This window comes from Bordetella genomosp. 13 (assembly GCF_007679965.1).
Lineage (GTDB): Bacteria > Pseudomonadota > Gammaproteobacteria > Burkholderiales > Burkholderiaceae_B > Bordetella.
Map to the genome: position 1 here is coordinate 169,629 of NZ_VEHL01000010.1, position 114,122 is coordinate 283,750.

General features: G+C 68.1%; 98 protein-coding genes (2 of these 98 cut by a window edge). 39 read left to right on the forward strand and 59 right to left on the reverse strand.

Annotated elements, in window-relative coordinates:
• On the forward strand, window positions 1-1,092 hold the 3' portion of the coding sequence (malQ, locus tag FS845_RS22325) for a 4-alpha-glucanotransferase (protein WP_144639477.1). It extends 1,065 nt beyond the left edge of the window; 1,092 of the gene's 2,157 nt are visible here — the last part of the coding sequence; the start codon falls outside the window, past its left edge; it ends in the stop codon at window positions 1,090-1,092.
• An 81-nt stretch (window positions 1,093-1,173) separates the two neighbouring features.
• Entirely contained in the window at window positions 1,174-3,903 is a 2,730-nt protein-coding gene (gene treY / locus FS845_RS22330) for a malto-oligosyltrehalose synthase (RefSeq protein WP_144639479.1), read from the forward strand.
• Window positions 3,904-4,016: 113 nt separating this feature from the next.
• On the opposite strand, the gene FS845_RS22335 is transcribed toward treY, so the two are convergent.
• A complete protein-coding gene (locus FS845_RS22335; protein ID WP_186332385.1) occupies window positions 4,017-4,262 on the reverse strand; it encodes a hypothetical protein in 246 nt (81 codons plus the stop codon).
• Window positions 4,263-4,455: 193 nt separating this feature from the next.
• On the opposite strand from FS845_RS22335, the gene FS845_RS22340 reads away from it, so the two are divergent.
• Window positions 4,456-4,635 (forward strand): hypothetical protein, encoded by a 180-nt coding sequence (locus FS845_RS22340; RefSeq protein WP_144639483.1) that lies wholly within the window; start codon window positions 4,456-4,458, stop codon window positions 4,633-4,635.
• A 129-nt stretch (window positions 4,636-4,764) separates the two neighbouring features.
• Here FS845_RS22340 and FS845_RS22345 read toward each other — a convergent pair whose 3' ends face one another.
• Complete coding sequence (locus tag FS845_RS22345) at window positions 4,765-5,067, reverse strand: hypothetical protein (protein ID WP_260986404.1); 303 nt, start codon at window positions 5,065-5,067, stop codon at window positions 4,765-4,767.
• A 226-nt stretch (window positions 5,068-5,293) separates the two neighbouring features.
• Here FS845_RS22345 and FS845_RS22350 point away from each other — a divergent pair, with 226 nt between their 5' ends.
• The 3 genes from FS845_RS22350 to FS845_RS22360 all read left to right on the forward strand — a co-directional run bounded on the left by FS845_RS22350 (window position 5,294) and on the right by FS845_RS22360 (window position 7,627).
• On the forward strand, window positions 5,294-5,623 hold the full coding sequence (locus FS845_RS22350; RefSeq protein WP_144639485.1) for a YqjD family protein: 330 nt from the start codon (window positions 5,294-5,296) through the stop codon (window positions 5,621-5,623).
• 18 nt (window positions 5,624-5,641) lie between these two features.
• Window positions 5,642-6,523, forward strand: a complete 882-nt coding sequence (ligD, locus tag FS845_RS22355; protein ID WP_144639487.1) for a non-homologous end-joining DNA ligase — start codon at window positions 5,642-5,644, stop codon at window positions 6,521-6,523.
• 117 nt (window positions 6,524-6,640) lie between these two features.
• Window positions 6,641-7,627 carry an SDR family oxidoreductase gene (locus FS845_RS22360; protein ID WP_144639489.1) on the forward strand — a complete coding sequence of 329 codons (987 nt, stop codon included), beginning with the start codon at window positions 6,641-6,643 and terminating at the stop codon, window positions 7,625-7,627.
• Window positions 7,628-7,726: 99 nt separating this feature from the next.
• On the opposite strand, the gene FS845_RS22365 is transcribed toward FS845_RS22360, so the two are convergent.
• From FS845_RS22365 to FS845_RS22385, 5 genes are all read right to left on the reverse strand, one after another.
• Window positions 7,727-7,996 (reverse strand): hypothetical protein, encoded by a 270-nt coding sequence (locus FS845_RS22365; protein WP_144639491.1) that lies wholly within the window; start codon window positions 7,994-7,996, stop codon window positions 7,727-7,729.
• A gap of 42 nt (window positions 7,997-8,038) precedes the next feature.
• Entirely contained in the window at window positions 8,039-8,356 is a 318-nt protein-coding gene (locus FS845_RS22370; RefSeq protein WP_144639493.1) for a hypothetical protein, read from the reverse strand.
• Between the two features lie 133 nt (window positions 8,357-8,489).
• On the reverse strand, window positions 8,490-8,834 hold the full coding sequence (locus FS845_RS22375) for a YqjD family protein (RefSeq protein ID WP_144639495.1): 345 nt from the start codon (window positions 8,832-8,834) through the stop codon (window positions 8,490-8,492).
• A gap of 92 nt (window positions 8,835-8,926) precedes the next feature.
• Window positions 8,927-10,693, reverse strand: a complete 1,767-nt coding sequence (locus FS845_RS22380; protein ID WP_144639497.1) for a thiamine pyrophosphate-requiring protein — start codon at window positions 10,691-10,693, stop codon at window positions 8,927-8,929.
• A gap of 200 nt (window positions 10,694-10,893) precedes the next feature.
• Window positions 10,894-12,285, reverse strand: coding sequence for a sigma-54-dependent transcriptional regulator (locus FS845_RS22385; protein ID WP_144639499.1), 1,392 nt, complete (start codon window positions 12,283-12,285; stop codon window positions 10,894-10,896).
• Between the two features lie 364 nt (window positions 12,286-12,649).
• Between FS845_RS22385 and FS845_RS22390 the strand changes: the two genes are divergently transcribed.
• Together FS845_RS22390 and FS845_RS22395 are read left to right on the forward strand one after the other, a co-directional pair.
• Entirely contained in the window at window positions 12,650-13,564 is a 915-nt protein-coding gene (locus tag FS845_RS22390; RefSeq protein ID WP_409929329.1) for a sigma-54 interaction domain-containing protein, read from the forward strand.
• A 53-nt stretch (window positions 13,565-13,617) separates the two neighbouring features.
• The gene (locus FS845_RS22395) at window positions 13,618-15,078 is read left to right on the forward strand and encodes an RNA polymerase factor sigma-54 (RefSeq protein ID WP_186332379.1); all 1,461 of its coding nucleotides are present in this window, start codon (window positions 13,618-13,620) and stop codon (window positions 15,076-15,078) included.
• Window positions 15,079-15,261: 183 nt separating this feature from the next.
• On the opposite strand, the gene FS845_RS22400 is transcribed toward FS845_RS22395, so the two are convergent.
• Window positions 15,262-15,684, reverse strand: a complete 423-nt coding sequence (locus tag FS845_RS22400; protein WP_144639505.1) for a hypothetical protein — start codon at window positions 15,682-15,684, stop codon at window positions 15,262-15,264.
• Window positions 15,685-15,959: 275 nt separating this feature from the next.
• On the opposite strand from FS845_RS22400, the gene FS845_RS22405 reads away from it, so the two are divergent.
• A complete protein-coding gene (locus FS845_RS22405; RefSeq protein ID WP_144639507.1) occupies window positions 15,960-16,460 on the forward strand; it encodes a ferritin-like domain-containing protein in 501 nt (166 codons plus the stop codon).
• Window positions 16,461-16,534: 74 nt separating this feature from the next.
• On the opposite strand, the gene FS845_RS22410 is transcribed toward FS845_RS22405, so the two are convergent.
• From FS845_RS22410 to FS845_RS22425, 4 genes are all read right to left on the reverse strand, one after another.
• A complete protein-coding gene (locus tag FS845_RS22410; RefSeq protein WP_144639508.1) occupies window positions 16,535-16,804 on the reverse strand; it encodes a DUF1488 family protein in 270 nt (89 codons plus the stop codon).
• Between the two features lie 34 nt (window positions 16,805-16,838).
• On the reverse strand, window positions 16,839-18,053 hold the full coding sequence (locus FS845_RS22415; protein WP_144639510.1) for a zinc-dependent alcohol dehydrogenase: 1,215 nt from the start codon (window positions 18,051-18,053) through the stop codon (window positions 16,839-16,841).
• 136 nt (window positions 18,054-18,189) lie between these two features.
• Window positions 18,190-18,906, reverse strand: coding sequence for a TerC family protein (locus FS845_RS22420; protein WP_144639512.1), 717 nt, complete (start codon window positions 18,904-18,906; stop codon window positions 18,190-18,192).
• Window positions 18,907-19,021: 115 nt separating this feature from the next.
• Window positions 19,022-19,696, reverse strand: a complete 675-nt coding sequence (locus FS845_RS22425) for a DUF2076 domain-containing protein (RefSeq protein ID WP_144639514.1) — start codon at window positions 19,694-19,696, stop codon at window positions 19,022-19,024.
• Between the two features lie 240 nt (window positions 19,697-19,936).
• Between FS845_RS22425 and FS845_RS22430 the strand changes: the two genes are divergently transcribed.
• Entirely contained in the window at window positions 19,937-20,470 is a 534-nt protein-coding gene (locus tag FS845_RS22430; protein ID WP_260986405.1) for a hypothetical protein, read from the forward strand.
• A 66-nt stretch (window positions 20,471-20,536) separates the two neighbouring features.
• Complete coding sequence (asd, locus tag FS845_RS22435) at window positions 20,537-21,406, forward strand: archaetidylserine decarboxylase (RefSeq protein ID WP_144639516.1); 870 nt, start codon at window positions 20,537-20,539, stop codon at window positions 21,404-21,406.
• Between the two features lie 67 nt (window positions 21,407-21,473).
• Here asd and FS845_RS22440 read toward each other — a convergent pair whose 3' ends face one another.
• The gene (locus FS845_RS22440; RefSeq protein WP_144639518.1) at window positions 21,474-22,307 is read right to left on the reverse strand and encodes a MetQ/NlpA family ABC transporter substrate-binding protein; all 834 of its coding nucleotides are present in this window, start codon (window positions 22,305-22,307) and stop codon (window positions 21,474-21,476) included.
• An 87-nt stretch (window positions 22,308-22,394) separates the two neighbouring features.
• Here FS845_RS22440 and FS845_RS22445 point away from each other — a divergent pair, with 87 nt between their 5' ends.
• The 3 genes from FS845_RS22445 to FS845_RS22455 all read left to right on the forward strand — a co-directional run bounded on the left by FS845_RS22445 (window position 22,395) and on the right by FS845_RS22455 (window position 24,513).
• Window positions 22,395-22,772, forward strand: a complete 378-nt coding sequence (locus tag FS845_RS22445; RefSeq protein WP_144639520.1) for a DUF423 domain-containing protein — start codon at window positions 22,395-22,397, stop codon at window positions 22,770-22,772.
• A gap of 124 nt (window positions 22,773-22,896) precedes the next feature.
• Complete coding sequence (locus FS845_RS22450) at window positions 22,897-23,793, forward strand: DMT family transporter (protein WP_260986406.1); 897 nt, start codon at window positions 22,897-22,899, stop codon at window positions 23,791-23,793.
• Between the two features lie 108 nt (window positions 23,794-23,901).
• Complete coding sequence (locus FS845_RS22455; RefSeq protein ID WP_144639522.1) at window positions 23,902-24,513, forward strand: glutathione S-transferase family protein; 612 nt, start codon at window positions 23,902-23,904, stop codon at window positions 24,511-24,513.
• Window positions 24,514-24,751: 238 nt separating this feature from the next.
• On the opposite strand, the gene FS845_RS22460 is transcribed toward FS845_RS22455, so the two are convergent.
• Window positions 24,752-25,702: an N-carbamoyl-D-amino-acid hydrolase gene (locus FS845_RS22460; RefSeq protein WP_144639524.1), complete on the reverse strand. Its 951-nt coding sequence runs from the start codon at window positions 25,700-25,702 to the stop codon at window positions 24,752-24,754.
• Between the two features lie 272 nt (window positions 25,703-25,974).
• Entirely contained in the window at window positions 25,975-26,919 is a 945-nt protein-coding gene (locus FS845_RS22465) for a LysR family transcriptional regulator (RefSeq protein ID WP_144639526.1), read from the reverse strand.
• 130 nt (window positions 26,920-27,049) lie between these two features.
• On the opposite strand from FS845_RS22465, the gene FS845_RS22470 reads away from it, so the two are divergent.
• The 3 genes from FS845_RS22470 to FS845_RS22480 are packed head-to-tail and all read left to right on the forward strand — an operon-like array spanning window position 27,050 to window position 30,248.
• Window positions 27,050-28,036: a tripartite tricarboxylate transporter substrate binding protein gene (locus FS845_RS22470; RefSeq protein WP_186332380.1), complete on the forward strand. Its 987-nt coding sequence runs from the start codon at window positions 27,050-27,052 to the stop codon at window positions 28,034-28,036.
• Window positions 28,037-28,051: 15 nt separating this feature from the next.
• Window positions 28,052-29,494, forward strand: coding sequence for an N-acyl-D-amino-acid deacylase family protein (locus tag FS845_RS22475; protein ID WP_144639527.1), 1,443 nt, complete (start codon window positions 28,052-28,054; stop codon window positions 29,492-29,494).
• Window positions 29,495-29,507: 13 nt separating this feature from the next.
• Window positions 29,508-30,248 carry an aspartate/glutamate racemase family protein gene (locus tag FS845_RS22480; protein ID WP_144639529.1) on the forward strand — a complete coding sequence of 247 codons (741 nt, stop codon included), beginning with the start codon at window positions 29,508-29,510 and terminating at the stop codon, window positions 30,246-30,248.
• Window positions 30,249-30,385: 137 nt separating this feature from the next.
• On the opposite strand, the gene FS845_RS22485 is transcribed toward FS845_RS22480, so the two are convergent.
• The 7 genes from FS845_RS22485 to proC form a co-directional block, all read right to left on the reverse strand.
• Window positions 30,386-31,087, reverse strand: a complete 702-nt coding sequence (locus FS845_RS22485) for an ABC transporter ATP-binding protein (RefSeq protein ID WP_144639722.1) — start codon at window positions 31,085-31,087, stop codon at window positions 30,386-30,388.
• Window positions 31,087-31,854 carry a high-affinity branched-chain amino acid ABC transporter ATP-binding protein LivG gene (gene livG / locus FS845_RS22490; RefSeq protein WP_144639530.1) on the reverse strand — a complete coding sequence of 256 codons (768 nt, stop codon included), beginning with the start codon at window positions 31,852-31,854 and terminating at the stop codon, window positions 31,087-31,089. Before livG ends, FS845_RS22485 begins: the two co-directional genes overlap by 1 nt.
• Window positions 31,851-33,098: a high-affinity branched-chain amino acid ABC transporter permease LivM gene (locus FS845_RS22495; RefSeq protein WP_144639532.1), complete on the reverse strand. Its 1,248-nt coding sequence runs from the start codon at window positions 33,096-33,098 to the stop codon at window positions 31,851-31,853. The genes livG and FS845_RS22495 overlap by 4 nt, the downstream gene beginning before the upstream one ends.
• Window positions 33,098-34,024, reverse strand: a complete 927-nt coding sequence (livH, locus tag FS845_RS22500; RefSeq protein ID WP_144639534.1) for a high-affinity branched-chain amino acid ABC transporter permease LivH — start codon at window positions 34,022-34,024, stop codon at window positions 33,098-33,100. The genes FS845_RS22495 and livH overlap by 1 nt, the downstream gene beginning before the upstream one ends.
• 367 nt (window positions 34,025-34,391) lie before the next feature.
• Complete coding sequence (locus tag FS845_RS22505; protein WP_144639536.1) at window positions 34,392-35,507, reverse strand: branched-chain amino acid ABC transporter substrate-binding protein; 1,116 nt, start codon at window positions 35,505-35,507, stop codon at window positions 34,392-34,394.
• A 246-nt stretch (window positions 35,508-35,753) separates the two neighbouring features.
• Window positions 35,754-36,338: a VUT family protein gene (locus tag FS845_RS22510; protein ID WP_144639724.1), complete on the reverse strand. Its 585-nt coding sequence runs from the start codon at window positions 36,336-36,338 to the stop codon at window positions 35,754-35,756.
• Between the two features lie 29 nt (window positions 36,339-36,367).
• Window positions 36,368-37,201, reverse strand: a complete 834-nt coding sequence (proC, locus tag FS845_RS22515; protein WP_144639538.1) for a pyrroline-5-carboxylate reductase — start codon at window positions 37,199-37,201, stop codon at window positions 36,368-36,370.
• A 151-nt stretch (window positions 37,202-37,352) separates the two neighbouring features.
• On the opposite strand from proC, the gene FS845_RS22520 reads away from it, so the two are divergent.
• Window positions 37,353-38,507, forward strand: coding sequence for a mandelate racemase/muconate lactonizing enzyme family protein (locus FS845_RS22520; protein ID WP_186332381.1), 1,155 nt, complete (start codon window positions 37,353-37,355; stop codon window positions 38,505-38,507).
• Window positions 38,508-38,638: 131 nt separating this feature from the next.
• Complete coding sequence (locus FS845_RS22525) at window positions 38,639-39,964, forward strand: MFS transporter (protein WP_144639541.1); 1,326 nt, start codon at window positions 38,639-38,641, stop codon at window positions 39,962-39,964.
• Here the strand turns inward: FS845_RS22525 and FS845_RS22530 are convergent.
• A complete protein-coding gene (locus FS845_RS22530) occupies window positions 39,940-40,908 on the reverse strand; it encodes a LysR family transcriptional regulator (RefSeq protein ID WP_144639543.1) in 969 nt (322 codons plus the stop codon). The two genes, FS845_RS22525 and FS845_RS22530, sit on opposite strands and share 25 nt — an antisense overlap.
• A 208-nt stretch (window positions 40,909-41,116) precedes the next feature.
• On the opposite strand from FS845_RS22530, the gene ugpB reads away from it, so the two are divergent.
• The 4 genes from ugpB (at window position 41,117) to FS845_RS22550 (ending at window position 45,483) form a co-directional block, all read left to right on the forward strand.
• Window positions 41,117-42,433, forward strand: a complete 1,317-nt coding sequence (ugpB, locus tag FS845_RS22535) for a sn-glycerol-3-phosphate ABC transporter substrate-binding protein UgpB (protein ID WP_144639545.1) — start codon at window positions 41,117-41,119, stop codon at window positions 42,431-42,433.
• A gap of 140 nt (window positions 42,434-42,573) precedes the next feature.
• The gene (gene ugpA / locus FS845_RS22540) at window positions 42,574-43,455 is read left to right on the forward strand and encodes a sn-glycerol-3-phosphate ABC transporter permease UgpA (protein ID WP_144639547.1); all 882 of its coding nucleotides are present in this window, start codon (window positions 42,574-42,576) and stop codon (window positions 43,453-43,455) included.
• 22 nt (window positions 43,456-43,477) lie between these two features.
• Window positions 43,478-44,329, forward strand: a complete 852-nt coding sequence (gene ugpE / locus FS845_RS22545) for a sn-glycerol-3-phosphate ABC transporter permease UgpE (RefSeq protein ID WP_144639549.1) — start codon at window positions 43,478-43,480, stop codon at window positions 44,327-44,329.
• 62 nt (window positions 44,330-44,391) lie between these two features.
• Window positions 44,392-45,483, forward strand: coding sequence for a sn-glycerol-3-phosphate import ATP-binding protein UgpC (locus tag FS845_RS22550; protein WP_144639551.1), 1,092 nt, complete (start codon window positions 44,392-44,394; stop codon window positions 45,481-45,483).
• Window positions 45,484-45,587: 104 nt separating this feature from the next.
• Here FS845_RS22550 and FS845_RS22560 read toward each other — a convergent pair whose 3' ends face one another.
• The 5 genes from FS845_RS22560 to FS845_RS22580 all read right to left on the reverse strand — a co-directional run bounded on the left by FS845_RS22560 (window position 45,588) and on the right by FS845_RS22580 (window position 51,832).
• Complete coding sequence (locus FS845_RS22560) at window positions 45,588-46,514, reverse strand: Bug family tripartite tricarboxylate transporter substrate binding protein (protein ID WP_409929330.1); 927 nt, start codon at window positions 46,512-46,514, stop codon at window positions 45,588-45,590.
• A 145-nt stretch (window positions 46,515-46,659) separates the two neighbouring features.
• Window positions 46,660-47,682: a cyclase family protein gene (locus FS845_RS22565; protein WP_144639556.1), complete on the reverse strand. Its 1,023-nt coding sequence runs from the start codon at window positions 47,680-47,682 to the stop codon at window positions 46,660-46,662.
• Between the two features lie 73 nt (window positions 47,683-47,755).
• Window positions 47,756-49,027 carry an MFS transporter gene (locus FS845_RS22570; protein ID WP_144639558.1) on the reverse strand — a complete coding sequence of 424 codons (1,272 nt, stop codon included), beginning with the start codon at window positions 49,025-49,027 and terminating at the stop codon, window positions 47,756-47,758.
• A gap of 79 nt (window positions 49,028-49,106) precedes the next feature.
• Window positions 49,107-50,615 carry a class I adenylate-forming enzyme family protein gene (locus FS845_RS22575; RefSeq protein WP_144639560.1) on the reverse strand — a complete coding sequence of 503 codons (1,509 nt, stop codon included), beginning with the start codon at window positions 50,613-50,615 and terminating at the stop codon, window positions 49,107-49,109.
• The gene (locus tag FS845_RS22580) at window positions 50,612-51,832 is read right to left on the reverse strand and encodes an acyl-CoA dehydrogenase family protein (RefSeq protein WP_144639562.1); all 1,221 of its coding nucleotides are present in this window, start codon (window positions 51,830-51,832) and stop codon (window positions 50,612-50,614) included. The genes FS845_RS22575 and FS845_RS22580 overlap by 4 nt, the downstream gene beginning before the upstream one ends.
• Window positions 51,833-51,989: 157 nt before the next feature.
• Between FS845_RS22580 and FS845_RS22585 the strand changes: the two genes are divergently transcribed.
• Window positions 51,990-52,796, forward strand: coding sequence for an IclR family transcriptional regulator (locus tag FS845_RS22585; RefSeq protein WP_144639564.1), 807 nt, complete (start codon window positions 51,990-51,992; stop codon window positions 52,794-52,796).
• A gap of 147 nt (window positions 52,797-52,943) precedes the next feature.
• Here the strand turns inward: FS845_RS22585 and FS845_RS22590 are convergent, their stop codons facing one another.
• Complete coding sequence (locus tag FS845_RS22590; RefSeq protein ID WP_144639566.1) at window positions 52,944-54,083, reverse strand: branched-chain amino acid ABC transporter substrate-binding protein; 1,140 nt, start codon at window positions 54,081-54,083, stop codon at window positions 52,944-52,946.
• A gap of 255 nt (window positions 54,084-54,338) precedes the next feature.
• Here FS845_RS22590 and FS845_RS22595 point away from each other — a divergent pair, with 255 nt between their 5' ends.
• The 3 genes from FS845_RS22595 to FS845_RS22605 all read left to right on the forward strand — a co-directional run bounded on the left by FS845_RS22595 (window position 54,339) and on the right by FS845_RS22605 (window position 64,412).
• Window positions 54,339-54,923 (forward strand): RBBP9/YdeN family alpha/beta hydrolase, encoded by a 585-nt coding sequence (locus tag FS845_RS22595; protein ID WP_144639568.1) that lies wholly within the window; start codon window positions 54,339-54,341, stop codon window positions 54,921-54,923.
• Between the two features lie 512 nt (window positions 54,924-55,435).
• Window positions 55,436-63,055, forward strand: a complete 7,620-nt coding sequence (locus FS845_RS22600) for a type I polyketide synthase (protein WP_144639570.1) — start codon at window positions 55,436-55,438, stop codon at window positions 63,053-63,055.
• Window positions 63,056-63,062: 7 nt separating this feature from the next.
• Complete coding sequence (locus tag FS845_RS22605; protein WP_144639572.1) at window positions 63,063-64,412, forward strand: aminotransferase class I/II-fold pyridoxal phosphate-dependent enzyme; 1,350 nt, start codon at window positions 63,063-63,065, stop codon at window positions 64,410-64,412.
• 6 nt (window positions 64,413-64,418) lie between these two features.
• On the opposite strand, the gene FS845_RS22610 is transcribed toward FS845_RS22605, so the two are convergent.
• The 16 genes from FS845_RS22610 to FS845_RS22685 all read right to left on the reverse strand — a co-directional run bounded on the left by FS845_RS22610 (window position 64,419) and on the right by FS845_RS22685 (window position 84,041).
• Window positions 64,419-65,729: a capsule biosynthesis protein gene (locus tag FS845_RS22610; RefSeq protein ID WP_260986407.1), complete on the reverse strand. Its 1,311-nt coding sequence runs from the start codon at window positions 65,727-65,729 to the stop codon at window positions 64,419-64,421.
• Window positions 65,726-67,762, reverse strand: a complete 2,037-nt coding sequence (locus FS845_RS22615; RefSeq protein WP_260986408.1) for a capsular polysaccharide biosynthesis protein — start codon at window positions 67,760-67,762, stop codon at window positions 65,726-65,728. Before FS845_RS22615 ends, FS845_RS22610 begins: the two co-directional genes overlap by 4 nt.
• 54 nt (window positions 67,763-67,816) lie before the next feature.
• Entirely contained in the window at window positions 67,817-71,374 is a 3,558-nt protein-coding gene (locus FS845_RS22620) for a tetratricopeptide repeat protein (protein WP_186332382.1), read from the reverse strand.
• A gap of 94 nt (window positions 71,375-71,468) precedes the next feature.
• Window positions 71,469-72,518: a pseudaminic acid synthase gene (pseI, locus tag FS845_RS22625; RefSeq protein ID WP_144639578.1), complete on the reverse strand. Its 1,050-nt coding sequence runs from the start codon at window positions 72,516-72,518 to the stop codon at window positions 71,469-71,471.
• Window position 72,519: 1 nt separating this feature from the next.
• Window positions 72,520-73,071 (reverse strand): UDP-4-amino-4,6-dideoxy-N-acetyl-beta-L-altrosamine N-acetyltransferase, encoded by a 552-nt coding sequence (gene pseH / locus FS845_RS22630; RefSeq protein WP_222130017.1) that lies wholly within the window; start codon window positions 73,069-73,071, stop codon window positions 72,520-72,522.
• Window positions 73,071-74,201: a UDP-2,4-diacetamido-2,4,6-trideoxy-beta-L-altropyranose hydrolase gene (gene pseG, locus FS845_RS22635; RefSeq protein ID WP_144639582.1), complete on the reverse strand. Its 1,131-nt coding sequence runs from the start codon at window positions 74,199-74,201 to the stop codon at window positions 73,071-73,073. The genes pseH and pseG overlap by 1 nt, the downstream gene beginning before the upstream one ends.
• A 1-nt stretch (window position 74,202) precedes the next feature.
• On the reverse strand, window positions 74,203-74,898 hold the full coding sequence (pseF, locus tag FS845_RS22640; protein WP_144639584.1) for a pseudaminic acid cytidylyltransferase: 696 nt from the start codon (window positions 74,896-74,898) through the stop codon (window positions 74,203-74,205).
• Entirely contained in the window at window positions 74,895-76,055 is a 1,161-nt protein-coding gene (gene pseC, locus FS845_RS22645; protein ID WP_144639586.1) for a UDP-4-amino-4,6-dideoxy-N-acetyl-beta-L-altrosamine transaminase, read from the reverse strand. The genes pseF and pseC overlap by 4 nt, the downstream gene beginning before the upstream one ends.
• 2 nt (window positions 76,056-76,057) lie before the next feature.
• Window positions 76,058-77,056 carry a UDP-N-acetylglucosamine 4,6-dehydratase (inverting) gene (gene pseB / locus FS845_RS22650; RefSeq protein WP_144639588.1) on the reverse strand — a complete coding sequence of 333 codons (999 nt, stop codon included), beginning with the start codon at window positions 77,054-77,056 and terminating at the stop codon, window positions 76,058-76,060.
• Window positions 77,057-77,214: 158 nt separating this feature from the next.
• Window positions 77,215-77,874: an ABC transporter ATP-binding protein gene (locus tag FS845_RS22655; RefSeq protein WP_144639590.1), complete on the reverse strand. Its 660-nt coding sequence runs from the start codon at window positions 77,872-77,874 to the stop codon at window positions 77,215-77,217.
• Complete coding sequence (locus tag FS845_RS22660; protein ID WP_260986409.1) at window positions 77,871-78,674, reverse strand: ABC transporter permease; 804 nt, start codon at window positions 78,672-78,674, stop codon at window positions 77,871-77,873. Before FS845_RS22660 ends, FS845_RS22655 begins: the two co-directional genes overlap by 4 nt.
• Window positions 78,664-79,656 (reverse strand): polysaccharide biosynthesis/export family protein, encoded by a 993-nt coding sequence (locus FS845_RS22665; protein ID WP_260986410.1) that lies wholly within the window; start codon window positions 79,654-79,656, stop codon window positions 78,664-78,666. The genes FS845_RS22660 and FS845_RS22665 overlap by 11 nt, the downstream gene beginning before the upstream one ends.
• Window positions 79,657-79,792: 136 nt before the next feature.
• Entirely contained in the window at window positions 79,793-80,908 is a 1,116-nt protein-coding gene (locus tag FS845_RS22670; RefSeq protein WP_144639594.1) for an ABC transporter permease, read from the reverse strand.
• Between the two features lie 105 nt (window positions 80,909-81,013).
• On the reverse strand, window positions 81,014-82,549 hold the full coding sequence (locus FS845_RS22675; protein ID WP_144639596.1) for an LTA synthase family protein: 1,536 nt from the start codon (window positions 82,547-82,549) through the stop codon (window positions 81,014-81,016).
• 16 nt (window positions 82,550-82,565) lie between these two features.
• Window positions 82,566-83,366 carry an SDR family NAD(P)-dependent oxidoreductase gene (locus FS845_RS22680; protein ID WP_144639598.1) on the reverse strand — a complete coding sequence of 267 codons (801 nt, stop codon included), beginning with the start codon at window positions 83,364-83,366 and terminating at the stop codon, window positions 82,566-82,568.
• A 171-nt stretch (window positions 83,367-83,537) separates the two neighbouring features.
• Window positions 83,538-84,041, reverse strand: a complete 504-nt coding sequence (locus FS845_RS22685; RefSeq protein ID WP_144639600.1) for a Dps family protein — start codon at window positions 84,039-84,041, stop codon at window positions 83,538-83,540.
• A 250-nt stretch (window positions 84,042-84,291) separates the two neighbouring features.
• Between FS845_RS22685 and FS845_RS22690 the strand changes: the two genes are divergently transcribed.
• A complete protein-coding gene (locus FS845_RS22690) occupies window positions 84,292-85,395 on the forward strand; it encodes a porin (protein WP_144639601.1) in 1,104 nt (367 codons plus the stop codon).
• A 103-nt stretch (window positions 85,396-85,498) separates the two neighbouring features.
• On the opposite strand, the gene FS845_RS22695 is transcribed toward FS845_RS22690, so the two are convergent.
• The 5 genes from FS845_RS22695 to FS845_RS22715 form a co-directional block, all read right to left on the reverse strand.
• Window positions 85,499-85,678, reverse strand: coding sequence for a hypothetical protein (locus FS845_RS22695; RefSeq protein WP_144639603.1), 180 nt, complete (start codon window positions 85,676-85,678; stop codon window positions 85,499-85,501).
• Window positions 85,679-85,910: 232 nt separating this feature from the next.
• Window positions 85,911-86,858, reverse strand: a complete 948-nt coding sequence (locus tag FS845_RS22700; protein WP_144639605.1) for a LysR substrate-binding domain-containing protein — start codon at window positions 86,856-86,858, stop codon at window positions 85,911-85,913.
• A 103-nt stretch (window positions 86,859-86,961) separates the two neighbouring features.
• Window positions 86,962-89,127, reverse strand: a complete 2,166-nt coding sequence (recG, locus tag FS845_RS22705) for an ATP-dependent DNA helicase RecG (protein ID WP_144639607.1) — start codon at window positions 89,125-89,127, stop codon at window positions 86,962-86,964.
• 41 nt (window positions 89,128-89,168) lie between these two features.
• Window positions 89,169-89,552: a Rid family detoxifying hydrolase gene (locus tag FS845_RS22710; protein WP_144639609.1), complete on the reverse strand. Its 384-nt coding sequence runs from the start codon at window positions 89,550-89,552 to the stop codon at window positions 89,169-89,171.
• 113 nt (window positions 89,553-89,665) lie between these two features.
• Window positions 89,666-90,565, reverse strand: a complete 900-nt coding sequence (locus FS845_RS22715; RefSeq protein WP_144639611.1) for a LysR family transcriptional regulator — start codon at window positions 90,563-90,565, stop codon at window positions 89,666-89,668.
• A gap of 116 nt (window positions 90,566-90,681) precedes the next feature.
• Between FS845_RS22715 and FS845_RS22720 the strand changes: the two genes are divergently transcribed.
• The 5 genes from FS845_RS22720 (at window position 90,682) to FS845_RS22740 (ending at window position 97,445) form a co-directional block, all read left to right on the forward strand.
• The gene (locus FS845_RS22720) at window positions 90,682-92,070 is read left to right on the forward strand and encodes an acyclic terpene utilization AtuA family protein (RefSeq protein ID WP_144639613.1); all 1,389 of its coding nucleotides are present in this window, start codon (window positions 90,682-90,684) and stop codon (window positions 92,068-92,070) included.
• Window positions 92,067-92,429 (forward strand): hypothetical protein, encoded by a 363-nt coding sequence (locus tag FS845_RS22725; protein ID WP_144639615.1) that lies wholly within the window; start codon window positions 92,067-92,069, stop codon window positions 92,427-92,429. The genes FS845_RS22720 and FS845_RS22725 overlap by 4 nt, the downstream gene beginning before the upstream one ends.
• Before the next feature lie 58 nt (window positions 92,430-92,487).
• Window positions 92,488-93,456, forward strand: coding sequence for a Bug family tripartite tricarboxylate transporter substrate binding protein (locus FS845_RS22730; protein ID WP_144639617.1), 969 nt, complete (start codon window positions 92,488-92,490; stop codon window positions 93,454-93,456).
• A gap of 179 nt (window positions 93,457-93,635) precedes the next feature.
• Window positions 93,636-95,279, forward strand: coding sequence for a tannase/feruloyl esterase family alpha/beta hydrolase (locus FS845_RS22735; protein ID WP_144639619.1), 1,644 nt, complete (start codon window positions 93,636-93,638; stop codon window positions 95,277-95,279).
• A 57-nt stretch (window positions 95,280-95,336) separates the two neighbouring features.
• On the forward strand, window positions 95,337-97,445 hold the full coding sequence (locus FS845_RS22740) for an alpha/beta hydrolase domain-containing protein (protein WP_144639621.1): 2,109 nt from the start codon (window positions 95,337-95,339) through the stop codon (window positions 97,443-97,445).
• Window positions 97,446-97,623: 178 nt separating this feature from the next.
• On the opposite strand, the gene FS845_RS22745 is transcribed toward FS845_RS22740, so the two are convergent.
• Window positions 97,624-98,400: a ferredoxin--NADP reductase gene (locus tag FS845_RS22745; RefSeq protein WP_144639623.1), complete on the reverse strand. Its 777-nt coding sequence runs from the start codon at window positions 98,398-98,400 to the stop codon at window positions 97,624-97,626.
• Window positions 98,401-98,600: 200 nt separating this feature from the next.
• The gene (locus FS845_RS22750; protein WP_144639625.1) at window positions 98,601-98,918 is read right to left on the reverse strand and encodes a DMT family transporter; all 318 of its coding nucleotides are present in this window, start codon (window positions 98,916-98,918) and stop codon (window positions 98,601-98,603) included.
• 71 nt (window positions 98,919-98,989) lie between these two features.
• Between FS845_RS22750 and FS845_RS22755 the strand changes: the two genes are divergently transcribed.
• From FS845_RS22755 to FS845_RS22770, 4 genes are all read left to right on the forward strand, one after another.
• On the forward strand, window positions 98,990-99,556 hold the full coding sequence (locus FS845_RS22755) for a TetR family transcriptional regulator (RefSeq protein WP_144639627.1): 567 nt from the start codon (window positions 98,990-98,992) through the stop codon (window positions 99,554-99,556).
• A 246-nt stretch (window positions 99,557-99,802) separates the two neighbouring features.
• Complete coding sequence (locus FS845_RS22760) at window positions 99,803-100,843, forward strand: Fe(3+) ABC transporter substrate-binding protein (RefSeq protein WP_144639629.1); 1,041 nt, start codon at window positions 99,803-99,805, stop codon at window positions 100,841-100,843.
• A gap of 127 nt (window positions 100,844-100,970) precedes the next feature.
• Window positions 100,971-102,638 carry an ABC transporter permease gene (locus FS845_RS22765; RefSeq protein ID WP_144639631.1) on the forward strand — a complete coding sequence of 556 codons (1,668 nt, stop codon included), beginning with the start codon at window positions 100,971-100,973 and terminating at the stop codon, window positions 102,636-102,638.
• Window positions 102,639-102,642: 4 nt separating this feature from the next.
• A complete protein-coding gene (locus FS845_RS22770; protein WP_144639633.1) occupies window positions 102,643-103,419 on the forward strand; it encodes an ABC transporter ATP-binding protein in 777 nt (258 codons plus the stop codon).
• Between the two features lie 19 nt (window positions 103,420-103,438).
• Here FS845_RS22770 and FS845_RS22775 read toward each other — a convergent pair whose 3' ends face one another.
• The gene (locus FS845_RS22775; RefSeq protein WP_144639635.1) at window positions 103,439-104,338 is read right to left on the reverse strand and encodes a pirin family protein; all 900 of its coding nucleotides are present in this window, start codon (window positions 104,336-104,338) and stop codon (window positions 103,439-103,441) included.
• Window positions 104,339-104,518: 180 nt separating this feature from the next.
• Window positions 104,519-105,217: a pirin family protein gene (locus FS845_RS22780; protein ID WP_144639637.1), complete on the reverse strand. Its 699-nt coding sequence runs from the start codon at window positions 105,215-105,217 to the stop codon at window positions 104,519-104,521.
• A gap of 167 nt (window positions 105,218-105,384) precedes the next feature.
• Between FS845_RS22780 and FS845_RS22785 the strand changes: the two genes are divergently transcribed.
• The gene (locus tag FS845_RS22785) at window positions 105,385-106,311 is read left to right on the forward strand and encodes a LysR family transcriptional regulator (protein ID WP_144639639.1); all 927 of its coding nucleotides are present in this window, start codon (window positions 105,385-105,387) and stop codon (window positions 106,309-106,311) included.
• Between the two features lie 120 nt (window positions 106,312-106,431).
• On the opposite strand, the gene ntrC is transcribed toward FS845_RS22785, so the two are convergent.
• From ntrC to rdgB, 5 genes are all read right to left on the reverse strand, one after another.
• Window positions 106,432-107,922 carry a nitrogen regulation protein NR(I) gene (gene ntrC, locus FS845_RS22790; RefSeq protein ID WP_144639641.1) on the reverse strand — a complete coding sequence of 497 codons (1,491 nt, stop codon included), beginning with the start codon at window positions 107,920-107,922 and terminating at the stop codon, window positions 106,432-106,434.
• Window positions 107,922-108,986: a nitrogen regulation protein NR(II) gene (gene glnL / locus FS845_RS22795; RefSeq protein ID WP_144639642.1), complete on the reverse strand. Its 1,065-nt coding sequence runs from the start codon at window positions 108,984-108,986 to the stop codon at window positions 107,922-107,924. Before glnL ends, ntrC begins: the two co-directional genes overlap by 1 nt.
• A gap of 195 nt (window positions 108,987-109,181) precedes the next feature.
• Entirely contained in the window at window positions 109,182-110,594 is a 1,413-nt protein-coding gene (glnA, locus tag FS845_RS22800) for a type I glutamate--ammonia ligase (RefSeq protein ID WP_144639644.1), read from the reverse strand.
• A 173-nt stretch (window positions 110,595-110,767) separates the two neighbouring features.
• Window positions 110,768-111,997: a radical SAM family heme chaperone HemW gene (gene hemW, locus FS845_RS22805; RefSeq protein WP_144639646.1), complete on the reverse strand. Its 1,230-nt coding sequence runs from the start codon at window positions 111,995-111,997 to the stop codon at window positions 110,768-110,770.
• A gap of 9 nt (window positions 111,998-112,006) precedes the next feature.
• The gene (gene rdgB / locus FS845_RS22810) at window positions 112,007-112,630 is read right to left on the reverse strand and encodes an RdgB/HAM1 family non-canonical purine NTP pyrophosphatase (protein WP_144639648.1); all 624 of its coding nucleotides are present in this window, start codon (window positions 112,628-112,630) and stop codon (window positions 112,007-112,009) included.
• 113 nt (window positions 112,631-112,743) lie between these two features.
• Between rdgB and FS845_RS22815 the strand changes: the two genes are divergently transcribed.
• Window positions 112,744-114,122 carry the 5' portion of a GGDEF domain-containing protein gene (locus FS845_RS22815; protein ID WP_144639650.1) on the forward strand. It continues 448 nt past the right edge of the window, so the window shows 1,379 of its 1,827 coding nt (coding positions 1-1,379); the start codon lies at window positions 112,744-112,746; the stop codon falls past the right edge of the window.

A 114,122-nucleotide genomic window follows, 5' to 3' on the forward strand; every position in this document is an offset into this window, starting at 1 on the left:
GAGGGCATCCGCGCCTATGCCGAGGCCCATGCGCGCGAAGTGGATTTCCACCTCTTCGCCCAATGGCTGGCCGACGACAGCCTGCGCCAGGCGCAGGACGCCGCGCGCCAGAGCGGCATGGGCATCGGGTTGATCGCCGACATGGCGGTAGGCTCGGCTACCGACGGCAGCCAGGTGTGGGCCGATCCCGACGCCTACCTGGCCGGCATGACGGTGGGCGCGCCGCCCGACATCTACAACCCCAAGGGCCAGTCCTGGGGCGTGACCTCCTTCGCGCCGCACATGCTGCGCGCCACTGGCTACCGTGCCTTCCTGGATACGCTGCGCGCCGGCCTGCGCCATGCCGGCGGCGTGCGCATCGACCATATCCTGGGCCTGTCGCGCCTGTGGGCCGTGCCGCCCGAGGCTGACCCCGCCGACGGGGCGTACCTGCGCTATCCGCTGGACGACCTGCTGCGCCTGACCGCGCTGGAGGCGCATCGCCACCGCGCGCTCATCGTAGGCGAGAACCTGGGCACCGTGCCGGAAGGCCTGAACGACAAGCTCGAACAGCGCGGCCTGCTGGGCACCGAAGTGCTGTGGTTCCAGCGCGGCGCCGCCTCCGGCCGCCAACGCGGCAAGCCCGCCGTGTTCCTGCCGCCGGGCCGCTGGTCCGCGCATTCGCTGGCCATGCCCACCACGCACGACCTGCCCACGCTGCACGGCTGGTGGAACGAACGCGACATCGACTGGCGCGTGCGCCTGCACGGCGTGCCGGACGACGAGGCGGCAGCCGCGCGCCGCGAGCGCGCCGACGACCGCGCGGTGCTGTGGCAGGCGCTGCAGGAAGCCGGCGCGGCCCCGTCGGGCAACGCGCCCGCGCAGGCCCCGGTGGCCGAGATGCTGCGCTTCGTGGCGCAGTCGCCCGGCGCGCTGATGCTGGCGCCGCTGGAAGACGTGTATGCCCTGGACGAACAGCCCAACGTGCCGGGAACCATCGACGAGCATCCGAACTGGCGCCGCCGCCTGCCCGAAGAGCCGGCCCGCCTGGCCGAGCATCCCGGCGCCATGAAGCGCGTGCAGGCCATACGGCAGGGCCGAGAGCGCGCATGAGCCTGAAGCACGCCGGTACGTCCATGACCCTGCCGGCGCAACAGACCGCACCCGATACACCCCTTTCTGGAACCTCGCATCATGAGCCGCCCCCATCGCGACGGCGCCCCGCGCGCCACCGTGCGACTGCAACTGCATAAAGACTTCACCCTGGACGACGCGCGCGAGCAGGTCGATTACTACGCCGGCCTGGGTATCAGCCACTTCTACCTGTCCCCCGTCACGCGGGCGCGGCCCGGCTCCACCCACGGCTACGACGTGGTGGACCACGGTCAGGTCAATCCGGAACTGGGCGGCGAACCGGCGCTGCGCGCCCTGGCGGATGCGCTGCACGCGCGCGGCATGGGCATCCTGCTGGACATCGTGCCCAACCACATGGCCACCCATTGGGACAACGCCTGGTGGCGCGACGTGCTGGCGCACGGCCGGCACAGCGCCTACGCCGACTGGTTCGACATCGACTGGCACGACCCCGATCCCTGGCTCACGGGCCGCCTGCTGGCGCCCACGCTGGGCCGGCCTTACCTGTCCGCGCTGCAGAACGGCGACATCCGCCTGGCCTGGGACGAGGCCACGCAAGGCTACGTCGTGGACGCCGGCGGCCGCTACCCCGTGGCGCCGGGCACGCTGGACGCGCGCGGCGGCAGGGAAGCGGTGCTGGCCGCGCACGACCCCGACACCGACGCGGGCCGCGCCGCGCTGCACGCGCTGCTGGACCGCCAGCACTATCGCCTGGCGTGGTGGCCCACCGCGGCCGACCAGATCAACTGGCGCCGCTTCTTCGAGATCAGCGACCTGGCCGGCGTGCGGGTCGACCGGCCCGAAGTGCATGCCGCCGTGCATGCCCTGGTGCTGCGCCTGTATGCCGAAGGTGTGATCGACGGCGTGCGCATCGACCATATCGACGGCCTGGCCCAGCCGGCCATGTACTGCCGCCGCCTGCGGGCCGACCTGCGCCGCGCAGGCCAGCAAGGCGGCCGGACGCAGCCCGAGCCGTATGTCGTGGTGGAGAAGATCCTGGCGGAGGACGAGGCGCTGCCCGTCGGCTGGCAGACCGACGGCACCACCGGCTACGACTTCATGGAAGACATCAACGCCGCGCTGCACGACGCCGCCGGCACGACGGTGCTGGAACAGGGCTGGCAGGCCTTCAGCGGCGACGTGCGCACGCCCGCCGAGCAGCTGGAGGCCGCGCGCCGCCTGATGCTGGCGCGCCACTTCTCGGCCGAGAACGCCGCGCTGGTGCGGGTGCTTGCACGCCTCGCCCGGCTGGACCCGTCCACCTGCGACTGTCCGCCCCAGGCGATCTCGCGCGCGCTGGTGCCGTGGCTGGTGGCCTTTCCGGTGTATCGCACCTATGGCGAGGGCGGCAGCGCCACGCGCGCCGACCTGGCCTATTGCCAGGTGGCCTCGCAACGCGCGCGGCAGATCATGGAAGAGACGCGGCAGGAGCCGGACGAGGCGGCCGACCGCATCGCCGAGCGCCTGCTGGGCTGGCTGGCGCTGCCCCCCGGCCAGGACGACACGCCCGAATCCGCGCGCCTGCGCCGCCGCGCGCAGAACCGCCTGCGCCACCTGACGCCCCCGCTGGCGGCCAAGGCGCTGGAGGACACCTATTTCTACCGGCGCGGCACGCTGCTGTCGCGCAACGAGGTGGGCGCCTCGCCGTACGTGGCCGCGCTCGACGCGCAGCAGTTGCACGAGCGGCTGATCCGCCGCGCGCAGGCCCATCCGCAGGCGCTGCTGGCCACGGCCACCCACGACCACAAGCGCGGCGAGGACGTGCGCACGCGCCTGGCCGTACTGACCGAGATGCCGCAGCAGTGGCTGGAATTCGCGGGCTCGTGGGTTGCGCGCGCGGGCGTACTGGACGGCGGCGCGCAAGAGGCCGGCCGTCCCGTGCCGCAGCCGGCCGACCTGTACATGCTGCTGCAGACGCTGGTGGGCGCATGGCCCGCCGGGCTGGAAGCCACCGACGTGCAAGGCGTGAACGACTTCTGCGAACGCGTGCGCCAATGGCAGACCAAGGCCCTGCGCGAAGCCAAGCTGGGCAGCAACTGGTATGCCCCGGACGAGGCCTATGAAGCGGCCTGCGGCGCCGTGCTGGACGCGCTGATCCAAGCCACCGGCGATGCGCACGCGCCCTCGCGGCCCCTGCTGGCGGGCGTCGCGCAATGGGCCCGGCGCCTCACCCGGCCGGGCATGCTGAACGGCCTGGTGCAGGCCACGGTGCGGTTGACCGCGCCCGGGGTGCCGGACCTGTACCAGGGCGCGGACCGCTGGGACTTCAGCCTGGTGGACCCGGACAATCGCCGACCGGTGGACTACGCCGCTCGGCAGAGCGCGTTGGCGCAAAGCGATACGCGGACGCTGGACCTGGCGGACGCCACCATCTGGCAGGACGGCCGCGTCAAGCAGGCACTGGTGCACCGGCTGCTGGCCCTGCGCGCGGAACGCGCGGAACTTCGGCGCGGCACTTACCAGCCACTGGCCGTCGAGGGCGTGCGCGCCGAACACGTGATCGCCTATGCTCGCCGCGGCGCACGGGGCCTCACGCTGGTGATCGCGGCCCGGGCGTGCGCCGCGCGCATGAGCGGCGCGACACAGGCGGACGGCGCCACCGGCGGCGAGGCAAGGGCCGCCGGCCAGGCGTGGTGGCAGGACACGCGCATCGTGCTGCCGGCCAGCCTGGCGGCCGGCGCGCTGCAGGATGCCTTGGGCGGCAAGGCGCTGCCCGTGCCGTCAGCCCGGTCCCTGCCTGTAGATATGCTGCTGGAGGATTGGCCAGTCGCGGTGCTGATCTCGCGCTAGGGGGACAGCAGGTCGGGTATCCGCGGATGCCCGTGTTTGCCTGCCTGCGCGACCGCGCCGCGACGTCGAAGAAAATCAAAAGCCAGGCCAATGGCCTGGCCTTTGCGTGCCCGCTACAGCGCGTGGGCCCTGCCGCGCACGAGCCGCATGCGGTATAGCCCCGAACCCCTACGGCCCTGGTGATGATTGCCGCTGCCCGGCTGCCCTTCGCGGCCGTGCCCGTGCTTGGGCGATCCCGGCGCGCCATCGGGCGGCGGCAGATCGATGTCGGGATTGTCGGTGTCGGGCTCCACGGGCAGATCGCCGGGAGGAGGATCGGGCATCTCGGGGTCGGGCTTGGGCGGAACGTGATTACGCATGTGCTTGTACATTGTTCACCTCGTGATCGAACCGAAGTACGAAGTAGAAGGCTGCGCGCTCGATTCCACGTGGCGCGCCGGCGAACACAATCTGTCGCAAGTGGCGTGCCTGCGCCACACCTGCTTACCGGCATGACACTTGCGCCACGCCAAGGGCCGGCCAGCCGGCCCGGTGCATACGCAAGGAGAGATCATGAAACAAACCACTCCCAGCAAGCAGGCCAACCGCAGCGACGACCTCGCGCGCCACGACCAGGCCAGCCATCAGGACGCCCAGAACCGTTCGAAAAAGGACGGCCACGCCACCAACCTGGGCACGGGGCAGGACCAACAGAGTTCGCGCAATCGCGGCCAGGGCGCCCGCCGCGCCTGAGCGCTCGTTGCAGAAGCAGCGGCCGCGCCATGCCTGGCGCGGCCGCTGCATTGTCGGCGCAGTGCCATGTGTCTTGAATTGGCGCGTGGGCGCGGCGCGGCACCCGCCTGCCCGTGCCTGGACAAGGCCCTAGAGCAGATGGGAACGCGCGTTCTTGGCGCGCGGCTGCGGCGCCGAACCGTCGGCCCAGTTCGATTCCGTCTGGTTGTCCGCTCGCGCCCGACCCTGCGCGGCCGCCTCGTCTTCCTGCGCGGTTTCCGCGGGTCGCGGCTGGTTGGGCACATTCACCAGGCTTTCCGGCGGCAGCAGCTTGCCTTGGTTGGGCGCCAGGTTCTGGTCGTCCTTGTCCAGACGCGCCGACGCGGCGTCGTCATGGGTCGGCGTGGCCGTGCTGTCCTTGGCCGTGCTGTCCTTGGAAGTCGGTTTGGTCATGGCGGCATCCTCCTGGAAAAACGCCCCGCGGAACGTCCGGGGACTCCGTCCCTGCCCCGCATGCCGCATACCCGCGGGCCCGCCACTTGCTGCATGACGTATCGCGGCAGGCGCCTCGCGCGTCTGCCCGACCGCCGCCCTGCAACGGCTGCTCACGCCCTGTTGCCGGAATTTTCTACCGCCCCGTGCAATTTCCGCACGGAGGCCGCCCAACCCAGGAGCACTCATGGACCTGCAAGATCGAGGCACGCTGTTTTCCGACGATGGCATGCGCACCCTGCGCAGCCGCACCGCCCGCCAGCAGCAATGGCTGGACGACCTGGACGCGATCCTGAACGACACCAGCAATACCGACGTGGAAGCCCTGCGCGCCCGCATCCAGGCGCAGTTGGGCAAGACCCGCGCGGCCTTCGATGCCCTGTCGGAAAGCACTACCGACCTGGCCTATGAAGCCCGCCAGTGCGCCGAGAATTACGTGCATGACCGCCCCTGGCAGTCGTTGGCCGCCGCCGCCGGCGTGGGCCTGCTGGTCGGCATGCTGATCGGCCGCAGCTGATCGAACGAGGCAGGGACGATGAAGGATTCGGTGCGCGGCGTCGCCATCTCCCACCCCGATCGCCAGGTCTTCAGCGATCCCGGCCTCACCAAACTCGAACTGGCGCGCTACTACGCGTCCGTGGCGGACCGCATGCTGCCCCACCTGCGAGAGCGCCGGTTGGTACTGTTGAAGTGTCCCGAAGGCGCCGACGACGCCTGCTTCGTGCAGCGCCACGAAGGCAGGCGCCTGCCCGAGGGAGTCTCGCTCAGCGAGGGCCACCTTGTCATACAGACCGCGCAGGGCCTGGTCGGGCTGGTGCAGCAGGGCGTGATCGAGTTCCATACCTGGGGCGCACGCGATGCGCAGGGCGCGCGGCCGGATCGCATCACCTTGGACCTGGACCCCGACGACAGCATCGGCTGGCCCGCCGTCGTCGACGCCGCGCGCGCGGCGCGCGAGCTGATGGAGCACGTGGGGCTGGTGCCCTTCCTCAAGACGACGGGCGGCAAGGGCCTGCATCTGGTGGCGCCCATCCGGCCCACGCAATCGTGGGACACGATCAAGGATCTCGCACGCCGCATGGCCGACCAGCTTGCCGCCGCCGCGCCGGACACCTTCATCGCCACCGCATCCAAGGCACGCCGCAAGGGCCTCGTCTTCGTCGACTACCTGCGCAACGGCGATGCCGCGTCGGCCGTGGCCGCGTGGTCCGTGCGAGCCCGCCCCGGCGCGCCGGTATCGATGCCGCTGGACTGGAAAGCCCTCGACCCCGGCCACGACCTGCGCGGCGCGGCGTTCAACGTGCGCAATGCGCTGGAACATGCCCAGGGCCGGGCCGACCCATGGCGCGGCTATGCCGACTCGCGACGCTCGGTGGGACCGCGCATGCAGCAGCGCCTGCCCGAGAGACCCGCCTGACGGGCAGCGCCAGTTGTCGCGCGCGTCAATCGCGTCGTCCTGCGCCTGGCGCCGCACGCGGGCATGCACCTTGCGACTTTGCGTCGGTCTCACACCCATCACGCACAGGAGCGCCCCATGGCATCGAAGCAAGGTCCCCACAGCCACACCGAACCGGCCGCCGAGGCCCAACGAAAAATCCAGCGTGAGCAGGACGCGCGCGACGCCGCCAACTCGGGCGGCAAAGGCGGCGACAGCAGTCCGCCCTCGGGAGGCCGCCCCACGCCGCCCCTGCCCGCGCAGCACCTGGAGAAGCCCGGCGTCGAAGCCGACCTGCAGGAAGCCCCGCAATTCATGGCCCCCGACTATCGCGGCAGCGGCAAGCTGGCGGGCAAGGTCGCGCTGATCACGGGCGGCGATTCCGGCATCGGCCGCGCGGTAGCCGTCCTGTATGCGCGCGAGGGCGCGGACGTCGCCATCGTCTATCTGAACGAGGACATCGATGCAAAGGAGACCGCCGGATACGTCGAGGAAGAAGGCCAGCGCTGCCTGCTCATCCCCGGCGACGTGCGCGACCCGGCATTCTGCCGCGAGGCCGTCGAACGCACCGTGAAGGAGCTGGGCAAGCTCGACATCCTGGTCAACAACGCCGCATTCCAGGAGCACGCCGAATCGCTGCTGGACCTCACCGACGAACGCCTGGACCAGACCTTCCAGACCAATATCCGCGGCTACATCCAGATGGCGCGCGCGGCGCTGCCGCACCTGAGCATCGGTTCGTCCATCATCAACACGGGCTCGGTCACCGGGCTGCGGGGCAGCGCGCAACTGCTGGACTACTCCAGCACCAAGGGCGCCATCCATGCCTTCACGTGGTCGCTGGCCGCCAACCTGGCGCCTCATGGAATCCGCGTCAATGCAGTAGCCCCTGGCCCGGTGTGGACGCCGCTGAATCCGGCGGATCGCCCGCCGGAAGGCGTGGAAAAATTCGGAGAGCAGACCGTGATGGGCCGGCCCGCCCAACCGGAAGAACTGTCGCCGGCCTACGTGTTCCTGGCCAGCCATGCCTGCGCCAGCTATATCACGGGCCTGGTGCTGCCGATCACGGGGTCGCCGGGGTTTTGAGGGGCCGGCGGCGGCCAGGCCGCGCTGGCAGGGCTGCCGGCGGCTCGAAGCACGCTGCCGGTGCGGCCCGCGAGGCCACGCGGCTGCACGCCGGTCGTCCTAAGACCGACCGCCGCCAGACCCGGATCGATTGTCCACCGGCGGCGCCCCAGGTGTCTGCCGCCCGGGATCCGCCACGTCCTCGGGATCGGCCCCCGGCGGGATCTTCACCTTCGACGCCATGCTGTTGGGGTCGACGGGACGGTTATTCAGCGACCGTTCGCTGCTCTTCTCCTGCGAACGGCCTTCGTCCGGCCGGCTTTCGGAATGTTCCTCGCCGGACCGCGACGCTTCGCGCCGCCCGGAGTCCTTGTCAATGGAACTGGCCATCTCGGCTCTCCTTGCTGAGTGACGGGCAGCGCGCGGCCACGCCTATCCGCGTTCGCGCCGTCCGTGGGTGGGGTCGGAGGCGCCGGTGTCCTGGCTGGACGTGCCGTTGCCTTCCTGGGCGCCCGGATAACGGCCGCCCTGCTCGTACTCCGGTCCCTTGGGATTGGCGCGGCCGCCCTGTCCCGGGTTGGGCTTCTCGCCCTGCGACCGTCCGAAATCCGGCTCGTCGGCGCCGAACGTTCCGCTCTTGCGGGCGTGCTCTTCGTGGCTCGGCGCCTTCTCGCGCGGCTGGCGCGGATCGCCGCCCCCCTTCCTGCCGGCATCGGCCGCGAACTTCCTGGTCGCATTGTCGTCGTGCATGGCCTCTCTCCTTCCGATGTGACTCGGCGCGGCGCCTGCCGGCCTGCAAAGGCGGGCAGGCGCCGCGCCGCCATGAATTTCTTACCAGGGCGTGTAAAGCGGGGCGGGGCCAGCGGCCCCCGCCCCCCGTCGATCAACGGCGGCGGCCGTTGCCGCTGCTGCTGCACATCAGCACGATACCGGCCAGCAGGCCCAACGCCAGGCCCACGCCGATGACCTTGCCAGTGTTCTCCTGCACGTAGGTGCCGGCGTTGTCGGCCAGGCGGTGGTAGCGGTCGACGGCGGACCGCTCCCACACGCCGGCGTGTTCGCGTGCGCGTTCCATCTGCTGCTTCAGGCGGTCGCGAGCGGATTCCATCTCGGCGCCGCCGTACGACGCGGTGGCGCGCAGCAGGTCATCGGCGCTGTCCGTCAGGTCGCGCAGGCTGCGCTTGACGCGACGACGGGATTCGGAAACACGGTCTTCACGAAAAAACATCGATCTTCTCCTTCTGCAGGTTGCGCACGGCCCGCAGACGGCCGTGCGGGAACCGGCCCTGTCAGCAAGCGCCGTGCCGCACTTTTTTCACGCTATGAGGCCCACCATTGCTTCAGCGTGGCCCGCAAGGCCGCGCCGCCCTTCGCGTCGCCACGCAATGCCTGCAGATATGCCTTGACCTGCTTGAACTCGACGTGCGGCGGCAGCGGCGGGATTTCGGGATCCGCGCGCACCTCGATCACCGTGGGGCGGTCGGCGCGCAGGGCCTGGTCCCACGCCGGTCCCACCTCGCCGGGTCGCTCGACCTCGATGCCCTCCAGCCCCAGCAGCCGCCCGTATGCGGCATACGGAAAGGCCGGCAGGAACTGCGATGCCTCGTAGCGTGGACTGCCCGAGGTCACCCGCTGCTCCCACGTCACCAGGTTCAGGTCGCCGTTGTTCAGCACCAGCACCACCAGCCGCGGATCGCGCCACTGCTTCCAGCGATCGGCGATGGTGATCAGTTCGTTGATGCCGTTCATCTGCATGGCACCATCGCCCACCAGCGCGATCACCGGCCGGTCCGGATGCGCCAGCTTGGCAGCCAATGCGTATGGCACCGCGCAGCCCATGGTGGCCAGCCCGCCCGATACCGAGGCCATCATGCCGGGACGCAGCTTAACGTCGCGCGCGTACCAGTTGGTGGCGGACCCGGAATCGCATGCGATGATGCTGTCGTCGGGCAACCGCGAGGACAATTCCCAGAACGGCAGTTGCGGGTTCACAGGCTTGGCCTCGACCTGGGCGCGTGCCTGCAGCGTCTGCCACCAGCGCGCCACGCGCGTCTCGATCTGCTCGCGCCACTTGCGGCCGGCCTTGCGCCGCAACAGCGGGATCAGCGCGGCCAGCGTCATCCGGCTGTCGCCCACCAGGCCCACCTCCACCGGGTAGCGCAGGTTCAGGTTGCGGCCGTCCACGTCGATCTGCACCGCGCGCGCCTGCCCTTCCTTCGGCAGGAACTCCCCATACGGAAACGACGTGCCCACCAGCAGCAGCGTGTCGCACTCGTTCATCAGGTGCCAGCTGGGCTGCGTGCCCAGCAGCCCGATCGAACCCGTGACGTAAGGCAGGTCGTCCGCGACCACGCCCTTGCCCAGCAGAGCCTTGGCCACGCCCGCGCCCAGCAGCTCGGCCACTTCCATCACCTCCTGCCCTGCCTGCAGCGCGCCCGCGCCCACCAGCATGGCGACGCGCTCGCCGCGGTTCAGGATGTCCGCGGCATTTTCCAGCGCCTGGCGGTTGGGCACGGCCGCATGCGAGGTCACGCCGATGCCCGTGAGCACCATGCCGTGCTCGCGCGGCGGCGCCTCGACCGCGGGCAGCTCCTGCACGTCGTTGGGCAGGATCACGCACGTCACCGCGCGCCGCTCCAGCGCGATGCGCAGCGCCCGGTCGATCAGGTGGCGCACCTGCGCGGCGTCCGACGCCTGCTGCACGTAGTCGTGCGCCACGTCCTTGAACAGGGCCACGAGGTCGACCTCCTGCTGGTAGTCGCCGCCCAGCGCGCTGCGCGCCTGCTGGCCCACGATGGCCACCACGGGCTGGTGATCCAGCTTGGCGTCGTACAGGCCATTGAGCAGGTGGATGGCCCCGGGGCCCGAGGTCGCCATGCACACGCCCACCTGCCCGGTGTACTTGGCGTGCGCGCACGCCATGAAAGCAGCCGCCTCTTCATGGCGCGGCTGCACGAATTCGATGCCGTGATCGGCGCGGCCCAGCGCCGCCATCATGCCGTTGATGCCGTCGCCCGGATAGCCGTAGACGCGGCGGATGCCCCATTGCGCCAGGCGGCGCACGATGAAATCGGAAACGGTGTCCATGCGGTACTCCAGAAAGGACACGCCCGCGGGCGGCGGGCGCATGCCCGGGGCCCCGCAAGGGCCATGCCGCGCGCTGCCATCGCGACTCTGCGGCAGGCGGAAGACCGTTTCCGCTATCGCGTAACGCCACGCAAATCTGAGTAACGAAAAAAGCGGCGGGCCTGTCAGGCCCGCCGCCTTTCGTAATGCGACCTATCGCGTCACTCGCGCGCCGGCTCCTTGCCCGCCGCGTCAGCATCCTTGTCGTCGGTCAGATACCCCGTCAGCTCGTACTCTTCCAGCCGGTTGTAGAGCGTCTTGGCGCTGATGCCCAGCACCTCGGCGGCCTGCTTCTTCACGCCGCCACAGCGCTCCAGCGTGGCCAGGATCAGTCGCCGGTCGGCCTCGGCCAGCGTCACGCCCACCGGCACGGTGATGCGGCCGTTGCCCTGGTCGCGGCCCGCGCCGGGCGAGACCTGCGGCATCAGCATGTCGGCCTGCAGTTCGGTGCCGTCGGCCATGATGTACGCGCGCCGAACGAAATTCTTCAGTTCGCGCACGTTGCCCGGCCAGGCATACGAGCTGATGGCCTGCTTGGCCGCCTCGGAGAAGCGCTTGGACGTGCCGTGCTCGGCGTTCTGCGCGTCCAGGAAACGGTCGGCAAGCAGCAGCACATCGTCGCCGCGCTCGCGCAGCGGCGGCAGATTGATGGGGAACACGCTCAGGCGGTAGTACAGATCCTGGCGCAGCCGCCCTTCGCGCACGGCCTGCTCGGGATCTCGGTTGGTGGCGGCCACCACGCGCACGTCGCACGAGATGTCCTTGTTGGTGCCCACGCGCATGAAGCGGCCGGTCTCCAGCACGCGCAGCAGCTTGACCTGCAGGTCCAGCGGCATCTCGGTGACTTCGTCCAGGAACAGCGTGCCCCGGTCGGCCCGCTCGAAGTAGCCCTTGTGCTGGCGTTCGGCGCCGGTGAAGCTGCCGCGCTCGTGGCCGAACAGTTCGCTTTCGATCAGGTTGGGCGAGATCGCGCCGCAGTTCACGGCAACGAACGATTCCTTGCGGCGCGGGCTGAGCGCATGCACCGCATGGGCGGCCAGTTCCTTGCCGGTGCCGCTTTCGCCCACGAGCATCGTGGTGACGTCGGTCGGCGCCACGCGGCGCAGTTGCTGATAGAGCTGCTCCATCAGCGGCGACGCGCCCACCAGCTGGCCCAGGCGGCCGGGCTCCTGCACGGTCCAGCCGGTCGAGGCATCGCCCGCCTGGCTGGCGACGCGGTCCAGGATTTGCTGAAGACGCTCCATGGACACCGGCTTGACCAGGTAGTCGGTGGCCCCGCAACGCAGGGCTTCGACGGCGCTGTCCAGGCTGCCATAGCCGGTGATCACCACCACCGGCACGCTGGCGCCGGCAATTTTTTCAAAGATGTCCATGCCGCTGGCGCCTGGCAGGCGCACGTCGGTCAACACCAGATCGGGCAGATGGCGCTCGAACTGCAGGTAAGCCTCTTTCAGCGAGGCGGCGCCGGCAACCGAGTAGCCGCTTTCACGGGCGATCTCCGACAGGACATCCCGTACGTCTTCATCATCGTCGACGATCAACAGATGAGGCATTGATACTCCGTAACCCTTGAGCCTGAATGAATGTTTGCGTGGCGGGGCCCGCCAGACGTCCATCAGATGAACGATTGGCCGGCACCGATGCGAAATAAATGCTTTTGCAACGCCCACGTCGGGTGGGCGCTCGTGTCGGAAGTCCAGCGTACAACGTCAAACGTATTTTGGACGTAAACAATCGAGACAAGGGACGAACGTTTTCGCTTTCTTGCATTTGGTCTCAGGTTTGGAAGAGCCTGGGCCTAAGATTTGCTGAAGGGCTGCAACCCGCTGCCTGCCTAGGATGTGCCGCATGTTGAAAGATACTCCGCCCCGCCAGGATACCGCCACCGACGCCCTCACCCTGGGCCGCAGTCCCGCCATGCGCGAACTGCAGGCCCTGGTCGAGCGCGCCGCGCCCACCGACGCCAGCGTATTTCTCGTCGGCGAAAGCGGCACTGGCAAGGACATGCTGGCGCAGCGCATCCACGCCGCGAGCGATCGCCGCGATGGCCCCTATATTGCCCTGAATTGCGGCGCAGTGAGTTCCACCCTGGCGCACGCCGAACTGTTCGGCCACGAGAAAGGCAGCTTCACCGGCGCACTGGCCCGCACGCCCGGCTATTTCGAACATGCCAGCGGCGGCACGCTGTTCCTGGACGAACTGACCGAAATGCCGATCGACATGCAGGCGCACTTCCTGCGCGTGCTCGAGACCGGCACGTACCGCCGCGTGGGTGGCACCGACGTGCTGCGCACCAACGTGCGCATCATCTCCGCCACCAATCGCGACCCGCAGGAAGCCGTGGCGGAAGGCCGCCTGCGCGAGGACCTGCTGCATCGCCTGCTGGTCATTCCGATGCGCGTACCGCCGCTGCGCGAGCGCCGCGAGGACATCGCCTTCCTGGCCGAGACCATGCTGGACGACCTGAACCGCCGCTACGGAACGAGCAAGCGGATGGGCAAGCGCCTGCTCGAGGCCATGGATACCTACGAATGGCCGGGCAACGTGCGCGAACTTCGCAACGTCGTGCAACGCGCCTACCTGATGTGTGACGAGGTGCTGCACTACGACCTGGTCTCGTCCACCCGCACCCCGCCGCCCGACCGCGGCTCGGATTCGCTGGCCTTCGCGGTCGGCACCCCGCTGAGCGAAGCCCAGCGCGAACTGATTTCCGCCACGCTGGCCCTGCATCACGGCGACAAGCGGCGCGCCGCCGCCACGCTGGGCATCAGCCTGAAGACCCTCTACAACCGTTTGAACGCTTATGGGCTGGACGCCCAGGGCGCGGCCTGAAGGAGACCGACACCGGCCGCGTCCGCCGCCCGTGTAACGCCTAGGAGAACCCCGTGGCACATGCCGCACAAGAACTACGCATGCGCCAGCAGACCCTGCTGGCACCGCGCCTGCAGCAGTCCATCCGGCTGCTGCAGATGTCCTCGCTCGAGTTCACCACCGCCGTGCAGGACGCACTGGCAACCAACCCTTTCCTGGAAGATGGCGAAGAGGCCGAGCAGTCCAACGGCGCCGCCCCCAGCCAGGAAGGCGCCGCCGGCGAAGACAGCGCACCCGCCGCTGCCGCCGAATCCACCTCCGAACCGCAAGCCGATTACACCGACTCGCCCCTGCCGCAGACCGACGGCGCAGGCTATTCGGGAGACTATCCCACCCATGTCCGCAACGACGGCGGTCCCGCCGCGGACCTCAGCCAATGGATCGCGGCGCCCGTGTCGTTGCGCCAGCGCCTGTCCAGCGAACTGGGCAATTACCCTCTGACCGTGCGCGACCGCCTGCTGGCCGAATTCATCGTCGACGCGCTCGACGAGGACGGCTATCTGCACACCAGCATGGAAGAACTGGCAGGCTCGGCCGCGTTCGACCCGGCGCCCGACTCCTCCGAATGGACCGCGGCCTTGAAGCTGGTGCAGCAGCTCGACGTGCCCGGCCTGGCCGCGCGCGACCTGATCGAATGCCTGTCGCTGCAGATCTACGCACGCGACGAAGCGCCCGAAGAACTGCGCGAGGCCGCGCTGGCCATCGTGCGCAACCATCTGGACCGCCTGGCCCGCAACGACCTGCCCGGCCTGCAGCGCGCCCTGGGCGCCGATGCAGACCTGGTGCAATGCGCCTGCGAACTGGTGCGCAGCCTGGATCCGAAGCCGGGCCGCCGGTATGCCTCCGATGCGCCCAACTATGTGGTGCCCGACGTCATCGTCACCAAGGTGCGATCGCGCTGGCAGGTCGTGGCGAACCGCCACGCCATGCCGCAGGCGCGCCTGAACCGCACCTACGCGGACCTGTTCCACCGCGCCCGCATGGACGAGCGCAGCCCCATGGCGCAGGAACTGCAGGAAGCGCGCTGGCTGGTGCGCAACGTGGAACAGCGCTACATCACCATCCGCCGCGTCGCCGAGGCCATCGTGCGCCGCCAGCAGACTTTCTTCGAATACGGCGACGTGGCGCTGCGCCCGCTGATGCTGCGCGACGTGGCCGACGAGCTGGAAATGCATGAATCCACGGTGTCGCGCGCCACGGCCAACAAGTACATGATCACGCCGCGCGGGCTGTACGAGTTCCGCCATTTCTTCTCGCGCGAGCTGGGCACGGATACGGGCGGCTCGTGCTCGGCCGCGGCGGTGCGTGCGCTGATCAAGGAATACATCGAGGAGGAAGATCCTCGCATGCCGCTGTCCGACGTGGTCCTGGCGCAGCGGCTGGCCAGCAACGGCGTGGTGGTGGCGCGGCGCACCGTGTCCAAGTACCGCATCCAGATGAAGGTGCCGCCTGCCGAAATGCGCCGCCAGGCCTGAACGGACGGCGATCGATCGAAAGGCGACGGCCCTGCCGTCGCCTTTTTTGTGCCTCCGCACGGAGTACATGGTGCTTCACGGGGGTCATGAAAAAACCCTTCCACCAGGGAAGGGTTTTTTGCGGCGGGGCAGTGCAGACCCAGGCCGCGCACGGCGGATTCACGATCCGCCCGGTGGCAGGAATTACTTCGAGCCGCCCGTGTTGGGGTATCCCGGCGGGGGCGAAGCGCCCTGGGGCGAGCCGGCCGGCAGGTTGTCGTTGGCTTCGCGGTGGCGCGGCGCCATCGTCGTGCCCTGAACCGGGGTGCCCTGGCCGGACACGTGAGCGCCGTTCGACGACGACCAGGTGCCAGTGCTGCTCTGACCCTGCGTGGGCGGACCGCCGGCGGTGGCGTCGGTCGGCGCGGCCGGCTGGCGGCCCGGGGCGGGCGGCGTACCAGGCTGGGTGGCCGTGGAATCATTCGGCGTCTTGGACGGCGAATTCGGCATCGGCGCAGTCTGTTGCGTCGAGGAGGAGGTCTGCGCGATCGCAGCGCCGCCAACCAACATGCCGCCGGCAACCATGGCGGCAGCGAGCACTTCAGTCAGATGTTTCCTGGATTTCATGAGCAGGCTCCTTGGAAGGTTGAACTGAATCCACTTATCCGCAAGCCCTGTGCCTGGCTCTTCGTTTCCCCAGCGAAGCGGGCGCTCGCATCGCCTGCTGCCCAGGACTACCGGAGGAATTTACCGACGCGTGCAAATATCGGGCATCCCGCGGCGAAGCGGGCGCGTACGGCAATTCCGGCCACGCGCGGCACGATGGGAACAGCGGTTGCGCCCACATTCGCGGACATCCGGGGACCCAGCGTCCCCACACTCCCACCGCTACGGAGAACACCATGGCCAAGACTGCCAGGACCCTGCAGGACCTCTTCATCCACGAACTATCCGACATCTACAGCGCGGAGAAGCAATTGACCCGCGCCCTGCCCAAGCTGGCCCGCGCCGCCACCGAACCCAAGCTGGCCGAGGCCTTTCGCGCCCATCTGGAAGAAACGCAGCACCAGGTCGAACGCATCGACCGCATCGTCCAGCAAGGCGACATCAAGCTCAAGCGCATGAAATGCCTGGCCATGGAGGGCCTGGTGGCCGAGAGCGCGGAGATCATCGAGGACACCGAGGAAGGCCCCGTGCGCGACGCCGGCCTGATCGCCGCCGCGCAGAAGGTGGAACACTACGAGATCTCGGGCTACGGCACGCTGTGCACCTTTGCCAAGCTGCTCGGCATGACCAGCGCGTTGACGCTGTTGATGGAAACGATGGCGGAGGAGAAAGGCGCCGATGCCAAGCTGACGACGCTGGCCGAGGCCCAGACCAACCTGAAGGCCGCGAAGGCCTGAGGCGCATACGGCCCTGGAAAGACAAACCGCCCCATCGCGGGGCGGTTCCATGGCATGCCAGGTCTGGCGCGCCGCTATGTCTTCTCCTCGAAGTCGCCGGTTCCCAGTTCGATCACTCCTTCCGCCGGCACCCACTGCGTGCGCTTGGCCAGTTCGCGGATCGGTTCGCGCGCACGCTCGAATGCACGCAACAGCTCGCTGCCCGTGCCGTCGGCCGCGCCGAAGCGCTCGCGCAGCACGTCTCCCGATATCTCGAACGGCCGGACCACGCCGCCCGTCTCCAGCGAAAACATGACGTCGTCGCCCCGTACCTGGGCGCCGGTTTCTTCGGCAAACTGACCCATGATGTTCCTCCTGTTATGGGTTCAAACCAACGATTCACCGCGCGGCGGCTGACGCCGGCGGCAAAAGCTCCACCTTCAGCCAGCCGGGCTGGCGGGTGTCGAAGGCCTCATAGGCGGCGATGGCGGACGTCAGCGGCTCCTGCTGCGTCAGCAGGGCCAGCGGATCGATCGTCCCGCGCTGGACCAGATCCAGCAGCATCGGGATGTACTTCCGATGATTGCAATTGCCCATGCGGATCGTCAGGTTCTTGTTCATCGCCATGCCGATGGGAAACGCCTTGTCGGCAGGCGGATACACGCCGATGATCGACAGCACGCCCGCCTTGGCAAGGCCCTGCACCGCCCACTCCAGCGCCTGCGCGGGGGCATTGCCCGGCACCCAGTTCTCCCCGTCGGGCTGCGCATGCGGCGCCAGTTCCTGGGAAAGCTTCTCCTGCTGGCGGGCCTGCTCGCCGTGGTCATCATGCGCATGCTGCGCATCCACGCCCACCGCGTCGATGGCGCAATCCACGCCGATCCCACCGGTCAGCTGGCGCAGCACCTCCACCGGATCCTCGGCATTGAAGTCGATCACCTCGGCGCCCTGCTCGCGCGCCTTGTCCAGACGGTCCGGCCTGCCATCGATCGCGAAGATCCGTCCGGCCTTCATCAGCTTCGCCGACGCGATGGCGAACTGGCCGACCGGCCCGCAGCCGAACACCGCGACGCTATGGCCGGGCTTGATCTCGGCCATGTCGGCGCCGAAGTACCCCGTCGGAAAGATGTCCGACAGCATCAGGGCCTGATCGTCGCTGACCCCTTCGGGAATCTTCACCAGGTTGACGCTGGCATAGGGAACGCGGGCCAGTTCGGCCTGCAGGCCGTTGAACGGCCCGGTCTGCTTCGGCCCGCCGAAGAACGACGTGCCGGCCAGCTTGCCATTGGGATTGACCGTGTCGCACTGCGAGTAATAGCCCGCCCGGCAATAGGAGCAATGGCCGCAGCCCAGGGTGGAAGGAATCACCACCCGGTCGCCGACCTTGAAATTCCGTACCCCGGGGCCCAGCGACGCGATCACGCTCACGCCTTCGTGCCCGAGGATCGTACCCGGCTCGACGCCCTCCACGGTGCCGCGTATGAAGTGCAGGTCGGTGCCGCAGATCGCTGTGCGCGTCAGCCGTACGATGGCGTCCGTGTCCTGCTCGATCCGCGGATCCGGCACGTCTTCGATATGGATGTCGCCGATGCCGTGGAAGACAACCGCTTTCATGGCGCTCTCCTTGCAAAAAAAACGGGCGATTCGCCCTTGGGGACGAACCGCCCGTGGGACAGGGTCTCGCGGACCCCTCATCCCTGGATGCGTCGCAAGCGGCATGCCGGCGGCCCAGGCCGCCGGGCATGCGGCATTACGCCGACTTCGAGGCCGCGACGGCGGCCGTCTTGCGACTGGCGAACAGACGGCCCAGGCCGACCACCAGCAGCGCGCCGATGATCTCGGCGGCGATCTTCACGGCGCCCGACACTTCGCCGAAGTGCTCGACCACGACCACGTCGGTGACCAGCATGCCGCCCGCGATCCAGCCCAGCAGCGCCGCGCCCAGCGTGATGACCAGCGGATAACGGTCGATCAGCTTCAGGACCAGCGTGCTGCCCCAGATGATGATGGGCACGCTGATGACCAGGCCGAAGATGACCAGGCCGATCTGATGATCCGGGTTCGCATTCTGCGCCGCGCCGGCGATGGCGATGACGTTGTCCAGGCTCATGACGAAGTCGGCCACGATGATGGTCTTGACCGCGCCCCAGACCGAGGCCCCGCCCTTGATCTTGTCGTGTGCGTCATCCTCGGGAATCAGCAGCTTCACACCCACCCACAGCAGCAGCAGCGCGCCCACCACCTTCAGGTAGGGAATCGTCAGCAGCGTCAGCGCGAAGGCAATGAGCACCACGCGCAAGCCGATGGCGCCGGCCGTGCCCCACAAGATGCCCTGCATGCGCTGCTTGGGCTCGAGGTTGCGGCAGGCCAGCGCGATGACCACCGCGTTGTCCCCGCCCAGCAGGATGTCGATGAGAATGATCTGGAATACCGCCGCCCAGCTCAGGGTCTGAAAAAACTCGAGCACGTCTTACCTCCCGGGAATATCTTGTGCTTGTAGATTGAAGTGGCCGGCCTCCTCCATGGCCGCCGGCCGCAAGACACGGGCATGCTGCGTCAGCATACCCGCGGAAAGGGTGGAATCAAATATCGTCCATGCCGCCGTCGTCGAAGCCGCCATCGAAGCCGCCATCGTCATGGCCGGCCGGGTCGTTCGCGGCATCCTGCGCCGAAGCATCCTGGGCCGGCTCGGCCGGCGGCTGCGCCGCATGGGCATCGTTGCCGCCGAACATGCCGCCCAGCAGATTGCCCAGCATCATGCCGCCCGCCACGCCCACCGCGGTCTGCATGGCGCCGGCCAGGAAGCCGCCGCCACCGCCCGCGCTGCGCCCGAAGCCGGTCGACAGGCCGCCGGCCGGAGCGGCAGGCGCCCCCGCGCCCGCGCCGGGCGCGCCGCCGAAGCCCATGCCGGGCGCGGCGCCGCCGGCAGCCGTGCCGCGCTCGCCCAGGGCGCCGACGCTGCGGCCAAAGCCCTGCGAGCCGCCCAGCGGAGCGAAGCCGCGGCCGGTCGCGTCGGCGCCCTGCCCCGGCTGGCCTTGCGGGTTGCCTTCGAGCTGGGCGATGCGCTGCTGCGCGGCCTTCAAGGCCTGCTCCTGCACCATGACCGTCTGCGCCAGGTAATAAGCGGAACCGGGTTGTGCGGCGAGCCTGTCGCCGATATAGCGTTCGGCCTCGCCGTCACGGGGCGCGCCCTGGCGCTCCACGTCCTGCAGGCGGGTGAAAATGCTCTCGATCGCGTCGCGGTCCTGTTGATTCATGAAAGGCTCCTCATATGCTTCTCGGCGGAAACCCGCCGCGGGTCCGGCCACCCCCGGCACCACCAAGGGGCGCCAGTGTAGCCTTTCTTACATAAACCTGAATAGGAGCTTTCGGCCTGGGGAAAAGTTCCGGCCACCCCGCGGGCCGATCGCGCCGTTGGTTGGTAAAATTCGTTACAAGTTTGCAGGCTTGGGCTAAAATCGCATTGCCGAACGCCGGCCATCCTTACAGCGAGCCCCATGAGCAACACCGCAAGCCCTTCGCGCACCATCTTCGTCTATACCGAAGAGCAGCGCGGCAACCAACTCGTCGAATCCGTGGTCATCGGAATGATTTCCGACGTGTCCGGGTCCGAGAAGCTCATCGTCGTCAAGGACCCTCAAAGTGGAGTCCAATTCGTCTACCGTGTCCAGCACGAGACGAACAATCTCGACGCGGCCGCCATCACCGACCTGCCCGCCTCGTCGTTCGACGGCCGCGGCTCCACTCAGTTCAGCGCCATCAACTTCCGGTTGGGCACGCCCGAGAACGCGCTGCGCCTGCTGCGCGGCAAGACGCACTGGATCCAGGACAAGGGCTGTGTGCTGTCGGTGCTGCTGCAGAACGCGGCCGCGCGCCGTCCCATCCTCATCGGCCGCCACATCCAGCGCGACCGCATCACCCGGATCCCGCGCGACTCGCCCATCGAATACCTGGCCGACCGCTTCGCCGGCGGCGACACGCTGGCCGCCCCGTCCACTGCCGCCGTCGCGGACGGCACCCCGGAGCCCTGACGCGGACGCGGCGCCGGTTACACTAACGGGTTCGACGCTCTGACGCGCAGCCGCCATTCCCCGTCCATGCCCACCAAAGACTCGCTCTTCCTGGCCAGCCAGTACCTCGCGCCGCACCACATGGTCTCGCGCCTGGCGGGCGCCTTCGCCGAAAGCCGCGTGCCGTGGCTGAAGAATCGCCTGATCGGCAATTTCGTGCGCAATTACGGCGTCAACATGAGCGAGGCGCTGCTCGAAGACCCGCTGGCCTACGAGAACTTCAACGCCTTCTTCACGCGTGCCCTGAAGAGCGGCGCGCGCCCGGCCTCCAACGCGCCGGGCGCGGTGCTCTGTCCGGCCGATGGCAGCATCAGCCAGTTGGGCGCCATCGACCAGGACCGCATCTTCCAGGCCAAGGGCCATTCGTACGGCCTGACCGACCTGCTGGGCGGCGATGCCCGGCGCGCCGAGCCCTACGCGGGCGGCTCGTTCGCCACCATCTACCTGTCGCCCAGCGACTACCACCGCGTGCACATGCCGGCCGCGGGCACCCTGCGCGAGATGATCTACGTGCCCGGGAAGCTGTTCTCGGTGAATCCGCTGACCGCGCGCAACGTGCCGGGCCTGTTCGCGCGCAACGAGCGCGTGGTGTGCCTGTTCGACACCCCGGAATTCGGCCCCATGGCCCTCGTGCTGGTGGGCGCCATGATCGTCGCGTCCGTCGAGACCGTGTGGGCCGGCCGCATCACGCCGCACCGCGGCCAGGTCGAAAGCACGCGTTACGACCCCGCCGACCCGGTCCCCGTGCACCTGGCCAAGGGCGCCGAGATGGGCCGCTTCTTCCTGGGCTCGACCGTGGTGGTGCTGTTCGGCCCCGACCGCGTGCGCTGGGCCGGCGACACGGCCGCTGCCGGCCGCACCGTGCGCATGGGCGAACTGCTGGGCCTGCCGGCCTGAGCCCGCCGGGCCGCGCAAGGGCAAGGCCCGGAATGCCCGCCGCGCAGGCCCGCCGCGCCAGGTACGGCTAGCGCGCCGGCGTTTCCCACGGGAAGTCGATCAGTTCGCCGTACAGCTTGCGCAGCGTGGCCTTCACCTGCGGCGATTCCTGGTAAATCTTGATGAACTGGCGCAGGCGAGGATCGTCCGCGTGGTCGGCGCGCGCCACCCAGCGGATGGCGTAGCGCTTCACGGTGTCGGCATCGGTGTTGTCGAAGGCCAGGCCGTCCTTCTCGTCGATGCCGGCATGCTTGGCGAAGGTGGTATAGGTGACCGACGCCGTCACGTCGTCGAAGGTGCGCGCCGACTGCGAGCCTTCCAGCTGCACGATGCGCAGCTTGCGCGGATTGCCCACCACGTCCTGCAGCGTGGCCTGGTGGCCCGTGCCGGGGCGCAGCTGCACCAGCCCGATCGACTGCAGCAGCAGCAGCGCGCGGCCGGTGTTGACCGGGTCGTTGGGCACCGCGATGGTGGCGCCCTCGGGCACCGCGTCGCCGCGCTTGAGCTTCTTCGAGAACAGCCCGATGGTGGTCGAGTAGCCGTAGGCCACCGGCACCAGCTCGGCGCCCCGGTTCTTGTTGAACAACTGCAGGAAGGGCTCGTGCTGGAAGAAGTTGGCGTCGATCGAGCCGTCCGCCACCGCGATGTTGGGCAGCACCCAGTCGCTGAACTCCACCAGCTTCACCTCCAGGCCCTGCTTGCGCGCCTCCTGGATGGCGATCTCGGTGGCCTGGTTGGCAACACTGGCGATCACGCCGACCCGCAACGGGGCGGTGGGCGACGCGGCCTGGGCGGCCACGCCGGCCCCCAGCAGCACGGCGGCCAGCCCGAGGCGGCGCAGGACAATATGGAAACGCGGCATGGAAAATTTCCTGGGATGAGCGGAAGGGGCATGGGCCCGATCCCGCTATCATAGGCGGCTTGCCGCGTACCACCCTGGATTTCCCTCATGACCGACAGACATCTCGTAGTCCTCGCCGCCCTGAACATGATCGCCGCCGTGGGCGCCGGCGCGTTCGGCGCGCACGGCCTGCGCGCAGCGCTGTCGCAGGATCTGCTGGCCGTCTGGCAGACCGGCGTGCTGTATCACCTGGTGCACGCGCTGGGCCTGTTCGTCGTCGCGCTGCTGCTGGCGCGATACGGCTCGCCCCTGCTGTCGACCGCCGGCCTGGTCATGTTCGTGGGCATCGTGCTGTTCTGCGGCAGCCTGTACGTGCTGGCCCTGACGGGCACGCGCTGGCTGGGCGCGGTCACGCCGCTGGGCGGCGTGGCCTTCCTGGCCGCCTGGGCCATGGTGGCGTGGTCCGCCTGGCGGGCCCAGGCATGACGAGGCGGCGCGTCCCGTCCGCCCGCCGCGATGCCGGCCCGCTCGGCGCCATGGCATCTCCCTCGGCCGGTACGGCCGACGCATCGGCAACCCTCCGATTCCGCAGTACCAAGGCGCAGCACCCGTGACTCCCGCCGCAACACAACGCTCGCCGCTGGCGGGCATCGCCTGCGTGAGCGCGGGCGTCATGTTCCTGACCATCAGCGACGCCACCGCCAAGCTGCTGGGCGAACACTACAGCCCGCCACAGATCCTGTTCCTGCGCGCGCTGATCGCCCTGCCCATCGTGTTGCTGGTGACCGCCAGCCTGGGCGGCCGTCGCGCCCTGCGCACGCAGCACCCCTGGCTGCACCTGACGCGCGGCGCCATCAACGTCGTGTCCGCCGGCTGTTTCTACCTCGGCCTGGCCGCCATGCCGCTGGCCGAGGCCACCGCCATCTCGTACGCCGCGCCCATGTTCGTCACCGCGCTGTCCGTGCTGCTGCTGAAAGAGCGCGTGGACGGCCCGCGCTGGCTGGCCGTGGCCGCCGGCTTCGCCGGCGTGCTGGTCATCGTGCAACCCGGCTCGGCCAGCTTCCAGCCGGCGGCGCTGCTGCCGCTGACCACCGCCGTGCTGTATGCCGTCATGATGATCACCGCGCGCGCCATCGGCAGCGGCGAAGGCATGCTCACCACCATGTTCTACATCGTGGCCGCCCAGCTGGTTGCCAGCGCGGTGCTGGCGCCCTGGTTCTGGTCGCCGGTGCAACTGGCCGACCTGCCGCGCTTCGGCGCCGTGGCGGTGTTCAGCACGCTCGGCCTCACCTTCATCACCCAGGGCTTTCGCATCGGCCCGGCGTCGGTGGTGGCGCCCTACGACTACACGGGCCTGCTGTGGGCCACCCTGCTGGGCTGGCTGATCTGGCGCGACGCGCCGGGGCTGGCCGTGTGCGTGGGCGCGATCTTCATCGCGGGCAGCGGCGTGTACATCGCCTGGCGCGAGGCCCGGCCCCGCCAGCGGCGCGCGGGCCGCGCGGCGTAGGCGCCGGGGTCGTACGGCGCAGGCACGAGGCAGCGCGCGCCATCCGGCAGGCGTACCATAGCGGCCGGTACTGCCACCGCCATCGTCACCGCCAAAGAGGACACCTCCATGAAGCTGTACTACCTGCCGGGCGCCTGCTCGCTGACCATCCACATCGCCGTCAAATGGGCCGGCCTGCCCTGCGAATTGCACCAGGTCGAACGCGACAAGCTGAAATCGCCCGAATACCTGGCCATCAGCCCGCTGGGCGCCGTGCCGGCCCTGGACGACGACGGGTGGACGCTGACCCAGAACGTCGCCATCCTGGAATACCTGAACGAAAAGTCGCCCAAGGCCGGCCTGATGGGCAACGACTCGCCGCGCGGCCGCGCCGAAGCCCGCCGCTGGCTGGCCTTCATCAATTCCGACGTGCACAAGACCTACTCGGTGCTGTTCGGCGCCCAGCGCTATGCGGCCTCGGACGACTCCCAGGAAGAACTGCGCGCCTCCGCCAGGAAGATGCTGCGCAACCTGTACACGGTGATCGACACCCACCTGAAGGGCCGCGATTACCTGGCCGCCGACAAGCCCTGCGCGGCGGACGCCTACCTGTTCGTCACGCTGCGCTGGGCGCGCGGCAAGATCGATCTCGACGGCCTGGACAACCTCGCCGCGCACACCGAACGCATGAAGGCCGACCCGGGCGTGCAGGCCGCGATGAAGGAAGAAGGCCTGGAGTGATCCAGCCGGATTTTCCGCGATAGCAAGAAAATCGGCCGGGCATATTGGACTGCCTCGGAAGCGGGACCCAGGTCCCGGTTTCCGAAAGGCAGGCCATGATGCCCGGCCGTTCCCTTTCTTTTGTTTTACTGCGGTGCTGCTTCGCCTTGCTTGACTGCCTTTGCTGCGTTTACTGCATTTACTGCTGTTGTTGCCTTGCTCGATTGCAGAGCCCGCCCAGCCGGGCGGGCAGGCAAACTCATTCCACCGGATTGCGCGGCAGCGCGGGGCCGGGGCCCACGCGTTCGGTGATCAGCGAATAGTGCTCGGGGCGGCGGTGGCGCGCGAAGTCGAACACGTTCTTGCGGAAGGTGTCGCCCAGGCCCAGGTCGGCGTTGACCACCAGCACTTCGTCGTCCTCGGTGACCGCCTGCGCGGCGATCTCGCCGGTGGGCGCCACGATGACCGAACCGCCGATCATGTGGAAACCGTCCTCCGCGCCGCACTTGGCGGCGGCGGCCGCCCACACGCAGTTCTGGTAGGCGCTGGCCTGCAGCGTGATCAGGTGGTGGTGCATGCGCAGGTGCACGGGCTCGGGCCAGTGGATGTTGACCGACGGGGTGTTGTAGCCCAGCACCACGATCTCGGCGCTCTGCAGCGACATCATGCGCCACGTCTCGGGCCAGCGGCGGTCATTGCACAGGGCCATGCCGATGCGCGCGCCCATCGTGTCCCACACGCCGAAGGGCTCGTCGCCCACGTTGAAGAACTTCTTCTCCAGATGCTGGAACGGCGCGTCGGGCTTGTGGTCGTCGTGGCCCGGCAGATGAATCTTGCGGTACTTGCCCACGATCCTGCCCTGCTCGTCCACCAGGATGGCCGTGTTGTACGGCACGCCCTGAGGGGTCAGCTCGGCATAGCCCAGGTAGAAGCCCACGCCCAGGCGGCGCGCGTCGTCGAACAGCGGCTGCACATCGGGGTTGGGCATCGCCGCCTCGAAGAAACGGGCCTGCGCCTCGCTGTCTTCCATCCAGTAGCGCGGGAAGAACGTGGTCAGCGCCAGTTCCGGGAACACGACCATCTTCGCGCCGCGGCCATGGGCCTCGGCCAGCATGTCGCGCAGGCGCTTCACCACCACGGCGCGCGTGTCGGCCAGGTGCACAGGACCCATCTGCGCCACGGCCAATCCGATCTTGCGCTTGTCTGCCATCTTTTTTCTTCCTTGCGTTGCATTATCTCGATCAGTGCGCAGCATGCCGTGTGTCGCGCCATCCGTAAAACCCCCCGGAAAGCGCTGGCCACGCACGGCCCTCTATGCCGCGATACCGGCAGGTTATGCATTACCCACAAAATTCGATGGCAGGCAGCCGCTTTCCTTCGCTTATACGAAGCGCGGCGGCGCCTGGATGCGGCGGATGCGCGAGGACGGCGCGACGGCGCATGGCCCGTTCCCAACGGGGCGATGCCTGGTCCGCGCGGAATTCAGTGCGGCTTGGCCAGGACGGCGCGCAGGGCGTCCAGGAAGCGCCGTCCCAGCAGCGGCAGCGGCGTCAGGTTCGACTGCGTGGCCCAGACGGGCGCGGACAACGGGGGCTCGATCGGCCGCACCGCCACCTCGGCGGGCGTGCTGGACAAGGAGGTGCTGTCCACCATGGCCGGCCCGATGCCCTGCTGCACACAGGCCAGCGCCGACACCGGCGAATGCACCTCGATGGCGGCCGGGCTGACCGGCCCCGCGCCGAAGAACGACTGCAGCGCCGTGCCCAGCGGCGTGCCCGGCGGATAGCCGATCCACGCGCCGGACGAGAAATCCTCGGGCCGGATCACCGCATGCCTGGCCAGGGGATGGTCCGGCGGCACGATGCACACCAGCGGATGCTCGCCCAGCCGCTCCGAATCCAGGCTGGGATGGTCGGGCGGCGACATCGAGATGGACAGGTCGGCCTGTCCCGTGAGGAAATAGCCCACCAGTTCGTCGTAGGTGGCGCTGCGGAAGTCCACGCGCGCCCGGGGGTTGCGCGCCAGCAGCCGCGCCAGCGCCTGGGGCACCAGCCTTTGGCCGTAGCTTGCGCTGGTCACCACGCGCAGCATGCCGGCGCCGTTGCGGCCCAGGCTGGCCGCCAGATCGTTCACGCGCTGGATGCCGCCGTAGACCTGCTCGACCTCGGCGAACAGCCGCCGCGCCTCGGGCGTGGGGGACAGACGGCCGCGCACGCGCTCGAACAGCGGGTAGCCCAGACGGCTTTCGGTCAGCGCCAGCACGCGGCTGAGCGCGGGCTGCGAGACGTGCAGCGCACGCCCGGCCGCGCTGATCGAGCCGGCCATCATAATGGCGCGGAATACCTCGAGCTGCCGCAGGTTCAGCGGCCGCGCGGCGCTTCCCGCCTCTTCGCGCGGATCGCCCTGCGGCTCGTCGAGCGCTTCCATCCCTGATTTCCTTTTGATTGCATCGATAACCCGGGATTATAGGTTTTAGACATTTTTCGATAATCGCATCCACGATCACGGTGCTAACCTGCCCGCTTTCGCACTGCAACATTTCCGAGGGGAATCAAACATGCTGCATCAATTCTTCAAGCGCGGCCTGACCGCCCTGGCGATTGCCGGCGCGCTGGCCGCCTCGGCCGCCCAGGCCCAGGACGCCTACCCCAGCAAACCCGTCACGTTCATCGTGCCGTCGGCCGCGGGCGGCTCGCCCGACGTGCTGTCGCGCCTGTTCACGACCCAGCTGTCCAAGGACCTGAAGGCGACCTTCGTGGTCGAGAACAAGCCGGGCGCCGCGGGCAACATCGGCATCATGCAGATCAAGCGCGCCGCCGCCGACGGCTACACCATCGGCTACGGCAACATCAACACGCTGGCCGTGAACCGCTCGCTGTTCAAGAAGCTGCCGTACGACGTCGACGCCGACCTGACGCCCGTCGCCCACCTGTTCAATCTGTACAACGTGCTGATCGTGCCGGCCGACTCGCCCGTCAAGAGCGTGCAGGACCTGATCGACCGCGCCAAGGCCAAGCCGGGCATGATGTCCTACGGCGCCTCGGGCGTGGGCACCACCGGCCACATGGGCGGCGAACTGTTCAAGAGCATGGCCAAAGTCGACGTGATGTTCATCCCCTACAACGGCGGCCCGGCCGCGCTGCAGGACCTGATGGGCGGCCGCCTGGACTTCATGTTCTCGAACACCTCCGAAGCCCTGCCCCTGGTCAAGAGCGGCAAGCTGCGCGCCCTTGGCGTCAGCAGTCTGAAGCGCCTGGCCCTGCTGCCCGACGTGCCGACGCTGGACGAAGCCGGCCTGAAGGGCTACGAGACCGTCGCCTGGGGCGGCGTGGTCGCCCCCAAGGGCACCCCGGCCGACCGCATCGCCACGCTGAACACCGCCATGCAGAACGCCCTGAAGGAAAAGGCCGTGCTGGACGGCCTGGAATCGCTGGGCGCGGAACCGGCCGGCGGCTCGCCGGAAGACTTCGCCAAGCTGATGGCCGCCGAAACCGCCAAGTGGACGCGCATCATCGACGAAGCCAAGATCGAGAAGCTCGACTAAGGAACGCGGAAGACCATGCAGTTGGAGGCAGACTTCATCGTGACCGGCGCCATGCTGGTCGACGGCACCGGCGCCCCCGCGCGCCAGGCCGACCTGGCCGTGTCGGACGGACGCATCGTCCGCATCGGCACGTTCGACGCGCCGCCGGGCGTGCCGGTGATCGACGGGCGCGGCCAGGTGCTGGCGCCGGGCTTCATCGATTCGCACACCCACGATGACGGCTACCTGCTGGCCCACCCCGACATGCTGCCCAAGGTGTCGCAGGGCATCACCACGGTGGTCACGGGCAACTGCGGCATCAGCCTGGCGCCCGCCGTGGCGGCGCCGGTGCCCCAACCGCTGGACCTGCTGGGTCCCGCCGAGCTGTTCCGCTTCAAGACCTTCGGCGACTGGATGGACGCGCTGCGCGCCACCCCGGCCGCCGTCAACGTCATTCCGCTGGTCGGCCACACCACGCTGCGCGTGGCCGCCATGGCCGACACCGGCCGCGCCGCCGACGACGGCGAACGCGCCGCGATGCGCCAGCTGCTGGACGACGCCCTGCAGGCAGGCGCCTTCGGCATGTCGACCGGCACGTTCTACCCGCCCGCTGCCGCCGCGCCGACCGACGAGATCATCGACGTAGGCCTGCCGCTGCGCGGCCTCAAGGGCATCTACGCCACCCACCTGCGCGACGAAAGCGACCAGATCGTGCCGGCCGTGGAAGAGGCCCTGGAAATCGGCCGCGCGCTGGACTGCCGCGTCGTGTTCTCGCACCACAAGCTGGCCGGCGAGCGCAACCACGGCCGTTCGCGCGAGACGCTGGACATCATCTCGCGCGCCGCCGCGAACCAGGCCGTCTGCCTGGACTGCCATCCCTACCCCGCCACCTCGACCATGCTGCGCCTGGACCGGGTGCGCCTGGCCAGCCGCACCATGGTGACCTGGTCCAAGGGCTATCCCCAAGCCACCGGCCGCGACTTCGCGGACGTGATGGCCGAACTGGGCCTGGACGACGAAGCCACGCTCGAACGCCTGGCGCCCGCCGGCGCCATCTATTTCCTGATGAGCCAGGACGACGTCAACCGCATCTTCCAGCATCCGCTGACGATGGTCGGTTCCGACGGCCTGCCCTTCGATCCGCATCCGCACCCCCGCCAGTGGGGCACCTTCACGCGCGTGCTGGCCAGCATGGTGCGAGAGCAGAAGCTGCTGTCGCTGGAACAGGCCATCCACAAGATGACCGGCCTGGCCGCCGAACAGTACGGCCTGGACAAGCGCGGCCTGCTGCGCGAAGGCTACCAGGCCGACCTGGTGCTGCTGGACCCCGAGCACGTGACCGATGCCGCGACGTTCGAGGCGCCGGTGCAGGCCAGCCGTGGCATCAACGCGGTGTGGGTCAACGGCCAGCAGGTGTGGGACGGCCAGGCCACCGGCGCCGCGCGGCCGGGCCAGGTGCTGACGCGCGCGCAGGCGTAGAATCTTCGTCCGTATGAACGCACCGATACTCGACAACGCCTCCGAGGGCTATCTCGGCGTCCTGGGCGGCATGGGCCCGCTGGCCGGCGCGCAGTTCGCGCTGCGCGTGGCGGCGCTCACCCCCGCTCCGAACGACCAGGCCCACATCCCCGTCATCCTGCGCAACGACCCGCGCATCCCGGACCGCAGCACGGCCCACATGGCGGGCGGCCCCAGCCCGCTGCCGGCCATGCTCGAAGGCATCCGCTTCCTGGAAGCGGCCGGCTCGCAGGTCATCGCCATCCCGTGCAACACGGCGCACCTCTGGTACGACGAACTGGCCGCGGCCGCGTCGGTGCCCGTGCTCCACATCGTGCAATCGGTGGTCGACGACCTGGTGCGCCAGGGCGTGCCCAGCGGCCGCATCGGCCTGATGGGCACCACCGCCACGCTGGCGCTGGGCCTGTACCAGCGCCACCTCGAAGCCGCCGGCTACGAGTGCATCGTGCCGACGGACGAGGAAGTCGAGGTCGAATGCATGGGCGCCATCCGCGCGGTCAAGGCCGGCCGGATGGAGGACTCCATCGAACCCGCGGTGCGCTGCGTGAACCTCCTGCGCGAGCGCGGCGCGGAAGCCGTGGTGCTGGGCTGCACCGAACTGCCGCTGGCCATTCCGCACGCGCTGCGCGCGGGCCTGGGCCCGCTGTCGGATTCGATCGACGCGCTGGCGTTGGCGTCGATCGCGCATTGCCGGCCGGCAGCAATCCTGGCCTGAACGCCGCGCTGCAAAACCCTTCCGCCATGCAGAAAGGGAACATCGAAGTTCCTTTTCCGTGCAGCAACCCCCGATACGTCCAGACGAAAAAAGGAATCCGAAGATTCCTTTCTTTGCCTTGCCCGGCCAAAACGGGCTCAAGCGCCCAGGTAAGCCTTCCTCACCTCCGCATTGACCAGCAGGTTCGCGCCCGTATCCTGCAGCACCACCCTGCCGTTCTCCAGCACGTACCCGCGGTCGGCCACCTGCAGCGCCTTGTTGGCGTTCTGCTCGACCAGGAACACCGTGACGCCCTGGTCGCGGATGGTGCGGATGATGTCGAAGATCTGCGCGATGATCAGCGGGGCCAGGCCCAGCGTGGGCTCGTCCAGCAGCAGCAGGCGCGGGCGGCTCATCAGGGCGCGGCCGATGGCCAGCATCTGCTGTTCGCCGCCCGACATGGTGCCGGCGCGCTGCGCGGCGCGTTCCTTCAGGCGTGGGAACAGCGTGTACACGTGCTCCAGGCCCGATTCGATTTCCTGGCGATTGGAGAAGAAGCCGCCCATCATCAGGTTCTCGGCCACGGTCAGGTCCTTGAAGACCCGCCGCCCCTCGGGCGAGATGGCGATGCCGCTGCGCATGATCTCGTGCGTCTCGGCATGGGTGATGTCCTTGCCCTCGAACGTGATGCGGCCTTCCTTCGCGCGGGGATTGCCGCACACCGTCATCAGCAGCGTGGTCTTGCCGGCGCCGTTGGCGCCGATCAGGGTGACGATCTCGCCCTGGTTGACCTCGACCGACACGCCGTTCAGCGCCTGGATGGCGCCGTAGTAGGTATGGATGTTGTCCAGCTTCAGCATCATTCTTCCCCCAGGTACGCCTTGATGACACGCTCGTCGTTGCGTACCTGCTCGGGGGTGCCGGTCGTGATGGGCTTGCCGTGTTCCATCACCAGGATACGATCGGAAATGCCCATGATCAGGCTCATATCGTGCTCGATCAGCAGCACCGCCACGCCGAATTCGCGGCGCAATTGGTCGATCAGCGACTGCAGGTCGCGCTTCTCCTGCGGGTTCAGGCCAGCGGCCGGCTCGTCCAGCATCAGCAGGCGCGGCTTGGTGATCATGCAGCGCGCGATCTCCAGGCGCCGCTGGTGGCCGTAGGCCAGGTTGCCCGCCTCGCGGTTGGCATACTGGCGCAGCCCCATGAAATCCAGCCACTGCGCGGCGCGCGCCTTGGCGTCCTCCTCGGACTGGCGGTACGACTTCAGCTTCAGCAGGCCGGGCAGCAGGCGCGCCTCGACCTGGGTGTGCTGCGCCACCAGCAGGTTCTCCAGCACGGTCAGCTGCTTGAACAGCCGCACGTTCTGGAAGGTGCGCACCAGGCCGTGGCGCGCCACCTTGTGGCTGGGCTGGCCGGCGATGGACTTGCCGTCCATCAAGATGTCGCCCGCGGTCGGCTTGTAGAACCCGCCCACGCAGTTGAACACCGTGGTCTTGCCGGCGCCGTTGGGGCCGATGATGGCGAACACCTCGTCGCGCTTGACGTCGAAGGCCACGCCGTCGACGGCCAGCAGGCCGCCGAAGCGCATGGTCAAGCCGGATACTTTCAGCAGCGTTTCGCTCATTGTTTCGCCCCCAGCTCCACGTGCGGTCGCTTCATGGGCAGGAGGCCTTGCGGACGCCACATCATCATCAACACCATCACCAGGCCGAACACCAGCATGCGGTATTCGGCGAACTCGCGCGCCAGCTCGGGCAGCACCGTCAGCAGGATCGCCGCCAGGATCACGCCCACCTGCGAGCCCATGCCGCCCAGCACCACGATGGCCAGGATCAGCGCGGACTCGATGAAGGTGAACGACTCGGGATTGACCATGCCCTGGCGCGCCGCGAAGAACGCGCCGCCGAAGCCCGCGAACATCGCGCCCAGCGTGAACGCCGACAGCTTGATGCGCGTGGGGTTCAGGCCCAGCGAGCGGCAGGCGATCTCGTCCTCGCGCAGCGCCTCCCAGGCGCGGCCGACCGGCATGCGGATCAGGCGCGTGGACACGGCCAGCGTGACCAGCGCCAGCAACAGCGCCATCAGGTACAGGTACACCACCATGTGCTGGTTCTGGAAGCTCCAGCCCATGATCTCGTGGAAGGTGCGCGTGCCCTCTTCGCTGGATCGGCGCGCCATTTCCATGCCAAGCACGGACGGCTTGGGAATGCCGGAGATGCCGTCCGGGCCGCCCGTCAGCGTGTTCAGGTTGATCAGCAGCAGGCGGATGATCTCGCCGAAGCCCAGCGTGACGATGGCGAGGTAGTCGCCGCGCAGCCGCAGCACCGGGAAACCCAGGATGAAGCCGAACAAGGCGGCCATGGCGCCCGCGAACGGCAGCGCTTCCCAGAAGCTCCAGCCGCCCCAGTGGTACAGCAGCCCGTACGTATAGGCGCCTACGGCGTAGAAGCCGACGAAGCCCAGGTCGAGCAGGCCCGCGAAGCCCACCACGATGTTCAGGCCCAGGCCCAGCATCACGTAGATGAGCACCAGCGTCGCGATGTCCACCGAACTGCGACCGGCGAAGAACGGCCAGGCGATGGCCGCGGCGATCAGCAGCAGCCCGACCCAGCGGCGGCCCTTGGTCGGCGTGGCCGGCAGCGTGGGCAAGCCCACCTTCAGCGCCTTGAACGGCCTGGATATCCACGGACGCAGCAGCTGGAACACGAACACCACGGCGCAGGCGATGGCGACCATGTCCCAGCGCGGTTCCATCGTGGTGCGCGCGCCCTGGCGGATCAGTTGCAGGCCGAACACGGGCATGACGATGACGGCGGTGAGCACCGCCGCGATCGTCGCGTTTTTCAGAGAACTTTCCTGGGCGGCCATCAGACTTTCTCCACCTCGGGTTTGCCCAGCAGCCCCGTCGGACGGAACAGCAGGATGAGCACCAGCAGCCCGAAAGCCACGATGTCCTTGTATTGCGACGATATGTAGGCCGCGGCGAAGGTCTCCGCCAGGCCCAGCAGCACGCCGCCCAGCATGGCGCCAGGGATGCTGCCGATGCCGCCCAGCACCGCGGCGGTGAACGCCTTGATGCCGGCGATGAAGCCGATGAACGGATTGAGCTTGCCGATGGTGACCGCGATCAGCACGCCGCCCACCGCCGCCAGCATGGCGCCCAGGATGAACGTGAACGAGATCACCTTGTTCGTGTCGATGCCCAGCAGGCCCGCCATGTGCATGTCCTGCGAGCAGGCGCGCGAGGCGCGGCCCATGCGGGAATGCTTGATGTAGAGCGTCAGCGCGATCATCAGCGCCACGGTGACCAGGATGATGACGATGCGCGAATACGGCAGCGTGACGTCGAAGCCGTCGCCCATCGGCACGGACACCGCGCCCGACAGCAGGGCCGGCACGGCCATATCCCGCGCGCCCTGCCCCAGGGCCATCCAGTTCTGCAGGAAGATCGACATGCCGATGGCGGAGATCAGTGCCACCAGGCGGGGGCTGCCGCGCACCGGGCGATACGCCACGCGTTCGACGCTGTAGCCGTACACGCCCGTGACCACCATGGCCACCAGCAGCATGGCCGCGATGATGAAATAGACCGGCAGGCCGCTGTCGGTGCCGAAGGCCGTCAGCGTGACCAAGCCGACGTAGGCGCCGATCATGTAGATCTCGCCGTGGGCGAAGTTGATCATACCGATGATGCCGTAGACCATCGTGTAGCCGATGGCGATCAACGCGTAGATCGCACCCAGCGACAGTCCGTTGAAGAACTGCTGGGTAAGTTGTGGGATCAGATCAGACATGGGGAGGAATGGCTCCAGATGCCCCACGCCGCGCCTTTGGCTGGCAGGTCCCTGTTGGGAACCTGCCTTCTGCATTGGGGCGACACGGCGACAGAACATGCCGCCGCGCCGCGCCCTCCGCTCGCTGCCCCCGAGGGGGCCGCTTTTTCACCTGGGGGCGGCCCGGCGGCAAAATATGCCCCCACGCCACGCCTTCGGCTAGCTGCCCCCCAAGGGGGCCGCTTTTTACCTTGGGGCGGCCCGGCGGCAAAAAAATGGTTCTGGCCCCGGTAGCGCAACCCGGAGCCGGATGACCTCGACTACATCAGGTCCCAGGCGGATAGCCCGGGACCTGCGCAGAAAAACGACGCATAGTACAGCGAACGCCTTACAGTTGGGTCTTCTTGCCGGCCTTGTCCCACTTGTAGACGGCGAACTCGAAGTCCTTCAGGTCGCCCTTGGCGTCGTATTCGACCTTGCCGATGGCCGTATTGAAGCTGTTCTTGTGCAGGTAGTCGGCGACCTTGGCGGGATCCTCGCCCACGGCGTTGATGCCGTCGGCGATCAGCTGCACGGCCGCGTAGGCGGGCATCTGGAAGGCGCCGTCCGGGTTGCGCTTCTTGGCCTCGAAGGCCTTGACCACGCCCTCATTGCCCGGCAGCTTGGTGAAGTCGGCCGGCAGCGTGACCAGCAGGCCCTCGATGGCCGGACCGGCAATGGCCACCAGGTCCTGGTTGGCCGTGCCTTCCGGACCCATGAACTGCACGTTCAGGCCCTGCTCGCGCGACTGGCGCAGCAGCAGGCCCAGCTCGGGGTGGTAGCCGCCGAAGTACACGAAGTCGACGCCCGCCGACTTCAGCTTGGTGATGACGGCCGAGTAGTCGCTGTCGCCGACGTTGATGCCTTCGAAGACCGCGATGTTGACCTTGTCCTTCTCCAGCGTGTTCTTCACCTGGGTGGCCACGCCCGAGCCGTAGGTCTGCTTGTCGTGCAGCACCGCAACCTTCTTGGGCTTGATGTTCTTGGCGATGTAGTCGGCGGCGAACGGACCCTGCTGGTCGTCGCGGCCGATGGTGCGGAAGAAGAAGTGCGGCTTGGTCGTGTCGGTGACCAGCGGCGAGGTCGCGCCCGGGGTGATGGCGACGATGCCTTCCTGTTCGTACACGTTGACGGCGGGCACGGTGACGCCCGAGCATGCGTGCGCCACGGCGAACTTGGCGCCGGCGTTGACCACGCGGTTGGCGGCCGGCACGGCCTGCTTCGGTTCGCAGCCGTCGTCGATCAGGATGGGTTCGAGCTGCTTGCCCTTGACGCCGCCCTTGGCGTTGATGGTTTCGATCGCGGTCAGTGCGCCGGCCTGGATCTGGTCGCCGTACTGCGTGTTCGGGCCGGTCATCGGCTGCGGAATGCCGATCTTGATGGTGTCGGCGGCTTGGACGCTGCCGGCAAGGACCAGGGCACTCAGTGCAACGGCCAGGGGGGTAAAGCGTTGCGCGATTTTCATGCAGACTTCTCCAGCAGGAGTGGTTGGACGACCTTGCCTGATCCGGGCCGAGGGGGTTTCCCGGCCGCGCGATGCGGCATGTCCCGCTTATTTGGTGCAAGCGGTAACGTGGGCGGTATTCTGGTCGCTGCCCCCAGGCGTGTCACTGCGTGGAATCCCCAATATTTCATCCAGATGAATAAAGGGGGACGGGAATGAGAACCCTGCAGCGGCTCGTTTTGGCCGACGGCCATAGGCCCGATACGGTCAGCGCACTTGTCCCAACGAGGCCGAAGGCCGCGCCTCTGCAGGCCGCGCCTCTGCAGGCCGCGCCTCTGCAGGCCGCGCCAAATTCCACATCAGCGCGCGGAAGGGCGCCAGCATCACCAGGTTGACCGCCAGCTTGATGGCCAGGTCGCCCAGCAGCCAGGTCAGCCAAGGCAGGCCGGAGCCCGCGAAAGCCACGCTGAAGAACACTGCCGTGTCGAACAAGGCACCAGCCGTGCCGGCCAGCAGCGGCGCGCGCCACCAGCGCTGGTCGCGCAGGCGGTCGAACACCTTGATGTCGATCAGTTGGGCGCACAGGTAGGCCAGGCCCGAGGCCAGCGCGATGCGCGGCGAGGCCACCCACATCGACACTGCCAGCGCCAGGGCGAAGCCGCACCAGGCAACGCGACGTGCCGCGCGCGGGCCGAAGCGGCGGTTCAGCAGGTCGGTGACCAGGAAGGCCACCGGGTACGACAGCCCGCCCCAGGTCAGCCAGTCGTTCAGCGGCACCTGCACCAGGATGTTCGAGCCCACCACCACCACGCCCATGGCCAGCACGGCCAGGGCGAACTGCGCCAGCGACATCGGCGCGTAGCGGCGGGCGGCGGGCGGACTCACTTGCCGAACTCCGCGGCCAGTTCGCGCGAACGGCGCGCGGCGGCCTGCATGGCGCGCTCGACCAGCGGCGAGAAACCGCCCTGCTCGAACTCGGCCAGCGCGGCGGCCGTGGTGCCGCCCTTGGAGGTGACGCGCTCGCGCAGCACCGAAGGCGGCTCGTCCGACTGCGCGGCAAGTCTAGTCGCGCCAGCGAACGTAGCCAGGGCCAGCTGACGCGATTGGTCTTCGTTCAGTCCGACCGCCTTGCCGCCGGCCATCAGCGCCTCGAGGAACAGGAACACATAGGCCGGGCCGCTGCCCGACAGCGCCGTGACGGCGTCCAGGCCGGCATCGTCGTCCACCCAGACCACCTCGCCCACCGATTGCAGCAGGCGCGCGGCCAGCTCGCGGTCGGCCTGGCTGGCGCCGGGCAGCGCGGCCAGGCCGGTGATGCCCGCGCCCACCAGCGCGGGGGTGTTGGGCATGCAGCGCACCAGGCGCTGCCACGGCTGGCCAGGTTGGCCCAGCCAGTCGGCCAGCGTATCCGCGCGCAGGCCAGCCGCCACGCTGATCACCAGCGTGTCGTCGGCCAGCCATTGGCGGGTGTCGGCGACCGCCTGCCGCATGTTCTGCGGCTTGACCGCGTAGATCCAGACCTTGCAGCGCGCCAGCGTGTCGTCCGGCGCGGCCGCGACGGTGGCGCCGCGCGCGCGCCAAGCGTCATGCCCGTCGGTGTTGATGTCGACGACGTGCAGGTTGCCCGCCGGGCAGGCGCGATCGGCCAGGCCGGAAGCCAGCGCCGCGGCCATGTTGCCGCCGCCGATGAAGGCGATAGAAAGGGAATTGTCCATGACGCGGGATTGTAAACCCGCCCCGTCCGCGCTTTCCGGCGGCGTGCACAGTTCGTGGCCGGAACGTCCCCAGTCGCGATCTTGTTGGCCCCCGGCCCGATCCGTATCGTCTTCCACACCCAATCATCGTGAGCAGACACCAGGAAGACACATGAAGATCGAAGGCATCGAGATCATCCCGCTGGACATGCAGCTGGAGCAGGTATTCAAGGGCGGCACCTACCAGGTGGCGTCCCGCCCCACCCTTGTCACGCGCGTGCACCTGGCCAACGGCATCGTCGGCGAGACCTATGGCGGCGACGAGTTCCACACCCAGCGAGAGATCGTGGACGTCGCCCGAGACCACCTGGCGCCGCTGCTGATAGGCCAGGACGTGCGCGACTTCCAGCGCCTCTGGGAGGCCATGTTCAACGTCAAGGTGGACCTGGGCAACCGCGGCCTGCACCAGCTCGACATGCATCCGCGCGGCATCCTGCTGCAGGCCATCAGCGGCCTGGACAACGCCATGTGGGACGCGCGCGGCAAGCTGTACCAGACGCCCGTCTACAAGCTGCTGGGCGGCGTGCGCGACCGTGTGCCCGTCATCTCCATCGGCGGCTACTATCCGCAGGACGGCCAGGACGCCTGCGAGGCCATCGCGCAGGAGGTCGAGATGGTGCGCGCCACCGGCTGCATGGGCATCAAGATGAAAGTCGGCCGTGCCAGCCTGGAGGAAGACCTGGCGCGCGTGCGCGCGGCCCGCCAGGCCGGTGGCAAGGACTTCATCGTCACCGTCGACGCCAACCAGGGCTGGGACCCGCTGGACGCGATCAGGTTCTGCGTCGCCATGGAAAAGGCCGACCTCGACGTGCGCTGGATGGAAGAACCCGTCAAGTGGTACGACCAGACCGATGGACTGCGCCTGCTGGCCGGCAAGACCACCATCCCCATCAACGTGGGCCAGGGCGAGATCAGCGGCCGCGCATGCCGCGACCTGATCACCAAGGGCGACGTCTCCATCCTCAACCTGGACTGCACGCTGTGCGGCGGCATCACCGAATGGCAACGCGTGGCCGACATGGCCAAGCTGATGAATGTGGAGATGGCGCACCATGAAGAGCCCCAGGTCGCGGTCCACCTGATCGCCGCCAACCCGCACGCGCTGTTCGTCGAGATCTTCGCCAACAAAGTGCGCGACCCGCTGCTGTGGCAACTGCCCGACGGCTTCCCGGTCATCAAGGACGGCTACATGGACGTGCCGCAGGCGCCCGGCCTGGGCATCAAGCTCCACGAGCAGGTCATCGAACGGTACCGCGTCGACCGCTGACACCCACGTTTGCGCATGCCCTTGCCCGGCCCCGCCCGCGTGGGCATGTGGGACCGGCCGCGCCCGGCCGGCCACTTCATTCCCAGAACATCCAGCGCGCTCGACCGAAGCGCAGCACAGGAGGACGACACATGGATTCCGCATCCACGACCGGCGACGCCATCGCCAGGAAACGCTGGCTCATCATTCTGCCGGCCACCTTCATCATGTACACGATCTCGTTCTTCGATCGTGCCAACATGGGCATGGCCCTGCCGCACATCACCAAGGAACTGGGCCTGGACTCCATCGAGGGCGGATGGGTCGGCGCGGCCTTCGCATGGGGCTATGCCGTCACGCAACTGGGGGGCGGCCTGATCGCCCTGCTGGTCAACCCGCGCAGGCTCATCGCGATCTCGATGCTGCTGTTCGGCGCCGCGGCCGTGGCCACCGGCTTCGCCCAGACCTTCGAACAACTGGTGGGCTTGCGCATCCTGCTGGGCCTGGCCGAGGGTCCCATCTACGCCGCCGTATCCCTGTTCCTGTCCCAGTGGTTCATGAAACCCGAGCGCGGCCGCGCCTTCGGCATCTGGAACCTGGCGATTCCGGCGGGCGGCTTCCTGGCCGGCCCGATCTCGGGCGCCATCCTGGCCCACTACGACTGGCGCGTCATGATGATCGCCGAAGGCTTGCCCGCCTGGATCTTCTGCGGCATCTGGCTGCTGGCCATTCCGCGGAACCTGGATTCGGCCAGATGGCTGAGCGGAGAAGACCGCGACGCCCTGAAGCGCAACCTGGCCCAGGAGCAGGCAGGCTACCAGAAGCCCGAGACCGATCCCTGGTGGACCGTGCTGGCCGAGCCCAAGGTATGGCTGCTGACCGCGGGATTCGGCTTGAACGGCGTGCTGATGTATGGCACCACGCTGTGGCTGCCCACCATCATGCGTACCTATGGCCAGCTGGGCGAATTGTGGATCGGCGTGTTCTCGGGCCTGCCGTTCGTGGCGTCGATGCTTGGCATCTACTACATCAGCCGCCGTTCCGACCTGCATGGGCAGGAGCGCCGCTGGCACGCCGCCGTACCCACCGCGCTGACGGGCGCCATGATGGCGCTGGCCGCCTTCACGCCGACGAATCTCTACTATCTGCAGATCGTCCTGTTCGTGGCGCTGGGTTTCACCCTGAAGATGCTGAACCCGCTGATCTTCGCCTGGCTGACCGAGACCCTGCCCACGCGCAAGGCCATTCCCGGCGTCGCGATCGTCAGCGGCGTGGGCAACCTGATCGGCCAGTCCGTCGGGCCGCTGCTGGTGGGATACGTGCGCTCCGTGTCCAGCAGTTTCACGCCATCGCTGGTGGTGCTGGCCGTGTGCGCCGTGCTCGGTGGCGTGATGATCGCGCTGTCCGGGGCCGTGGGACGCATCCAGCGCGGCGGGACGCCTGACGACCGCCCCTATCCGGCCTCGTCCGGGGCCTGACGGGGTATGGCGGCGCCGCCCGCCCGGGGATCGGGCCGGCGCGCCGTCAGGCCATCGGCGAACCAATGCTGCAGGAACTCCACGCACACCCGCACCTTGGCCGACGCCGACAGCCGTCCCGTGGTCACCGCCCAGATGTCCGCGGGCCAGTCATACTCGGGCAATACCCGCGTCAGCGTCCCGCTGGCGATGCTGGCCTCGCAGTCCCATGCCGACGCGCGCATGATGCCGTGCCCTCCCAGCGCCCACTCCCAGATGATGTCGTTGTTGTTCGACGAGAGCGGGCCGCCCACCTTGATCGCGTGGGTGTCGTCGCCGCGGCGCAGACGCCACGTGCCGAACGGCTGGTCCCGCTCGCGGAACACCAGGCATGAGTGCTGGCGCAGGTCGTCCGGCGTTTCCGGCACGCCCTGGCGTCGCAGGTAGTCCGCCGACGCGCACAGCAGGCGGCGGCTGACGCCCAGCCGGTGCGCGATCAGGTGCGGCTCGGGGACCTCGCCGATACGGATGTCCAGGTCGATCGACTCCGCGATCAGGTCCGCCGGCCGGTCCATCACGATCAGCGAGATCCCCAGCCGCGGGTAGCGTATCGACAGCTCGGACAGGGCCGGGGCCAGCAGGTTGCGCCCCAGCCGGAAACTGGAACTGATGCGCAGGTCGCCGCGCGGCTCGGTGCGCACGCTGGAAATCGCGCCCCGCATCTGCGCCGCCGCATCCAGCATGTACAGCGCCCAGCGATGCACCGCCTCGCCATCCTCGGTCGCCGTCACGTGCCGCGTGGCGCGATGCAGCAAGGTGCATCCCAGCGCATGTTCCAGCATTCCGATACGCTTGCTGACATACGAGGTGGATACGTCCAGTTCCGTCGCCGTCTTCGCGAAACTGCCCAGCCGGACCACCGCGCAGAAGATCTCCAGGTCCCTTATTTCGGGGAATTTTTCCATTGCCCTTTGCCATCGGCGGGCGGCCGGACCCCGTCCGAAGCCCCGTCTGCCGCCCTCGGACGCACGCTAACATACCTGCCGGCCCGCCGCGTGGCGATTGACATGCCGGTCCAGCGATGTGAAAGTCACGCCGTTGACACAAACAATTCATAAGGTGTTGCGCTTCGCATCGCCCGATGCGGCAGCACACGAACGGAGGAACTCTCTCATGCGCACCCCTCGTATGGCGCTGGTCGCCGCCGCGGTCTTGTCCGCGCTGGCCGCCATCCCGGCCCACGCCGCTACCGACATCCAGTTCTGGCACTCCATGGAAGGCGCCCTGGGCGACCGCGTCAACGCCCTGGTCGACGAATTCAACAAGAGCAACCCCGATTACCAGGTCAAGGCCGTCTACAAGGGCAACTATGGCGAATCGATGAATGCCGGCATCGCCGCGTTCCGCGCCGGCAATGCGCCCGACATCCTGCAGGTGTTCGAAGTCGGCACCGCCACGATGATGTACGCCAAGGGCGCCGTCAAGCCGGTGCAGCAGATGTCCGAGGAAGCGGGCGACCCGATCGATCCCAAGGCCTTCATCGGCGCCGTGGCGGGCTACTACTCGTCGCCGGACGGCAAGCTGGTGTCGATGCCGTTCAACAGCTCGACCGTGGTGTTCTACTACAACAAGGACGCCTTCAAGAAGGCCGGCCTGGATGCCGACAAGCCGCCCAAGACCTGGGAAGAGCTGGCCGCGGCCGGCCAGAAGCTCAAGGCCGCCGGCCAGGAATGCGGCTACACCACCTCGTGGCCGTCGTGGGTCCAGCTCGAGACCTTCTCGGCCTGGCACAACGTGGCCTACGCCACCAAGGACAACGGCTTCGGCGGCGTGGACGCGCGCCTGGCGGTCAACACTGACCTGCACGTGCGCCACATGGAGAACCTGGCCAGGCTGGGCAAGGAAGGCATCTTCCAGTACGGCGGCCGGGGCGACGAGCCCAACTCGCTGTTCATCAGCGGCAAGTGCGCCATGATCACCGGCTCCAGCGGCCTGCGCGCCAACATCGCCAAGAACGCCAAGTTCGAGTTCGGCACGTCCACCGTCCCCTACTACGGCGACGTCAAGGGTGCGCCGCAGAACACCATCATCGGCGGCGCGTCGCTTTGGGTGTTCGCGAACAAGAAACCCGAGGTCTACAAGGGCGTGACCAAGTTCTTCAAGTTCCTGGCCAGTCCCGAGATCGCCGCCCGCTGGCACCAGCAGACCGGCTACGTGCCCGTCACCAAGGCCGCCTACGAGCGCACCCTGAAGGACGGCTTCTACGAGAAGAACCCCGGCACCGACGTGGGCGTCAAGCAGCTCAACGTCGAGACCACCGCGCAGTCGCGCGGCGTGCGCCTGGGCTACCTGCCGCAGATCCGCGAGATCGAGGACGCCGAGATCGAACGCATCGTGTCGGGCAAGGTGCCGGCCAAGGAAGGCCTGGCCAACATCACCAAGCGCGGCGACGAACTGCTGGAGAAGTTCCAGAAGAGCGTCGGCAACTGATGCCGAGCCCGGCGCCGGCCCCGCACGGGGCGGCGCCGCGGTTCGACTGAAGCCGCGCCCGCGCGCGGCCGTCATCCGCGATGGCGGCGGTTTGTCCGAACCGCCGCCTCGCTCGTTTCTGGCATACGCATAGGCCCTACATGGAAAAGCGCGTCGTATTCGGCCACAAGACCCTGCCCTATCTGCTGCTGGCGCCGCAGTTGGTCATCACGGTCGTCTTCTTCTTCCTGCCGGCCGGCCAGGCCATGTGGCAGTCGATGCGCCTGGAGGACGCCTTCGGCCTGTCCTCCGAGTTCGTCGGGCTGGAGAACTTCGCCGCCCTGTTCCGCCAGGACACCTATCTCGAATCCTTCCGCGTCACGGCCGTGTTCTCGGTGCTGGTGGCCTTTGTGGGGCTGGCGCTGGCGCTGCTGCTGGCCGTGATGGCCGACCGCGTGGTGCGCGGCGCGGGCCTGTACAAGACGCTGCTGATCTGGCCGTACGCCGTTGCGCCCGCCGTGGTGGGCGTGCTGTGGCTGTTCCTGTTCTCGCCCTCGGTGGGCATCCTGGCCGTGGCCCTGCAGGGCATGGGCGTGCCCTGGAATCCGCGCCTGGACGGCGACCAGGCGTTGATCCTGGTGCTGATCGCCGCCGTGTGGAAGCAGATCTCGTACAACTTCCTGTTCTTCCTGGCCGGGCTGCAGTCCATCCCGCGCTCGCTGATCGAGGCCGCCGCCATCGACGGCGCCTCGCCGTCGCGCCGTTTCTGGACCATCGTGTTCCCGCTGCTGTCGCCCACCACCTTCTTCCTGCTGGTGGTGAACGTGATCTATGCCTTCTTCGACACCTTCGCCGTCATCGACACCACCACCCAGGGCGGCCCGGGCACGTCCACGTCCATCCTGGTCTACAAGGTGTACAGCGACGGCTTCCGCGGCCTGGACCTGGGTTCGTCCGCCGCGCAGTCCGTGGTGCTGATGGGCATCGTCATCGTGTTGACGGTGGTGCAGTTCCGCTACATCGACCGCAAGGTCCAGTACTGATTCCGCAAGAGGCCGCCTCACCATGGTAGAACGCCGTCCCTGGCTCGACGCACTGGCGCACATCATCCTGCTGTGCGGGATCGCGCTGGTCGCCTTTCCCATCTACGTCACCTTCGTGGCGTCCACCCAGACCGCGCAAGAGGTCGCCTCGGCGCCCATGTCGCTGATCCCCGGCCCGCACCTGGTCGACAACTACATGCGCGCGCTGTTCTCGGGCTCGGGCGGCGGGTCGGCGGGCGTGCCCGTGGGCCGCATGATGACGGTCAGCCTGATCATGGCGCTGGCCATCTCGATCGGCAAGATCGCCATCTCGCTGCTGTCCGCGTTCGCGGTGGTGTACTTCCGCTTCCCGGGCCGCATGTTCTTCTTCTGGATGATCTTCGTCACGCTGATGCTTCCGGTCGAGGTGCGCATCGCCCCCACCTACAAGGTGGTGGCCGACCTGGGAATGCTCAACAGCTACGCGGGCCTGACGCTGCCGCTCATCGCCTCGGCCACCGCCACCTTCCTGTTCCGCCAGTTCTTCCTGACGGTGCCCGACGAATTGATCGAGGCCGCGCGCATCGACGGCGCCGGGCCGCTGCGCTTCTTCCTGGACGTGCTGGTGCCGCTGTCGCGCACCACCGTCGCGGCGCTGTTCGTCATCCAGTTCATCTATGGCTGGAACCAATACCTGTGGCCGTTGCTGGTGACCACGCAGGAAGACATGTACCCGGTGGTGATCGGCATCAAGCGCATGATCAGCGGCGGCGACAGCGTCACCGAATGGAACATCACCATGGCCACCGCGATCCTGGCCATGCTGCCGCCGGCGCTGGTGGTGATCCTCATGCAGAAATGGTTCGTGAAGGGCCTGGTGGACACGGAAAAATGAACGGTCTGCGTCGCGCTGTTCCCTCGGCCACCTAATTCCCTATTCAAGCGCAAATTCAAGTCATGGCTACTCTCAGCTTCGAACGCGTCAAGAAGACCTATGCCGGCAACGTTCCGGTCATCCACGGCATCGACATGGAGATCGCCGATGGCGAGTTCATCGTCATCGTCGGCCCCTCGGGCTGCGGCAAGTCCACGCTGATGCGCATGGTGGCCGGCCTGGAAAGCGTCACCGACGGCCAGATCCGCATCGACGGCAAGGTGGTCAACGACCTGGAGCCCGCCGAGCGCGACATCGCCATGGTGTTCCAGAACTACGCGCTGTACCCGCACATGAGCGTGTACGACAACATGGCCTACGGCCTGAAGCTGCGCAAGTTCTCGCGCGAGGAGATCCGCAAGCGCGTCGAGGCCGCCGCGCAGATCCTGGAACTGGGCAAGTTGCTGGATCGCCGCCCCCGCCAGCTGTCGGGCGGCCAGCGCCAGCGCGTTGCCATGGGCCGCGCCATCGTGCGCGAGCCCAAGGTATTCCTGTTCGACGAGCCGCTGTCCAACCTGGACGCCAAGCTGCGCGTGGCGATGCGCCTGGAGATCCTCAAGCTGCACCGGCGCCTGGGCACCACCAGCCTGTACGTCACCCACGACCAGGTCGAGGCCATGACGCTGGCGCACCGCATGGTGGTGATGAACCAGGGCATCCCCGAGCAGATCGGCACGCCCATGGAAGTCTTCGACAAGCCCGCCTCCACCTTCGTGGCCAGCTTCATCGGCTCGCCTCCGATGAACCTGCTGACCGTGCAGGTGGCCGGCGACGGCACCGTGCAGACCGCCGAAGGCCGGCCGCTGGACATCTCGCCGGTGGACGTGCCGCAGGCCGTGCGCGGCCGCCGCGTCGTCATGGGCATGCGGCCCGAGCACATGCTGCTGAACACGCGCGGCGCCGAGGCGGTGGTCGAGATGATCGAGACGCTGGGCTCGGAACAGCTGGTGCATTGCCGCTGCGAGTCCACCCTGCTGGTCGTGCGCTGCACGACGCGCCAGTTGAACGACTCGCCCGCCCGCGTGGGCGAGCCGGTGCAGATCGGTCCCGACGGCCGCCATGCGCTGCACTGGTTCGAGGCCGACGACCACGGCCGGCGCGTCGAGGGTCTCTGACTCCCCCGGCCTGCCCCTCCCGGGTGGGCAGATCCGCGCCGGGACGGCCGGCCCGCCGCGGCCGCCGCGAAACCGAGGCGGCGGCCACGCCCCACGCGTCGCCCCTACTGCTGCGCCACGCCCGCCTGCTTCACCACCTTGCCCCAGCGGTCGTATTCTTCCTTGATGTAGTCGCCGTACTGCTGCGGGCTGCCGCCCAGCGCCAGGGTGCCCTGCTGCTGCAGTTTCTGCTTCACGTCATCCGATGCCAGCGCCTTGGCGAAGGCCGCGTTCAGTTTCTGCACGACGCGCTCGGGCGTGCCCTTGGGCGCCACCACCCCCTGCCAGGCCAGGCTCTCGAAGCCCGGGATCAAACTCTCGGCCAGCGTCGGCACGTCCGGCAGCACCGGCGAGCGCTCGCGGCTGGTCACCGCCAGCGCCTTCAGGCTGCCCTTCTGTACCGGCCCGATGATGGTATTCAACGTGGTGGTGGTGAACTGCGTGGCGCCCGCGATCAGGTCGACCTGGGCCGGCGCGGTGCCTTTGTACGGCACGTGCGTGGCTTCGGCGCCCACGGTGCGCAGCACCTGCGCGGCGGTCAGGTGCTCGATGGCGCCGGTGCCCGACGAGGCATAGTTGTACTTGCCCGGGCTTGCCTTCAGTTTCTCGACCAGGGCGCGCGGCGAATCCGCGGGAAACGACGCGGTGGTGGCCAGCACCAGCGGCACCGCGGCCGTCAGCGCCACGGGCGCGAAGTCCTTCAGCGGATCGAAGCCCGGCGTCTTGTACACCCACGGCGCGATCACGATGGACGAGGTGTTGTACAGCAGCGTATAGCCGTCCGCCTCGGCCTGCGTCAGCATGGCCGCGGCGATGTTGCCGGCCGCCCCCGCCTTGTTCTCGACCACGATGGTCTGGCCCAGCTCGCGGCCCGCCCGTTCGGCCAGGATGCGCGCCACGTTGTCGGTCGGCCCGCCGGGCGCGAAGCCCACCAGCAGGCGGATCGGCTTGTCCGGCCAGGCATCCCTGGCCTGGACGGGCGCCATGGCCATCGCCGTGCAGGCGGCGGCCGCGGCCAGGACGGCCGCGCGATATCGGTTTTTCATGTCTCGCTCCATTTTTATAGGTAGTCGCGGCGGGCTCCGCGGCCCGCCGCGCGCCGTACGGCAACTGCGACTGCAAGGACGGACGGCGGCTTCAGACCGTCGCGATCGGATTCAACGGCGAGCCCACCGCGCCCGGCAGGCGCAGCGGCGGGGCCGTCAGCATGAACGCGTGGCGGCCGTTGGCATGCAGCCAGTCGGCCAGCTCGCTCAGGTGCCAAAGCTCGCCCAGATGGATGCCCAGCTTGAACAGGCACAGCTCGTGCAGCGGCAGCAGGGCGCTGCAGCCGTCGCCATGGAAATCGTAGGGCCGGTCCTCCACCGCGTAGTTGTCGGCGATCAGCGCCGCGATGCCGCTGCGGTCCACCCACGCGCGCAGTTCGGCGTCGCGGCCATCCAGCACCGCGCACGACTGCGCCAGGCGCGCGGCGTCCGGCTTCCCGGACATCTTCAGCACCAGATCGGCGAAGCCCGTGTGCAGGCACAGCATGTCGCCCGGCCGCACCTCGACGCGGTCGCGCTCGATCACCTGCATCAGGTCCGCATAGCCCACGCGGCGGCGCGCGTCGCCGAAGTGCCGGCGCAGGTCGAGCAGCACGGCGCGCCCCTGCACGCCCTTGGCCGCCATGTGCTCGATGCCCAGCCGATGCGCCTTCGACGCGCCGCCTTCGGTGGCATCGGGATGACTGAAATCGGGATCGGGCCGATGCCCGTTGTAGAACACGATCTCGGCCTCGCCGTCCTGGTCGGCGTCGAAGCGCGACCCGATGTGCGACAGCGCGTCCCATTGCGTCGAGTACTGCAGGCACAGCGTCACCATGTCGTCGCAGGCGACGTCGGTGGTGTTGTGGTCGTGCGCGAAGGTATGCAGGAAGACCTTCTTGCCGTCGGGGCGGCTGGTGGCCGTCAGGTGCGGCGGATGGCGCGCCGGGTTCAGCACGTTGCCGCCGGGCAGGTCCAGCGGCAGGCTCAGGCTGAACACCCGGCCCTCGCGGATTTCCGCCGCCCCTTCGCGCACCTTCTGCGGCGTCAGCAGGTTCAGGCGTCCCAGTTGATCGTCGTCTCCGAACTCGCCCCAGTTCGACCCCTCGGGGCGTTGCTTCCAGCGTCTGGCCATGCGGCCCTCCTCGTCGTCGTATCCATGTGCGGGCCGGCGCGCGCCGGCCCGGTACTGCATGCGCGCCGCCCCTTCAATCCAGGGTGCGGCCGCGCGTCTCCGGCATGATCAGCGCCATCACGAAGAACAGTCCGTAGGCCGCCACCGCGAACACCGCGATGGCCCGGCCCAGCGTCATCGAACCGGCCAGCATGCCCACCAGCGCCGGAAACAGCGCGCCGATGCCGCGGCCGAAGTTGTACGCGAATCCCTGCCCCGATCCGCGCACCCGCGTCGGGAACATCTCGGTGAAGAACGGGCCCAGCCCCGAGTAATACGCGCTGGCGCAGAATCCCAGCGGGAAGCCCAGCACCAGCATCAGGTGATTGGAGATCGGCAGCACCAGGTAGGCCACCACCAGCAGCGGCGAGGCCAGCGAGAACAGCAGGAACAGGTTGCGCCGGCCGATGCGGTCCGACAGCCAGGCGCCCGCCAGGTAGCCGCAGAACGATCCCGCGATCAGAACCGCCAGATAGCCGCCGGTGTTCAGCACGGACAGGTGGCGTTCGTTCTTCAGGTACAGCGGCACCCAGGTGGTGATGGCGTAGTACCCGCCCTGTGCGCCGGTGCCCAGCAGCGCGGTCAGCACCGTGATGCGCAGCACCGGTCCCTTGAAGATGTCCCAGAACGGCGCGCGCTGGCCTTCGTCGGCCTGCGTGCGCGCCGCGATCACGGGCTCGGGCACGTAGCGCCGCAGCACCGCCACCAACAGCGCGGGCACCGCGCCGAAGGCGAACATCCAGCGCCATGCCTGCTCGGGGGGCATCAGCGTGTAGAACACCATCTGCAGCAGCACGGCGATGCCCCAGCCCACCGCCCAGCCGGACTGCACCGATCCCACCGCCCGGCCGCGGTAGCGCGCCCGGATGGTCTCGCCGATCAGCACGGCGCCCGCGGTCCATTCACCGCCGAAGCCCACCCCCAGCAACGTGCGGAAGATGACCAGCTGGGTGAAGTTCTGCGCCACCGCGCACAGCACGCAGAACACCGAGAACCAGATGATGGTGATCTGCAGCGTGCGCACGCGCCCGATGCGGTCGGACAGGATGCCCGCCGCCCAGCCGCCCACGGCCGACGCCAGCAGCGTCGCGGTCACGGCGAAGCCGGCGCTGGACGGCGCCACCTGCCATTGCGCGATGATGGTGCCGATCACCAGCGGGTAGATCATGAAATCCACCCCGTCCAGCACCCAGCCGCCGAAACAGGCCCAGAACGTGCGCCGCTCGATGGGCGTCAGGTCCGCGTAGAAGTCGGTCAACCCGTGGCCGGCGCCGTCAGCTGGCGCCGTGCCCGTCGTCTCGCTCATGATGTCTCCTCCTGGCCGCTCGGGCGGCTCGCATGGAATGGCCCGCGTTGCGCCGCCGGTCCGCCCGGACCGGCCGGCGTCAGCGCCCGGGCCTGAGATCGACCGCCGGCAATGCCAGCTTGACGAGCTCGTGGCGCTTGATCTTCTCGGTCTCGGTCTTGGGCAGGCGCTCCACGTACAGCGCGTAACGCGGCACCATGTGGTCCGGCAGCCGGGCGGCCGCGAAGGCGCGCAGCTCGTCGGCCGGCACGGCGCGGTCGGCCACGATGACGGCCTGGATCTCTTCGCCCAGGATGTCGTCGGGCACGCCGATCACCGCGCACTCGCGGATGTCGGGATGGCGCAGCAGTTGCATCTCGATCTCGGCCGGCGCGATCATCTCGCCGCCGCGGCGGATCAGTTCCTTGATGCGGCCGTGGAAGGTCAGGTAGCCGTCGCCGTCCAGCGAGCCGCGGTCGCCCGTGTGCAGCCAGCCGTCCTTCAGCGTGGACCCCGTGGCCTCGGGATTGCGCCAGTACTCGGAAAAGAACATGCCCGGCTCGGCCGCGCGCGCCACGATCTCGCCATGCACGCCGGCCGCCACCTCGCGGCCCGCCTCGTCGCGGATCTGCAACTGCACGCCTGGGCGCGCCTGGCCGACGGTGCCCATCCGCGTCGCCTCGGGCAGGTTCATGCTGACCCAGCCGCCGGTTTCCGTCATGCCGTAAAGTTCGCGGATCGCCAGGCCGAAGCGCGGCTCCAGCTCGCGCCACACGCGCTCCGGCGCACCGCCGCCCACGCCCCAGCGCAGCCCGTGGTCGGTGCGCGGTTGCGGATGCTGCTTTTCCAGGATGGCCAGCACCGTGCCCACGTAGGTGAAGCCCGTGGCGCGGTAGCGCCGCGCATCGTCGAAGAACGCGCGCGCCGAGAACTTCGGCCGCAGCACCAGCGTGGCGCCGGTGTGCAGCACCGAAGCCACGGCGTACATCTGCGGATTGGCATGGAACAGCGGCAGGAACACCATGATGCGGTCCTGCGCGGTCAGGCCCAGCGAGCGCGTCATGTCGCGCCCGGCCGCCTCGTAGGCGGCATGCGGCAGCACCGCGCCCTTGGGCAGGCCGGTGGTGCCCGACGTGTACAGGATGCTGTTGGCCTGCAGCGCATCCGGCCGCGTCCGCAGCGCCCAGCGCGGCGGGGCGTCGGCGGGCGGCGTCTCCATGGCCGCGTCGATCTCGTGGATGCGCAAGGCGCCGTCCAGCGCCGCGATGTCGGCGCGCTTCTCGGCCAGCAGTTCGGGCTCGATCAGCAGCGCGGCCGCGCCGCTCTGCGTCAGCGTGTAGCGCAGGCCGTCGCCCTTCAGGCCCACGTTCAGCGGCACCGACACCGCGCCCAGCTCCGTCGTGGCGAACCATGCCGCCAGGAACGCCGGCCGGTTGCCGCAGACCAGCGCCACGCGGTCGCCCGCCTTCACGCCCAGCCCATCCAGGCGGTGCGCCACCGCGGACACCAGGTCCGCCATCCGTGCGTAGGTGTATTCCTCGTTTTCGTAGACCAGGAACACGTCGCCCGGCCGCGTCGCGGCCAGTTGGTACAGCCTGTCGGTCATCATCCCTGCTTCTCCCCGGTGCCCGCGGGCGCCGTCCCGGACGGGACGATCTGCGCGCCGGCGAATTTCAGCAAATGCTTGCCTATCGTGTTCTTCAGGATCTCGGACGAGCCGCCCGCGATCTCGTAGGCCTTGGCGTCGCGCAGGTAGCGGCCGAACGGCGCGTTCTCGGTCACCCCGTAGGCGCCGCAGATCTGCACCGCGGTCTCGGCGGTGCGCGTGGCCACCCGGCTGGCCAGCAGCTTGGCCTCGCTGGCATGGCGCGCAATGTCGCGGTGCTCGTCCAGGGCGCGGCACGCGTCGTGGACCAGCAGCCGCGCCGCATCGATCTCGGCCAGCATGTCGGCGAAATACCACTGGATGCCCTGGAACTGCAGCACGGTGCTGTCGAACGCCACGCGGCGCGCCGCGAAATCCAGCGCGCGGTCGAAGGCGGCGCGGGCGATGCCGATGCTGATGGCGGCAGCCATGGTGCGCGAGAAGTCGAGCACCGTCACCGCCTGGCGCACGCCCTTGCCTTCCACGCCCACCAGATGGTCGGCGGGCAGCGCCACGTCCTCCAGGATCAGGTCCAGGTGCGGGCCATTGCGCAGGCCGAAGGTGCTGGCGTTGGCGCCATGGTGCGTGGACACGCCCGCCATATCGCGCCGTACGAAGAACGTGGACACGCCCACGTCCGTCTCGGCCAGGATGATGTAGGCCTCGGACGCGGCCGCCGAGGTGATGAAGGACTTGCGCCCGCGCAGCACCCAGCCGTCGGCCGTGCGCCGGGCCTTGGTGTCCAGCTTGCGGATGTCGCTGCCGTGGTTGGCCTCGGTCAGCGCATAGGAAGTGATGAGCCCCTGCGCGAACTCGGGCAGCACGGCCTGCTTAAGCGAATCGCTGCCGAAGGCGTTCAACAGGTTCTGCGCCTGCAGGATCGTGATGAGGCTGATGCCCACCGCCGCACTGGCGTAGGACGCTTCCTCGAAAACCGCCGCGCACTCGCTGTAACCGGCGCCCTGGCCGCCCCACTGTCTAGGCAGCGTCAGGCTGGTGTAGCCGTGGCGGGCCAGTTCCTTGATGGCCTCCACCGGATAGCGGTCCTCGCGATCGATCGCGTCGGCGTCCGGCAGCACGTGGCGAGCCACCGCGTCGCGCAGCCCGTCCAGGAAGCCGGCGTCCACGGTATCGCGCCACAGGGCGCGGCTCCAGCCATAGGGGGCCTGTGCCTGTTCCATGTCGTCTCCTTTGTCGCCATCCGCCCTGCAGGGGGCGTGGCGGTTTTGAGGGACTCTAGACCCGGCCCGCTGAGAAAAGGCATAAACTGCCCAAAAGTTCCGGCAGGTGGAACCCCGGTCCCGCCATGCAAAACATCGGACGGAGACACGGCGAACCATGACACCCCCCGCATCCCGGAAGGCGCACGACGACGCCCCGCCGCACGCTGACACCGTGCACAGCGTCAAGCGCGCGCTGGACATCCTGCGCATGCTGTCCTTCAACGCCTCGTCGTCGGGAATGCGCTTCTCCGACCTGCAGGCGCAGAGCGGGCTGAGCAAGGGCACGCTGCACCGCCTGCTGAAGTCGCTGGTCAGCGAAGGCTTCGTCGAGCAGGCGGCGGGCAGCCGCGTGTATTACCTGGGCCTGGAGTTCCTGTCGCTGGGCGAGCGCGCGGCCAACCGGCTGGACATCCGGGCGGTCACGCAGCCCTCGCTGGAGCGGCTGGCGCAGGTCACCAGCGACACCGTCATGCTGACCATCCGCAGCGGCCTGGACGCCGTCTGCATCGATCGCAAGGAAGGCGCCTTCCCGGTCAAGGTACTGACCCAGAATGTCGGCACCCGGCGCCCGCTGGGCGTGGGCTCGGGCAGCCTGGCACTGCTGGCGGCCCTGTCGGACGAAGAGGTGGAGAACGTCCTGCGGCGCAACGCCACGCGCCTGACCCCGTATCCCAGCGTCACCACCGACGCCTTGCGCCAGGCCGTGGCCGACGCGCGCCAGCGCGGCTACGCATTCAATCCGGGGCATCTGCTGAAAGGGATGTACGGCATCGGCGTGACCATCTTCCTGGCCCGGCAGCCGGTGGCCGCGCTCAGCGTGGCGGCGCACTACGGACGCATGGATGCCGAGCGGCGCCGCCACATCGCGGACCACCTGCGCCATGAGGCGGCCCGCATCACCCAGGAACTGGGCTCGAAATGACGGGCAAGGCGGACGGCCCCGGCCGTCGCCAGGCGCCGCGACGCCAAAGAAAAAACGGGCCCGCGGGCCCGTTCTCGTATCGAAGCATCCGATGCAACCGCCCTACCCGAGCCGGGCATGCAGCCCGGGCCCGGCGGCGGCCGGCGATCACTTGTAGGACGTCTTGCTGCCGTCCTTGTGCCAGGTGAACACTTCGAACTCGAAGTTCGTCAGGTCGCCCTGCTGGTTCCACGAGGCCTTGCCGATGGGGGTGTCGAAGCTGTTCTTGTGCAGGTATTCCGCCACCTTGGCGGGATCCGTGCTGCCCGAACCCTTGATGGCGTCGGCGATGACCTGCGTGGCCGAATAGGCGGTCAGCTGGAACGCGCCGCTGGGATTGCGCTTCTTGTCCTTGAACGCCTTGACGATGTCGGCGTTGGCCGGGTTCTGCGTGAAGTCGGCGGGCAGCGTGACCAGCATGCCGTCGACGGCGGCGCCGGCAATGGCGTTGATGTCCGGATTGCCCACGCCTTCCGGGCCCATGAACTTGGCCTTCAGGCCCTGTTCGGAGGCCTGGCGCAGCAGCAAGCCCATTTCGGGGTGGTAGCCGCCGTAATAGACGAAGTCGACGCCCGCGCTCTTCAGCTTGGTGATGACGGCCGAGTAGTCGCTGTCGCCGGCGTTGATGCCTTCGAACACGGCGACCTGGACGCCGCCCTTGCCCAGCGTGTCGCGCACCGCCGAGGCGATGCCCTGGCCGTACGACTGCTTGTCGTGCAGCACGGCGACCTTCTTGGGCTTGATCTTCTGCAGGATGAAGTTGGCGGCGGCCGGACCTTGCTGGTCGTCGCGGCCGATCGTGCGGAAGATGAACTCGTAGTTCTTGCCGTCGGTGACCGCGGGCGACGTGGCCGAGGGGGTCACCATGACCACGCCCTCGTTGTTGTAGATCTCGGTGGCGGCGATGGTGGCGCCCGAACACACGTGACCCACCACGAAGCCGATCTTGTCGTTGACCACGCGGTTGGCGGCGACCGGGCCCTGCTTGGGTTCGCAACCGTCATCGATCAGCACGGCCTCCAGCTTCTTGCCGTTGATGCCGCCCTGGGCATTGACGCGCTCGATGGCCGTCTCCACGCCCTCGCGCACCATGTCGCCGTACTGGGTCAGCGCGCCCGTGGTCGGGCCCACGACGGCGATCTTGATGTTCTGCGCGTGCGCGCCGAACGACAGCGTCAGGCCGGCCGCGGCCAGCACCAGGGCAGCGCATGCGGGCGCCAGCTTGAAAATCGATTGTTGTTGGGTCATGCGAACCTCCTTTTATGGTCTGTGATCGGCGCGCGGCGAGTAGCCGGCTGCCTTTTCCCGTGCCAGGTCGGGCACCGGCGCAAGCATACACCCAGCCCTGTGGCGGCGCAGTCCGTCCTTATATGCAATGCAGCATATGCAATGGAACATTTATTCGTTTGCGTTGTTTGCCGCGAACGGCATGATCCCCCGCATGAGCGCGCCAGGCCGTCCCAAGGGCGAGTACCGGAGTGCGCAGCACGAAGGTACCCCCGCATGAGACTGCAACCCATCATCGTTCCCGGGTGGAAAGACTCCGGCCCCGCGCATTGGCAGACGCTGTGGGAGCAGACGCTTCCCCACGCCGTCCGGGTCCGCCAGCCCGACTGGACCGATCCGCGCCCCGCCACGTGGCATGCCGCCGTGGCGGCCGCGGTCGATGCCGCCGCCTGTCCCGCCTTGCTGATCGCGCACAGCCTGGGATGCCTGGCGGTGGCGAACCTGCCCGTGCCGCTGCGTTCGCGGGTGGCCGGGGCATTGCTGGTCGCCCCGGCCGACGTCGAGCGGCCCGAGCTGCCCGATTGCCTGAAGGCGTTCGCCCCCGTTCCCCGCCAGTCCCTGCCTTTCCAGAGCGTGGTGGTGGTCGGCGACGACGATCCTTATTGTGCGCTGCAGCGCGCCGAAGGATTCGCGCGGGACTGGGGCAGCCGATTCGTGGTGGTGGCGGGCGGTGGCCACCTGAACTCCGACAGCGGACTGAAAGACTGGCCGGCCGGCCTGAAGCTGCTGACCGCACTGCGCCGGCGGGCCGCCTGGCGGGTGGCGGCGCCGTTGCCGCGCGTTCCGGCGGTTCCCTGCTGAGCTGGTCTGGCCAAGTAAATTTAGTAAGTAAAATTTACAACCCAAAGCGCTTCCAGGTCGCCAGCCGCCCTCGCGGCACGCAAATTGCAGGTAATTTGCAATCAAATACGACGACTTGCCCGCACTATTGCGGCTGAACCGCAATTTAGCGTCCTCTTACGCTAGCGAATGTCCGGAAATGCCAATTTGTCCGGTACAACAAGTGACAAATCACCTGATGCGCCGCAACGTGGCGACACGGGGCGCCGGGATAATTCCCCCTAAAATGCCTTCCTCCCCAGCCCGGCCACGCCGCCGGCCTCGTCTTCCATGTTTTCCTGAACAGGCAAATCCGACACCCGTGATGATGTAGATCCTCTCCTCCCACTTCGCCAAAACCCGTTATTCGGCTTTTTTTGAATAAATCGGCCCAGAAGTGTGCGGAAAACGCCACTGCTGTTCGTCTCACCAAAGACCAAGAAAAAATTTTCGAGGCGACCGCTCGGCGGCCTCTCGATGGAAGATAACCTCATATGGCAAAGCGCGTTGCTGTCGTTGGACTGTCGTTCCGGTTTCCGAGCACGGATACCCAGAAGTACTGGAACGACCTGCTCGAAGGCAAGGATCTGGTCACCGAGGTCGAAGCCGGACGCTGGTCCAGGGATGCCTACCTGCATCCCGCCAAGGATCATCCCGGCACGTCGTACACCTTTTCGGCGGGTTCCATCGGCGACGTCTCGCGTTTCGACGCCGACTTCTTCGGAATCTCCCCCCGCGAAGCGGCGCTGATGGACCCCCAGCAACGCCTGCTGCTCGAGCTGTGCTGGGAAACCATCGAAAGCGCCGGCATCCGGCCTTCGTCGCTGCGCGGCAGCGATTGCGGCGTCTACATCGGCATCGCCAGCGCAGACTATTCGTACCGACTGGCCGAAGACTTCAACGCGCTGGACTCCTCGTTCGCCACCGGCAACACGGCCAGCATCGCCGCGAACCGGCTGTCCTACGTCTTCGACCTGCACGGCCCCAGCATGGCGGTCGACACCGCCTGCTCGTCGTCGCTGGTCGCGTTCCACCAGGCGTGCCGCGCCATCGCCAGCGGCGAGATCACCCAGGCCATCGCCGGCGGCGTCAGCCTGCACCTGCACCCCTACGGCTTCATCACGTTCTCCAAGGCGTCGATGCTGTCGCCCACCGGCCGCTGCAAGGTCTTCGACGCGGACGGCGACGGCTACGTGCGTTCCGAGGGCGGCGGCCTGTTCCTGCTGAAGGACTACGACCAGGCGCTGGCCGACGGCGATCCCATCATCGCCCTGGTCGCGGGCACCGCGGTCAACACCGACGGACGCAAGTCCGGCCTGACGGTGCCCAACGCCGATGCCCAGGTGGCGCTGATGCGCCAGGTCTACGACCGCGCCGGCATCGATCCGGCCGACATCGACTATCTGGAAGCGCACGGCACCGGCACCTCGGTGGGCGACCCCATCGAAGCGCGCGCCATCGGCACGGCCCTGGGCCGCCTGCGCGGGCACGGCGCGCCCCTGCCCATCGGGTCGATCAAGAGCAACCTCGGCCACCTCGAAGCCGCGTCCGGCGTCGCGGGGCTCGTCAAGGCGCTCTACAGCCTGAAGCATCGCACCGTGCCCGCCACCATCGGCATCCGCACGCTCAACCCGAACATCGATTTCGACGACCTCAACATCGAGGTCGTCACCCGCAACCGCAAGCTGCGCGGCACCGGCACGCTGACGGTCGGCGTCAACTCATTCGGCTTCGGCGGCGCCAACGCGCACGCCATCCTGCAGACCCCGCCCCAGGTGGCGGCCGCGCCGGCCGCGCAACTGGCCGGCACCACGGCCATTCCGGTGGTGGTCACCGGCCGCACCGCGGACGCGCTGAACGATGCCGCGCGCGGCATGGCCGCCGCGCTGCGCGCCCACCCGCCGCGGGCCCTGTACGACGTGGCCTACAACGCCGCCAAACGGCGCGACTGGCACGCGGAACGCGCCGTCGTCTACGGCACCGATGCAGAGACGATCGCCGGCCTGCTGGAGCAGTTCGCGGCCGGCGAGGCTCCCAAGCACCAGGTCAGCGCCGGCCAGCGCATCGCCAATGCCGCGGGTCCCGTCTTCGTCTACTCCGGCAACGGCTCCCAATGGTCCGGGATGGGACGCCGCCTGATGGGCGACCACCTGTTCGCCGAGGCCATCGCCGAAATCGACACGCTGTTCCGCCCGCAGGCGGGCTGGTCGCTGGCGGACGAACTGCGCCGCAACGACGGTCCCAATGCCTACCAGCACACCGAGATCGCCCAGCCCGCGCTGTTCGCCATCCAGGTAGGCATCACGCGCATGCTGGCGCAGCGCGGCATCCGGCCGGCCGCCGTGGTCGGCCACAGCGTCGGCGAAGTGGCGGCGGCCTGGGCCAGCGGCGCCCTCACGCTGGCCGATGCCATCACCGTCATCTTCCATCGCAGCCGGCTGCAAGGCACGACCAAGGGCAACGGCCGCATGGCCGCCGTGGGCGTCGACGGCGCCGCGGCGGCGGCCCTGATCAGCGAACTCGGGCTGGACGACCTGCTCTGCGTGGCCGGCTGCAACAGCCCGCGCGGCGCCACGTTGGCCGGCGACCCCGACGCCCTGGCGGCGCTGGGCGAGGTGCTGGCCAAGCGCAGCGTGTTCTATCGCCAGCTGGACCTGGACTACGCCTTCCACAGCAACGCCATGGACGGGCTCGAAGCGCCGCTGCTGCAGGTGCTCGACGGCATCGCGGCAGGCCAGGCGCAGGTGCCCTTCTATTCCGCCGTGAGCGGCGGCCTGCTGGACGGCGAGCGGCTCGATGCGTCCTACTGGTGGCGCAACATCCGCCAGCCGGTGCTGTTCGAGCAGGCCCTGTCGACGTTGACCGAAGACGGCTTCAACGTCTACGCCGAGATCGGCCCGCATCCCGTGCTGCGTTCGTACGTCAACGACGCCTTGAAGGCGCGCGGCCTGTCCGGCCGCGTGGCCATCACCTCGACCCGCGGCGACGACGAACCCGCCCGCGTGCGCGATGCAGCGGGGCAGATGCTGATCAGCGGCGCGGCGGTCGACTGGGCATTCCTGTTTCCCTGGACCGGCCGCCACATGGCGCTGCCGACCTATCCCTGGCAACGCGAACACCACTGGCATCCCGTCACGGCCGAATCGCTGGGCCAGCTGGCGCGCACCCGCGTGCACGACCTGCTGGGCTACCCGTCCGCGCAGCACGCCGGCACGTGGGAGAACCAGCTCGACACCAAGGCGTTCCCCTGGCTGGCCGACCACGTCGTGGGCGACGCCGTGGTGTTCCCCGGCTCGGGCTATGGCGAGATCGCGCTGGCCGCGGCCCGCCAATGGCAGCCGGGCGAATTCGCGGACGTGGAGGAAATCGAGATCCACGCGCCCTTGCTGCTGGATTCGGCATCCAGGATGCTGCGCCTGACGCTGGACCAGGCCGACGGCCGCTTCCGTGTCCATGCCAAGGAAGTCGGCAGCACCGATCCCTGGACCGACCAGGCCAGCGGCCGCGTGCTGCGCGAAGCCGGCGCCCTGCTGCTGGACGAGGGCGCGCCCGCGCTGCCCGCCCGCTCGCCGGACTTCAGCGGCGCGGACCATCTGGCGCTGACGCGCGCGGCGGGCCTGGACTACGGCCCCGCGTTCCAGGCCATCTCGCACGGCTGGCTCGACGCCCCGGGTGTCGTGCATGCCGTCCTGCGCCCCGGCGCGGCGCTGGACGGCAGCCTGCCGGGCAGCCTGCTGCACCCCGCCCTGCTGGATTGCACCTTCCAGCTGATCATCCACATGCTGAAGGATGATGCGGCCATGGGCCAGGGCATCGCCTTCGTTCCCGCCAAGATCGGGCGCCTGTCCTGGCGCGCCGGAACCGGCGTCCCGCACCAGGTACGGGCCCGGCTGATCTCGCGTGCGCCCCATTCGCTGACCGCCGAATTCACGCTCTTCGACGCCGCTGGCCGGCAGATCGCGGCCGTCCGGGAAGCGCGCTTTCGCAGCGTGCGCCTGTCCAAGGCAGCGGCCGACCACCTGAATTTCCTCGACTACGCCGCCGTGCCGTGCCCGCATCCGCGCGCGCTGGCCGACGCCAACCCCGCGCTGCGCGTCGACGCGCTGGGCGCCGTGCTGCGCGACGTCATCCTGGACGCCGAAGCCAGCGGCCTGCACGAGCGCTACATCCACGAGGTCGATCCGCTGCTGGAAAGCCTGTGCGACCGGTACGGCGCGCGGGCGCTGCACGCGCTCTCCAGGGGCGGCCGCCTGAGCACGGCCACGCTGGCCACGTGCCGCGAGGCCGCGCCGCATTGCGCTGCGTTGCTGGACTGGCTGGTGCAGCGCGCCCAACGCGCGGGCTACCTGACGCACGTGGGCCCCGCCGGCTGGCAGGTCAGCATGGACCAGGACGACGAGGCCGGCGTGGCCGACATCTGGAACAGCCTGCTGCGCGAATATCCCGACTTCTTCCCGATCGTGCACGCCGCCGGCCGTGTCGGCATGCACCTGCCCGAGCTGTTGTCCGGCTCGCTGCAGTTCGAGGACGTCCGCCCGCGCGAGGCCTCGCCCGCCGCGCTCGCCCTGCAGATCCTCGGGGAAGGCGCGCGCCAGCAGATCGGCGCTGCGCTGCGCGAGCGTCTGGCGCAAGCGCAACGGGCCCGCCTTCCCGGCCAGCGCGTGGCGGTGCTCGAGATCGGCGGCTTCCAGCCGCTGTTCGGCCACGACATCTGCGCCGGCCTGGACTTCGCCGCCAGCGACTACACCTTCGCCACGCCGGCCAAGTCGGCGCTGGATCACGTATCGCGCCTGCAGGAACGCTATCCGGACGCCCTGGCCTGCCTGATCGACGGCACGCTGCCGGACGCGGCGCGCGCGGATCTCGTGATCCTGCACTGCGACTTCGACAGTCCCGAAGCGCTGCAGCTCGCGCTCCAGCATGCACACGCCAGCCTCAAGCCCCAGGGCACGCTGCTGGTGCGCGGCAGCCATCCCGCCAGCTGGCTGGACTTCATCTTCGGTGCCGACGCCGACTGGTGGATGGCCGACCTGGACGGCGCCAGGACCTCCGTCCAGTATCCGGTGGCCTATTGGCAGGCGCTGCTGATCCAGCATGGCTTTTGTTGTGAACCGCTACGCGAGTTCGTGCCCGGCGCTTCCAGCGGCCCCTATCTGTTCATCGGCACCCGCAAGTCCGGACAGGAGCAGGCCGCTCCCGCCACCGCCGACGGCGGCTGGCTGCTGCTGTCCGATTCCGGCCCCTCGGCCAGCCGCCAGCTGGCCGACGACGTTGCGGCCCGGTTCAACGAACGCGGCACCGCCGTGCTGGTGCAGAAGGACTGCGCGCCCGACGCCGTCGACGCCGTACTGATCCAGGCCCTGCCACGGCTGGGCCGCATCCAGGGCATCGTGCACCTGGACGGGCTGGCCACCGCGCAGCCCGCCCAGCAGGACCCGCAGCAACTGCTCGAGGCGCAGGTCCGCCGCTGCGCGCTGGCCGCCGCGCTGGCGCAGGCCTGCGAACGGCATCACCTGAACGCCACGCTGTGGCTGGTCACCGCGGGCGCCGCACCGTTCCTCCAGGACCGCGCCGCCAGCGGCACGACGCACGCCGCCCTGAACGACGCGTCGCTGTGGCACTACGGCCGCACGATGGCCAACGAAGCCGCCGGCTTCGGTGTACGCCTGGTCGACGTGCCGCAGGCCGACACCTTGCCCGCCGACGCCTTGCTGCAGGAGCTGCTTGCACCGGACGCCGAGCAGGAGATCGCCCTGGACAGCGACGGCGCACGCCATGCGCCGCGCCTGCGCGTGCGCGAGCGCCCCCGCGCGCCGGCGCTGCCGCAAGCCGCCCAGCCCGTGCCCACCGCCGTGCACTTGGGCTTCGATTTCCCGGGCCAGTTGCGCAATCTGCGCTGGGCCGAGCGTGCGCATCCCGCGCCCCAGGACGACCAGCTCGAGATCGCCATCCAGGCCACCGGCCTGAACTTCCGCGACGTCATGTACGCGCTGGGCATGCTGTCCGACGAAGCCATCGAGAACGGCTTCGCGGGCCCCACGCTGGGGCTCGAGTTCGCCGGCGTGGTCAAGCGGGTGGGCAGCGCGGTGTCGGGATACCAGCCCGGCGACGCCGTGGTCGGCTTCGGCCCGGCCAGCTTCGGCAACCGTGTCCTGACCAAGGTCGATGCGATCGCGCGCATCCCTGACGGCATGTCCTTCGAGGCCGCCGCCACGATCCCGAGCACGTTCTTCACCGTCTATTACGCCATGCATCACCTGGCGCGCCTGGAAGAAGGCGAGTCCGTGCTGATCCACGGCGCGGCCGGCGGCGTGGGCATCGCCGCCATCCAGTACGCACAATGGCGCGGCGCCGAGATCCATGCCACGGCGGGCTCCGACGAGAAGCGCGACTTCCTGCGGTTGATGGGCGTGCAGCACATCTACGATTCGCGCTCGCTGTCGTACGCCGACGAGATCCTCTCACGGACGGGCGGCCAGGGCGTCGACGTGGTGCTGAACTCGCTGGCCGGCGAGGCGATCAACCGCAACCTGCGGGTGCTCAAGCCGTTCGGCCGTTTCCTCGAACTGGGCAAGCGCGACTTCTACGAGAACACCCGTATCGGCCTGCGCCCGTTCCGCAACAACATCAGCTACTTCGGCATCGACGCCGATCAGCTGATGCACGAGCGCCCCGCCCTGACGCGGCGCCTCTTCGCGGAAGTCATGGACCTGTTCCACGAAGGCGCACTGCATCCGCTGCCGTACCGCGCGTTCGACGCCAACAACGTGATCGACGCCTTCCGGCACATGCAGCAGGCTCGCCAGATCGGCAAGATCGTCGTGACCTACCGCAACGGCATCCATGATGTCCGCCCGGTCGCCACCGCACGCCAGTCCCTGGCGCTGCGCCAGGACGCCACCTACCTGGTCACGGGCGGCCTGTCGGGTTTCGGCCTGAAGACGGCGCAATGGCTGGCGGACAAAGGCGCGCGGCACCTGGTGCTGCTCAGCCGCAGCGGCCCCGCCGCGCCTGCCGCGCAGCAGGCCATCGAAGCGCTGCGGGCCCGCGGCGTCGACGTGCACGCCCAGGCCTGCGACGTGACCGACCGCCAGGCGCTGGCGGCCGTGCTGGACCACGTCGCGCGCAACATGCCCGCGCTGCATGGCGTGGTGCACGCCGCGATGGTCATCGACGACGGCCTGATCCGCGGCGCCACGCCCGAACAGGTGCGCCGCGTGCTGGCGCCCAAGGTGCTGGGCGCCCAGCACCTGGACGCCCTCACCCGCGACCTGCCGCTGGATTTCTTCATCTTCTACTCGTCGGGCACCACCCTGTTCGGCAATCCGGGCCAGGCCAATTACGTGGCGGCCAATGGTTGGCTCGAAGCCCTGGCCAGGCAGCGCCGGGCGCAAGGCCGTCCCGCCACCTGCGTGCGCTGGGGCGCCATCGACGACGTCGGCTACCTGGCCCGCAACAAGAAGGTCAAGGACGCCCTGCAAAGCCGCATGGGCGGCAGCGCGCTGTCGTCCGACCTGGCGCTGCGCGTCCTCGAGGACATCCTGCTGGCCGATGCCTCCGGCCTGGGCGTGCTGGAACTGGACTGGCGCGCGCTCACGCGCTTCCTGCCCAGCGCCAACACGCCGAAGTTCGCCTGGGTCGCCCGCCGCGCCGGCGGCGGCGAAGGCGACGACAACGGCGGCCTGGACATCGCGCAGATGCTGGCCACCATGGACGACGGCACGCTGCACCCGTTGTTCATGGACATGCTCAAGAGCGAGATCAGCGAGATCCTGCGCGTGCCGGTCGACAAGATCGACTCCGAGCGCTCCATCTACGACATGGGCCTGGACTCGCTGATGGGCGTGGAACTGATCGTCGCCCTGGAAAACCGCTTCGGCATCCGGTTGCCCGTGATGACCCTGAGCGAAAGCGCCACCGCCTCGAAGCTGGCCAGCAAGCTCATCGAGCTGCTGCGCGGCGAGCAGGCCGAGCAGCCCAATGCCATGGCATCCGAGATCGCGCAGGTCGTCGCCCAGCACGCCGACGACGACGTGCCCAAGGAGGCCGTCGCGCAACTGGCCGATGCCCTGATGGCCAGTCCCGAACTGCCCAAACAACGCATGATCCATTGAGCAACCTGTGACCGACACGAAGAAGGGCCTGCCGGGATTGACGGCAGGCCTGAAGAACAAGCTTATCCAGCAGGCGCTGGAGCGCAAGTTGCGCCAGGCCGAACAGGCGCAGGACCGCCAGGCGGCGCCGCCGGTACCCAGGAAGCCCAAGGCCACGATTCCCGACGCCTTCACGCGTTTCGACCAGCATCCGGGCTACCGCCAGCTTCGCATCATGAACGACGGCGCGGCGCGCATGGGCGTGCGCAGCCCCTTCTTCAAGCTGCACGAAGGGGTGGCGGGCGCCGAGACCCGCATCGCCGGCAAGAACTACATCAACTACGCCAGCTACAACTACCTGGGCATGTCCGGCGACCCCGTCGTGGCGCAGGCGGCCAAGGACGCAATCGACCGGTACGGCACGTCCGTCTCGGCCAGCCGGCTGGTGTCGGGTGAACGGCCCATCCACCGCGAGCTCGAGCGCGCGCTGGCGCAGCTCTATGGCGTCGAGGACGCCGTGACCTACGTCAGCGGCCACGCGGCCAACGTCACCACCATCGGGCACCTGTTCGGGCCGCGCGACCTGGTCGTGCACGACGAACTGATCCACAACAGCGTGCTGCAGGGCATACAACTGTCGGGCGCCAAGCGCCTGTCCTTCCCGCACAACGACGTCGAGGCACTGGACCGACTGCTGACCAGCCAGCGGCACGAGTTCGAACGCGTGCTGATCGTGCTCGAAGGCATCTACAGCATGGACGGCGACTACCCCGACCTGCCCCGCTTCGTCGAACTCAAGCATCGCCACCACACCTTCCTGATGGTCGACGAGGCGCATTCGCTGGGCGTGATGGGCGCGACCGGACGGGGCATCCGCGAGCATTTCGGCTTGCCCGGCAACGCGGTGGACATCTGGATGGGCACGCTGAGCAAGGCGCTGGCGGGCTGCGGCGGCTACATCGCGGGCGAGACCGCCCTGGTGGAACACCTGAAGTTCCTGGCGCCGGGCTTCCTGTACAGCGTCGGCATGCCGCCGCCCGTGGCGGCGGCGTCGCTCGCGGCGCTCAAGCGCATGCTGGAAATGCCGCAGCGCGTGGCGGCCCTGCAGCAGCGCGGCGCCCTGTTCCTGGACCAGGCCAGGGCCGCGGGCATCGATACCGGCTACAGCACCGGCTTCGCGGTGATTCCGGCCATCGTGGGCAGTTCGCTGAAGGCGGCCAAGCTGTCCGAGACCCTGTTCGAGCGGCGCATCAACGTCCAGCCCATTCTCTACCCCGCGGTGCCCGAGAAGTCGGCGCGCCTGCGCTTCTTCGTGTCCGCCTCGCATACCGAGGCGCAGATCATGGACACGATCGAGACGCTGGTGCAGGCGCTGTAGGCGCGGCTACAGCAGCATCTCGAGCGGCGAGCGTTCGGCCAGCATCCGCTCGACCCCGCGCTGCACCGCCATCGAGATGCCTTCCCGCGTGTAGAAGCCGCCGTTGACTTGCGTGGTGTGGATCACCACGTTGCGGAAATGCTGGAACAGCGTCATGTCGGGCGGCTCCGCGTCATGCCAGAACGCGTCCAGCCCGCCCTGGAACGTCAGCCCGGGGAGGTCGTATATGGCCTTGCCCAATGCGATGGTCGGGCGCGCATGCACCAGCGCCGAGCCCCCGACCGTGCTGTTCACCGTGACCACGCCCGCGGCATGGCTCAGCAGCGTGGGCAGATGGCCGCTCTCCAGGAACACGACGCGGTCCTGGATACCCAGCTGATTCGCCAGGCGCCGGACGTCGTGCTCGTGGCGGTCGATGCCCGGATCCAGCGGATGATTCTTCACCACGAGGACCGCATGCGCGGGCGCGCTCTGCGCGAAGGAGCGCATGACGCGCTCGGCCAGGGTGGCCATGTTGCCGAACAGCGAGTGATGGCGGATCTGCGAATCGCTGTTGAGCTGCAAGGGCAGCAGGAAGAACAACCGATCCTGCCGGATCAGGGTATTGACGGCCAGCACGTCGCGCCTGGCCCTGCTCCGCGACGACAATGCCTTGCGCACGTAGGCGGCATACTCCGTCCAGGCCGAGTGCGGAGCATGCCCCTGGTAGCCGGGATACTGCCACCGGTTGCGCAGGCCGTGCGAGTTGTAGACCACGTCGTGCCAGGCGCGCACCAGGAAGGACGAGGTGAAGGCCTGGCCGTTGCCGTAGCGCGGCAGGCGCTTGCCCACTTCACGGTACCAGCCGGCGTCGCGCGGCAACTGCGAATTGGCGTTGACGCCTCCGCGCTCCAGCGTGAGCCAGTACGGACGGAAATAGCCTTCCTCGAACACGTGCACGCGCAATCCGGATCGCCTTGCGATCTCGACGCCGCAGCGGTGGATCGGCCGCTGGTCGCCGAACACCACCAGGTCGGTCGCCGCCTTGCGGGCGAACAGCGCCTCGTAGAAAGCCGGCAACTGTTCCACCGTGCCGCGATATGCCTCGGCGTCGGGACCGCGCCAGTAGTACTGGTCGCCGACCGTGAAATTGACCTTGGACACGCGGCAGCCCGCATTGCGCAGTTGCAGGCCCAGCTCCCGGAAAAAGGGCGAACTGACGCCCTGCAGCAGGACGAAGGACCGTTGGGGAGGGCACTGGCCCGTCGCCTTGGGCTCATCGCGCACGGTGACCGAGATCCCCGCCGAGTCCGTGTTTTCCTCAGTCATAGCCCTCATGGTTTTCGATAAAGCCAGGCAAGCACATTGCGCCAGGCAGGCAGGGCCGCCCCGCCGGCCCGCCAGTCGATCAATTCCTGCAGGGCGCGCTCCGGCGTGGTGAAGCGCCGCGTCACCCGGCTGACGTATGTCGGATAGAGAATCAACGCCCCGGCCACCAGTTGGTCCAGCGTCAGCACGCGCTGGCGCCTGGCCCGGACGGCGTCCTGCAGCGCCATGTCCTGCGTCAACCCCCACCCCGCGTAGAACGGCTGGCCATACGTATGGACGGGCACGTCGCGCAGCAGCGCCTCGAAGCCGGTCAGGGAGGTCAGCACGTGGACCTCGTCGACCTGGGCCAGCAGATCCGGCAGGAACGCCTCGCCGATGATCTCGTCGCACCATTGCCGGGCTTTGTCCTCGTCCTGCCCAGCCCGGCGCAGTTGCGCCTGCACGTCCGGATGGGGCTTGTACAGGATGTACGCGTCGGGCCGCGCGCGCCGCACGGCCTGCAGCAACTGCAGATTGTGCCGGATGCCGCTATGCCCGTATCGGATGGAGGCGTCCGTCTCGACCTGCCCCGGCACCAGCAGCACAGGATTCTCCACGTTCGGCCGTTGCCAACCCGGCACGCCCGACAGATTGTATTTGGTGATCTTTGCCGCGCACAGCGCCAGGCGCAGCGCGGCCGCACGCGCCAGCAGCGCCGGCGGGTACTCGCCATGGGCAAGCAGTTGCTCCAGGCGCGACGCGGCCGTGGCATCGTAATAGACACCCACATCGTCCTGTACCCAGGACAAAGGCCGCACCAGGCTTGCGCCCAGTCCGACCGAGCGCAGGAACCCGTCTTCCAGCCGGATCACCGGCTGCGTCGCGCCGGATGCCGCCAGCGCCTGGTCGTGACGGCGTCCCCACGCCACCACGGCGCGGGCGCTGGCCGCCGCCTGGGCGGGTGTGCTCTCGAAGCGTACGCGGCTGCCCGCGAAGAACTGGCGCACGAACGGCCGTTTCCAGAGGGAGAAGTCCAGGCCGCAAAGGTCGCGCGCAAAGCGCTGCCGCATCTGCCTCTGCAAAGCGAGCCAGGCCAGCACCCGTTCGGCCTCGCATGGCTGGCCCGTCTCCGGATCCACGTACCGGCTGTAGTCGACCAGCGCGGCATGGACCAGTCGTTCCAGCGTCGTCGCGCCCCGCCGCGCCGGGGCAGGCAATGCGTCCTGGGTCAGCCCCCATCCGGCGTAGAACGGCATGCCGAACACGCGCACCGGCCGGCCCCACATCAGCGCCTCGAATCCCAGTTGCGACGTGACGACATACACGCACCTCGCGTGCTCGAGCAGCCCGGCGGGATGGACATCGTCCGCCATCACCGTGACGCGCGGCAACGTGCGCACGTGCGCCAGATCGAAATGCCCGCGCTTTCGGCCCGCCAGGACGTCCGGATGCACCTTCAGCACGACCGCGCAGTCCGGATGCTCCGCCAGCGCCGCGTCGAGCATGCGTTGGAAGCTGGATGCGTCGGCCGCGCCGCCGCGAATGGAGGCGTCCCCGCGCGTCTGGTCGGCCACGAGGACGAAATCGCCGGGTATGCCCGGCGTGGCGTCCCGGGCCTGGTTGTACTTGGACACGCGGCCGGCCCGCCAAGCGCGCATCAGCGCGACGGCGCGCGCTTCCTTGCCGGAATCCCAGCCGGCCACGTCGCCGATCAGCGCTTCCAGGCGGCAGGCGCGCGTGCAATCCAGGTAGAGCCCGATATCGTCGAACACCACAGACAACGGGGGATCGTCGCGCCCCAGCGCCACCGACCGCAGGAAGCCGTCCTCGACGTGGCCTACCGTCATGCCCTTGCGCGCGGCGTAGCGTTGCGCGCGCAGGGCGCTGGGGCGCCAGCCCCACGCAAGGACGCGATCCGATGGCGAGGTCCGGAAGGGCTTGCCGTGGTGGATTTGGAAATCGGGAAAGAACGCCGCCAGGCGCTCGATCCGGCGCACGCCGCGGGACAATGCGATCAGGCGCGGGACTTCACTGGCGGCAGGCGCGACGCCAGCCGCAGTCAAGCCCGGCCCCCGGCAACAGCAGACAGTGCGACGTGCATGCATCCCCCCGCGCGGCTAGGCAATCTTCTCCAATTCGAGCTCGGGATGCCGCCGCATCTGTGCGAACTCGCGCAATCTGCGCGCCATGGTCCTGACCATGGCAGCCTTGCGGTCGCCGCCCTCTCCCCCGATGATGGTCGCGCAGGCGTGCCAGACGTCGACGCCGGCCTCGTCGCGCTTGCGCCAATCGATCTCGGCCGAACTGGCGAACAGCCAGGTGGCGCAGCCCAGGGCGGCCGCGAACTCCGCCACCGACGTGGCCGGCGCGATGACCAGGTCGAGATTGGTCATGATGGCGGCGACGCTGTCGAAGTCGTTGTACTGGTCGACCTCGTTGAAGTCGGTGATGCGTCCAGGGAAACGCTCGCGCAACCAGGCGAGTTCTTCCTCGCAATCGTCGTACTGGAGGCTCACGAACTGGATGCCAGGGATCTCGAACAGCGGTGCCAGTTCCTCGACATCCAGGTAATTGACGTTGCGTGCCCGGGTGGTCAGGCTGCTGCGCCAGCATATGCCCACGCGCAGCGTCGCTTCGGGCATCCTGGCGCGATACGTCGCGCGCAGCGACTCGTCGGCGACCAGGTAGGGCCGGGTCGGGAAGGCGTCGTAGGACTTCCGGAAATGCCAGATGAGATCGGTGGCCATCACGATATGGTTGGCGGCCTCGATCGCCGGCAGCGTATCGTTGTCCAGCACCACGCATAGGTCGGATCCCGGCAACTTGTCGTAGAAGCTGCGGGGATAGGTCTTCGAGAATCCCCGGACACGCTTGATGGGGACGAACTCGATCTCCGGGAACGAGCGGGAGAAGATCGGCGCCAGGCGGTAGTCGCATGAAATACGGAACCCACGGTCGCCGAAGCGGCGCTGGAAATCGGGATAGAGCGAGGCGAAACGGATCTCGTCGCCGGGGCCGTATACGGCAAGGATCAGGAAATTACGGAGTTCCTCGACGTCCTCGCTCAGCCAGTACTTGTCCCGGAAATAACGGATCATCGTCTCGCGGAACGGCACGTTCAGGTAGGCGCGGTACGCGGCCTCGATCTGCCCTTCCGCCAGCAGGACCGGCATCGAGAATGCGTCGCCGACGTCCAGCTGCAGCGACTGCGCATCGCTCAATACCCGCCGTGCCTGCTCGAAGTCGCCGAAGAAATTCAACAGGCGCAGGTATTCCTTGTAGTTGCCCTCGGACGGATAGACCTGCCGGGCGCGGTTCAGCGTATCCAGCGCGCCGGTATAGTTGCCCAGGTCGGCCTGCGCCTTCGCATACGCGACACGGAGCTTGTCGTCCTCGCCCCCTTCGCGCACGATCTCCTCGAGAATGCCCATCGCGCGACGGGGCTCGCCGATCTCCAGGTAGGCGATGGCCTTCTGCACCGAGTGCTCGTTGTCCAGCCTCAGCCAGCCGATGGCCACCTCGTCCATGAACTCGCTGTCTGCGAGATACTTGTGGTTGAGCGAGAAGGCATCGTTGATACGCTCAGGGTTCAGGGAAATGGCCAGCGCCACATCCCGCTTCAGGCCCAGTTCCGAATACTCGGCGATATCGGTCGGCAGGTTGGCCAGGTACGTGGATATCGACTTCCGGTTTTCGCCGAACAGATCGGCCCGCTGGCAGAACAGGGCCAAGGCGCGCGCCGACCGGATGTCGAAGCACGCCTCGGCGATCCGCGCGGCCTTCATCATCAGGCCCGAACTGGCATAGCCGCTGATCGCCACCTTGTAGATGGCATCCAGGGCCTTGGGGTAATCCTTGTTCTTGACGTGCAGGTCCAGTATCTCGCTGAGCACGAGATACTGTTCATCGTCCATCACGTAGCCCTTCTCGAAGGATGCCGGCGGCGGCGCCTGCTCCCCGTCGGCGGACTGGGCATCGGACGGCTGCTGCGCCGGCCCGGCGCCGTTGCGTTGCCAGTCGGCAAGCCGGTTCAGGCGATTCAGCAACGTCTGGGCGGCAATGTCGTCTTCCAGGCGCTGCGAGAGCACCCACGCCACGTGCTTGACGATCACGCTGCTGGGGGACACGTCCCGCCAGCCGAGCAGGAACTTAAGAAAGATATCCGGCTCGACCAACTGGCGCACGCGTGCCGCGAACACGTCGCGGGCCGCATCGGTCTTAAGCTTGCCGCCGATCGCATGCAGCACCAGGGCCTGGAAGATCCGGCCAGGGGCATTCGAAAAAAACCGGAGCCAGTCGATCCTGGGTATGGCCGCGGCCAGCGCGTCACCGTCGCCCTGGAACACCAGGCCCGGCCAATACGACGTCTGGGCCACCAGCGCCTGGTCCTCTGGCGGACCGGCGCGCTTGATCCGCGCCTGCTTGTAGCGCCCCACCGCAGCGTCCGCGTCAATGCGCAGGCACGCGGTATGGAAGCCCAGCTCGGCGTTGGCCGGATGCGACAGATAGATCGGGTAGTCGAGGTAGATCGCGTGGAACAAGGCCTCGAGGTCGTGCCGGGCGCGACGCCGGGGAAACGCGACGCGGTCGTCGGTCAGTCCCCAGCCGGCGTAGAACGCGGCCCCCATGACCGTCACTTTCTTGCCCCGCAACAAGGCTTCGAAACCGGTCAGCGAGGTCACGGTGTAGACGTGGTCGACGCTGTCCAGGAATTCCGCCGTGGGAACATCCGGCGACTCGATCACGCAGATCCTCGAGACCAGCCGCTTCACGAAGCGGCTGCGCTGGTAGCCTTCGTACACCTCCGGATGGGGCCGATACACGATCTCGGCATCCGGGTGCTCGATCTTGGCCAGGCGAATCATGTCCATCATGGACCAGCCTTCCGGATTGCCCATGCGCATCGACATGTCGTTGTCGACCTGGCCCACGATAGCCACCCGCCGCTGTAGCCGTATCGAGGGCGTCGAAACCTTCTGCAGCTTGCCCGGCGTGTACTTCGACAACGACAACTGCAGCATCAGGTCGATGCAGCCCCGGGCGGCCGCACGCTCGGCGTCGGTGAACTGTTTGGTGTTGAGGATGGCCTCGAGGCGCGATTCGGTGTCGGGGTTGTAGTGCAGCCCCTTGTCGTCGAGCACGAGCGAATAAGGCGTCGAATGCGATGCGCCCAGTTCGGAGGACCGGATGAAGCCATCTTCCATGCGGTGGATGGGAATCCTTTTCCAGCGCGCATGCCGGGTGACGATGCCAGGCTCGGTATAGCCCCAGACCACGAAACAGTCGGCCTTGACGGGGAAGCGGCGGATCGCCAGCAGTGCCATCAGCATGCTGACCTTGCGGGGTGCGAAGGCGACGCGGTAATCGGCCAGGTAATCCGCGACGAAACCCCATTTCCAGCTGTTGAAGCCCCACAGGATTGCAACCGGCTTGTCGGTGCCGTTGCGCCAGTTGTCGCCAACCAGGAAGAAGTCGCCGAACCGGGCCTTCTCGCCGAACACCTCGAACGGATCGACGAGGGAGAAGCGGTAGTCCGCCACGGGCGGCTTCTTCTTTCCGAAGAAGACACGATCGCGGCGCGCCAGGGTGCGGGCCAGCGACTTCCGCAGGCCCTTGCGCCGGAAGAACAGCTTTTCCGCCATGCCATGCAGCGCATCCGCAGCATGGATCTTCACGTGTCTGGTTACCGCCTTCAAACCCAATTTCATCTTTTCCAGTTGCCTTTAGGTACCGCTTTGGCCCGAATGCCGCACCGCTGTCCCGCCGTCCTCAAGCCAGCGCGTCGGCCACGACGGGCGTATTGCGCTGCACCGCCCGCGCGGCGCGCTTGCCGATGACCGATGGCAGCGCCTTGGGCGGCAGGCCATAGCCGGGCCGCACGCTGCGTACCGCGTCTTCGGTGATGACTTCGCCGGCGGCGAGGTCCTTGACGAAGTACAGCGAGCGGCGGAACTTGACGTTGCCCTGCTCGCTGGACTTGCAGCCGTAATCCACGCGGCCCAGTGAGGCCCAGGCGGTATGCGAATCGCGGCACAGGGCCGCCATGCCTTCGGGCTCCAGCGAGAAGCTGTCGTCCGGGCCGCCGCCATTGCGGTTCAGCGTGAAGTGCTTCTCGATGAGCGACGCGCCCAGAACGACGCTGGCGATGGCGGTGGTGTTGTCGATCGTGTGATCGGACAGACCCGTCACCAGGCCGTAGCGCGCGATCATGTCCGGAATGGTGCGCAGGTTGTAATCCTCGGCGGGCGCCGGGTAGCCGCTGACGCAGTGCAGGATCGCCAGTTGCTTGCAGCCGCCTTCGCGGGCGGCATCGATGGCTTCCTGGATCTCCTGCTCGTCCGCCATGCCCGTCGAGATGATCATGGGCTTGCCCGTGCTGGCCACGTACTTGATCAGGGGCAGGTCCACGGCCTCGAAGGACGCGATCTTGTAGGCAGGCGCGTTGAGGTCTTCCAGCAGGTCGACCGCGGTATTGTCGAACGGCGAGCTGAAGATCGTGATGCCCAGCTTGCGGGCATGCTCGAACAGCGGCGCGTGCCATTCCCAGGGCATGTGCGCCTCCTGGTACAGGTCGTACAGCGTCCGGCCGTCCCACAGGCCGCCGGTGATCAGGAAATCCTTGCCGTCCGAATCCAGCGTGATGGTGTCGGGCTTGTACGTCTGCAGCTTCACCGCATGGGCGCCTGCCTTCTTGGCTTCCTCGATGATGCGCAGCGCGGTTTCGAGCTTGCCGTTGTGGTTGGCCGACAGCTCCGCGATGATGAACGGAGGAAACTGCGGTCCAATATCCCGCCCGTTGATGGAAATCGTACCAGCCATCTCAACCTCCGTTCTTCGCAGTCAGTTTTGCAATGATCTCGCCCCGCTTTTCCGACCATTCGGAGGCCAGCAGGCCGAGAAGATAAATATCGACGAATGCATCATCCATCTTGTGATGCTCGCGCAGCACGCCTTCCACATGGAAGCCGAACTTCTGATGGAGCTTGATCACCGCGGTGTTGAAGGCCAGAACTTCGCAATGCAGCCGGCGCAGCTTCAATTCGCCGAAGGCGTAGTCCAGCGCCAGCAGTTCCATCTTCGATCCGGTGCCGCGCGGAGCCTCGGGCGACGCATAGAACGCCCACGAGCTGTTCGCGTTCAGCGGATCAATGCGTGTGAATCCCACGACGCCCAAGGCCCGTCCGCCAGCTTCGTACATGAAATACCGCTGATCATCGCGCTGCTTCGTCCGCTCCCACCAGTCCAGGTGCTCGTCGATCGAGATCTCGTGGCGCGTGTACATGTTGGCGCGCACGGCGGGCGCATTGCGCCAGGACAGCATCGACTCCAATTCGTCGTCGCGGATCGGACGCAGGAAACCAAGCTCGCTCATCATTCCTCCAGGGGGCTCGCGACTCGCTCGCGCAGCAGTTTCGGCAACACTCGGGCTACACCCTCTCCATCGCAGATCGCCGCGGCGCTGCACGCCATCCCGGCCAGCGCGGAGGGATTGCGATGCAGGTCCCGAAACAGGTTCTTCAATACGGGGGGCAGCGCCTCGTCCAGTTCCAGCACCGCGACCGCGCCCGCCAGGGACAAGGCCTGAGCCGCGCTCTTCTGGTTGTCCGCGAGGACGGCCAGGAACGTCGGCAAGCCCAGCGCGCACCGTTCCCACGAGGTACTGCCGGCGGCGCCGATGGCCAGGTCGCAGTCGGCCATCAGCGTCGCCATGTCCTTGACTCCGACCAGGACCTCGGTGGTCCAGGGCATCGTCGCGGCCTGGGCACGGACCTGCTCGCGCCATGGCGCATGCAGGCCCATGACCACGGAAATCGACAGGTCCGCGGGCAGTTCGCAGTCGCGCAAGGCATCCAGCACTGCGCCCGTGGCATTGGGCTGGTCCACCCCGCCCATGGTGATGAGCAGGCGTCGCAAGCGCGGCTCGCGCCGGCGGTCCAGGCTGCGGGACCGCATGGCCGCGAATTCTTCGCGCAACAGCACGTACCTGGGGCCGGCCAGCACGTCGCAGCCGGCATCGACGTGCGACGCATAGTCCGCCGCCTCGCGGCCCAGGTTCTGGTCCAGCAGCACCTCGCAGTCATGGGCGCGGTCCGCCAGGTCGTCGATCACGAAGATGCCGCCGCACGCGCCGCGCAACGCCCGCTCCCAGCGCGCATCCAGGGCGTAGTGGTCCACCACCAGCCAGTCGAAGACCGCCCGGGAGAGCGCTCCGCGCGTCTGCCCGGCGTCGCGCTGCCAGGACTCGCCTAGCCAGTCGGCATGGCTGACCAGCGGCTCTCCGGCGCTGCCGGCCGCCGCGGCCGAGGCGTCCTGCGCCAGGGGAAGCACGACCGTGTCGTAGCCGCGCGATCGGATGAAGTCGATCAGATTGCCTTCATGGGCACGCGTGATGAAGCAGCAGTGCGCGCCGGCGCGGCGCAGCGCGTCGGCCAGCGTCAGGCAACGCATCACATGCCCGGTCCCGATCCGCAGGGATGCATCGGCACGGAAAGCCACGCGCATGTCAGCCTCCACCTCGCTGCGCCATCGTCTTGAACAGCAGCTCGGCCTGTATCCAGTCCTCCGGCGTATCGATGTCCTGCACCCGGTACCGCGGCAGCTGGACCGGCACCGCATCGCCGCCGAAGACCGGCGCGCCCGCCAGCCATGCCTGCGCGGTGCCCCAGTAGAACTGCCCGGCGTCGTGGAAGACCTCTTCCAGATCCTGTGACCGCAGCGAGAAATTCTCAGGATGCAGCATCGCGATGCGGGCGCCTTCGAGGCGCAGTGCCCGCTGCACCGGGAACGCATAGGTGGTCACGGAGAACGCATACTGCGCCCCCGTCTCCTGCAGGGACGCCAGTCCCTGCCGCAAGTCCTCGGCGCGCACGAACGGCGCCGTCGCATAGATGCAGCAGACCTGCTGGGGCGCGACGCCATGATCGACATGCCACTGGATGGCATGCTGGATGACCGCGGTCGTGCCTGTATGGTCGTCCGACAGCTCGGCCGGCCGCATGAACGGCACCTTGGCACCGGCCTCGCGCGCAACGGCCGCGATCTCGGGATCGTCCGTAGATACGACGATCTCGTCGAAGCATCCCGATTGCAGCGCGGCTTCCAGCGGCCACGCCAGCATGGGCTTGCCGCAGAAACCCCGCAGGTTCTTCCTCGGGATGCGCTTGCTGCCGCCGCGCGCGGGTATTACGGCCAGCTTCACGACGCGACCGCCTCCTTGACCGCGGCAACCACGGCATCCTGCTGCGCGTGGGTCATGGTATGGAACATCGGCAGGCTGATCGCCTCGGCGTAGTAGCGTTCGGCCTGCGGGAAGTCTCCCGGCTTGAAGCCGAGGTCGCGGTAATAGGGCTGCGTATGCACGGGAATGTAGTGCAGGTTGACGCCGATGCCAGCCTTGCGCAACGCGTCGAATACCTCGCGATGGCCGCGCGGCATGCCGTCCAGCTGCAGGCGGATGACGTACAGATGCAGGCCCGAATAGCCATCGGCATGTTGCCACGGCAGGGTCACGGGCAGGCCGGCCAGAAGCTCGTCATAGCGGCGCGCCAGCGCGTGGCGGCGGGCCACGTAGTCGTCCAGGCGCTGCATCTGGCTCACGCCCAGGGCGGCCTGCATCTCGGTCATGCGGTAATTGAAGCCCAGCGCCACCTGCTGGTAATACCAGGCGCCGTCCGGCTCGTGCGTCATGCGATGCGCATCGCGCGTGATGCCGTGGCTGCGGTACAGGTTCATGGCTTCCGCCAGTTCCTGGTCGTTCGTCAGGGCCAGTCCGCCTTCCGCGGTGGTGATGATCTTCACCGGATGGAAGCTGAACACGGTGATGTCGCTGTACCGGCAGTTGCCGATGAAGTCGCCCTGGTACTTGCCGCCGATGGCGTGCGAGGCATCCTCGATGATCCTGAAGCCGTATTCCTGGCCCAGCGCGTGGATCTGTTCCATCTCGCAGGGCTGGCCGCACAGATGGACCGGTACCACCACCTTGGGCAGCTGGCCGGCGCGCTTGGCCTCGGCCAGCTTGTCGCGCAGCGCCTGCACGCTCATGTTGTAGGTGCGCGGATCGATGTCCACGAAGTCGACGCTGGCGCCGCAGTACAGCGCGCAATTGGACGACGCCACGAACGTGATCGGCGTCGTCCAGAGGATGTCGCCCTCCCCCAGGCCGAGCGCCAGGCATGCAATGTGCAGCGCCGAAGTGGCGCTGTTAACCGCGCACGCGTACTTCGCGCCCACGTGGTCCGCGACTTCCTTCTCGAAGCGGGGGACCATTGGCCCCTGCGTGAGGAAATCCGACTTCAGTACCTCGATCACGGCGTCGATGTCGGTTTGCGTGATCTCCTGGCGCCCGTAGGGGATCATGGTCAGATACCCCCGATCTTTTCGCGGTTGGCGTCGATCCAGGCGCGCAGGTCCTCGTCGCCCATCCATTCGGTGTTGTTGTCGCTCGAATAGACGAAGCCTTCCGGAACCCGCTTGCCGTCCTTGATGCGCTCCGGCGTATCCGACCAGCCGTTGATGGCGGGCAGGATCTTGTAGTGCTCGGGATATTCGTACGTATGGTACGAGTCTTCCGCGCCGATCATCTGTTCGTGCAGCTTCTCGCCCGGGCGGATGCCGACGATCTTCTGGTCGGCCTCGGGGGCCACCACGCGCGCCAGATCCGTCACCTTCATGGACGGAATCTTCTTCACGTAGACTTCGCCGCCCACCATGTCCTCGAAGGCATGCCAGACCAGTTCCACGCCCTGCTCCAGCGAGATCATGAAGCGGGTCATGCGCGCGTCGGTGATGGGCAGGACGCCCTTGTCGCGGATGGACATGAAGAACGGAATGACCGAGCCGCGCGAGCCCATCACGTTGCCGTAGCGCACCACAGAGAAGCGCGAACCGTGTTCGCCCGAGTAGGCGTTGCCGGCGACGAACAGCTTGTCGGACGCAAGCTTGGTGGCGCCGTACAGGTTGATGGGGCTGCTGGCCTTGTCCGTGGACAGGGCCACGACGCGCTTGACGCCCTTGTCGATGCACGCGTCGATGACGTTCATGGCGCCGTCGACGTTGGTCTTGACGCACTCGAACGGGTTGTATTCGGCGGTGGGGACAATCTTCGTGGCAGCGGCGTGCACCACGTAATCCACGCCGTCCAGGGCGCGGTACAGGCGCTCGCGGTCGCGCACGTCGCCGATGAAGAAGCGCACGCGAGGATCGTCCTGGAACTTCTTCGCCATGTCCCACTGCTTCATTTCATCGCGGGAGAAGATGATGATTTTCTTCGGGCTGAATTTCTGCAGAGTCATCGGCACGAAAGCGTTGCCAAAGGAACCGGTGCCGCCCGTCACCAAGATTGTCTTATCACGAAACATTATTAGTCCATTCCACAAAAATAAAACAGGTCAGACACCTGCAAAAATCCGGAAAAAAAGAATCCCGGACATGCCCATAATGGTCCTGCCCTGATTCGATCTCGCCGGCATGGCGATTCAATAAAACGGTTGCGACGCCCCGCTGCCCGGAAACCCTGCTACCCCTTCTGGTAGGCGGCAATTCCCTCTTCCACATCCTCGTACATGTGGACGTGGCCATCCTTCAACAAAAGAACCAGATCGCACATCTTCCGGACCTGCCCCATGCCGTGGGTGACGAGGATCAGGTTGGAGGTGCCCACGCGGTCCTTGAATGCCTGGACCGCCTTGTCGCGGAAATGCGCATCGCCGACGGACATGGCCTCGTCGACGAGGTAGTAGTCGAAGTCGAATGCCAGGCTCAAGCCGAAGCCGACACGCCCCCGCATCCCGGACGAATACGTACGGACCGGCAGATCGAAGTACTCTCCGATCTCGGCGAAGTCCTCGACGAACTTGACGTACCTGGCCAGATCGCGGCCCGTCACGCCTTGCACCCGGCACACGAACTTGACGTTCTCCCGGCCCGTCAGCGAGCCCTGGAAACCGCCCGCCAGGCCAACGGGCCAGGAAATGCGCTTGTCGGTGATGATCCTGCCGCGATCCGGCACGTCCAGACCGCCCAGCAACCGCATCAGCGTGGATTTGCCGGAGCCATTGCGGCCGATCAGCGCGATGTTGCGGCCGGGGGGAACCACGAACGAGAGATCCCTGAACACGAATTTCCGCCCACCGCGATGGTGCAGATACGATTTCGTGACGCCACGCACTTCTATCATATGGAAAGCAATGCCCGTTGGCGTAGATGGAAAAGCGCCAGGCCGATGCAAAGCACGACGAGGGCGACAGCCGCGGGGTACTCGAAACTGATGCCGCGCACATGGGAATAATGCTGGAAAAATGAAGATCTCAGATTATCGACAATATGCGCGTACGGATTCCAGAGTATGTAAGGGAGAAATTGCGTGGGAAGACGCCAGATCGGGAATATGACACCCGACAGGACGTACATGAGCGTGAAAGCGATACGCAGGAAAGTCTTTGAATTCGGGAATGCTTCACCCACCACGCAGAGAATAAGCCCTAAGCCGAAGGATAATACCACCCCGGTAGTGATGGCAGCGAACCAGCCCAGGGGCTCATACGTCCTGACATCGTATCCAAACCATACACCCATGATCACCAGCAGCAGGCAGTAAACGCATGCGGCCAGCGAGAATTCGACGATGAGCCGAGAAATGAACGTGTCGAAAGGCTTAATATTCGGATACCCGAATAACGCCTTGTTACTGCTGATCGCTTCCATCAATTTGAGCGAAATGTTGCGCATCATGAAAAAAGGCACGACGCCGCTCAGCAGGTACAGGGGATAGTCGATGCCCGGCAGGTGATGTCCACGCAGGAACGTCACCACGAACATCATGAAACCGATGTGCAGGATGGGTTCGAAAATCATCCAGAACGCACCCATGCGGCGCGCTCCGAACCGGGTCTGCATCTCACGCAAGACCAGCGCAAACACCACCGCCCGCATGATCGCGAACGATGGCCGTTTCCGGATCCTGAGTTCAGAAATCACTGTTCACCGCCTTGCCGAGGACCAGGACCTGGACGATGGGAGTGATGACCTTCTGCCATTCGTAGACCGCAGCATTGGTCACATAAATGGCGTCCTCAGGCTGCACCAGGAACTGGCGGGCGAGGAACATGGCTTCCGGCTCCTTGAGGTTCAGGCGGAATACCTCGGCCGTCGGCTTGATCGCGCCGGTGTCCGGATCCTTCTGGTCGACCAGGCGGAACACGAACACCCCCGCGGCATCGGCCTTGGCTTCGTTCAGCCCCTTCACGGTTCCCAGCACTTCCAGCAGGCTGGGATCGTTCGAGGGCAGGTCGTGCAGACCCGGGTCTCCCACCGCCCCCATCGCCACGAACCGCTTGCGGGCGCGCTCGACGATCACCTCCGAGCCCGGCGGCACGATCTGGTTCTTGCCCGCCAGCAGGTCTTCGTAGTTGAACTGGTAGGACTTCTGTCCCGTACGCACGACGATCCGGATGAGATGCGGCTCGAGCGCGGCGCCGCCCGCGCGGTTGATCGCGTCCAGCAGCGTCAACGGTCCCTGCAGGGCGGAGAAACGGCCCGGCGTCTTGACGGCTCCGGCCACCAGCACGGAACCGGACAGGTCGCCGGTGAGCGCGACCTGGACCTGGACATCGGTCGTGATGCGCCGCAAGCGGTCGCGGATCATGGATTCGACCTCGGCCGGCGTCTTGCCGGACACTTTTTCACGGCCCACGTAGGGCAGCGAAATCATGCCTTGGCTGTCCAGGCGGATGTTCTCGAAAACGGTGCCGCCGGTGGCCAGCGGCGCGAACACGCTGCCTTCCAGCGCGCTGTCCGCGACCATGATCCGCAGCACGTCGCCCGGCACCAGGTGGATCTCCGGCACGGTCGGCATGGCCACGCTGATCTGGTCTTCCCGCTCGGGCGGACGCATGTAGGGCCCGATGGTCTGGGCGGTCAGATCGATCAGCTTGTAGGTCTGCGGATCGTCATCATTCATGACCGCGTTCCGGGAAGGCCCGGCCGCCGAGAGCAAACTGCCGCACCCGCCAAGGACGAGGGGCAGACATAGAACCAGGGAGCGTGCGACGTGTCGGGCAGTCATGAGATCCGGTGCTTAAGTGCCAAGTATTTTCTTATTCGCGATGGTCTTCGATCGCCGCCATCACGAAGCGAGCAATGCCGTACAACAGGATCAGCGCGATGAGCAGCGTGGCGAGGTTGTAGAACGGCGTGGGATAGATCGCCTTGTCGGGCATGTTCGGCGACACGACCGTGACCAGGCTGCGCAGCTTCTTGCTGGCCTCGATACGGGCGTTCTCGACCGACGTCACCGAGTACTTATAGGCGTCTTCGGCGATCTTGGTGTCGATGGTCAGGTTACGGTACTGGGATGCGACGACGTTGAGCTTGTCGCCGCTTTTCTCGGAAACCAGGCGCTTGTTCTCGATGGCCAGTTGCTGCTCGAGCGCACGGATGCGGACGCGTTGCTGGCGGACCTGCGGCGTATCCTGCGACAGCGTCGCGGTCAACCCCGTGAGCATCGTGCGCTCCTTGATCAGCGCGGCCTCGAGCTCGGCGATGACGTCGGCGCGAGCCTTGGCGGACGCTTCGGCGTCGAGCATGTTGCTCTGGCTCTGGAATTCGACCAGGTCGTCCCGGCGGCGTTCGTATTCCTTGCGTGCCTTGGCCAGCTCGCCCTGCGCGAAATCCATCTGGTCGCGCGCCATCCGGTGCGAGATCTCGTTCACGAAGCGCTCGGACTCGGCCAGCATGACCTGCAGCACCTGCTGGGCGAACTTCGGGTCGAAGCCCTGGACCTCTACCGTCAGCAGTCCGGTCTGCTCATCGAAATAGGCGCTGACGACACGGCGATAGTACTTGAGCACGTCTTCGGTGGCCGCGTCGGTGCGCAACCAATAGAGCGGGTCACTCCAGCGATCGGCGTAGTGCTCGGACCAGTTCAGGCGCTTCTGCAGGACATCGAGCATGTCCTGGGAGGTGAGGAATTCACGCAGGTAGAGCGTCTCTTCCCGCGAGGTCGAGTTCAGTCCTCCCGCGCCCAGCACGGCGGCCAGGCCGGACGCCGCGGCCGATTGCGGCCGCTCCCCGACCTGCCTGACCACCACCTGGGCGGTGCTGACATAACGATCCAGCGCGAAGAACGCGTAGTACGCGCCTGCCGCCGCCATGGGGAGGCCGATCAGGAGGACTGCGACGCCCCAGGACTTCAGTTTCTCGAAGGTGCTCATCTAGCCAACATTGTTCTGAGTGTGTGACGCCGTGCATGGCAAGACAGGAACCACGCCATCACGGCAATCGGACCGCTGCTCCACGGCCGGCGAATTGTACCGACCTTAGTCCGCCGGGACGTGGCCAATGGGAATATTCATCGTTTCCAAATACGTCGAGGCCAGCTCGGCCACGTTCAGGAGGGATGCGCCGGGCGCCGGAACCTTCCGGTCGGACCGCCAGATCACGTAGTCGGTGGCGCCGCTGACCTCGCCCAGGCCGGCGTAGACGGCGGGCATGATGGGGACGTGGTCGCCGAACAGGCACAGGCCGGCCGGCCGCCGGCGCGGCGCCGAAAGGGCCTGCCGTACCGAGGCGATCATCTCGTCCGCGTTGCGCAGGTGGCGGGCATACGCCACGAGGTCCCGGCTGGCGGCCGGGATCGGCGCGCGCAGGAACGTGGCGATGTCCCCGTCGCCGACGGGCTCCCAATGCAGCGGGCCGTGGTTCTCCATCGTGATGACGTGCACGTAGAGGGGCTGGTCGCCGGATTCGCGCAATAACCGGATGAGGTGCTCGGCGACGGCGGCATCGCTGACGTAAGCGCCCTCCCGAGGCGCATCGGCGAATGCCTCCAGCCCGATGAACGCATCGAACCCCAGCGCGGGCAGCACCGCGTCGCGCCGGTAGAAGCTTCGGTGGTAGGGATGCAGGCAGACCGTGCGGTAGCCCAGCGCCTTCAGGTGCGAGACGATCGTGGGAAAACCCTGACGGCCCAGCTTGCGGTAGGGGTTGTAGGCATGCACGCCCAACGCCTCGGGCCGCAGCCCCGACAGGAACCCGAACTCGGTTCGCACGGTGTTCGCGCCCCAGGCGCCGACACGCAACTGTCCATGCCGCGCCGCCTCCTGGACGAGTTGATCGAAGTGGCGCAACACTTCTGGCCTGACCTGGCCGTAGGCGCGCCGCACGTCGAAGAACGACTCGCTCTGGATCACGACCAAGTCGGGCAGCGGCTCGCCCTCCCTGCCCTCGGGCGCCTGCGCGCGGGCAAAGGGCGCCGCGGCGCGCAGCGATTCGGTGGAAGCGCCTTCCGCCCGGCCATAGGCCCACAACGCCCCGGCCAGGCCGAGCCGTCGCAGATCGTCTTCCGCCTGGAAGGTCACGCGCAGGCGACCCGCGGCCAGGCAGGCCAGCGCGTATCCGGCCACGGCCAGCGCGGCCATGCCGACGAAGAACGCGGGCAGCGTGGCGGAGGGCCCGGGCAACGTGCCCTCCAGGGCAAGCCCGGCCCACAGGGCGGCGCCATAGGCAGCCAGCGCTCCGACCGCTCGCCAGGCGCCGAAGAACGGCAGGTACAGCCTGGGATGCCGGATGGCGTCGGTGAAGTACTCGAAATCCTGGAAGATGAAGGGTTCGCGCAGCGCCTGGTATTTGGCGTAGCTGACCAGCACGATGACCATCTGGATGGCCAGCACGTTGGCCATGGCGAAATACGGCCGCCGGAACAACATCATTTCCAGGGCGAAGGCCAGGGTCCAGAGGCCCAGGTGCACGGCCAGCGCGGCGCCGGGCCGGCGCCAGGGCGGCACGGGACGCGGCACCAGGAGGCACTCGGCGCCCAGCGACAGCAGCAGGCCGACGCCATAGGGCACCAACATCGGCAACCAGATCGCCTCAAGCACCGTAGCCCATCCTGCGCAGGATCCAGCCCGACACGGCGGGATGGATGACCGCCAGCAGAAAGCACCCGAGGTTCAGCGGGAAGGGAAAGCTGATGCGGGCGCGGTCGGCGCGCAGGCCGAGGCGGATGAACCGCGCCGCACGCTGGGCGGTCCAGAGAAACGGCTTCGGACCCGGCATGTCGAAGCACATCCGCGACTGGACATAGCCGGGCATGACCACGTTGATGCGCACGCCCTCGGCCTTCAGTCCGTCGCGCATGGCCTCGCCGTAGACCTTGATGGCGGCCTTGCTGGCGCTGTAGCTGGGCGTCTCGGGCAGGCCGCGCCAGGCGGCCAGGGAACTGATCAGGGCGATCTGTCCCGCGCCCCGGCGCCGCATGCCTGGCAATACGCCATGCACGGTGGCGAAGACGGCGCGCACGTTGACGTCCAGCAGGCGCTGCACGTCCTCCCAGGATTCGCCACGGCCATCAGGGCCGACGTTGATGTTCACGCCCGCGTTGGCGACCACCAGGTCGGGCGCATCGTCGCCGTCCAGGCCGGCCAGCCACCGCCTGAGCGCCTCGTGGTCCCGCACGTCGGATTCGTGCACCCGGACCCTGGCGCCGTGCGTCTCGCATTGGTCGGCGACCTCGCGCAGGCGTGGAGCATCGCGCCCCAGCAGGATCAGCACGGCCGCGCCGGCACGCGCGTATTCCAGCGCAAGCGCGCTGCCGATGCCGCCGGAGGCGCCCGTGATGAGGACGCAACGCGGGGCGACCTGCGCCGCGGGATCTGCGTGGTGCTTCTGCATACGTTGAAAACGCCTCCAGGCAGGTCGGGTCGGGCGGTGACGCGCATGAGCTTGTAGCGCGAAAGCCCTGACAGGCAACTGGCATCACACGATATTGCGGACCCGGCAAAAAAACTGGCCCTCCCGGCGACCGGGAAGGCCAGCAATTCTATACAAAGACGGGAAACCGGCTTACTGCAGCAGGCTGCGCAGCATCCAGGCGTTCTTCTCGTGCACGTCCAGGCGCTGCGTGAGCAGGTCGGCCGTGGGCTGGTCGTTGGCGGCATCGGCCTTGTCGAAGGCGGCGCGCGCGGTCTTGGCGACGGCTTCGTTGCCCTCGACCAGGATGCGGACCATTTCCAGCGCTTCGGGCACGGTCTTGGGCTCTTCGATGGAGGTCAGCTTGCCGTACTCGCGGTACGTGCCGGGCGCGTAGTGGCCCAGGGCGCGGATGCGTTCGGCGATGCTGTCCAGCGCGGTCCACTCTTCGGTGTACTGCGTCATGAACATGGTGTGCAGCGTGTTGAACAGCGGACCGGTGACGTTCCAGTGGAAGTTGTGGGTCGTCAGGTACAGCGTGTACGAGTCGGCCAGCAGTTTGGAAAGCTCGGCTGCGACGGCGGCACGGTCCTTGTCGGAGATGCCGATGTTGATGCGGGGCGCCGAAGTCGCGGTGCTCTTGGGAATCTTTGCCATGTTGATGCTCCTTCTAAGCGGACGGAAACGGAGGAAGGATACCACTGCTGGGGGACGGATTCGGCAAATTCCATGCATCGCCGCGATAGGCAAAACCTGGCCCCGAACGCCCTGTGTTGATGCAAAGATCGACCTCTTCTCGGCAAGGATTACGCAAATCTGTTGCAATACAGGCCGTTCCAACAGGAACAACCCTGGGGCCGACCCAGGATTTCCCATCAAAAAATTCCTCTTTCAGGAGATCTACCCGATGAAGAAGACGCTGCTCGCTGCCTCCCTGACCATGATTTGCGCGGGTGTGGCACAGGCAGAGCCGTCGGTCACTCTGTATGGACTTATCGACACCGGTATCGGCTACAACAAGGTCAAGGGCGCCGGCTACGATGCCAGCCGCTTGGGAATGATCAACGGCATCGAAGGCGGCTCCCGCTGGGGCCTGCGCGGCACGGACGACCTGGGCACCGGCCTGCGCGCCGAGTTCGTGCTGGAAAGCGGCTTCGACTCGAGCACGGGCGATCGCGCGCAAGGCGGACGGCTGTTCGGCCGCCAGGCCACCATCGGCCTGGCCAACGACGCGTGGGGCCGCCTGAACTTCGGGCGCCAGGTCGGCGTGTCGTCGAAGTGGCTGGCGGATATCGACCCGTTCTACACCAGCTACACGCAGTCGAACCTGGGCCTGGGCTTCAGCGCCTCGAACACCAACCGCTGGGACAACGTGGTGATGTACCAGACCCCGGTCGTGGGCGGATTCGAGGCGGCCGTGGGCTATTCGTTCAACGTGGACGCCAACGATGCGGCGCAAAGCGGGTTCGCCACGGCGGACAATGCGCGCGGCATCACCGCGGGCGTGCGCTACCTGAACGGACCGCTGAACGTCACGCTGACCTTCGACCAGTTGAACCCCAGCAACGCCTCGGACGCGGGCGGCGCCAAGCCGCGCCAGTACGCCATCGGCGCCAGCTATGACTTCGAGGTACTGAAGGTGGCAGCGGCCTACGGCCGCACCTCGGACGGCTGGTTCGTCGGGCAGGACCTGCCCGTGGGCACGCCCTTCAGCACCGAACTGGGCACCAACCGTTATGTCGACGGGTTCAAGGCCAATGCGTACATGCTGGGCGCGACCGTGCCCCTGGGCGCAGGCTCGAGCGTCTTCTTCTCGTGGCAGAACGTCAATCCGAACAACGATCTGTTGACGGGTGACGACGAGACCATGAACTCGTACAGCGTGGGCTACACGTATGACCTGTCCAAGCGCACGAACGTGTATGCCTACGGGTCGTACGCAACGGACTATGCGTTCATCGACGGACTGAAGAGCACGGCGGGCGGCGTGGGGATCATGCACCGCTTCTGATCGGAGCGGGCGCGACCGGGGCGGCGGGCGATGGCTCGCGGCTTCGGATCGCGGCGGGCGCATCCGGGCTCGAGCCGGCGCACGATGCCGCGCCACGGCGGGTCTACTGTCCCGCTTGAACGGATGGCTGGCCGGCGCTGTCCTGGAATAGCGCCTGCAAGGAATCGGCGGCGAGCATGCTGCGGGCCAGGCCGCGCCGTTGCTCGGCGTCGGTCTGCTGCAGGCGCTGCTGGACCCAGGCGGGCGCGGGGCCGAACTTCTGTTCGAGCAGATCTTGCAGCATGGCGATCTGGCCTTGCCGTTCGCCTTGTTCGAGGCCGATGGCAATCCCTCGCTTCGTGAAGACCCGCTCATGACCAGGAAGCCGCCACTCTAGGCGTGCTGGGTCGATTGCCGCCAGATCGGGAAATACGGACGGACGGAAATGGCATCAGCCAGGCGGGCCAGACACATAGAGTGCGCGCACCGCGAAGAGCCGGCGCATGAAGCCGCCAGCACAAGTCCCTTCCGTGCCATCAACCGTCGGTACGCGCCTCGCCCTTGAGCATCTTCACCCCCGGCAATCCGCACGCGTACACGGCCTCGGCCAGGGCCTCGATGGCGGCCAGGCGCGGGAAGCTGCGGCGCCAGGCCAGCACGACGCGGCGCTCGGGTGGCTTGCCGGCGAACGGCACGTAGTGCAGCAGGCTCTTGGCGGGCGGGTGCTCGGGCACGGCGGTGACCGGCAGCACGGTCACGCCGATGCCGGCCGCGACCATGTGGCGAATGGTCTCCAGCGACGAGCCCTCGAAGGTGCGCTGGATGCCGTCGCTGGCCGCCGAGAAGCGCGACAGCTCGGGACAGACCTCCAGCACCTGGTCTCGGAAGCAGTGGCCGCTGCCCAGCAGCAGCATGGTCTGCTGCTTCAGGTCCTGCGCGTCGATGGACTGGGCCTGCGACCATTCGTGGTCCTGGGGAACGGCTACCAGGAACGGCTCGTCGTACAGCGGCTGGGTGACCAGGCCGGCCTCGGGCAGGGGCAGCGCCATGATGGCGCAGTCGATCTCGCCCTGGCGCAGCAGCTCGACCAGGCGCACCGTGAAGTTCTCCTGCAGCAGCAGCGGCATCTGCGGCGTGCGCTCGATCTGCGTGGGCACCAGGCGCGGCAGCAGGTACGGGCCGATGGTGTGGATGATGCCCACGCGCAGCGGGCCGGCCAGCGGATCGTGGCCCTGGCGCGCGATCTCCTTGATGCTGGCGCTCTCCTCCAGCACCTTCTGCGCCTGCGCGACGATGCGCTGGCCGATGGGAGTGACGCCCACTTCGTTGCCGCCGCGCTCGAACAGCGTCACGCCCAGCTCGTCCTCGAGCTTGCGGATCGCCACCGACAGCGTCGGCTGGCTGACGAAACAGGCCTCGGCCGCACGGCCGAAATGGCGTTCGCGCGCCACCGCGACGATGTATTTGAGTTCGGTGAGAGTCATGGCTGGGTCCGCCAATGGAAAGGAAGGGAACGATGCGCGCCGGGGCGGTGCGCGGCCAAACGACGAGGGCATGGACGATGCGCGGGAAAGGAGATCGGCATCGTCATGTCCGCAGGAAATCCTCGCGGCCGCGCATCCAGCGAGCAAGATGCGACTCGACCACGCCGGGGTGGTCGCGCCGCAGCCAGGCGGCCGCGTCGCGCGCCTGCTCGGCCAGCTCGGCATCGGCGTCCAGGTCGGCGAAGCGCAGGAGCGCCATGCCCGACTGCCGCTTGCCCAGGAATTCGCCCGGACCGCGCTGTTCCAGGTCGCGGCGCGCGATCTCGAAACCGTCGTTGGTCTCGAACATGGCACGCAGGCGCTCGCGCGCCACCTGCGACAGCGGGGTCTGGTAGAGCAGCACGCAGACCGATTCGGCGCTGCCCCGCCCTACCCGGCCGCGCAGCTGGTGCAGCTGGGCCAGGCCGAAGCGTTCGGCGTGCTCGATCACCATCAGCGAGGCGTTGGGCACATCCACGCCGACCTCGATGACGGTGGTGGCCACCAGCAGGTCGACCTCGCCGTCGCGGAACGCCTGCATCACCGCGGCCTTCTCGGCCTGCGGCAGCCGTCCGTGCACCAGGCCGATGCGCAGGTCCGGCAGCTCGACGCGCATGCCTTCGTAGGTGTCCACGGCGGTCTGCAGTTCGAGCGCCTCGCTTTCCTCGACCAGGGGACAGACCCAGTAGGCCTGTTGCCCCTGGCGCGCGGCCTGCGCGATGTGGCCGATGACTTCTTCACGGCGCGCTTCGGACACCAGCTTGGTCAGCACGGGCGTGCGGCCCGGCGGCAGTTCGTCGATGACGGACACGTCCAGGTCGGCGAAGAATGTCATGGCCAGGGTGCGTGGAATGGGCGTGGCGCTCATGTGCAGTTGATGCGGAGCCAGCTCGCCTTCGATCTCGCCCTTGCGGCTGAGCGCCAGGCGCTGGCCCACGCCGAAGCGATGCTGTTCGTCGACGATGGACAGGCCCAGGCGATGGAAGGACACGTGGTCCTGCACCAGGGCCTGCGTGCCAACGACCAAATGCACCGAGCCGTCGGCCGCGGCGGCGGCGGCTTCGCGGCGCGCCTTGGCCGGCAGGCTGCCGCTGAGCCAGGCCACGCCCACGCCCAGCGGCTCCAGCCAGGAGACCAGCTTGCGAAAGTGCTGCTCGGCCAGCAGTTCGGTGGGTGCCATCAGCGCCACCTGCGACCCACAGGAGATGGCCTGCGCGGCGGCCACGGCGGCCACCACGGTCTTGCCGCTGCCCACGTCGCCCTGCAGCAGGCGATGCATGGGATAAGGCTGGTTCAGGTCGAGGGCGATTTCGTGGACCACGCGCTGCTGCGCACCGGTCAGCTTGAACGGCAGCGCGGCATACAGGCGCGCCACCAGGTTGTCGGGCTGCCGCGGCATGGGCAGCGGATCGGCGCGCTTGCTGCGCCGCCCCGCACGGGCCGCGGCCAGCGACAGCTGCTGGGCCAGCAGCTCGTCGAACTTGATGCGTCGCCAGGCGGGATGCGCACGTTCGGCCAGTTCGTGCCCGGACACGCCAGGCGGCGGCGCATGCAACAGGCGGATGGCCGGCTCGAACGGCATCAGGTCGTAGCGTGCGCGGACCGCATCGGGCAAGGTGTCCGCCAGGTCGGCCTGCTCCAGCGCCTGGGCCACGGCGCGGCGCAGCGTGGGCTGCTGCAGGCCGTCGGTGCTGGGATAGACGGGCGTCAGCGCCTCGGGCAGCGGCGCATCGGCGTTGCTCATGCGCGGGTGCACCATCTCGCGGCCGAACAGCCCGCCGCGCACGTCGCCGCGCGCGCGCAGGCGGCGGCCCTTCTCCAGCTGCTTCTGCTGGCTGGGATAGAAATTGAGCCAGCGCAGCTGCAGTTCGCCACTGTCGTCGGCCAGCACCGCGGTCAGTTGCCGGCGTGGCCGGTACATGACCTCGGAGCGCAGCACCTCGCCCTCGACCTGCGCGGCATAGCCGGGGCGCAGGCTGCCGATGGGCACGACGCGCGTCTCGTCCTCGTAGCGCAGGGGCAGGTGCAGCAGGAAGTCTTCGGGGGCCGTGAGGCCCAGCGATTGCAGCTTGCGCTCGATCAGGCTGGCGGCCGTGCGCCCCTGCGGGCGCGGCTCGGCCGGATGCGGCTCGGCCGGATGCGGCTCGGCCGGATGCGGCTCGGCCGCCGCCTTGCGGCGCGGGCGGACTGCCGCGGCGGGCTTTGCGGCCGCGGCCTGGCGGGAAACCATGGGCGTGTCTGACGTAGACAGATCCGTACTGCCGCGAGGGCTTACAGCACCAGGATGGCTTCCACTTCGAATTGGGCGCCCTTGGGCAGGCTGGCCACGCCGATGGTGGAGCGTGCCGGGAACGGCTGCGGGATCAATTCGGCCATGATGGCGTTGGCGGCGGTGAACTTGCCCAGGTCGGTCAGGAACAGGGTGAGCTTGACGACGTTGTCCAGCGTGCCGCCCGCGGCGGCGACGACGGCCTGCATGTTGGCGAACGCCTGGCGCACCTGGGCGTCGAAGTTCTCGGACACCAGCTCGCCGGTGCCGGGTTCCAGGCCGATCTGGCCGGACAGGAAGACCGTCTTGCCGGTGGCGGCCACGGCTTGCGAATACGGGCCGACCGCGGCGGGGGCGTCGTCGGTATGGATGATCTGCTTGCTCATGGCGGGAATCCTGGAGGAATGATGCGATAAGGACTATCGGAGTTTAAACAGCAATAGTCCTTCGTGAAAGGGATATTTGGGCCGCTGCCAGCGGCCTGCCGTGCCTTGCCGGGCTACGGGGCCTGGCCCAGGCTGGCGCGATGGGCCATGAGCAGATCATAGAAGGTCTGCGCGGCCACCGACAGCGCGCGTCCCTTGCGCTTGACCAGGTACAACGGCCGCGTCAGCGCCCTGCCCTGCAACGGCCTGATGACCATTTCCGGACGCTGGAAATGGAATAGCGTCATGGCCGGCACCACACTTACGCCCAGGCCCGCCCGCACCAGCCCAGTGACGGTGGCCAGGTGCTCGACCTCGAGCAACGGCACGAATGCCTCGGCACCCAGGGCCTCGTCCAGCCGTTGCCGCACGCTGCTGCCACGCGCCAGCTGGATCACGGGCCACTGCGCCACGTCGCGCAGCCGCACCTGACGCTGCGACGCCAGCGGGTGGTCCTCGCCGCACACCAGGTAGTAGCGGTCGGCGTGCAGGAACGCGCTGTCCAGTCCACTCATGTCGGCGCGGCGCGCGGCCACCGCGAAATCGACCTCGCCGTTCTGCACCATATCGAGGCAGGGATCGAGCAAGGCGTCGCGCAACTGCATGACGATGCCGGGATACTCGGCATGGAACTGCGCCAGCAGGCCCGGCAGCCAGCCCGCCGCCAGCGACGGCAGCGCGGCCACCGCCACGCGGCCGCGGCGCCGCTCGGCATGGTCGCGCAAGCCGTCCATGGCCATCTCGAGCTCGCCCAGCAGGCGCTGCGCGGTGCCTTCCAGCACGCGGCCCTCGGCCGTGAGCTCGACGCGGCGCGTGTTGCGGTCGAACAGGCGCACGCCGGCAGCCTCTTCCAGCGTGCGGATCAGGGCGCTGAAGGCGGGTTGCGTGAGATGGCAGCGCTGGGCCGCGCGGGTGAAGTGCTTCTCTTCGGCCAGGGCCACGAACGCGCGCAATTGGCGGGTGGACAGATTCATACAAGGCTTGGATAAATCGATCTCATATTTCTATTTTACGTATGAAGCGCGCCTGCCTATAGTGGCCGACATTACTTGCTGCTGAGGGCGCATCGCACGCCCTGGAGACAACCCCGATGCCTGCCCAGTCCTCCCCCTGCCTGGTCGGATGCGCGACCGGCTTTTCCGGAGACCGCACCGATGGCGCCCTGCCCGTGGTGCGCACGCTGGCGCGGCGCGGCGGCGGCACGCTGATCTTCGAGACGCTGGCCGAGCGCACCCTGGCGCTGGCGCAGCTGGCGCGCAACCAGGACGCCGACAAGGGCTACGAACCGCTGCTGGACGACCTGGTGGCGCCGGTGCTGCGGGACTGCCTGGAACACGGCATCAATATCGTGAGCAATTTCGGCGCGGCAAATCCGCCCGCGGCGGCGCGCCGCATCGCCGCGCTGGCCGCCCGGCAGGGCCTGCCCGCCCCTCGCATCGCCACCATCCACGGCGACGAACTGAACCGTCCCGAGCAGCGCGCGCTGCTGCGCGAGAAGCTCGGGCCCGTGCTGGACACGCTGGACGTGGTCAGCGCCAACGCCTACCTGGGCGCCGCCGAGATCGCCGACGCCTTGCGCGCCGGTGCGCAGATCGTCGTGGCGGGCCGCGTGGCCGATCCTTCGCTGACCGTCGGCCCCGCGCTGGCCCACTACGGCTGGGCGGACGACGACTGGGCCCGCATCGGCCGCGCCACCATCGCCGGCCACCTGCTGGAATGCGGCACGCAGGTCACGGGCGGCTATTTCAGCGTGCCGGGCCTGAAGGACGTGCCGGGCGGGCTGGCCGATACGGGCTTTCCCATTGCCGAGATCGACGCCGACGGCGGCTTCGTGGTCGGCAAGGCGGACGGCACCGGCGGCATGGTCGACGCGCGCACGGTGAAGGAACAACTGCTGTACGAAGTGCACGACCCCGCGCGCTACCTGACGCCCGACGTGGTCGCGGATCTCAGCGGCGCCACGGTGCAGGAACTGGGCGGCGACCGCGTCGCGGTGCACGGCGTGACGGGCCATGCGCGCCCCGGCGAACTGAAGGTGAACGTGTGCTATCGCGGCGGCTGGCTGGCCGAGGCGGAGATCTCGTATGCCGGCGTGCAGGCCGAGGCCCGCGCGCGACTGGCGGGCGAGACGGTGGCGCGGCGCATCGGCTCGGCGATGAAACTGCGCATCGACCTGATCGGCGCGCTGAGCATCCTCGGCGACGACGCTGGCGCGATGCGCGATGCGCGCACGCCGGGCCATGGCCGTGACGTGCGCCTGCGCGTGGCGGCCGAACACGCCGACCGCGAAATGGCCGAGCGCGTGCTGCGCGAGGTGACGGCGCTGTACTGCTGCGGCCCGGCCGGCGGCGGCGGCGTGCGCACGTCGCTGCGGCCGCGGCTGAACATGCTGTCGTGCACCGTGCCGCGCGATGCGGTGGCGGCGGGCTGGAGCATGGCCGACACGACGGGCGCGGGCGGACGAGGAGCACGAGCATGACCGAACTGATGGAAGTCCCGCTGTACCGCCTGGCGCACAGCCGTTCCGGCGACAAGGGCGACATCTCGAACCTGAGCCTGATCGCCTGGGACGCCGAGTGCCACGCCATCCTGCTGGACCAGGTGACCGAGGCGCGCGTGGCGCAATGGTTCGCCTATCGCCGCCCGGCGCGCGTGACACGCTATGTGCTGCCCGGCCTGCAGGCCATGAATTTCGTTCTGGAAGGCGTGCTGGACGGCGGCGTGAACGACGCGCTGAACCTGGACGCGCACGGCAAGAGCCTCTCCTTCCACCTGCTGGACCTGCCCATCGCCGTTCCTGCGGCGCTGGCGGCCCGCCTGCCCGACGTACCGGGCTGAGCGGCGCATTCCTTTTCATTCCCTTCGCGTCCATAACGACATCCCACAGGAGACAAACATGCGATTCTTCCCCCTGGCCCGCCTGGCCGCGCTGTGCGCCGCCGCCGTCCTGCCGCTGGCCGCCGCCGCGCAGGACTTCCCGAACAAGCCCATCACCTTCGTCGTGCCGTTCGCGGCGGGCAGCGCCACCGACCAGATCGGCCGCGCCATCGCCCAGGGCGTCACCGAGCAGACCGGCCAGGCCGTGGTCATCGAGAACAAGCCGGGCGCCAGCGCCATGATCGGCGCGCAGGACGTGGCCCGCGCCGCGCCCGACGGCTACCGCGTGCTGATCACCACCAACACCACGCACGCGGCCAACGAGCACCTGTACAAGACGCTGCAGTACGACCCCGTGAAGGACTACGCGCCCATCACCCTGCTGGGCAAGGGCGGCCAGATCATGGTGGTGAACCCGGCCTCGCAGGCCAGGAGCGTGGGCGACTTCCTGGAAATGGCCAAGAAGAATCCCGGCAAGATGAGCTTCGGCAGCGGCAGTTCCAGCAGCCGCATCGCGGGCGAACTGCTGCAGCAGATGGCCGGCGTGCAGCTGCTGCACGTGCCGTACAAGAGCAATCCACCCGCCGTGACCGACCTGATGGGCGGCCAGATCGACATGATGATCACCGACACCGCCACGGGCCTGCCGCAGGTCAAGGCCGGCAAGCTGCGCGCGCTGGGCGTGACCGGACTGAAGCGCTCGCCGCTGGCGCCGGACGTGCCCACCATCGACGAGGCCGGCGTGTCGGGCTACGAAATGGGCTACTGGTTCGCGGCCTACGCCCCCGCCGGTACGCCGCCGGCCGTGGTGCAGCGCCTGCACGACCTGATGGTCAAGGCCACCGACAGCAACGCCGCCAAGCAGTTCTACGCCAACACCGGCACCGACGCGGCCACCTCCACGCCCGACGAGCTGGCGCAGTTCCAGCTGGCCGAGTCGAAGAAGTGGGGCGAGATCATCAAGAAGGCCGGGATCCAGCCGGAATGACGGCATCGCCGGTCCCGCAATAGGACCGGCCATCCCACCTGCCCGCCGAGCCTTCGCGGGCCGCACAAGAAGACAGAACAAGAAGACAGACGTACCCCCTGCCCTCGGCGCCGTGCGCCGCGGGCGCGGGATGTCGCCCGTACGGGACGCTCGCTCCGGGGATAACCCAAGAGGAGACAATGATGAGACCCGTATGTTCAATAACTTTGCCGCGCGCATCCGCCGCGGCCGTCCTGCTGCTCGCGCTGGCGGGCTGCGGCGGCGATGGCGGCGACAAGGGGAGCGGCGATGGCGACGGCGGCCAACCCGAGCCACCGCCTCCTGCGGCGACCGGCCGTGCGTGCACCACCGATGCCTTCGCCGACGTCCAGCTGGCGGGGGCCCGCATCACCGGGGCCGCGCCGGTCCCGGCCGGCGACTACACGCCGGCGGGCACGCGCCAGGCGCTGTCCGACCTGCCAGCGTTCTGCCGCATCGATGCGGTGGCCATGCCGTCGAGCAGCTCGCTCATCAATTTCCAGGTGTGGGTGCCCGAAGGCGACGCCTGGAACGGCAAGCTGGTGGCCACGGGCAACGGCGGCTACAGCCCCGCGCTCAGCTACACCGACATGGCCTACGCCCTGCGCCAGGGCTATGCGACGCTGGGCGGCGACACGGGCCACCAGTCCGAGGACATGCTGTGGGGCGTGAACAATGCGGAAAAGATCATCGACTGGGGCTCCCGCTCGATCAACGCGATCACGGTGGCCGGCAAGCAGCTGATCGACGAACTGCGCGCGCAACCCGCCAGCCGCTCGTATTACCTGGGGTGCTCGACCGGCGGCCACCAGGGCTTTGCCGAAGCGCAGCGCTATCCCACCGACTTCGACGGCATCATTGCCGGCGCGCCCGGCAACAACCGGACCGCGCTGAACATCGAATTCACGTGGCGGTTCCGCTCGAACCGGCCCGTCAACGACAACCTGACGCAGCACCTGACCGGGGCCAAGCTGAACCTGCTGACCAGCGAAGCCGTGCGGGCGTGCGACGCACTGGACGGCGTGACGGACGGCGTGATCGACGATCCGCGCCAGTGCACGACGGCGCGCTTCGACGTGGACGCCCTGCTGTGCACCGGCGGCGACGCGCCCGGCTGCCTGACCGCCGACCAAGTGACGGCCGCCAGGAACATCTACCAGGGCCCGCGCAACCCGCGCACCAATGCGCAGTGGTATCCCGGCTGGCCGGTGGGCAGCGAATCGGGCTGGTCGGGCTACATGGGCACGAACGAACCCGTGCGCGCCGATTTCTGGCGCTACTGGGTGTTCGATGATCCGCACTGGAACTGGTGGACCTTCGACTTCGACCGCGACGTGTCCTATGCCTACGCCAAGATCGCGCCCCTGGTCGACCAGACCAGCGCCGACCTGTCCGCGTTCAAGGGCAACGGCGGCAAGATGATCGTCTACCACGGCTGGAGCGATCCGGTGGTCAGCGCGTACGACAGCATCGGCTACTACGACCGCGTGCGGCAGGCGCAGGGTTCCCAGGCCGCCATGGACGATTTCTACCGCATGTTCCTGGTGCCCGGCATGGGCCATTGCGGCGGGGGCCCGGGCGCTACCGTGCTGCGCAGCGACCTGGCCGCGCCCGCGGCCGGCAGCGACATCCTGGCCGCGCTGGATCGATGGGTGGAGCAAGGCCGCGCGCCGGACGACCTGGTGGCGTCGCGCGTCAGCGGCGGCACGGTATCGCGCACGCGCCCGTTGTGCCCCTATCCCGCGCAAGCCACGTACAAAGGCAGCGGCGATCCCGACCAGGCCGCGAACTACATCTGCCAATGATCCTGTAGACGCCGGGCCGCCGACCGGCGGCCCGGTCATCCCATTGCCGGAGGAGACATGAAGACCATACGCCTACTGCCCTGGCTGGCGTTGTTGCTGGCCGCCTGCCATTCGGGGGATTCCGGGAATTCCGACGAGCCGGACACCGCCCCGCCACCCACCGCGGCCGCACCGCGGATCTGGATGGACGTCGACGACGTCGAACGCATCCCCGCTTCCGACGGCGCGCCGGAATACGAGAAACTGACGGGCCGCGTGCGCGGCGAGGTGGACCCCGCCGACCCGGCCAACGCCATCATCACCGACCTGGACCTGGCGCAGCCGCGCACGGAAACCGGCATGGTGCGATACGAGTCGGAGTTCGTGCTGTTCCGCCCGCGCAATGCCGGGGACGGCAACGGCATCCTGCGCTACGACGCCCCGAACCGGGGCAATCTGCTCACGCTGGTCAACGGCAAGCCCGAACCGCTGTTGCGCCGGCGCGGCTACAGCGTGCTGTACTCCGCCTGGCAGGGCGACGTGCCCAAGAGTTCGCCCGAGCGCCTGACGCTGCAAGTGCCGGTCGCGCGGGCGGCCGACGGCACCAGCATCACCGGCCCGTATCGGGCGGAGCTGATCGCGCGCACGGCCACGCCCAGGTTGACCCTGCCGGGCGGCGTCTTCAACGGCACCATGGTCCCGTATGAGCCCGTCAGCCTGGACAATACGCAGCCCGGCTATCAGCTGACGCGCCGCCTGCGGGAAACGGATCCGCGCCAGTCCATCCCGGCCGCGCAGTGGAAGTTCGCGGCGTGCGACACGGCGGCCAACCCGTTCCCGGGCACGCCGGACCCGGCCTCGATCTGCCTGCAGGGCGGCTTCGATCCGCTGTACCTGTACGAGCTGACCTACGTCGCCAAGGACCCGAAGGTGATGGGCGTCGGATTGGCCGCGTTGCGCGACACGGTGTCCTTCCTGCGCCACGAACAGGCGGATGCGGACGGGCGTGCCAATCCGCTGGCCGGCCGCGTCCAGCACACGCTGGGCCAGGGAACGTCGCAGAGCGGCAACTTCATGAAGACCTTCCTGCATCTGGGCTTCAACGCCGACCGCGAAGGCCGCAAGGTGTTCGACGGCATCTACGCCCATGTCGCCGCGCGGCAGACGAACCTGAACACCCGCTTCGCGGTGCCGGGCGGCGGCGGGGGCCTGCGCACGGACCATACGGCCTTCGGCCAGACGGCGCCCCGTGGGCTGGCCGCCGACTACGTGGACACGCTGACCGGCCGGCAGAGCGGCGTGATGACGCGCTGCACGCGCACCGACACCTGCCCGAAATTCTTCCTGGGCCTGAGCGGCACGGAGTTCTGGGTGCTGCAGGGGTCGCCCGTGCTGACCGATGCCCAAGGCCAGCAGGACCTGCAGCAGCCGGCGAACGCGCGCATCTACTACTACGCAGGCACGCAGCACGGCGACGGGGTGCCCGCCTACATGCCGGCGCAGGGCCGCTATCCCATCGGCACCGAGGCCACGTTCGGCGCGACGTTCCGCGCCTTGTGGGTGGCGCTGGAGGAGTGGGTGGTGAGCGGCACCGAGCCGCCCGCCACGCGCACGCCGCGCCTGGACGACGGCACGCTGGTGCGGGCGGATTCGCTGACCTATCCCACGATGCAGGGCGTGCGCTGGCAAGGCGGCGCGGCATTGCCGGCGTTCTCGTACCTGGGCCTGTACAACGGCTTTCCGCTGCTCGACTTCGGGCCCGACTATGTGCACGAGGACGAGTCCGGCGTGGCCACGCGCCTGCCGCCCTACTACACCGGCCGCGACTACGCGATCCTGGTGCCCAGGCCGGACGGCGATGGCATGGACGTCGCGGGCATACGCAGCGTGAGCGCGCTGGCCCCCACCGGCACCAGCCTGGGCTACAACTACACGCCCGACGGGCCGTGGACGGACCTGCTGGGGCTGTCGGGCAGCTTCATCCCCTTCCATGCCACGCAGGCCGAGCGCCTGGCGGCGGGCGACCAGCGGCCTTCGCTGGAAGAACGTTACGTCGACCACGACGGCTACGTGCGGGCGGTCGAGGATGGCGCGCAGGCGTTGATGCGCGAGCGCCTGCTGCTGCGCGAGGACGCGGATGCGGCCATCGCCGCCGCGCGGGCGTCCACCGTGCTGCGCACGCCGTGACGGGACGGTGAATGGGCCGGGCTTGCCGCGCTGTTGCGGCATCCCGGCCGCGCGGCGCCTTCGGGCGTCGACGGTTGAGCGGGTTCGAGGCAATGCGGACGCGACAACGCCGGCGCGAAGCCGGCGTCGTTCTTGCCGCGCTTGCGGCGGGATGCCCGCGCCCGGCAGGCAGCCGTATTTATTTCTCGACGAACGCGCGTTCGAACACGTAGTCGCCCGGCTCGCCCACGCCGGGCGACACCTGGAAGCCGCGCGCATCCAGCAGTTCGCGGATGTCGGCCAGCATGTGCGGGCTGCCGCAGATCATGGCGCGGTCGACGGCGGGATCCAGCGGCGGCAAACCGACGTCCTCGCACAGCTTGCCACTTTCGATCAGGGCGGTGATGCGGCCCTGGTTGCGGAAGGGTTCGCGCGTGACCGTGGGGTAGTACACCAGCTTGTTGCGCACCACGTCGCCGAAGAACTCGTTGTCGGGCAGTTCGCGCTCGATGAAGTCGGCGTAGGCCAGCTCATTGGTCCAGCGCACGCCGTGCACCAGCACCACTTTCTCGTAGCGCTCGTAGATGTCCGGATCTTTGATGATGCTCATGAAGGGCGCCAGGCCGGTGCCCGTGCCGAACAGGTACAGGTGCTTGCCCGGCTTCAGGTCGTCGGCCACCAGCGTGCCGACCGGCTTGCGGCTGACCAGGATGGTGTCGCCTTCCTTCAGGTGCTGCAGGCGCGACGTGAGCGGGCCGTCCTGCACCTTGATGCTGAAGAACTCGAGGTTTTCCTCGTAGTTGGCGCTGGCGATGCTGTAGGCGCGCATGAGCGGCTTGCCATCGACTTCCAGGCCGATCATGACGAAGTGGCCGTTGTGGAAGCGCAGCGCGGCGTCGCGGGTAGTGGTGAACGAAAAAAGCGTGTCGTTCCAGTGGCGCACGCTGAGCACGCGCTCGGTATTGAAAGCTGCCATGTCGATCTGATGAATTGCGGCGCGCAATGCGCCTTGGGGCCGGACGCGCGCTGCAAGAAAGGAGCGCGCGAGGCAAGAATCATCCGAGTTTACCCGAACCAGTCGAGAATTGCTCTCATCTTTCAGTTATACCCTTATGCCTGGAAGACGGGATAGCCGGGGCGGATCTGGCCTGCCGGGACATATGCGCGGGCTCCGCGTCAGTGCGCGAGCTTGAGGACCACCACGCCGGCCACGATCAGGAACACGCCGGCAAACCGCGCGAACGTCGCCGCATCGCCATAAAACAGCACGCCGACCAGAAACGTGCCCGCGCCCCCGATGCCAGTCCATACGGCGTAGGCGGTGCCCATGGGGATGTTGCGCTGGGCCATCCAGAGCAAGGTACCGCTGATGGCCATGCAGATCAGCGCGATCGCGATGCCGGGCCAGCGGCCACCGGGCGTCTGCGCCATCTTCAGGCCCACGGGCCAGCCGATCTCGAAGCCGCCGGCCAGAATGAGGTATAGCCAACTCATGGTAATTCCTGTGGCGGATCGTCCATCCGCGAATTAAAATACGACCGTATGCTAACTGACGGAGACCAGGCATGGCAAGACCGCGCACCATAGACCGTGAGCACCTGCTGGACGTAGCCCAGGCGCTGGTGGCGCAGGCCGGCACGGGCGCCCTCACGTTCGGCGCACTGGCCAAGGCCGCGGGGCTGGCCAAGGCGAGCGTGCAGTCGGTCTTCGGCACCCGCGAGGCGCTGATCGAAGCCATCCTCGAGCGCTGGATGGCCTTCGACGAGATGCGGTTCGCGGCCAACGTGGCACCCGACGCCGACAAGCGCACCCGCATACGCGCGCACGTGCGGCTGCTGGCCGCGGAGAAGGCCGAGGATTCGCACCGCATCGCCGGCCTGATGGTGGCGCTGGCGGGGGCCGGCCACCAGGCGTCCAGCATCCTGCAGTGGTACGACCGGCGTATCGACGCGTTCGCGGTGGACGGTGCGCAGGACCGCTTGCTGCGCATCGCCTTCCTGGCCGCCGATGGCGCCTTTTTCGTGCGGCACCTCGCCAACTACCCGATGGACGACGCCGTGTGGGAAGACATCCACCGCGACATCGACGCCCTGCTGCAGGGCACGCTGCCCGCGGATGGGACGGCGGCATGAGCTCGCCGAGCCGCCTCAAGAGCGGATACCGGAGTGCGGAGCACGAAAGTGCCCCAGTGAGCCCGCGCGCCCGGATCCGGGGCACGGCCGGCGGGACGCCTGCGCCATCGCGGCACCCACAACCTGTCAGATAGTTGAACGCGGCCGGGCTTCCTGCTATCTTCCCGCACTCACAGGTTGTTGATTATCATTTTCGTTGATGTAGCGCGGCGCTGCCCGCGCCTCTCGTCCTACCGGAGTTTCCTGATGCCCTCCATCAAGCCTCTGCCCCTGCTGCGCGCCCTGGCGCTGGCCGGTGCCGCCGCCCTGTCCCTGCCCGTTTCGGCCGCCGAGGAAGTCAGCCTCTACACCACGCGCGAGCCGAAGCTGATCCAGCCGCTGCTGGACGCCTTCACCAAGGACAGCGGCATCAAGGTGAACACGGTGTTCGTCAAGGACGGCCTGCTGGAGCGCGTCAAGGCGGAAGGCGACAAATCGCCCGCCGACGTGCTGATGACCGTGGACATCGGCAACCTGATCGACCTGGTCGACGGCGGCGTCACGCAGCCCATCGAATCCAAGACGCTGAATTCCGTGCTGCCCGCCAACCTGCGCGGCGCCGACGGCAGCTGGTACGCCCTGTCGCTGCGCGACCGCGTGCTGTACGTCGAGAAGGACCTGCCGCTGACCAGCTTCCGCTACGAGGACCTGGCCGATCCCAAGTACAAGGGCAAGGTGTGCATCCGCTCGGGCCAGCACCCCTACAACACCGCCATGATCGCGGCCATGATCGCGCATGACGGCGCCGAGGCCACCGAGAAGTGGCTGCGCGGCGTGAAGGACAACCTGGGCCGCAAGGCCACCGGCGGCGACCGCGACGTGGCGCGCGACATCCTGGGCGGCATCTGCGACATCGGACTGGCCAATGCCTATTACGTCGGCCACATGAAGAACGCCGAGCCGGGCACGGACGCGCGCAAGTGGGGCGATGCCATCAAGGTGATCCGCCCGACCTTCGCCAACGACAAGAGCGGCGGCACGCACGTCAACGTCAGCGGCGCCTCGGTCGCCAAGCATGCGCCGCACAAGGCCAACGCCGTGAAGCTGCTGGAGTTCCTGGTGTCCGAGCCCGCGCAGACGCTGTACGCGCAGGCCAACTACGAATATCCCATCCGCAAGGGCGTGAAGCTGGACCCGGTGGTGGCCAGCTTCGGCGACCTGAAGGTCGATCCCCTGCCCGTCGCCGAGATCGCCAAGTACCGCAAGCAAGCCAGCGAGCTAGTCGACAAGGTGGGCTTCGACAACTGACGCACCCGCGGCGCCCACCGGCATCGAGCGAAAGCGGCCCCGGGCCGCTTTGCGCTTTTTTTGCCGCCCGGGCCTTTCCACTTCAGGGCTGCTCGCGGGCAGCCGGCGCCGCATTCGATTTCGCTGCATGCATACGCAAACACTGCCGCGGGCGCTGAGCCCGCGCGCCGAACGCGGCGCCGGCTGGCTGGCCGGCGCCCTCCTCATCGCCCTGGCGGTGCTCGCGCCGCTGGCCGCGCTGGCCTGGTGGGCGCTGCAGGCCGACCTGGAACACTGGCGCCACCTGGCGCAGAACGTGCTGCCCACCGCGCTGGCCAACACCGCCGTGCTGCTGCTGGGCGTGGGCACGTTGGTGACGCTGCTGGGCACGGGCTCGGCGTGGCTGGTGACGGCCTACGACTTTCCCACGAGACGCATGCTGACCTGGGCGCTGCTGCTGCCGCTGGCGGTGCCGACCTACATCATCGCCTTCGCCTACCTGGACCTGCTGCATCCCATCGGGCCCATACAGAGCGCCCTGCGCGCGATCCTGGGCTACGACAGTCCCAGGCAGTTCCGCCTGCCCGACCTGCGCTCGATCTACGGCGCGATCTTCGTATTGGGCTTCGTGCTGTATCCGTACGTCTATCTCAGCACCCGCGTGATGTTCATGACGCAGGCCGCCAGCCTGCTGGAGGCCGCGCGCACGCTGGGAGCCGGCCGCGCCGAGGTGTTCCTGCGCGTGGCGCTGCCGCTGGCGCGGCCGGCCATCGTGGTGGGCGTCAGCCTGGCGCTGCTCGAAACGCTGAACGACATCGGCGCCTCGGAATTTCTGGGCGTGCAGACGCTGACGGTGTCCATCTACACCACGTGGGTCACCCGCTCGGACCTGGCGGGCGCGGCGCAGATCGCACTGTCGATGCTGGCGCTGGTGGTGGCCTTGATACTGCTGGAGCGCCATGGCCGCAAGCGCCAGCGCTATGCCAACACGCAGCGCATGCGGCCGATGCAGGCGCGCCGGCTGCGTGGCGGGGGCGCGGTGCTGGCGATGGCGCTGGGCTGGATTCCGGTGCTGCTGGGCTTCGTCGCGCCGGCGCTGTACCTGGCCGTGGAGACGTGGAAGCGGCTGCACCTGGTGGGCGGCGTCTCGCAGCAGCTGCTGGCGGGCCTCTCCAATACCTTCATCCTGGCGGGCACGGCCACGGTGGTCACCGTGCTGTGCGGACTGGTCGTGGCCTGGGCCGGCCGCACGCTGCGCGAGAGCGCGCGCTTCAATCCGGGCCGCGCGTGCCTGCGGATCGCCAGCCTGGGCTATGCCCTGCCCGGCACCGTGCTGGCCATCGGGCTGCTGACACCCTTCACGCTGATCGACCATGCGCTGGCCAGCGCGCTGGGCTTGAACGGCCTGTTGCTGATGGGCTCGATGAGCGCGCTGGTGGTCGCGTACACGATGCGATTCCTGGCCATGCCGGCAGGCGGCATCGAGGCCGGGCTGGCGCGCATTCCGCCCTCGCTCGAGCAGGCTTCGCGGCTGCTGGGGGAGAGCGCCGGCGGCACGCTGCGCCGCGTGCATCTGCCGCTGCTGCGTCCGGCCATTGCCGCCAGCGCGCTGCTGGTGTTCGTGGACGCCATGAAGGAACTGCCCGCCACCCTGCTGCTGCGCCCCATGAATTTCGACACGTTGGCCACTTGGCTGTACGCCGAGGCCGCGCGGGGCACCTACGAGGAAGGCGCGGTCGCCGCGCTGGCCATCGTGCTGGCGGGCCTGCTGCCTGTGATCCTGCTGGCGCGCACCAATCTGAAGATAGGACATTGAGACGATGGCCGACCTGCTGGAACTCGACCATATTCTGCTGGGATACGAAACGCCGCACGGCGACAAGGTGGTAGTGGACGACCTGTCGCTGGGCCTGCCCGCGGGCCACATCGGCTGCCTGCTGGGCCAGTCCGGGTGCGGCAAGACGACGGTGCTGCGCGCCATCGCGGGCTTCGAACCGGTGCGTGCCGGCGAGATCCGCCTGGACGGCACGGCGATCTCGTCGCCCGGCGTGCACGTTGCGCCCGAGCGGCGCCGCGTGGGCATGATGTTCCAGGACTACGCGCTGTTCCCGCACCTGACGGTGGCGCAGAACGTCGGCTTCGGCCTGCGCCGCGCCGCTCGCGCGGAACGCGAGGCACGCGTGGCCGAGATGCTGGAGCTGGTGGGCCTGGCCCATGCCGCCGGCAGCTATCCGCACGAACTGTCGGGCGGCCAGCAGCAGCGCGTGGCACTGGCGCGCGCACTGGCGCCCTCGCCCGAACTGCTGCTGCTGGACGAACCGTTCTCCAACCTGGACGTGGACACGCGCGAGAAGCTGGCCTTCGAGGTGCGCGGCATCCTGCAGGCCACGGGCCACACGGCCATCCTGGTCACGCACAACCAGGCCGAGGCCTTCGCCATCGCGGACCGCATCGGCATCATGTCCGAAGGCCGGCTGGCCCAATGGGACACGCCGCACAATCTGCTGCACCAGCCGGTGGACGACTTCGTGCGCGGCTTCGTGCGGCGCGAGGACCTGCACGAGCAGCGCCGGCAGGCCTACGCGCGCGGGGGCTGACCGCTCGCGGGGCGGCGCGTCAGGCGCGCTTTTCCGGCAGCGGAATGAATTCCGTCTCGTCGCCCGGCACCACCTGGCCGAAGCGGTTGCGCTGCCAGTCTTCCTTGGCCTGTTCGATGCGGTCCTTGCTGCTGGACACGAAGTTCCACCACAGGAAACGCGGCGCATCCAGCGGCTCGCCGCCCACCACGGCGAAACGGGCCGGCGTGCTGCCCGCGTTGGTGACTGTGACCGGACGGCCCGGCGCGAACACCAGCAGGCGGCCGCGGTCGTGCTCGATGCCTTCCACCGTGACACAGCCCTCGGCCAGGTACGCCGCGCGCTCTTCGTGCTCGGCCGGCAGGTCCACCGACGCGCCCGGCTGCAGCGTGACGTCGCCGTAGAACAGCGGCGACAGCGTGCGCACCGACGAGGTCTTGCCGAACAGCGAGCCCGCCACCACCTGCACGCGCACGCCCTCGCCTTCCACGATGGGCTGCGCCTCGCGGCCGTAGTGCACGAAGCCGGGATCGGTCTCTTCATGCTCGCGCGGCAGCGCCACCCACATCTGCAGGCCGTACATGCGCTGCGCCACGGCGCGCGCCTCGGGCGACGAGCGCTCGGAGTGGACGATGCCGCGGCCGGCCGTCATCCAGTTCACCTCGCCCGGCAGGATGGTCTGCGTGTTGCCCGCGCCGTCGCGGTGCACCAGCGAGCCGTCGAACAGGTACGTGACCGTCTCCAGGCCGATGTGCGGGTGCGGCCGCACGTCGATGCCGATCTCGGCGGGCATCACGGCCGGGCCCATCTCGTCCAGGAACACGAAGGGGCCGACGGAACGGCGCTGCGCCGAGGGCAGCGCGCGGCGCACCTCGAAATTGCCGATGTCGCTGGTGCGCGGGATGACGATGGTGTCGACGGAAGTGGACAGGTCGGACATGGAAAACTCCTGGTGTTCTTTTGTAGGGCCGGCGGCGCAGTGCCGGGCGCGGCGAAAACGGTTCGGGACTTGCTCGGGTCCGCTATGCGGCCGGGAATGCGCGGCCGGGGCATCGTTCAGGCTGGCTTCACGATACCCCGGCCGCCGGGCGGCGGGTTGTCACGCATCGCCCGGCCTCGCTCAGGGCAGGTCGAAGACCAGCACTTCGGCGGCCTGGCCCTGCGACAGCTCCAGCGCCGCCTCGTCGGTCACCGCCAAGCCGTCGCCCGCCTCCAGCGCCAGGCCGTTGATGCTGACCCGGCCGCGGGCCACGTGCACCCAGGCCCGGCGGCCCCTGGCCAGTTCCAGGCGGGCGGCTTCGTCGCCGTCGAACAGGCCCACGTACAGGCGGGCATCCTGGTGGATGCGCACCGCGCCGCCGGCGCCGTCCGGGTCGGCCACCAGCCGCAGCTGGCCGCGCTTGTCTTCCTCGGGGAAGCGCTTTTCCTCGTATTCCGGCGCGATCCCAGTCGCATCCGGCTCGATCCAGATCTGCAGCAGGTGCGTGGGCTGGTCGGGCTGCGGATTGAACTCGGAGTGCAGCACGCCGCGGCCGGCGCTCATGCGCTGCACGTCGCCCGGGCGGATCGTCGAGCCGTTGCCCATGCTGTCCTTGTGCGCCACGGCGCCTTCCAGCACGTACGTGATGATCTCCATGTCGCGGTGGCCGTGCGTGCCGAAGCCGCGGCCGGCGCCGATGCGGTCATCGTTGATCACGCGCAGCGGGCCGAAGCCCATATGCGCGGGATCGTAGTAGTTGGCGAACGAGAAGGTGTGGTGGGTATCGAGCCAGCCGTGGTTGGCGTGGCCGCGCTCGGCGCTGCGTCGAATGGTGATCATGGCGTACTCCTTTGAAATTTTGTGAATGACTCTGCCTGGCGGGACCGGGCCGTCTGGCTTCGTCGTTCACCGCATGAAAAGCATTGTGCGCGCGGCAGGGGGCCTTGAGAGTGAACGGCTTTGATGAGATCATTCGAATAATTTGAACGACTTCGCCGGCATGCCGCATGAGCCAACAGCCCATCACTCCCGAACTGCTGTCGATGGTGGACGCCATCGCCCGCCACGGCAGCTTCGCCCGCGCCGCGCGCGAGCTGGGCAAGGTGCCTTCGGCGGTCACCTATGCCATCCGCAAGCTGGAAGACGGGCTGGACGTGCTGCTGTTCGACCGCAGCGGCCACCGCGCCCGACTGACGCCGGCGGGCCAGACATTGCTGCACGACGGCCGCCACGTCCTGCAGTCGCTGGACGAGCTGGCCTACCGCGTCAAGCGCGTGGCCACGGGCTGGGAGGTGGAGCTTCGCATCGCCGTCAGCGCGGTGCTGCCGTGGCAGCCGCTGTACGAGATCATCGAGGACTTCCGCGTGGCAGGCCCCGGCACCACGCTGCGCTTCTCGACCGAAGTGCTGAGCGGCATCTGGGACGCCCTGGCCTCGGGCCGCGCGGACCTGATCATCGGCGCGGACGCGGCGGGCGCGCCGCCCGGCAATGCCTTCCGCTCGCAGGCCATGGGCCAGACGCAGTTCGCGTTCTGCGTGGCGCCGCACCACCCGCTGGCCGCGCTGGGCCGCCCGCTGACGCCGCAGGACATCGCCGCCTATTGCGCGGTGGTGGTGGCGGACACCTCGCGCGACCTGCCCACCCGCACGCGCGGATTGCTGAACCAGCAGCCCAAGATCGTGATGCCCAACATGGAGGGCAAGATAGAGGCGCAGGTGCGCGGGCTGGGCTGCGGCTACCTGCCGCTGACGCTGGCCGCGCCGCATATCACCCAGGGCCGCCTGGTGGTGTGCCCCACCGAGGGCGGTGTCTCGCTGGACGAGAACGTGGTGTACGCGTGGCAGGCGCGCCAGCCGGGCGCGGGGCTGGCATGGTGGCTGGAGAAGCTGAAGTCGCCGAAGCTGTGCGAGAGCCTGCTGGGGTTCGCGATCTGACGGTCGCTTCGACCGTGCCGCCACTGGAATGCGCCGCCCTCGCGAGCGGCGCGTCCATGAAAAAGGCGGGCCCTCTCGGGCCCGCCCACACCAGAACGAACAGACGACCGGCGTGTACGCCTATTCGTCCTCGATGCCCAGTTCGCGCAGCTTGCGCGTGATCGTGTTGCGCCCGATGCCCAGGCGCGAGGCTGCTTCCACGCGGCGGCCGCGGCTGGCGTCCAGCGCGCTTTGCAGCAGGATCTTCTCGAACTGCCGCGTCAGCGTGGCCATCACCGCCGGCTCGCCGCGCTCCAGGCGGCGCTGCGCGTCACGCAGCAGCGCGTCCTGCCAGCTGCCGGACGGAATCGGCTCGTCGGGATAGACCACGCCCCCACCCTGCACGGGCGATTCGGCCAGGGCCACGGCGCGCGCCGGCGGCGCCACAGCGGGCGCGTGCTCCACCGCGCGGATCTCGGGCGGCAGGTCGTTGCGGTCGATGGTCTGGCCCGGCGCCATCACGGTCAGCCAGTGGCAGAAATTCTCCAGCTGGCGCACGTTGCCCGGGAAATCGAAGCGGGTCAGCACGGCGGTGGCCTCGGGCGTCAGCCGCTTCACCGGCACGCCCAGCGACCGCGCGCTCACGCCCAGGAAATGATTGGCCAGCGCGGGGATGTCTTCGACGCGCTCGCGCAGCGGCGGCAGCCGCAGGCGGATCACGTTCAGGCGATGGAACAGGTCTTCGCGGAACAGGCCCTGCTCCACCCGCTGCTCCAGCGGCTGGTGCGTGGCGGCCACGATGCGCACGTCCACGCGCACCGGCTGCGCGCCGCCCACGCGATAGAAGCTGCCTTCGGCCAGCACGCGCAGCAGGCGCGTCTGCAGCTCGATCGGCATGTCGCCGATCTCGTCCAGGAACAGAGTGCCGCCGTGCGCTTCCTCGAAGCGGCCGCGGCGCAGCGTATTGGCTCCCGTGAAGGCGCCGCGCTCGTGGCCGAACAGCTCGGCCTCCAGCAGGTCGCGCGGAATGGCGGCGGCGTTCAGGGCCACGAACGGCCCGTTCGCGCGCGCGCCATGGCCGTGCAGGGCGCGCGCCACCAGCTCCTTGCCGGTGCCGGACTCGCCGGTGATCAGCACGGTGACCTTGGACTGCGCCAGCCGGCCGATCGCGCGGAACACCTCCTGCATGGCGGTGGACGAGGACTGCGTCATCATCCAGCGTTCGCCGGTCTGCTGGCCCTCAGCCTGCTCGGGCGTTGCGTCCTGCGGCTCGGATTCCTGCATGGCGCGCTGGATCAGCGCGACCGCTTCGTTGATGTCGAAGGGCTTGGCCAGGTAATCGAAGGCGCCGCCCTGGAACGCGGACACCGTGCTGTCCAGGTCGGCGAAGGCCGTCATCACGATGACGGGCAGGCCGGTATGGCGCTCCTTGATCTGCCGCAGCAGCTCCAGGCCGTTGCCGCCGGGCATGCGGATATCGGACACCAGGACCGACGGAGTCTCGCGCGTCATCGCATCGAGCACGTCCGAGGCCTGGAAGAAACTGCGTGTGGCGATACCGGCGCGCGCCAGGGCTTTCTCGAGCACCCAGCGTATGGCCTGATCGTCGTCGACTATCCAAACGGGTTTCATCAGAGTGGGGGCTCCATCGGTAGGACCAGGCGAAATTCGGTATGCCGCGGCCGCGACTCGAATTCGATGATGCCGCCGTGCTGTTGCACGAAATCCTGGGCCAGGCTCAGGCCCAGGCCGGTGCCGCCCGGCCGGGCGGTGACCAGGGGATGAAAGATGCGGTCGCGGATGTGCTCGGGCACGCCGGGACCGTTGTCGATGATGGACAGCACCAGCGCCAGCCGGTGGTGCCGGTGCGCCAGCATCACCTGGCGCGCCACGCGGGTGCGCAGCATGATCTGGGCCGGCGGCACGTCGGGGCCGGGTTTCTGAAGCACCAGTTCCTGCGCGGCATTGCGCACCACGTTCAGCACTGACTGCATCAGCCGCGCGGCGTCGCCGTGCAGATCGGGCACCGACGCGTCGTAGTCGCGCAGCAGGCCCACGCCCTCGCGGAACTCGGCCTGGATCAGGGCGCAGACGCGCTCGCAGATCTCGTGGATGTTGACCGGCTTGGCGTTCAACGGCACGCGCTGCGGGCCGCTCAGGCGGTCGACCAGCGCCTGCAGGCGATCGGCCTCGGAGATGATGACCTGCGTGTATTCGGTCAGGGCGGCGCTGGGCAGCTCGGCTTCCAGCAACTGGGCCGCGCCGCGCAGCCCGCCCAGCGGATTCTTCACTTCGTGCGCCAGGTTGCGCAGCAGCTCGCGATGCGACTCGATCTCTTCGACCAGGCGGTGGTTGCGGTCGGCCAGCGTGCGCTGCTCGATCTCGCGCGCCTCGATCAGCACGGGCCAGGCCTGGCCCGTCAGCGCCACGGTGGTGACGGTGACCTCGACCGACTCGGTCGCGCGGCGCAACGACGTCAATTGCCGCACGTCGGCGAACTTGCCCGCGACCGCGCCGTCGATGGAGGTCTGCAGGTCTTCGGGATGGTCGAACAGGCCCACCGCGGACAGGCCGCGCAACTGCTTGCGCGATCGCCCGAACAGGTCCTCGGCGGCGGCGTTGGCGTATTCGATGTGGCCACGCTCGTTCACCAGGAACACGGACGTGGCGAGCAAATCAAAAGCGTCTACATTCATCGCTGAAGCACCAGGGCCGTGAGGCGGACGTCCGGCAGGCCTGGCGGCCGGCGGGATGCCGCGGGAAACCGCGGACGAACGCAATGTCCGTCCGCGGGCAACGGCTTGCCGCGAGGTGGATGGTCCGCCCCGCGCGCCGGCAAGTCATGCCAGCGGTGCCGCGCGGGCGAGCCCGAAGGCCCGCCCATCAGCCCATTACAGGCTGTAGTACATGTCGAATTCGACCGGGTGCGTCGTCATGCGCAGACGCTGCACGTCGGCTTCCTTCAGCGCCAGGTAGGCATCGATCATGTCGTTGCTGAACACGCCGCCGCGGGTCAGGAACTCGCGGTCCTTGTCCAGGGCTTCCAGGGCCTGATCCAGCGAGGCGCAGACGGTCGGGATCTTCGCGTCTTCTTCCGGCGGCAGGTCGTACAGGTTCTTGTCCGCCGGGTCGCCCGGGTGGATCTTGTTCTGCACGCCGTCCAGGCCGGCCATCATCAGGGCCGAGAACGCCAGGTACGGGTTGGCCAGGGGGTCCGGGAAGCGCGTCTCGATGCGGCGGGCCTTGGGGTTGCCGACGTACGGGATGCGGATCGAGGCCGAGCGGTTGCGGGCCGAGTAGGCCAGCTTGACCGGGGCTTCGTAGTGCGGGACCAGGCGCTTGTACGAGTTGGTGCCGGGGTTGGTGATGGCGTTCAGCGCGCGGGCATGCTTGATGATGCCGCCGATGTAGTACATCGCGAATTCCGACAGGCCGGCGTAGCCGTTGCCCGCGAACAGGTTCTGGCCGTCCTTCCAGATCGACTGGTGCACGTGCATGCCGGAGCCGTTGTCGCCGACGACGGGCTTGGGCATGAAGGTGGCGGTCTTGCCGTAGGCGTGGGCCACGTTGTGCACGACGTACTTCAGGATCTGGTTCCAGTCGGCGCGGCGCACCAGCGTGCTGAACTTCGTGCCGATTTCCAGCTGGCCGGGGGCGGCCACTTCGTGGTGGTGCACTTCGACGGGCACGCCCATCTGTTCCAGCACCAGGCACATTTCCGAACGCATGTCCTGGAACGAGTCGACCGGGGGCACGGGGAAGTAGCCGCCCTTGACGCCGGGACGGTGGCCCATGTTGCCGCCTTCGAATTCCAGGCCGGTCGACCACGGGGCTTCTTCGGACTTGATCTTGACGAAAGTGCCCGACATATCGGTGTTCCACGTCACGCCGTCGAACACGAAGAATTCGGGTTCCGGACCGAAGTAGGCGGTATCGCCCAGGCCGGAGGACTTCAGGTAGGCTTCGGCGCGCTTGGCCAGCGAGCGCGGGTCGCGGTCGTAGCCCTTCATGTCCGACGGTTCGACCACGTCGCACGAGAGGATCAGGGTGGACTCTTCGCGGAACGGGTCCAGGTTGGCCGTTTCCACGTCGGGGATGAGCAGCATGTCGGACGCTTCGATGCCCTTCCAGCCGGGGATCGACGAACCGTCGAAGGCCTGACCGCTTTCCAGCTTGTCCTCGTCCACCGTGTGGGCGGGCACCGAGACGTGGTGCTCACGGCCAACGGTATCGGTAAAGCGGAAATCAACGAACTTGACTTCGTTGTCGGCGATCAATTTCAGAACGTCTTGGGGGCTTGCCATGTCATCTCCATTGATAAAAACGTCGTAGGGCAAAGTCAGCCCGACTGGCAATGACATTCAAAGCAATAAGCGTGCCAGGACTGAACTTCGGGATTCCCCGCAGGCGCGGCCAGGGCGGCCGCACCACAGCACCACAATGGTGCAAATCATGGTGCACGATGCACCAATATAGATCAATCGGCGGACAGGAACATTTCCTGCAAGTCGTTCAGGAAGCGCCATCCCAGGGCAGTGGCGCGGAGCCGCGTGGGGTCCGGGTCCAACAGGCCGCGCGACGAAGCTGCTTCCAATTGGTGCGCGATGCTCGCCAGCGATTGGCCGGTGCGTTCGGCGAACAGGCTGGCCGCCACGCCGTCCTTCAGGCGCAAGGCGTTGAGCATGAACTCGAAAGGCAGTTCGTCGGCCTGCACCACGCGCTCCTCGGCGATGTGGCTGCCGTCGTGGCGCCCTGCCCGTTCCATCCACGACTCGGGCTGGCGCGCCCGCGCCTGCCTGACGATACGGTCGTGGAATGACAGCTTGCCGTGCGCGCCCGGTCCCAGGCCCAGGTAGTCGCCGAACTCCCAGTAATTGAGGTTGTGGCGGCAGCGCGCGCCGGGCCTGGCATAGGCCGACACCTCGTAGCGCTGCAGGCCGGCCGCGGACAGCTCGGCCTCGACCGCATCCTGCATGGCCGCGCCCAGGTCGTCGTCGGGCAGTCCTTCGGGCGGGTACTTGGCGAATACGGTGTTGGGTTCGAGCGTCAGGTGGTACATGGACAGGTGCTCGGTGCCGAACGACAGCGCCTGCCGCACGTCGGCCAGACAGGCCTCCAGGCTCTGGTCCGGCAGCGCGAACATCAGGTCCAGGTTGACGCGCTCGGTGGCGCGCTGGGCCATCTCGATGGCGGCGCGCGCCTGGCCCGAATCGTGGATGCGGCCCAGGCGCTTCAGCTGCGCATCGTCGAAGCTCTGGATGCCCAGCGAGAAGCGCGTCACGCCGCTGGCGGCATAATCGCGCAGCCGCGAGGCCTCGGCGGTGCCGGGGTTGGCCTCCATCGTGATCTCGGCGTCGGGCAGCAGGTTCAGGCAGGCGCGCAGCATGGCCAGCAGTTCGTCCAGGCCGGCGGCGGACAGCAGGCTGGGCGTGCCGCCGCCCAGGAACACCGACACCACCTGCCGGCCCCAGATGGACGGCAGCGACTGTTCGAGATCGGCGCGCAGCGCGTCCAGGTAGGCGCGCTCGGGCATCTCGTCTGCCGCGTGCGAGTTGAAATCGCAATAAGGGCATTTGCGCACGCACCAGGGCACGTGCACGTAGACCGACAGGGGCGGCAGGCTGGTCAGGGTGGCCGGGCCGGCCGGCATCACCGCGCGCGGGCGCGCGACGGCGCCGACGGGTTGCAGAGGGATGGTGCGGGGCATGCGAGGAAATCAGGAGTGTGCGAGCTTGTCCAGCAGCTGGCGCAGCGCGCGGGCGCGATGGCTGACGCGGTTCTTCTCGTCCGGGTCCAGCGCGGCGGCGGTGGCGCCCAGCTCGGGCAGGTAGAAATGCGGATCGTAGCCGAAGCCGTGCTCGCCCTCGGGCATGTCCAGGATCTCGCCGTGCCAGACGCCCTCGCCGATCAGCGGCTGCGGATCGTCGGCGCTGCGCACGTAGACCAGCACGGCCACGTACCAGGCGCGCCGGTCGGCCTGGCCGGCCAGGTTGCGCACCAGCAGCGCGTTGTTGGCGGCATCGCTTTTCTCGCCGCCGGCCCGCTGGGCATAGCGCGCCGAATACACGCCTGGCGCGCCGTCCAGCGCGGCCACGCACAGGCCGGAGTCGTCGGCCAGCGCCGGCAGGCCGGTATGCCGGCTGGCATGGCGCGCCTTGGCCAGCGCATTCTCGACGAAGGTCACGTAGGGCTCGTCGGCGTCGGACACGCCGAGTTCGCCTTGCGGCACCAGCTCGATGCCCAAAGGCGAAAACAGCGCTGCGAACTCGCGCAGCTTGCCGGGGTTGCCGGAGGCCAAAACGACCCGGCGCGGGGGGAAAGAGTCTGAAGAGGCGTTCATCGATCCGATTGTATTAGTTTGCCTGCAACACTTTGTCGCACGGCCACACTATGGACACAATGGCGGGCCACCATGAAGGTCGCTTTACATCGTCAAGGCCAGCAAGACCCATCATGCAACCACCCCCAGCCGGACCCGGCCGCGCGGAAGATCTGTCGAAGATCCTGCGGCAGGAACTGCTCTTTCCGCACTACCAGCCCGTGGCCGACCTGTTCCATGGCCGCATCCACGGTTATGAAAGCCTGATCCGCGGCCCCGCCGGCCAGCCCCTGCACATGCCCGACGCGCTGTTCGGCGCCGCGCGCGCCGCCGGCCGCTATCGCGAACTCGAGATGGCCAGCCTGCGCGCCGGCCTGCAGGGCTACGCCGACGGCGGCCTGCGCGGCAAGCTGTTCCTGAACATGTCGGCGGGCGGGCTCATTCAGTATTGGCAAGAATGCGGGCGGCTGATGCCCGAGTTCCTGCTGGGCGACAGCGGCGTGTCGGCCAACAGCGTCATCATCGAGCTGGCCGACTACGACCCCGCCCACGACGACATGCAGACGCTCATCCAGGCGCTGCAATGCCTGCGCGAAGGCGGCATGCGCATCGCGCTGGACGACTACGGCGTGGGCCACGCCAGCCTGCGACTATGGGCCGAGCTGCGGCCCGATCTGGTCAAGATCGACCGCTATTTCTTCAACGGCATCAGCAACGACGCGCCGCGCCAGCAACTGGTGCGCTGCATGCTCGGCGTGGCGCAGTCGCTGGGCACGCCGGTGCTGGCCGAAGGCATCGAGACCGCCGACGACATGGCAGTGGTGCGCGACCTGGGCATCCGCTATGCGCAGGGCTGGCTGCTGGGCCGCCCGGCCACGCGCGCCATGACGGAACTGCCCGACGCGGTGCAGGGCATCCTGAACTTGCGCCGCCCCGCGCCCGAGCTGTCCAGCGGCACCTACGACACGGTGGCCAGCCTGCGCGTGGAAGCACCCGCGGTGCGGCGCGACGGCCACACCAACGACGACGTGCACCGGCTGTTCCTCGAACGCGCCGACCTGCACGCCGTGGCCGTGCTGGACGGCGAAGGCTATCCCATCGGCCTGATCAACCGGCGCGACTTCTCCGAGCAATACGCCATCCGCTACACGCGCGAGCTGTTCGGCCGCGACCCGTGCGCGTCCTTCATGAACCCCGAACCGCTACTGGTCGACCTGGACACCTCGGTCGACCGCCTGGCGCCGGTGCTGATTTCCGAAGACCAGCGCTACCTGCGCGACGGCTTCATCCTCACGCGGCACGGCCGCTACGCCGGCCTGGGCACGGGCGAGGCCCTGGTGCGCGCGGTCACCGAGATCCGCCTGGAGGCCGCGCGCTACGCCAATCCGCTGACCGCCCTGCCCGGCAACATCCCCATCAGCCGCCACATCGGCACGCTGCTGGCCAGCACGGAAGACTTCGTGGTGGGCTACTGCGACCTCGACAACTTCAAGCCGTTCAACGACGTCTATGG

What these genes read in the sequence shown, in the direction of transcription:
- treY (WP_144639479.1), top strand. Translation starts at nt 1,174, where the DNA reads ATGAGCCGCCCCCATCGCGACGGCGCCCCGCGCGCCACCGTGCGACTG.
- FS845_RS22335 (WP_186332385.1), bottom strand. Translation starts at nt 4,262, where the DNA reads ATGCGTAATCACGTTCCGCCCAAGCCCGACCCCGAGATGCCCGATCCT.
- FS845_RS22340 (WP_144639483.1), top strand. Translation starts at nt 4,456, where the DNA reads ATGAAACAAACCACTCCCAGCAAGCAGGCCAACCGCAGCGACGACCTC.
- FS845_RS22345 (WP_260986404.1), bottom strand. Translation starts at nt 5,067, where the DNA reads ATGACCAAACCGACTTCCAAGGACAGCACGGCCAAGGACAGCACGGCC.
- FS845_RS22350 (WP_144639485.1), top strand. Translation starts at nt 5,294, where the DNA reads ATGGACCTGCAAGATCGAGGCACGCTGTTTTCCGACGATGGCATGCGC.
- ligD (WP_144639487.1), top strand. Translation starts at nt 5,642, where the DNA reads ATGAAGGATTCGGTGCGCGGCGTCGCCATCTCCCACCCCGATCGCCAG.
- FS845_RS22360 (WP_144639489.1), top strand. Translation starts at nt 6,641, where the DNA reads ATGGCATCGAAGCAAGGTCCCCACAGCCACACCGAACCGGCCGCCGAG.
- FS845_RS22365 (WP_144639491.1), bottom strand. Translation starts at nt 7,996, where the DNA reads ATGGCCAGTTCCATTGACAAGGACTCCGGGCGGCGCGAAGCGTCGCGG.
- FS845_RS22370 (WP_144639493.1), bottom strand. Translation starts at nt 8,356, where the DNA reads ATGCACGACGACAATGCGACCAGGAAGTTCGCGGCCGATGCCGGCAGG.
- FS845_RS22375 (WP_144639495.1), bottom strand. Translation starts at nt 8,834, where the DNA reads ATGTTTTTTCGTGAAGACCGTGTTTCCGAATCCCGTCGTCGCGTCAAG.
- FS845_RS22380 (WP_144639497.1), bottom strand. Translation starts at nt 10,693, where the DNA reads ATGGACACCGTTTCCGATTTCATCGTGCGCCGCCTGGCGCAATGGGGC.
- FS845_RS22385 (WP_144639499.1), bottom strand. Translation starts at nt 12,285, where the DNA reads ATGCCTCATCTGTTGATCGTCGACGATGATGAAGACGTACGGGATGTC.
- FS845_RS22390 (WP_409929329.1), top strand. Translation starts at nt 12,650, where the DNA reads ATGCGCGAACTGCAGGCCCTGGTCGAGCGCGCCGCGCCCACCGACGCC.
- FS845_RS22400 (WP_144639505.1), bottom strand. Translation starts at nt 15,684, where the DNA reads ATGAAATCCAGGAAACATCTGACTGAAGTGCTCGCTGCCGCCATGGTT.
- FS845_RS22405 (WP_144639507.1), top strand. Translation starts at nt 15,960, where the DNA reads ATGGCCAAGACTGCCAGGACCCTGCAGGACCTCTTCATCCACGAACTA.
- FS845_RS22410 (WP_144639508.1), bottom strand. Translation starts at nt 16,804, where the DNA reads ATGGGTCAGTTTGCCGAAGAAACCGGCGCCCAGGTACGGGGCGACGAC.
- FS845_RS22415 (WP_144639510.1), bottom strand. Translation starts at nt 18,053, where the DNA reads ATGAAAGCGGTTGTCTTCCACGGCATCGGCGACATCCATATCGAAGAC.
- FS845_RS22425 (WP_144639514.1), bottom strand. Translation starts at nt 19,696, where the DNA reads ATGAATCAACAGGACCGCGACGCGATCGAGAGCATTTTCACCCGCCTG.
- FS845_RS22430 (WP_260986405.1), top strand. Translation starts at nt 19,937, where the DNA reads ATGAGCAACACCGCAAGCCCTTCGCGCACCATCTTCGTCTATACCGAA.
- asd (WP_144639516.1), top strand. Translation starts at nt 20,537, where the DNA reads ATGCCCACCAAAGACTCGCTCTTCCTGGCCAGCCAGTACCTCGCGCCG.
- FS845_RS22440 (WP_144639518.1), bottom strand. Translation starts at nt 22,307, where the DNA reads ATGCCGCGTTTCCATATTGTCCTGCGCCGCCTCGGGCTGGCCGCCGTG.
- FS845_RS22445 (WP_144639520.1), top strand. Translation starts at nt 22,395, where the DNA reads ATGACCGACAGACATCTCGTAGTCCTCGCCGCCCTGAACATGATCGCC.
- FS845_RS22455 (WP_144639522.1), top strand. Translation starts at nt 23,902, where the DNA reads ATGAAGCTGTACTACCTGCCGGGCGCCTGCTCGCTGACCATCCACATC.
- FS845_RS22460 (WP_144639524.1), bottom strand. Translation starts at nt 25,702, where the DNA reads ATGGCAGACAAGCGCAAGATCGGATTGGCCGTGGCGCAGATGGGTCCT.
- FS845_RS22465 (WP_144639526.1), bottom strand. Translation starts at nt 26,919, where the DNA reads ATGGAAGCGCTCGACGAGCCGCAGGGCGATCCGCGCGAAGAGGCGGGA.
- FS845_RS22470 (WP_186332380.1), top strand. Translation starts at nt 27,050, where the DNA reads ATGCTGCATCAATTCTTCAAGCGCGGCCTGACCGCCCTGGCGATTGCC.
- FS845_RS22475 (WP_144639527.1), top strand. Translation starts at nt 28,052, where the DNA reads ATGCAGTTGGAGGCAGACTTCATCGTGACCGGCGCCATGCTGGTCGAC.
- FS845_RS22480 (WP_144639529.1), top strand. Translation starts at nt 29,508, where the DNA reads ATGAACGCACCGATACTCGACAACGCCTCCGAGGGCTATCTCGGCGTC.
- FS845_RS22485 (WP_144639722.1), bottom strand. Translation starts at nt 31,087, where the DNA reads ATGCTGAAGCTGGACAACATCCATACCTACTACGGCGCCATCCAGGCG.
- livG (WP_144639530.1), bottom strand. Translation starts at nt 31,854, where the DNA reads ATGAGCGAAACGCTGCTGAAAGTATCCGGCTTGACCATGCGCTTCGGC.
- FS845_RS22495 (WP_144639532.1), bottom strand. Translation starts at nt 33,098, where the DNA reads ATGGCCGCCCAGGAAAGTTCTCTGAAAAACGCGACGATCGCGGCGGTG.
- livH (WP_144639534.1), bottom strand. Translation starts at nt 34,024, where the DNA reads ATGTCTGATCTGATCCCACAACTTACCCAGCAGTTCTTCAACGGACTG.
- FS845_RS22505 (WP_144639536.1), bottom strand. Translation starts at nt 35,507, where the DNA reads ATGAAAATCGCGCAACGCTTTACCCCCCTGGCCGTTGCACTGAGTGCC.
- FS845_RS22510 (WP_144639724.1), bottom strand. Translation starts at nt 36,338, where the DNA reads ATGTCGCTGGCGCAGTTCGCCCTGGCCGTGCTGGCCATGGGCGTGGTG.
- proC (WP_144639538.1), bottom strand. Translation starts at nt 37,201, where the DNA reads ATGGACAATTCCCTTTCTATCGCCTTCATCGGCGGCGGCAACATGGCC.
- FS845_RS22520 (WP_186332381.1), top strand. Translation starts at nt 37,353, where the DNA reads ATGAAGATCGAAGGCATCGAGATCATCCCGCTGGACATGCAGCTGGAG.
- FS845_RS22525 (WP_144639541.1), top strand. Translation starts at nt 38,639, where the DNA reads ATGGATTCCGCATCCACGACCGGCGACGCCATCGCCAGGAAACGCTGG.
- FS845_RS22530 (WP_144639543.1), bottom strand. Translation starts at nt 40,908, where the DNA reads ATGGAAAAATTCCCCGAAATAAGGGACCTGGAGATCTTCTGCGCGGTG.
- ugpB (WP_144639545.1), top strand. Translation starts at nt 41,117, where the DNA reads ATGCGCACCCCTCGTATGGCGCTGGTCGCCGCCGCGGTCTTGTCCGCG.
- ugpA (WP_144639547.1), top strand. Translation starts at nt 42,574, where the DNA reads ATGGAAAAGCGCGTCGTATTCGGCCACAAGACCCTGCCCTATCTGCTG.
- ugpE (WP_144639549.1), top strand. Translation starts at nt 43,478, where the DNA reads ATGGTAGAACGCCGTCCCTGGCTCGACGCACTGGCGCACATCATCCTG.
- FS845_RS22550 (WP_144639551.1), top strand. Translation starts at nt 44,392, where the DNA reads ATGGCTACTCTCAGCTTCGAACGCGTCAAGAAGACCTATGCCGGCAAC.
- FS845_RS22560 (WP_409929330.1), bottom strand. Translation starts at nt 46,514, where the DNA reads ATGGCCATGGCGCCCGTCCAGGCCAGGGATGCCTGGCCGGACAAGCCG.
- FS845_RS22565 (WP_144639556.1), bottom strand. Translation starts at nt 47,682, where the DNA reads ATGGCCAGACGCTGGAAGCAACGCCCCGAGGGGTCGAACTGGGGCGAG.
- FS845_RS22570 (WP_144639558.1), bottom strand. Translation starts at nt 49,027, where the DNA reads ATGAGCGAGACGACGGGCACGGCGCCAGCTGACGGCGCCGGCCACGGG.
- FS845_RS22575 (WP_144639560.1), bottom strand. Translation starts at nt 50,615, where the DNA reads ATGATGACCGACAGGCTGTACCAACTGGCCGCGACGCGGCCGGGCGAC.
- FS845_RS22580 (WP_144639562.1), bottom strand. Translation starts at nt 51,832, where the DNA reads ATGGAACAGGCACAGGCCCCCTATGGCTGGAGCCGCGCCCTGTGGCGC.
- FS845_RS22585 (WP_144639564.1), top strand. Translation starts at nt 51,990, where the DNA reads ATGACACCCCCCGCATCCCGGAAGGCGCACGACGACGCCCCGCCGCAC.
- FS845_RS22590 (WP_144639566.1), bottom strand. Translation starts at nt 54,083, where the DNA reads ATGACCCAACAACAATCGATTTTCAAGCTGGCGCCCGCATGCGCTGCC.
- FS845_RS22595 (WP_144639568.1), top strand. Translation starts at nt 54,339, where the DNA reads ATGAGACTGCAACCCATCATCGTTCCCGGGTGGAAAGACTCCGGCCCC.
- FS845_RS22600 (WP_144639570.1), top strand. Translation starts at nt 55,436, where the DNA reads ATGGCAAAGCGCGTTGCTGTCGTTGGACTGTCGTTCCGGTTTCCGAGC.
- FS845_RS22610 (WP_260986407.1), bottom strand. Translation starts at nt 65,729, where the DNA reads ATGAGGGCTATGACTGAGGAAAACACGGACTCGGCGGGGATCTCGGTC.
- pseI (WP_144639578.1), bottom strand. Translation starts at nt 72,518, where the DNA reads ATGGCTGGTACGATTTCCATCAACGGGCGGGATATTGGACCGCAGTTT.
- pseH (WP_222130017.1), bottom strand. Translation starts at nt 73,071, where the DNA reads ATGAGCGAGCTTGGTTTCCTGCGTCCGATCCGCGACGACGAATTGGAG.
- pseG (WP_144639582.1), bottom strand. Translation starts at nt 74,201, where the DNA reads ATGCGCGTGGCTTTCCGTGCCGATGCATCCCTGCGGATCGGGACCGGG.
- pseC (WP_144639586.1), bottom strand. Translation starts at nt 76,055, where the DNA reads ATGATCCCCTACGGGCGCCAGGAGATCACGCAAACCGACATCGACGCC.
- pseB (WP_144639588.1), bottom strand. Translation starts at nt 77,056, where the DNA reads ATGTTTCGTGATAAGACAATCTTGGTGACGGGCGGCACCGGTTCCTTT.
- FS845_RS22655 (WP_144639590.1), bottom strand. Translation starts at nt 77,874, where the DNA reads ATGATAGAAGTGCGTGGCGTCACGAAATCGTATCTGCACCATCGCGGT.
- FS845_RS22665 (WP_260986410.1), bottom strand. Translation starts at nt 79,656, where the DNA reads ATGAATGATGACGATCCGCAGACCTACAAGCTGATCGATCTGACCGCC.
- FS845_RS22670 (WP_144639594.1), bottom strand. Translation starts at nt 80,908, where the DNA reads ATGAGCACCTTCGAGAAACTGAAGTCCTGGGGCGTCGCAGTCCTCCTG.
- FS845_RS22675 (WP_144639596.1), bottom strand. Translation starts at nt 82,549, where the DNA reads ATGTTGGTGCCCTATGGCGTCGGCCTGCTGCTGTCGCTGGGCGCCGAG.
- FS845_RS22680 (WP_144639598.1), bottom strand. Translation starts at nt 83,366, where the DNA reads ATGCAGAAGCACCACGCAGATCCCGCGGCGCAGGTCGCCCCGCGTTGC.
- FS845_RS22685 (WP_144639600.1), bottom strand. Translation starts at nt 84,041, where the DNA reads ATGGCAAAGATTCCCAAGAGCACCGCGACTTCGGCGCCCCGCATCAAC.
- FS845_RS22690 (WP_144639601.1), top strand. Translation starts at nt 84,292, where the DNA reads ATGAAGAAGACGCTGCTCGCTGCCTCCCTGACCATGATTTGCGCGGGT.
- FS845_RS22695 (WP_144639603.1), bottom strand. Translation starts at nt 85,678, where the DNA reads ATGCTGCAAGATCTGCTCGAACAGAAGTTCGGCCCCGCGCCCGCCTGG.
- FS845_RS22700 (WP_144639605.1), bottom strand. Translation starts at nt 86,858, where the DNA reads ATGACTCTCACCGAACTCAAATACATCGTCGCGGTGGCGCGCGAACGC.
- recG (WP_144639607.1), bottom strand. Translation starts at nt 89,127, where the DNA reads ATGGTTTCCCGCCAGGCCGCGGCCGCAAAGCCCGCCGCGGCAGTCCGC.
- FS845_RS22710 (WP_144639609.1), bottom strand. Translation starts at nt 89,552, where the DNA reads ATGAGCAAGCAGATCATCCATACCGACGACGCCCCCGCCGCGGTCGGC.
- FS845_RS22715 (WP_144639611.1), bottom strand. Translation starts at nt 90,565, where the DNA reads ATGAATCTGTCCACCCGCCAATTGCGCGCGTTCGTGGCCCTGGCCGAA.
- FS845_RS22720 (WP_144639613.1), top strand. Translation starts at nt 90,682, where the DNA reads ATGCCTGCCCAGTCCTCCCCCTGCCTGGTCGGATGCGCGACCGGCTTT.
- FS845_RS22725 (WP_144639615.1), top strand. Translation starts at nt 92,067, where the DNA reads ATGACCGAACTGATGGAAGTCCCGCTGTACCGCCTGGCGCACAGCCGT.
- FS845_RS22730 (WP_144639617.1), top strand. Translation starts at nt 92,488, where the DNA reads ATGCGATTCTTCCCCCTGGCCCGCCTGGCCGCGCTGTGCGCCGCCGCC.
- FS845_RS22735 (WP_144639619.1), top strand. Translation starts at nt 93,636, where the DNA reads ATGATGAGACCCGTATGTTCAATAACTTTGCCGCGCGCATCCGCCGCG.
- FS845_RS22740 (WP_144639621.1), top strand. Translation starts at nt 95,337, where the DNA reads ATGAAGACCATACGCCTACTGCCCTGGCTGGCGTTGTTGCTGGCCGCC.
- FS845_RS22745 (WP_144639623.1), bottom strand. Translation starts at nt 98,400, where the DNA reads ATGGCAGCTTTCAATACCGAGCGCGTGCTCAGCGTGCGCCACTGGAAC.
- FS845_RS22750 (WP_144639625.1), bottom strand. Translation starts at nt 98,918, where the DNA reads ATGAGTTGGCTATACCTCATTCTGGCCGGCGGCTTCGAGATCGGCTGG.
- FS845_RS22755 (WP_144639627.1), top strand. Translation starts at nt 98,990, where the DNA reads ATGGCAAGACCGCGCACCATAGACCGTGAGCACCTGCTGGACGTAGCC.
- FS845_RS22760 (WP_144639629.1), top strand. Translation starts at nt 99,803, where the DNA reads ATGCCCTCCATCAAGCCTCTGCCCCTGCTGCGCGCCCTGGCGCTGGCC.
- FS845_RS22765 (WP_144639631.1), top strand. Translation starts at nt 100,971, where the DNA reads ATGCATACGCAAACACTGCCGCGGGCGCTGAGCCCGCGCGCCGAACGC.
- FS845_RS22770 (WP_144639633.1), top strand. Translation starts at nt 102,643, where the DNA reads ATGGCCGACCTGCTGGAACTCGACCATATTCTGCTGGGATACGAAACG.
- FS845_RS22775 (WP_144639635.1), bottom strand. Translation starts at nt 104,338, where the DNA reads ATGTCCGACCTGTCCACTTCCGTCGACACCATCGTCATCCCGCGCACC.
- FS845_RS22780 (WP_144639637.1), bottom strand. Translation starts at nt 105,217, where the DNA reads ATGATCACCATTCGACGCAGCGCCGAGCGCGGCCACGCCAACCACGGC.
- FS845_RS22785 (WP_144639639.1), top strand. Translation starts at nt 105,385, where the DNA reads ATGAGCCAACAGCCCATCACTCCCGAACTGCTGTCGATGGTGGACGCC.
- ntrC (WP_144639641.1), bottom strand. Translation starts at nt 107,922, where the DNA reads ATGAAACCCGTTTGGATAGTCGACGACGATCAGGCCATACGCTGGGTG.
- glnL (WP_144639642.1), bottom strand. Translation starts at nt 108,986, where the DNA reads ATGAATGTAGACGCTTTTGATTTGCTCGCCACGTCCGTGTTCCTGGTG.
- glnA (WP_144639644.1), bottom strand. Translation starts at nt 110,594, where the DNA reads ATGGCAAGCCCCCAAGACGTTCTGAAATTGATCGCCGACAACGAAGTC.
- hemW (WP_144639646.1), bottom strand. Translation starts at nt 111,997, where the DNA reads ATGCCCCGCACCATCCCTCTGCAACCCGTCGGCGCCGTCGCGCGCCCG.
- rdgB (WP_144639648.1), bottom strand. Translation starts at nt 112,630, where the DNA reads ATGAACGCCTCTTCAGACTCTTTCCCCCCGCGCCGGGTCGTTTTGGCC.